General features: G+C 54.2%; 83 protein-coding genes, 1 tRNA gene and 2 pseudogenes. 51 read left to right on the top strand and 35 right to left on the bottom strand.

The window, feature by feature from the left end:
* Positions 1–1634, bottom strand: a 1634-nt coding sequence (locus tag GOV91_RS19090) for an alkaline phosphatase family protein (protein WP_171236592.1), incomplete at its 3' end; no start/stop codon positions are given.
* Positions 1635–1904: 270 nt separating this feature from the next.
* Between GOV91_RS19090 and GOV91_RS19085 the strand changes: the two genes are divergently transcribed.
* The 3 genes from GOV91_RS19085 to GOV91_RS19075 are packed head-to-tail and all read left to right on the top strand — an operon-like array spanning position 1905 to position 6721.
* The gene (locus GOV91_RS19085) at positions 1905–2900 is read left to right on the top strand and encodes an HlyD family secretion protein (protein ID WP_171236591.1); all 996 of its coding nucleotides are present in this window, start codon (positions 1905–1907) and stop codon (positions 2898–2900) included.
* The gene (rbbA, locus tag GOV91_RS19080; RefSeq protein WP_171236590.1) at positions 2897–5596 is read left to right on the top strand and encodes a ribosome-associated ATPase/putative transporter RbbA; all 2700 of its coding nucleotides are present in this window, start codon (positions 2897–2899) and stop codon (positions 5594–5596) included. Before GOV91_RS19085 ends, rbbA begins: the two co-directional genes overlap by 4 nt.
* Entirely contained in the window at positions 5597–6721 is a 1125-nt protein-coding gene (locus GOV91_RS19075; RefSeq protein WP_171236589.1) for an ABC transporter permease, read from the top strand. It begins immediately after the preceding gene.
* Between the two features lie 387 nt (positions 6722–7108).
* Here GOV91_RS19075 and GOV91_RS19070 read toward each other — a convergent pair whose 3' ends face one another.
* The 4 genes from GOV91_RS19070 to GOV91_RS19055 all read right to left on the bottom strand — a co-directional run bounded on the left by GOV91_RS19070 (position 7109) and on the right by GOV91_RS19055 (position 10709).
* Positions 7109–7948, bottom strand: a complete 840-nt coding sequence (locus GOV91_RS19070) for an SDR family oxidoreductase (RefSeq protein ID WP_171236588.1) — start codon at positions 7946–7948, stop codon at positions 7109–7111.
* Positions 7949–8829: 881 nt separating this feature from the next.
* Positions 8830–9366, bottom strand: a complete 537-nt coding sequence (locus GOV91_RS19065) for a hypothetical protein (protein WP_171236587.1) — start codon at positions 9364–9366, stop codon at positions 8830–8832.
* On the bottom strand, positions 9350–10084 hold the full coding sequence (locus tag GOV91_RS19060) for a hypothetical protein (protein ID WP_254440711.1): 735 nt from the start codon (positions 10082–10084) through the stop codon (positions 9350–9352). The genes GOV91_RS19065 and GOV91_RS19060 overlap by 17 nt, the downstream gene beginning before the upstream one ends.
* Before the next feature lie 109 nt (positions 10085–10193).
* Positions 10194–10709 (bottom strand): DUF805 domain-containing protein, encoded by a 516-nt coding sequence (locus tag GOV91_RS19055; RefSeq protein ID WP_171236586.1) that lies wholly within the window; start codon positions 10707–10709, stop codon positions 10194–10196.
* A gap of 571 nt (positions 10710–11280) precedes the next feature.
* Here GOV91_RS19055 and GOV91_RS19050 point away from each other — a divergent pair.
* The 5 genes and pseudogenes from GOV91_RS19050 (at position 11281) to GOV91_RS22770 (ending at position 13917) form a co-directional block, all read left to right on the top strand.
* The gene (locus GOV91_RS19050; protein WP_171236585.1) at positions 11281–11580 is read left to right on the top strand and encodes a hypothetical protein; all 300 of its coding nucleotides are present in this window, start codon (positions 11281–11283) and stop codon (positions 11578–11580) included.
* A gap of 182 nt (positions 11581–11762) precedes the next feature.
* Positions 11763–12161 (top strand): DUF4345 domain-containing protein, encoded by a 399-nt coding sequence (locus tag GOV91_RS19045; RefSeq protein WP_171236584.1) that lies wholly within the window; start codon positions 11763–11765, stop codon positions 12159–12161.
* A complete protein-coding gene (locus tag GOV91_RS19040; protein WP_171236583.1) occupies positions 12155–13012 on the top strand; it encodes a DUF302 domain-containing protein in 858 nt (285 codons plus the stop codon). Before GOV91_RS19045 ends, GOV91_RS19040 begins: the two co-directional genes overlap by 7 nt.
* A 117-nt stretch (positions 13013–13129) precedes the next feature.
* A pseudogene (locus GOV91_RS19035) lies at positions 13130–13374 on the top strand (YbaY family lipoprotein); the annotation flags it as partial.
* Complete coding sequence (locus GOV91_RS22770; protein ID WP_216601781.1) at positions 13366–13917, top strand: META domain-containing protein; 552 nt, start codon at positions 13366–13368, stop codon at positions 13915–13917. The pseudogene GOV91_RS19035 and the gene GOV91_RS22770, both read left to right, overlap by 9 nt.
* Here GOV91_RS22770 and GOV91_RS19030 read toward each other — a convergent pair.
* From GOV91_RS19030 to GOV91_RS19010, 5 genes are all read right to left on the bottom strand, one after another.
* Positions 13871–15832 carry an amidohydrolase gene (locus GOV91_RS19030; protein ID WP_171236582.1) on the bottom strand — a complete coding sequence of 654 codons (1962 nt, stop codon included), beginning with the start codon at positions 15830–15832 and terminating at the stop codon, positions 13871–13873. The genes GOV91_RS22770 and GOV91_RS19030 overlap by 47 nt on opposite strands.
* Positions 15833–16123: 291 nt before the next feature.
* On the bottom strand, positions 16124–17155 hold the full coding sequence (gene mgrA / locus GOV91_RS19025; RefSeq protein WP_371732342.1) for an L-glyceraldehyde 3-phosphate reductase: 1032 nt from the start codon (positions 17153–17155) through the stop codon (positions 16124–16126).
* Positions 17156–17381: 226 nt separating this feature from the next.
* The gene (locus GOV91_RS19020; protein ID WP_171236580.1) at positions 17382–18443 is read right to left on the bottom strand and encodes a YeeE/YedE family protein; all 1062 of its coding nucleotides are present in this window, start codon (positions 18441–18443) and stop codon (positions 17382–17384) included.
* A 42-nt stretch (positions 18444–18485) separates the two neighbouring features.
* Entirely contained in the window at positions 18486–18794 is a 309-nt protein-coding gene (locus GOV91_RS19015; RefSeq protein WP_170543314.1) for a metalloregulator ArsR/SmtB family transcription factor, read from the bottom strand.
* A 100-nt stretch (positions 18795–18894) separates the two neighbouring features.
* Positions 18895–19269 carry a hypothetical protein gene (locus GOV91_RS19010; protein ID WP_171236579.1) on the bottom strand — a complete coding sequence of 125 codons (375 nt, stop codon included), beginning with the start codon at positions 19267–19269 and terminating at the stop codon, positions 18895–18897.
* A gap of 80 nt (positions 19270–19349) precedes the next feature.
* Here GOV91_RS19010 and GOV91_RS19005 point away from each other — a divergent pair, with 80 nt between their 5' ends.
* The 14 genes from GOV91_RS19005 (at position 19350) to GOV91_RS18940 (ending at position 32272) form a co-directional block, all read left to right on the top strand.
* The gene (locus GOV91_RS19005; protein ID WP_171181853.1) at positions 19350–20090 is read left to right on the top strand and encodes a cytochrome c biogenesis CcdA family protein; all 741 of its coding nucleotides are present in this window, start codon (positions 19350–19352) and stop codon (positions 20088–20090) included.
* A 14-nt stretch (positions 20091–20104) separates the two neighbouring features.
* Positions 20105–20683: a thioredoxin family protein gene (locus GOV91_RS19000; RefSeq protein WP_171181886.1), complete on the top strand. Its 579-nt coding sequence runs from the start codon at positions 20105–20107 to the stop codon at positions 20681–20683.
* Positions 20684–20814: 131 nt separating this feature from the next.
* Entirely contained in the window at positions 20815–21291 is a 477-nt protein-coding gene (soxX, locus tag GOV91_RS18995; RefSeq protein ID WP_171236578.1) for a sulfur oxidation c-type cytochrome SoxX, read from the top strand.
* A gap of 46 nt (positions 21292–21337) precedes the next feature.
* Positions 21338–21754 carry a thiosulfate oxidation carrier protein SoxY gene (gene soxY / locus GOV91_RS18990; RefSeq protein ID WP_058275041.1) on the top strand — a complete coding sequence of 139 codons (417 nt, stop codon included), beginning with the start codon at positions 21338–21340 and terminating at the stop codon, positions 21752–21754.
* Between the two features lie 36 nt (positions 21755–21790).
* Positions 21791–22120 carry a thiosulfate oxidation carrier complex protein SoxZ gene (soxZ, locus tag GOV91_RS18985; RefSeq protein WP_170380046.1) on the top strand — a complete coding sequence of 110 codons (330 nt, stop codon included), beginning with the start codon at positions 21791–21793 and terminating at the stop codon, positions 22118–22120.
* 70 nt (positions 22121–22190) lie between these two features.
* Complete coding sequence (gene soxA / locus GOV91_RS18980; RefSeq protein WP_171236577.1) at positions 22191–23036, top strand: sulfur oxidation c-type cytochrome SoxA; 846 nt, start codon at positions 22191–22193, stop codon at positions 23034–23036.
* An 88-nt stretch (positions 23037–23124) separates the two neighbouring features.
* The gene (gene soxB / locus GOV91_RS18975; RefSeq protein WP_171236576.1) at positions 23125–24822 is read left to right on the top strand and encodes a thiosulfohydrolase SoxB; all 1698 of its coding nucleotides are present in this window, start codon (positions 23125–23127) and stop codon (positions 24820–24822) included.
* 24 nt (positions 24823–24846) lie between these two features.
* On the top strand, positions 24847–26109 hold the full coding sequence (gene soxC, locus GOV91_RS18970; protein WP_171181845.1) for a sulfite dehydrogenase: 1263 nt from the start codon (positions 24847–24849) through the stop codon (positions 26107–26109).
* Positions 26093–27418: a c-type cytochrome gene (locus tag GOV91_RS18965; protein WP_171181843.1), complete on the top strand. Its 1326-nt coding sequence runs from the start codon at positions 26093–26095 to the stop codon at positions 27416–27418. The genes soxC and GOV91_RS18965 overlap by 17 nt, the downstream gene beginning before the upstream one ends.
* Positions 27419–27420: 2 nt before the next feature.
* On the top strand, positions 27421–28128 hold the full coding sequence (locus tag GOV91_RS18960) for a c-type cytochrome (RefSeq protein ID WP_171181841.1): 708 nt from the start codon (positions 27421–27423) through the stop codon (positions 28126–28128).
* 24 nt (positions 28129–28152) lie between these two features.
* Positions 28153–29415 carry an NAD(P)/FAD-dependent oxidoreductase gene (locus GOV91_RS18955; protein WP_171236575.1) on the top strand — a complete coding sequence of 421 codons (1263 nt, stop codon included), beginning with the start codon at positions 28153–28155 and terminating at the stop codon, positions 29413–29415.
* 80 nt (positions 29416–29495) lie between these two features.
* The gene (locus GOV91_RS18950; protein ID WP_171181837.1) at positions 29496–29930 is read left to right on the top strand and encodes a DUF302 domain-containing protein; all 435 of its coding nucleotides are present in this window, start codon (positions 29496–29498) and stop codon (positions 29928–29930) included.
* Position 29931: 1 nt separating this feature from the next.
* Positions 29932–31155, top strand: coding sequence for a 5-aminolevulinate synthase (gene hemA / locus GOV91_RS18945; protein WP_171236574.1), 1224 nt, complete (start codon positions 29932–29934; stop codon positions 31153–31155).
* Positions 31156–31213: 58 nt separating this feature from the next.
* Positions 31214–32272, top strand: a complete 1059-nt coding sequence (locus GOV91_RS18940; RefSeq protein ID WP_254440710.1) for a YeeE/YedE family protein — start codon at positions 31214–31216, stop codon at positions 32270–32272.
* Position 32273: 1 nt separating this feature from the next.
* On the opposite strand, the gene GOV91_RS18935 is transcribed toward GOV91_RS18940, so the two are convergent.
* Complete coding sequence (locus GOV91_RS18935) at positions 32274–33215, bottom strand: MBL fold metallo-hydrolase (RefSeq protein ID WP_171236572.1); 942 nt, start codon at positions 33213–33215, stop codon at positions 32274–32276.
* Between the two features lie 2 nt (positions 33216–33217).
* A complete protein-coding gene (locus GOV91_RS18930) occupies positions 33218–34024 on the bottom strand; it encodes an MBL fold metallo-hydrolase (protein ID WP_254440709.1) in 807 nt (268 codons plus the stop codon).
* A gap of 722 nt (positions 34025–34746) precedes the next feature.
* Between GOV91_RS18930 and GOV91_RS18925 the strand changes: the two genes are divergently transcribed.
* Positions 34747–35475, top strand: a complete 729-nt coding sequence (locus GOV91_RS18925; protein ID WP_171236570.1) for an SDR family NAD(P)-dependent oxidoreductase — start codon at positions 34747–34749, stop codon at positions 35473–35475.
* Between the two features lie 48 nt (positions 35476–35523).
* Here the strand turns inward: GOV91_RS18925 and GOV91_RS18920 are convergent, their stop codons facing one another.
* A complete protein-coding gene (locus GOV91_RS18920) occupies positions 35524–36279 on the bottom strand; it encodes an N-acyl homoserine lactonase family protein (RefSeq protein WP_171181825.1) in 756 nt (251 codons plus the stop codon).
* Positions 36280–36320: 41 nt separating this feature from the next.
* Between GOV91_RS18920 and GOV91_RS18915 the strand changes: the two genes are divergently transcribed.
* The 3 genes from GOV91_RS18915 (at position 36321) to GOV91_RS18905 (ending at position 39444) form a co-directional block, all read left to right on the top strand.
* Positions 36321–37439 carry a pyridoxal phosphate-dependent aminotransferase gene (locus GOV91_RS18915; protein ID WP_171236569.1) on the top strand — a complete coding sequence of 373 codons (1119 nt, stop codon included), beginning with the start codon at positions 36321–36323 and terminating at the stop codon, positions 37437–37439.
* A 188-nt stretch (positions 37440–37627) separates the two neighbouring features.
* Complete coding sequence (locus GOV91_RS18910; protein ID WP_171236568.1) at positions 37628–38101, top strand: DUF427 domain-containing protein; 474 nt, start codon at positions 37628–37630, stop codon at positions 38099–38101.
* 23 nt (positions 38102–38124) lie between these two features.
* On the top strand, positions 38125–39444 hold the full coding sequence (locus GOV91_RS18905; RefSeq protein WP_171236567.1) for an AarF/ABC1/UbiB kinase family protein: 1320 nt from the start codon (positions 38125–38127) through the stop codon (positions 39442–39444).
* 174 nt (positions 39445–39618) lie between these two features.
* Here the strand turns inward: GOV91_RS18905 and GOV91_RS18900 are convergent, their stop codons facing one another.
* A complete protein-coding gene (locus tag GOV91_RS18900; protein WP_171236566.1) occupies positions 39619–40065 on the bottom strand; it encodes a thiol-disulfide oxidoreductase DCC family protein in 447 nt (148 codons plus the stop codon).
* A gap of 567 nt (positions 40066–40632) precedes the next feature.
* Here GOV91_RS18900 and GOV91_RS18895 point away from each other — a divergent pair.
* The 9 genes from GOV91_RS18895 to GOV91_RS18855 all read left to right on the top strand — a co-directional run bounded on the left by GOV91_RS18895 (position 40633) and on the right by GOV91_RS18855 (position 52108).
* Entirely contained in the window at positions 40633–42144 is a 1512-nt protein-coding gene (locus GOV91_RS18895) for an FAD-binding domain-containing protein (RefSeq protein ID WP_371732340.1), read from the top strand.
* Positions 42141–42281, top strand: coding sequence for a DUF2256 domain-containing protein (locus tag GOV91_RS18890; protein WP_171236564.1), 141 nt, complete (start codon positions 42141–42143; stop codon positions 42279–42281). Before GOV91_RS18895 ends, GOV91_RS18890 begins: the two co-directional genes overlap by 4 nt.
* Positions 42278–43522 carry an FAD-binding domain-containing protein gene (locus GOV91_RS18885; protein WP_171236563.1) on the top strand — a complete coding sequence of 415 codons (1245 nt, stop codon included), beginning with the start codon at positions 42278–42280 and terminating at the stop codon, positions 43520–43522. Before GOV91_RS18890 ends, GOV91_RS18885 begins: the two co-directional genes overlap by 4 nt.
* A gap of 3 nt (positions 43523–43525) precedes the next feature.
* A complete protein-coding gene (locus GOV91_RS18880) occupies positions 43526–45019 on the top strand; it encodes a cryptochrome/photolyase family protein (RefSeq protein WP_171236562.1) in 1494 nt (497 codons plus the stop codon).
* Positions 45020–45040: 21 nt separating this feature from the next.
* Positions 45041–45586 carry a YdeI family protein gene (locus GOV91_RS18875; RefSeq protein WP_171236561.1) on the top strand — a complete coding sequence of 182 codons (546 nt, stop codon included), beginning with the start codon at positions 45041–45043 and terminating at the stop codon, positions 45584–45586.
* Positions 45587–46183: 597 nt separating this feature from the next.
* A complete protein-coding gene (locus tag GOV91_RS18870) occupies positions 46184–48073 on the top strand; it encodes an SLC13 family permease (RefSeq protein WP_171236560.1) in 1890 nt (629 codons plus the stop codon).
* A gap of 256 nt (positions 48074–48329) precedes the next feature.
* The gene (locus GOV91_RS18865) at positions 48330–49235 is read left to right on the top strand and encodes a haloalkane dehalogenase (protein ID WP_171236559.1); all 906 of its coding nucleotides are present in this window, start codon (positions 48330–48332) and stop codon (positions 49233–49235) included.
* A gap of 644 nt (positions 49236–49879) precedes the next feature.
* Positions 49880–51526, top strand: coding sequence for a tetratricopeptide repeat protein (locus GOV91_RS18860; protein ID WP_171236558.1), 1647 nt, complete (start codon positions 49880–49882; stop codon positions 51524–51526).
* A 186-nt stretch (positions 51527–51712) separates the two neighbouring features.
* Positions 51713–52108: a rhodanese-like domain-containing protein gene (locus GOV91_RS18855; RefSeq protein ID WP_170594474.1), complete on the top strand. Its 396-nt coding sequence runs from the start codon at positions 51713–51715 to the stop codon at positions 52106–52108.
* A 57-nt stretch (positions 52109–52165) separates the two neighbouring features.
* Here GOV91_RS18855 and GOV91_RS18850 read toward each other — a convergent pair whose 3' ends face one another.
* Entirely contained in the window at positions 52166–53038 is an 873-nt protein-coding gene (locus tag GOV91_RS18850) for a LysR family transcriptional regulator (protein ID WP_254440715.1), read from the bottom strand.
* A 183-nt stretch (positions 53039–53221) separates the two neighbouring features.
* On the opposite strand from GOV91_RS18850, the gene GOV91_RS18845 reads away from it, so the two are divergent.
* The 3 genes from GOV91_RS18845 (at position 53222) to GOV91_RS18835 (ending at position 55415) form a co-directional block, all read left to right on the top strand.
* Positions 53222–53632, top strand: a complete 411-nt coding sequence (locus GOV91_RS18845) for a GFA family protein (RefSeq protein ID WP_171236556.1) — start codon at positions 53222–53224, stop codon at positions 53630–53632.
* Between the two features lie 31 nt (positions 53633–53663).
* Entirely contained in the window at positions 53664–53858 is a 195-nt protein-coding gene (locus tag GOV91_RS18840) for a DUF1059 domain-containing protein (protein WP_171236555.1), read from the top strand.
* Between the two features lie 621 nt (positions 53859–54479).
* Entirely contained in the window at positions 54480–55415 is a 936-nt protein-coding gene (locus tag GOV91_RS18835; protein WP_171236554.1) for an SAM-dependent methyltransferase, read from the top strand.
* Between the two features lie 284 nt (positions 55416–55699).
* Here GOV91_RS18835 and GOV91_RS18830 read toward each other — a convergent pair.
* Both GOV91_RS18830 and GOV91_RS18825 read right to left on the bottom strand, forming a co-directional pair.
* Positions 55700–55939, bottom strand: a pseudogene (locus GOV91_RS18830) (IS5/IS1182 family transposase); the annotation flags it as partial.
* Positions 55940–56004: 65 nt separating this feature from the next.
* Positions 56005–56961, bottom strand: a complete 957-nt coding sequence (locus GOV91_RS18825) for a GlxA family transcriptional regulator (protein WP_171236553.1) — start codon at positions 56959–56961, stop codon at positions 56005–56007.
* Positions 56962–57066: 105 nt separating this feature from the next.
* On the opposite strand from GOV91_RS18825, the gene GOV91_RS18820 reads away from it, so the two are divergent.
* Both GOV91_RS18820 and GOV91_RS18815 read left to right on the top strand, forming a co-directional pair.
* Positions 57067–59541, top strand: coding sequence for a CoA transferase (locus GOV91_RS18820; protein WP_171236552.1), 2475 nt, complete (start codon positions 57067–57069; stop codon positions 59539–59541).
* A gap of 9 nt (positions 59542–59550) precedes the next feature.
* A complete protein-coding gene (locus GOV91_RS18815) occupies positions 59551–61179 on the top strand; it encodes a N,N-dimethylformamidase beta subunit family domain-containing protein (RefSeq protein ID WP_171236551.1) in 1629 nt (542 codons plus the stop codon).
* Positions 61180–61490: 311 nt separating this feature from the next.
* On the opposite strand, the gene GOV91_RS18810 is transcribed toward GOV91_RS18815, so the two are convergent.
* Positions 61491–61736 carry a LysR family transcriptional regulator gene (locus GOV91_RS18810; protein WP_217352042.1) on the bottom strand — a complete coding sequence of 82 codons (246 nt, stop codon included), beginning with the start codon at positions 61734–61736 and terminating at the stop codon, positions 61491–61493.
* 368 nt (positions 61737–62104) lie between these two features.
* Between GOV91_RS18810 and GOV91_RS18805 the strand changes: the two genes are divergently transcribed.
* Positions 62105–63637 carry a phospholipase D family protein gene (locus GOV91_RS18805; protein WP_171236550.1) on the top strand — a complete coding sequence of 511 codons (1533 nt, stop codon included), beginning with the start codon at positions 62105–62107 and terminating at the stop codon, positions 63635–63637.
* Between the two features lie 349 nt (positions 63638–63986).
* On the top strand, positions 63987–66488 hold the full coding sequence (locus tag GOV91_RS18800; protein WP_171236549.1) for a cation:proton antiporter: 2502 nt from the start codon (positions 63987–63989) through the stop codon (positions 66486–66488).
* A 160-nt stretch (positions 66489–66648) separates the two neighbouring features.
* On the opposite strand, the gene GOV91_RS18795 is transcribed toward GOV91_RS18800, so the two are convergent.
* The 6 genes from GOV91_RS18795 to GOV91_RS18770 form a co-directional block, all read right to left on the bottom strand.
* Positions 66649–67674 (bottom strand): adenylate/guanylate cyclase domain-containing response regulator, encoded by a 1026-nt coding sequence (locus tag GOV91_RS18795; RefSeq protein ID WP_171181933.1) that lies wholly within the window; start codon positions 67672–67674, stop codon positions 66649–66651.
* Entirely contained in the window at positions 67667–68008 is a 342-nt protein-coding gene (locus GOV91_RS18790; RefSeq protein ID WP_171236548.1) for an Hpt domain-containing protein, read from the bottom strand. Before GOV91_RS18790 ends, GOV91_RS18795 begins: the two co-directional genes overlap by 8 nt.
* Before the next feature lie 3 nt (positions 68009–68011).
* Positions 68012–74464, bottom strand: a complete 6453-nt coding sequence (locus GOV91_RS18785; protein ID WP_171236547.1) for a GAF domain-containing protein — start codon at positions 74462–74464, stop codon at positions 68012–68014.
* Between the two features lie 233 nt (positions 74465–74697).
* On the bottom strand, positions 74698–75918 hold the full coding sequence (gene gltS, locus GOV91_RS18780) for a sodium/glutamate symporter (protein ID WP_171236546.1): 1221 nt from the start codon (positions 75916–75918) through the stop codon (positions 74698–74700).
* A complete protein-coding gene (locus GOV91_RS18775) occupies positions 75905–76411 on the bottom strand; it encodes a hypothetical protein (RefSeq protein ID WP_171236545.1) in 507 nt (168 codons plus the stop codon). The genes gltS and GOV91_RS18775 overlap by 14 nt, the downstream gene beginning before the upstream one ends.
* Positions 76412–76765: 354 nt before the next feature.
* Positions 76766–76903, bottom strand: a complete 138-nt coding sequence (locus GOV91_RS18770) for a hypothetical protein (RefSeq protein WP_171236544.1) — start codon at positions 76901–76903, stop codon at positions 76766–76768.
* A gap of 198 nt (positions 76904–77101) precedes the next feature.
* Between GOV91_RS18770 and GOV91_RS18765 the strand changes: the two genes are divergently transcribed.
* A complete protein-coding gene (locus tag GOV91_RS18765) occupies positions 77102–77590 on the top strand; it encodes a CHAP domain-containing protein (RefSeq protein WP_174836811.1) in 489 nt (162 codons plus the stop codon).
* Between the two features lie 59 nt (positions 77591–77649).
* Here the strand turns inward: GOV91_RS18765 and GOV91_RS18760 are convergent, their stop codons facing one another.
* Complete coding sequence (locus GOV91_RS18760; RefSeq protein ID WP_171236543.1) at positions 77650–78636, bottom strand: DMT family transporter; 987 nt, start codon at positions 78634–78636, stop codon at positions 77650–77652.
* 258 nt (positions 78637–78894) lie between these two features.
* Here GOV91_RS18760 and GOV91_RS18755 point away from each other — a divergent pair, with 258 nt between their 5' ends.
* Both GOV91_RS18755 and GOV91_RS18750 read left to right on the top strand, forming a co-directional pair.
* Entirely contained in the window at positions 78895–80241 is a 1347-nt protein-coding gene (locus GOV91_RS18755; RefSeq protein ID WP_171236542.1) for a serine hydrolase, read from the top strand.
* Between the two features lie 179 nt (positions 80242–80420).
* Positions 80421–83210 (top strand): bifunctional aconitate hydratase 2/2-methylisocitrate dehydratase, encoded by a 2790-nt coding sequence (locus tag GOV91_RS18750; RefSeq protein WP_171236541.1) that lies wholly within the window; start codon positions 80421–80423, stop codon positions 83208–83210.
* A gap of 105 nt (positions 83211–83315) precedes the next feature.
* Here the strand turns inward: GOV91_RS18750 and GOV91_RS18745 are convergent, their stop codons facing one another.
* Complete coding sequence (locus GOV91_RS18745; protein WP_171096703.1) at positions 83316–83774, bottom strand: Lrp/AsnC family transcriptional regulator; 459 nt, start codon at positions 83772–83774, stop codon at positions 83316–83318.
* Between the two features lie 53 nt (positions 83775–83827).
* Between GOV91_RS18745 and GOV91_RS18740 the strand changes: the two genes are divergently transcribed.
* Positions 83828–84694, top strand: coding sequence for a phenylalanine 4-monooxygenase (locus tag GOV91_RS18740; RefSeq protein ID WP_371732341.1), 867 nt, complete (start codon positions 83828–83830; stop codon positions 84692–84694).
* A 15-nt stretch (positions 84695–84709) separates the two neighbouring features.
* Here the strand turns inward: GOV91_RS18740 and GOV91_RS18735 are convergent, their stop codons facing one another.
* From GOV91_RS18735 to GOV91_RS18715, 5 genes are all read right to left on the bottom strand, one after another.
* Complete coding sequence (locus GOV91_RS18735; RefSeq protein ID WP_171181913.1) at positions 84710–85231, bottom strand: GNAT family N-acetyltransferase; 522 nt, start codon at positions 85229–85231, stop codon at positions 84710–84712.
* Entirely contained in the window at positions 85228–85782 is a 555-nt protein-coding gene (locus GOV91_RS18730; protein WP_171181911.1) for a helix-turn-helix domain-containing protein, read from the bottom strand. The genes GOV91_RS18735 and GOV91_RS18730 overlap by 4 nt, the downstream gene beginning before the upstream one ends.
* A gap of 115 nt (positions 85783–85897) precedes the next feature.
* Entirely contained in the window at positions 85898–86914 is a 1017-nt protein-coding gene (locus GOV91_RS18725) for a Fe(3+) ABC transporter substrate-binding protein (protein ID WP_171181909.1), read from the bottom strand.
* Positions 86915–87140: 226 nt separating this feature from the next.
* Positions 87141–87266, bottom strand: a complete 126-nt coding sequence (gene ykgO / locus GOV91_RS18720; protein WP_008755722.1) for a type B 50S ribosomal protein L36 — start codon at positions 87264–87266, stop codon at positions 87141–87143.
* Between the two features lie 90 nt (positions 87267–87356).
* Positions 87357–87431 (bottom strand) — tRNA-Val (locus GOV91_RS18715).
* Positions 87432–87579: 148 nt separating this feature from the next.
* Between GOV91_RS18715 and GOV91_RS18710 the strand changes: the two genes are divergently transcribed.
* Entirely contained in the window at positions 87580–88440 is an 861-nt protein-coding gene (locus tag GOV91_RS18710; RefSeq protein WP_171236539.1) for an N-formylglutamate amidohydrolase, read from the top strand.
* A gap of 2 nt (positions 88441–88442) precedes the next feature.
* Here the strand turns inward: GOV91_RS18710 and GOV91_RS18705 are convergent, their stop codons facing one another.
* Both GOV91_RS18705 and pyrF read right to left on the bottom strand, forming a co-directional pair.
* Positions 88443–89696 carry a DNA polymerase IV gene (locus GOV91_RS18705; RefSeq protein ID WP_171236538.1) on the bottom strand — a complete coding sequence of 418 codons (1254 nt, stop codon included), beginning with the start codon at positions 89694–89696 and terminating at the stop codon, positions 88443–88445.
* A gap of 336 nt (positions 89697–90032) precedes the next feature.
* On the bottom strand, positions 90033–90737 hold the full coding sequence (gene pyrF, locus GOV91_RS18700) for an orotidine-5'-phosphate decarboxylase (RefSeq protein WP_171236537.1): 705 nt from the start codon (positions 90735–90737) through the stop codon (positions 90033–90035).
* A gap of 140 nt (positions 90738–90877) precedes the next feature.
* On the opposite strand from pyrF, the gene GOV91_RS18695 reads away from it, so the two are divergent.
* Together GOV91_RS18695 and clpB are read left to right on the top strand one after the other, a co-directional pair.
* Positions 90878–91195: a hypothetical protein gene (locus GOV91_RS18695; RefSeq protein WP_171181903.1), complete on the top strand. Its 318-nt coding sequence runs from the start codon at positions 90878–90880 to the stop codon at positions 91193–91195.
* Positions 91196–91321: 126 nt separating this feature from the next.
* Positions 91322–93940, top strand: a complete 2619-nt coding sequence (clpB, locus tag GOV91_RS18690) for an ATP-dependent chaperone ClpB (protein ID WP_171181901.1) — start codon at positions 91322–91324, stop codon at positions 93938–93940.
* Between the two features lie 92 nt (positions 93941–94032).
* On the opposite strand, the gene GOV91_RS18685 is transcribed toward clpB, so the two are convergent.
* Both GOV91_RS18685 and GOV91_RS18680 read right to left on the bottom strand, forming a co-directional pair.
* Positions 94033–94647: an NAD(P)H-dependent oxidoreductase gene (locus GOV91_RS18685; RefSeq protein ID WP_171236536.1), complete on the bottom strand. Its 615-nt coding sequence runs from the start codon at positions 94645–94647 to the stop codon at positions 94033–94035.
* Between the two features lie 129 nt (positions 94648–94776).
* Positions 94777–95592, bottom strand: a complete 816-nt coding sequence (locus tag GOV91_RS18680; protein WP_171236535.1) for a cyclase family protein — start codon at positions 95590–95592, stop codon at positions 94777–94779.
* Positions 95593–95892: 300 nt separating this feature from the next.
* Here GOV91_RS18680 and msrP point away from each other — a divergent pair, with 300 nt between their 5' ends.
* Both msrP and msrQ read left to right on the top strand, forming a co-directional pair.
* On the top strand, positions 95893–96795 hold the full coding sequence (msrP, locus tag GOV91_RS18675; RefSeq protein ID WP_171181896.1) for a protein-methionine-sulfoxide reductase catalytic subunit MsrP: 903 nt from the start codon (positions 95893–95895) through the stop codon (positions 96793–96795).
* 4 nt (positions 96796–96799) lie between these two features.
* On the top strand, positions 96800–97414 hold the full coding sequence (msrQ, locus tag GOV91_RS18670; protein ID WP_171181893.1) for a protein-methionine-sulfoxide reductase heme-binding subunit MsrQ: 615 nt from the start codon (positions 96800–96802) through the stop codon (positions 97412–97414).
* Positions 97415–97612 lie beyond the last annotated feature (198 nt).

The raw sequence follows: 97612 nt of genomic DNA, 5'->3' as shown, positions 1-97612 counted from the left end.
AGTGTGGATGCGAGAGCAGTCGTGCAAACACGGCGTGCGACCCGTTGCGGTTTTAAGTTCGGTCCAGCAAAGATAATCGGCACATGTGTGTCACCGCGCCACGGTGACCCGTGGGTGGATGTGACAGACAGACCATCGAAGTCCGCGATGAACCAGCCGGGTTTGAAGATTACGTATATGTTCCCGGATCGGGTGGGGTGGTAGTTGTTGCGGACCAAGCGCATGATGTCGGTATCGGGCAGGAGGTTTGCTTCGATAGCCGTACTGGGGACGGCGAATGCCACATCGGGAAAGGATAGAAGCTCTTCTGCAATAGCTGACTCCAGCGTGGGTAAATCAATATCACTGCGAGCCAATACTTCGGGGGCGATATTGAGATAGGGGTGATTATAACCCTCAAGCAATTTCCCGGTGATCCCAAACCGCTCCTTAAGCCTGGCTATCTGTTCCGTCGGGTCCCATGTGTCCGGAGCAACAAGGCCAGTTCGGATGCCAACACTCTCTAAATAGCCCGGCGCATCGGTGGTGCCGTGGTCCGCCGATAGAACGATCAAAACGTTTTCCAGCCCAATCCGTTCGTCGATAAACGCGAAGAGATTCATGAGAGTCTGATCGAGGCGGTATATCGTGTCCTCGGCTTCAAGACTGGAGGGGCCAAACACATGGTTGACGTAATCCACGGACGAGAAGCTAATCGCCAGATAATCCGCTACCGCGTCTTGCCCGATATCCTCGGCATCAATCAATCGTTTGGCAAATTGCGCCGTCAGTTCGTCACCAGCGGGACTAAGCGTTAAAAAGGTCGTAAAGTAGGGATCTTCCAGCGGGTCAAACCCATTTTGCGCCGAAGAATAGCGATGAGGAAAGGTTGTGCCGAACCCGGCGACATCCGTCTCCCATGGTTGGTTGTCACGGTCGCCAAAGAGATAGGCTTCCTGCGGGTGCATCAATTCCCAAGAGGTTCCTTCAAAGGCGGCGCTTGGCGATGCGTCATTCCAGGCGGAAACCCAATCCGGGTATTTGTCGTAATAATACGAGCTTGTGACAAAACGATTTGCGGCTTTCGAGAACCAGAAGGCTTTGCCGCTTTGTCCCGCCATTGTAATTGCCCCACGGTCTTTGATTGAAACTCCAAAGACCTTGGCCGCACCAGCAGTGGAAGCGCTTAATTCGTCCGAAAGAGTTGTAACAAGCATAGCGCGTGGTGACCGCCCATCTGTGCCAGCTGCCGCCTGTGTTGGGTCAATTTCAATGTCGTCATTGACGCCAGCGCCATCTCCAAGGAGCGGAGCTGTGCTGTCTTCAACGTTGTAAACAAGGCGGTCTAAGGTTGTGTCGAACCAAATGTTTCCGATCATCCCGTGCACTGCCGGTGTTGCCCCGGTGGCCAATGTGGCGTGCCCGACAACAGTCTCTGTATTGGCATGGCAATGATGGGCGTCCACATAGTGTACACCGTTTTCAAGTAAATACTTAAGGCCACCCTCCCCAAGATTCTCAAAGTAGCGTGTCGGTAGATCGCCCCGAAACGCGTCAACGGTCAGCTGCAAAACGAGACGAGGAGGTTCTTGTGCATACGCAGGAGCGACTGCAACCAACCACAAAGACAAACAAGCTCTTAGTGTTTTGGTCATAGTGTTTCCTTTCGCTGTATTGCGCAGCAGGTTAGCGGCGACCGCAATTGCGCGTTAGAACAACCCGTTTCAATACCAAACTGATAACAAAAGCGCTTCACGTCTACTTCTTCCAACCCACCGCGAAAGAGCCTGCAACACCCAAACCGGTGTTCACACAAACAATTGCTTGGAACAGAGGTGCCCGGATCGGTTTTGATCCAAAACAAGGCTTTGAGTCTTTTAAGACACTAAACTCTGCGCCAGAAACCCTGTTTCAGGTGAAACGCTATGACCAAAAACCTATCGGTTTTTCTTTTTTTGGCTGGTTTAGTAATTGCTGGTGCGTTGCTGTATGTCGTTGTTGCCGAGGATGGCGATGAATTGCCGGTTGGGTTTGTTCAAGGAAACGGGCGGGTTGAAGCGGAACAAGTCGAAATAGCACCAACTAGTGCAGGTCGGGTTGCGAAAGTAACGGCAACAGAAGGCAGTATGGTTGCAACCGGTCAAATCCTGGCCGAAATGGACATAGATGAGCTATCTGCCGCCCTGGATCGGGCTAGAGCCGAAGTAGCCTTGGCAAATCAAACAAAGGCCGAAGCAGAAGCTCTCGTAGTGCAACGCCAAAGCGAACAGCGCAGGGCTGAGCAAGAGCTTGATCGTGCCACGGCGTTGCTGGCAGGACAAAATATCTCCAAAACTATTTTTGAAGATCGCGATACCAATCATAAGGTCGCTACAGCAGTATTGGGCGCCGCCAAAGCCCGAGTTGCAACCGCAGAAAGCCGTATTGCTGCCGCTGAGGCGGAAGTGCGCAGGATCGAAGCACAGATTGAAGACAGCGCTTTAGTGGCACCTTTGCCCGGACGCGTGCTTTACCGGCTTGCAGAACCCGGAGAGGTCGTTGGCGCGGGCGAACCAATCCTGACTATTCTTGGCCTTGAGAATGTTTACATGGAAGTTTTTCTTCCGGCTCGTGAAGCCGGACTTTTGCCCATTGGAGCTGAGGCTCGCATCGTGCTCGACGCTTTGCCGGAATATGCGATACCTGCATACGTGAGCTTTGTTTCTCCCGAGGCACAATTTACTCCCAAACAGGTCGAGACCCTGGATGAACGGGAACAACTGGTTTTTCGCGTTCGCGTCCGTATCCCAATAGACTTGGTTGAAAGTCGGATCGAGCACGTCAAAACCGGTCTGCGCGGTGTCGCGGTGATCCGGCTTAACCCAGCCGCTGCTTGGCCTGAGGCGCTTGAACAACGCATCCCAGCAGAGCTTTTCGAATGAGAGTAGAGGGTGAAACCAGCGATATTCGAATTTCAGGTGTTACGCACCGCTATCGGAAGCATGTTGCACTGGATTCTATTTCGTTGGAACTGCCAGGCGGCCAGCTTGTGGGCTTTATCGGGCCGGATGGGGTGGGAAAGTCTACACTGCTTGGTTTGATCACCGGCGCAAAGAAACTGCAATCCGGCAATATCGACGTTCTAGGCGGCCCGATTGGCAATTCTGGCCATCGACACAGGATTTGCCCAGCCGTCGCTTTCATGCCGCAAGGGCTGGGTCGAAACCTGTACCCGGAGCTATCTGTGCGCGAGAACCTCGAGTTCTTTTCAGGTCTCTTTGCTCAAGGGCATTCAGAGCGGGATGACCGTATCGCAGCGCTATTGGCTGCGACAGGGCTTGCGCAGTTTGAAGACCGTCTGATGGGCAAACTCTCGGGTGGGATGAAGCAAAAACTAGGCCTTTGCTGTGCTTTAATCCATGACCCCAAACTTTTGGTTTTGGATGAGCCAACGACCGGGGTCGACCCGTTGTCGCGTCGGCAGTTCTGGGCTTTGATTGATGCAATCCGAGCAAAAAGCCCCGAACTGTCGGTATTGGTTTCAACGGCGTACATGGAAGAAGCCGACGGTTTTGACCGGATTGTCGCGATGGACGCGGGTCAAGTCATCTTTCAGGGGAAGCCCGCCGAATTGAAAGGGAGTGATGACGACCTCGAAATTGCATATCGGCGTCTGAGATCACAGGAGTTGCCCGTCCAATCGGAGGGGAAAAACAAAACGAATGTGCAGATCGAAGCAAGCCCAGTGATAGTTGCGCGTGGACTGACACGACGCTTTGGTGATTTCACGGCCGTAGACAACGTCGACTTCACAATCAATCAAGGAGAGATATTCGGGTTTCTAGGATCAAACGGTTGCGGCAAGTCCACGACAATGAAGATGTTGACTGGCTTGTTACCTTCCAGCTCAGGTGAAGCACTGCTGTTTGGCAACCCTGTCGATGCATATGATCGAAAAATGAGGCGTGAAATCGGCTACATGAGCCAGGCCTTTTCCTTGTATGGCGAGTTGTCGGTCCATCAGAACCTACAATTGCATGCGCGGATATTTGCAATTGCCGACCGAGAACAACGTGTTTCGGAACTCACTGAGCGCTTTGGGCTCGAGGAACACCGTCATACGTTGGCGACGGCACTGCCCCTTGGGATCAAACAGCGACTGTCGCTAGCCGTAGCAGTGATCCACCGCCCGCGGGTGCTAATTCTCGACGAACCAACATCCGGTGTGGATCCAGAGGCGCGCGATTCCTTCTGGGATTTGCTGATTGAGCTCTCTCGAAATGAGTCGGTTACAATCTTTGTGTCCACTCATTTCATGGGCGAGGCGGAACGCTGTGATCGCGTTTCTTTTATGCATGCTGGTAGAGTTCTAGCGGAAGGTACTCCGGCTGAACTGATCGCTATTGAAGGGGTGGAAAGCCTTGAAGACGCTTTCATTTCGATATTGGAAGCAGCAGAAAAACCAGTCTCTGTTGTCGCGCCAGAAGTAGAATTTGGGACTAAATCCCAAGCCAGTCGAAGGGATTTCTCTCGTGTATTGGCATATGCGCGGCGCGAAACCGTTGAAGTAGCTCGTGACCCGGTGCGTCTGGCTTTCGCGTTTCTGGGTTCTGCTATTCTAATGTTGGTTTTTTGCTTTGGAATTACGCTGGATATAGATGAACTTGAATTCGCGGTACTTGACCTTTCTCAGGGGCCGGAGAGTCGTGCTTATTCGGCTGAATTCGCCGGATCGTCCTACTTTAAAGCCACATCGCCGCTGCAAAGCGCCAGCGAAGGGCGCGACCGTCTAGTGGCAGGTGAGGTCTCTCTGGTTGTTGAGTTGCCACCTGACTTTGACCGAAAGATGAGTACGGGTGAACCGACCCAGATACTTGCAACTGTAGACGGCGCTATCCCATTTAAAGGTGAGACGGTTGAAGGTTATGTTTCCGGATTGCACCAATCATTTCTCTCGGAATATGCCCATAGCAATGGCAAAACCCAGATAGATATTGCCCGGATCGAACCCCGGTTTCGCTACAATCAGAGCTTTGAAAGCATCGCCGCGATGGCTCCGGCAATGCCTGCTATCTTACTGATTATGTTGCCAGCTGTTTTGACTGCTGTAAGCGTAGCAAGGGAACGAGAGCTGGGGTCAGTTGTCAATTTCTACGTGACACCAACCACGCGGCTTGAATTTCTAATCGGCAAACAAATTCCGTACATTTTGATCGCCTACGCAAATTTTCTGCTTTTGGCCGGAATGACCGTTTTTCTTTTCGGGGTGCCGTTAAAAGGAAATCCTTTCCCTTTGGCTGTTGGTGCCCTTCTTTACGTTTGGGCAACAACATCCTACGGGTTGTTGATCGCTACAATGACATCCAGTCAGGTGGCCGCCACATTTGCAACTGCCATCGCCTCAGTCGTCCCAACAATCCAGTTCTCAGGCCTGTTGCAACCTGTTTCAACGCTTGAAGGAGGCGCACAAGTGGTGGGCTCTCTTTGGCCTTCCTCATATTTCCTACACCTAAACGTCGGTGCCTTCACTAAAGGTTTGGGTTGGGAGGCCCTTGCGCCAGACATTCTGGCCCTCGCCTGCTTCGGACCAGTTCTGACACTGATCGCAGTCCTATGTCTTCGAGCGCAGGAGAAGTGAATGCAACGTTTCTACTGCATATTCTGGCTAGGCTTGAAGGAAGTGATGAGCCTGCGCCGTGATTGGGTGATGATGGCATTGTTGGTCTGGTCATTCACGCTGGCCCCGATCATGGAAGCAACGGGAGTGGCAAGTTCTGTAAACAACGCCTCGATAGCGTTTGCGGATGAAGACGACTCGCCACTTTCTCGAGCACTTGCCACAGCGTTTTTCCCACCAGAGTTCCAACCGGTCGTCCAAATCGAACCCGGAAAAGGACCTGCCTACATGGACGCTGGGCGCTTTATTTTCGTTGTGGCTGTGCCCCCCGGATTCGAGGAGGACCTGCGCGCAGGGCGCAGTCCGGAGATTCAAGTTCTTATTGACGCAACCGCTATGGAACAGGCCGGTATTGGTGCAAACTACATCACCAGTATCTTGAGCGCTGAAATACATCGCTATGCAATTGGTATCGATCTAGTAGATGCTCCCTCAATCAGTGTCATTCTAAGAAGCGCCTTCAACCCAAATAGAGATACTGTACGTTTTGCTGGTATCGTTGCTCTGATTGGCCAGATCATGTGGCTCACAACTATTTTGACCGGAGCGGCAATGATTAGAGAACGAGAGCACGGGACTATTGAACATCTCCTTGCCATGCCTCTTGCTCCATTTGACATTGCCATTGCCAAAATTTGGGCGAATGCAGCAGTGGTTTTGGTCGCGGCTGGTCTTTCACTAACCTTTGTGATGCAGGGTTCTCTGGGTATTAGTATCGCTGGATCCAAGATGTTGTTTTTGGTTGGCACGGCGTTGTTTCTTTTTACTGCGACGGCGCTTGGGGTGTTTCTGGCAACCATTGCACGCTCAATGGCGCAGTTCGCGCTTCTGGTCATGTTGATTGTGCTGCCAATGCTAATGCTTTCAGGTGGAGAGACCCCAATTGAAGGGCAGCCGGCGTGGTTGCAGGCGGGTACTTTGGTTCTGCCGTCACGCCATTACATGTCAGCAAGTCAGGCTATTGTTTTCAAAGGCGCTGGTATTGAGACTGTCTGGCCGGAATTCGTTTGGATGACGTTGTTGGGAATTGCTTTGTTACTAGTGAGCCTACGGCTTTTTCGGCGTACTCTTGCGCAGATCAGCTAGCAATCCAACTTGTTGGCTGTGACAGATTGGAGCGCTAGCTTCAATGTCTCTAGTCATATCGGCATTATGTGGGCCGACGGCTGGATTGCGATGCAATCGAGGTTTTGAAAGGCCATAGTCGCAAACTCAAAGGTTTGCACTGAAAGTGTCGAAACCTTCTGAATCAAATGGGCAAGTCCAAGGCGTTCAAGCGACAAAATTCTCCGCCCGTTTCTGAACCGAAGTTTTTTTTACGCCACAACGGGTACACACAATAGAATTGGACCGGCCAGATGAGACTGTTAATGAGGTTCAATTATGGTGACAGGCGACAGGCTGTCGGCAACTGTAAAGCTGGCGGCATTCTTCAATCGCTAACTTGTCGTGATTGTTGGGCTATGGCGATGATCAGCCAGGCTTCGCCATGAAATCCGCGAACGCTTCCTTATAGTCTGGATGCCATCGGCTGAGAGGTGGGCGATTTTCGATGATGTCTCCCACGCTCCAGGCAATGCGCTTCTCATCGATATCGCGTGAAACGTCATTGTCGGGGCAAAGGATGTAGAAATCCCCGTGGTTCACGCTTTCAACAAAGAAGTCGACCGTCTGCTCAGCGGTCCAGGCGGAGGCAGGCTTCTCGGGCGCGGAGATCATGCCGGTATAGACGAATCCCGGGACCAGAAGATGCGCGGTAATCTGATGACCTGAGCCCGTTCTGAGCTCGTGGGACAGTGCCTCGGTAAAGGCTTTGAGAGCCGCCTTGGAGACATTGTAAGCCGGGTTACCTGGCGGTGTCGTGATGCCTTGTTTGGACCCTGTATTGATGATTGCGCCTGGTCTGCCACGGGCGATCATGTTTGGCGCGAAGACCTGGGTGCCGTGGATCGGACCCCACAGGTTTACACCCAGCATATTGTCCCAAGCTGCGGCGTCGCCAACTGTCGATGAATTGCCTCCGACACCGGCATTGTTCATCAGAATATCTGTCCCTCCGCAGCGGTCTGCCACCATCCGCTCCAACGCCTCTAACTGCGCACGATCACTGACATCTGTCTCAGACGTCATTACATCGGCCGCGCCAGCGGCAGACACTATGTTTGCCGCGGCCGCCAGTTTCTCGGTGTCTCGATCAACAATAACAATGCGCATTCCCATTTGCGCGAACTTCACTGCGGCGGCGAGGCCAATGCCGGAAGCACCCCCGGTAATCACGGCCACAGAGTCTGAGGTAAATGCGGGGTGTGTCATCGGCTAAGCTCCTCCTAAGCCCGTGTTGGATCGAAAGGTCCGGAAAATCCAGACCGGCCTGGTGATATTAGGCGGCGTCGGCAACGTTAGTCTTCAGCTTGATAATACCTTCCAAACCGCAGGCGGTGAATAGCGCCTAGGTCGCCTTTTCTGCTTGTAAGCTTATCGGAATGACGGGGTCTGCCATGCCACTCTTGTCCACTTCATTTTGGAGTTTTTGCTGCCCAAGCGTGGTTTGGGTTGAGTTTTGCCAACTAGAATGCACTTTTGATTGAGTTTTGGTGCGTTCAAGTTGATCGAGCTACGCTAAGTCAATCGACAATTGAGCGCGTATAGTGAACCGTGCAAACTTTTGGGCGAATCGTGCAAACTTATGGGCGACGACACCCAGATTTTCTGAATAAAATCAATGATAGGAATGCAGCGTTACGCGCGTCCCTACATCGTTTGTGGATGATGACAGAAAAACAGATTATCTGGATGCTACTGGATTTTGTTCCTCTTGCGCGGAAGAACGGCGGCGGCAAGAAGAGGATTATTGGGACGACTAGAACCTAACATTGCGGGTTGAGGCTGTGTGTATGGAGTTTCATCAAAACCATACCGCCTTTTTAGTTCCCTAGTGTCTTAAGAAGGACGTCGTTTCAGGTTCATTGCGGACAACCTTTGGAAAATTTCTGCAACCAAGTATTGAGACATGCTAGCTTATATATACTTAGAGCTGTAAGGCACTGGCTTTGGGTCAGTTTTGCGAGCACCTAACGACAGAAGACAGAGTGCTTTCGAGTCGGAGTGCATGATTTGCCCATAAGATTGCGTGCTAAAGAAAGCCCATCGAACAAAACAGCTCCAATGACTTATCTGCAATGCTCAAATGCAGCTTACTCCCAATCGCCAGCAGACGAGCGCCACGTTTTAGCATCCGCATCCCAAACACTGGCGGTGACGCAAGGCGTTGGGTTTATTCCGTCGCAATTGGATCCATGAATATCCGCAACAACAACGCGTTGACGCCCAAAATCAGTGACCGTCCAGACTTGGTTGAGCAACGAGTGTACCTCCTCTTCAACCAAGAAGTGCGAGACGCATCCGCCAGTTCCGCAATATAGAGATGCGGCGCTTGAACACGCAAAACCAGTCTCATTCAGAACCCAGTCGCGTTGTAGATCTCCGTCGAGATCGATCCTTTCAACCGCGCCCCAGGCTATGTCAAATTGACCGTCGTTGAATTCCGCGCAGGCCCTTGCCGCCAGATCAACCTTCGCCTGCAAACCGGGCGGAAGTTGCGATACATCAGCCGCGACAACTGGTGAGGTCCAAACAAGGCCCGAAGCAAGCATAACCCCGGCGACCACACATTTCATCTGACGCGCTATTTGGGAAGCTGGTTGGAAGGAGGTATCAATTGCACTGATCATACCTGTAGTCCCCATATTCCAGCCAGTTTGCCGAGCCTTCGCTAAAAATCAGAAACTCGGACCTGTCCTCCCCAAGCAGGGCAACGACAAATCCGGCCGGCGGCTCAGAGTTTCCGAAGTAACTGTAGGCCGTCATGGCTCTGATTGACTCACCGTTGACTGTTACTCGCGCGTCCCACTCCCCCTCTGGATTGTCCAGAATTACATATTCGATTTGGCGTTTTATCGCTCCGCCACCACAATAGACAATGCCTTCGGGTGCTTCGTAGGAGGCCCCTTGGCTAGCACCTGAATCGCAGGCGGAACGAAGGGACCGAATTGCCGCGCTGGAACCCTTCAAGTCAAAGATTCCGTAGCTGACATCTTGATCAATCATCGACAGATTAACCGATGCATTGGCCGCAAGCTGGTCCAGTACAAAACCATAATCCTCTTGACTATTGAAACTGACCTCGACGGGATAGTTGTCGACGATCTGCACGGCAGCGTTTTCTGCGCCAACCTGAAATGCCCCAACTTCGGTGGTGCCGTTCTTTAAAAATCGAATGGAGAGCCCCTGCTTTTCCACAATGTCCTGGCTGTCCTCATATCCAGCCGGAGCGAAGCGGATACGGTTACACTGAAGTTCCAAGGTCATGTTTCCGGTTTGAATAAGTGCATTGGGATTAGGGCCGGAGTTGATCGACCACTCCGCCGATGCTGAGGTCGCCGTTGCCATCATCAACGCTCCAATGGAAATCGTTTTGAACCTCATTTTCTCTCTCCATGGTGTTACGTTTCGCGCAGTCATTCAGCAGAGGTTCCGGCCTGTTGCCCGGACAACCTGGTCAGGAAACAGGTTCGCCGTATTCGTTTGCGCCTTCTTGGGAAGGTCGCGTCAGCCACCAGATCATCAGGATGGACAGTACCAATTGAAGAATTGAGACAACAACAATACCGGTCGCGCCCAAAACTGCCGCGGGTCCTCGCAATGCATCGGGGTTTTCCGTCCCTTGCTCCAATACCGAGAAGAACGCCACCCCACCCAGCATAACAAAGAGCGTTGTAATGCTGAGCGCCATCGGCAGCAGCAAGTACCAGCCAGGTCGTCCTGTATCATGCAGCCTCCGCCAACCGGCGGCCAGCATAGGTATGAGAACAGCCAATTGGAAAACAGAGGAAATGACGCGAGATCCTTGCCCAGTTTCTGGATCGGTCCCGAATATGATCGTATCCAACACAGCCAAAGCAGCACTCACGAGAACCACAAATAAGAAGAACCACCAGTATTCTGAGCGTATAGCCCGACCGGAGAACTGGAAGTATTTCGAGAAACACGTTTTAACTGCTTCCACAAACCCCATTTTCAACCCTTTCTAAGTTTCTGTGCGGCCTTAGAACGCCTCGCTAGCTAATAGAACAGACTTGCCCTTCTGGGTTTTCCCACCTTCATTTTGTGTTTGAACGCCAAAAAACTATTCTATGAAAAGGTAGCGAAATTTGCGCGCGGAAAAAATGTTGATTTATAAAAAATTAGATTCAAACATGCGAATTCGACGCAACTTTCATTTTACCTCCGTTGTTGTCGTTGCTGCTCGCTTCGCCGAGCCCTTCCGGCCGCTGGAGTGAGTGCTGGCAGCCGGAAGGCACTTTACACGGATCAGTCGTTGGGAGAGCGCGATGCTTAGACTTAATGTACTCGCCCTCTTTCCAGAGTTTGCTCTAGCTTTTGCCAGTGATTTCATTCGGCCATCCCACGTTGTTGGAGGTCTTGGCAGTCAAAGTAATAGTGCTCTGCCCGCCAAGCCCCCCCGCGGCAAGTTTTGGGAAAGGTCGTCACAGGAACGTTGTCTGTTCTGTCGGCTGCCCAAAGGTGAGAGCCTCAAACAAGCGCATCCAAGTTCATTACTTCAACAGACTCAGAGGGAGAAGAAAATGACCAACAAGATGGTGACGATTGCAAGCGCAACTTGTTTTGCACTGCTCGCGGCCTGCGACGACACGGGTACATCCAATGCGTCCGCCGAACTCACACCCGCTCAACAGGCGTGTTTGCGAGATGTGGCCAAGACAACGAACAATTCGCAAGTCGTTGTGCTCTCATCCGCGTTTAGCGAAGCTGGAACACAAGTCACTGTCGGTGTTGGTGAGGACCGTGCTCCTTGGAATTGCATTGCTTACACTGATGGCGCGACAGCTGGTATCGAGTTTCTGGGCGACGAAGGCGCACTGTGAGTAGTCTGTCGCGTAGCCGAAATCGGCTGCGCAGCACCGGCTTGCTCTTCAGAAAACTCGACTTGGCCTGTCGTATACGCCTTTCAGAGCGCAGCGTGGGCATCCGCCTCGGATCACCGGATGCCCAAAAAACCGATTAGGATTTGCGAAAAAAGCGAAACCTCTACGAGAAGGAGTCCCCCATGAGTGCTAGACTAGTCCTTCTGCTTGCTGCCGTCGGCCTCGTGCCAATTGCGTTATCATATGGCCTGATGCCCGGCAGTTCGATCCCAGTTTTGCTAGGATTTCCGGTGGAAGGGACGAACCAAACCCACGTGTTCCGAGCAATTATGGGTCTTTACCTGGCAAACGCGTTGTTTTGGTTGGCGGCCGCTGCGAAACCAGAATTACAACGTCCCGCGCTGTGGGTTCTTTTTTTATTTATGTCGGGACTGGCCGTTGGACGCATACTAAGCATTCTTATCGATGGAGTTCCGAACGGGCTACTTCTGTTTTACCTAGCGGCCGAGATAGCTTTTGCGGCTCTGGCCGCGGTTTCCCTGAAAAAAAGTACGATAAAAACGGAAGTGGTAAAATGGTGAGGTTAGGCTTTGTTTTCTCGATGATTGCGACTTTAACAGTTTCGACATCCGCTCTGGCACAATCGTCATCTGTCCAGACCGCGGTGGACGACAACCTCTTAGAGCTTGAGACTGCCGTTGACGAAGCGGGAGCTACTCCAATCGCATCGATAGATCATTCGCGTCTGGCCAAAGCCGAAGGCGTAGAAATGCCAGCGTCTCGTGTACTCATTTTCTCTGATCCGGAGATAAACACACCTGTACTGGAAGAGAACGTACGAGCAGGTCTGGACCTTCCGTTTCGCGTTCTTTCATTCGATCAGGATGGTCGCCCGCAGATCGTCTACACAGACTCTCAATTTCTAAAAGTTAGGCATGATCTGAATAACACCCAGGCGTTGAATTCGTTTCAGAGCAAGTTGCTCGAAGTTCTTAAGGACTTAGATGCAGCACCAGCGCCGACCAACGGATTGAATACTAACTATGGCATCATCGATCTGCGATCTCAGCTCAGCGTAACAGAGGCAGTGAAACGTCTCAGGGCGACTGTGATGGAGCAGAACGATACGGTCTGGTTTGGGGAGATTGATTTTGCGACCGAAGCGTCCCTACTAGGGGTGGAGCTGCCGGATACGGTTCTCTTGCTGTTCGGAGGCCCAGCGCCCGGTGGCGTAGCAATGGCGGGGTTTCCGGCAATTGGTTTGGATGCCTTTTGCCAAAAACTATTGGTTTACGCGCATGAAGAAGGTGGCTCGGTAGTCATTTTCAATGACATCGCCGCTTTGGCGGAGTTGCACTACGGTTCTTCAGCCGAACCTCATCACGGTTTGAACAAACGGCTGACCGCAACATTTCGCACGGCAATTGAGTAGCCGCTGTTTGGAAAACGCAATAGATACCAATTATCGATTGGCCATCTTTTCGTCGTCCGCTTTGGGCTCGGAGCAGCTGTCCTGCTCTATATCGCTTCGTCCGGAGTCGCTGAGACAATGCATGTGAAAACCACTGTGACCTACCGGGAGCGGATCGCTCTTCCACCTAATGCCGTATTGGAAGTTGAACTCCTGGATACTTCGCGTGCAGATACACCTTCTGTTCGGCTGTCTTCCCAGAGGTTCAAACTTGCGGGTGTCCCCAGAACAGTTGAAATTGCCTTCGACACAGATCTCATCGATGAGCGCATACCTACACGGTGGCTGCCAGGATCATTTCCGACGATCACGTGATGTTTCGTTCAACGACAGCGACACCTGTACTCACCCGTGGCGCACCAAATTCTGCTGAACTCGTTTTAGAGATGATGCCAAGGAGAGCCGGGGGCAACGACCCAGAACAATCGATCTACGATACCGCTTGGGAAGTTTACGAGATCGCAGGGTGTATGCTCATTGCTGAGAACCCTCCTTCCTTGACAATTGATCAAGATGGCCAGTTTGGCCTGTACGGAGGACGTAACCGGTTTACAGGAACCCTTGACGCAGCCAAGGGTGAGTTCAGTATGCCGGGCAACTTCGCAGGAACAAAGATGGCGTGTCCTGAGGAGCGGGAAAAGCTTGAGCAGGATACGATCAAAGCCTTGTCCGCAGCAGTGGGCTACGTGACAAACGGAGCAAACTTGGCACTCAAGAACGCAGCGGGAGCGACGGTTCTGCGCCTGCGCAAAACGCCAGAATTGTCACCGCGCGTTTCGAAGCGAGTTGGTGCAATCATCCGACTTGTTCGAGCGACAATCAACGAGAACCAAAGGTCGAAATTCCGAGTGGATCAAAGACGTTAGGCTGTGTGGATTGCGAGTGATCGTGATAGTGGGCCTTACTGCGTGCGTGGCGTAGCGACGCCATCAGCACACGTTCCGGATTATAGATGAGCTGGCTTGCATCGGCTTCGTCATGTTCTCCATCTGCTGCGGGAGGAGCGGGCTGAAGACGGCCTTCAAGGACAGTACCCCACACTTTGATATCGGCCAGCGTCAAAGGATCTACAGTTAGCGGATTTTCTTCGAGGATTGTGAAGTTGGCCAGTTTGCCCGGCTCGATAGAACCGATTTCATCCTCCAGTTGCAGGGAATAGGCTGCGCCGATGGTAATACCTTTCAGGGCATATTCTGCACTGATGCGTTGGTCCGGACCAACGACACGACCACTTGTGGAAATCCGATTGACAGCAGCCCACATGTACTTCAGCGGCTCTGCGGGAGCCATCGGCATGTCCGAGTGCATCGAAAAGGGGATACCTGCTCGAACGGCATCGCCTAAAGGCACCATGCGCTCTGTGCGCTCGCTACCAACGCTGCCTGCGGCATACCGATCTGCGAGCGTCGGCGTGTAGACAGAATTACCACTGACAATGGCACCAAGACGTTTAATGCGTGCGATCTGATCTGGTTGAGCGTAGCCAAAGTGTACAACGACGGTGCGATGGTCATATCTCGGATTGCGTTGCATGGCGGCCTCAAGGGCATCAAGAAGAATGTCCAGACCGCCGTCTCCAAGATTATGAACATGGACCTGAAAGCCCGCGTCCCAATAAAGGTCGAACACCTGTTTGAAGAAATCGGGCGTCATGATCCATTGACCTTCATGCCCGTCCAAGTAGCCGTCGCGCATGATCATTAATTCACTGAAGATCGCTCCATCCAACAGCAGCTTGACCTGCTTGGGCAGGAACTGGGTTCGGCCTTCGCTCCACGCCAGCATGGCTTCGGTCTCGGTCAGTACTTTTTCGGGGCCCTCTGTGTTCAGAAACAAACCGCCAAGCGTCCGACCGTCCGGAATAAAATAAAAGTTGAACGGCGTGTCGTCTGGCCCGAACGATTTCGCTACAAGAGCTTGGGCGTTCTGATCAACAGGACCAGCAGGCTCTGCAAGGGTCGTAATCCCGCTGCGGTGATAGTAATCTTCTGTGAACTCTAGCGCCTCCATAACCCTGTCGATGGATGCATAGACCGGAGCAAATTTCTCAAAGAACACGTGCTCCCAGAAAGCAGCTTCAAGGAAGAGGCCTTTTTCCAGATTGGCTTGAGACCTAGCCAGTTCACTTGACCAGCTGGCAATGTATTCTTCCGTGATTTCAAGTTGTTCCAGGGCAACCGAGTTGAAGTACATCTCATGGGTGGAGCGTTGCCATACAGCCAGCGGAATGTCGGGGGCCAGTTCGTCCAAAATCGCACGACTCATGCTGCCGTGCCATGACGCATGATACCCCCAGACCATCAGCGGTCGCCCGCTGCTTGGATCATAAGTGTTGATTACCTCGGACAGACGTTGGCGAAACTCCTCCTCGCTATTGGCAAGAGGTGCAAATCCCGCTGGCGATTGCCAGTCCTCGATGGAAATGATGGCATCAGACATCATCGCAAGTGCGCCCAGAAGCGGGTGCAAATGCTGTTCAATGAACCCCGGCACAATAATCTTGTCTTCAAAGCTGCGGTCAATTGAATAGCTTCTATCGGGCAGGCGACCCTCGATTTCCTCCAGGGTTCCGACGTCAGTAATTCGACCGTTTCTGACCGCCACTGCCTCAGCCAGCGGGGCGTCCGGGTTCATGGTGAGAACTTCTCCACCGACGTAGACAGTTGTGCCGGGAAACTCAGGGAAACGCTCGAAGGCGTCTTGCAATGAGGGGGACTGTGCAGCGCTGTGAAGCGGCATGAATGCGAAAGCGAATATTGTGAGAGACTTAAAGAACTTCATTGATGCCTCCGAATGGGATTGCGGACATGAATAAATTGCTTCGATCAGAGCAGGCTGGTCTGCGATGTGTCAACCTAAGTCGCCAGCCACTCAATACTGACTGAGCGACATAAACTTGAAAGCCACTTTCGTTGCCCGCTGTGGGCTCGAAGCGGACCTTCGATGCGGCTGGCGCAGATGGCCGCTTTGGGCCGATCGCTCTTGATAGTTGTTTGGGTAAACTGAAGAAGTTGGACCCGCCGTTAGTCTAAAGCTCTGTAGGCCGTGGCATTGCGTACGTTCTAAGGACGATCATTCTATTTCTGCAGACCGCGCCCACAAATTGATATCTTCTTCCGAACTGATTTCATCGATCTTTTTCAACTCGTCAGCGCTGAAGTCGAGATTATCAACAACGCCTGCGCAATCTACGATCTGTTCCGGGCGGGACGCACCAATAAGGGCGGTCGTCACGCGCCCACTTCTGAGCACCCAGGCCAGGGCCATTTGCGCCAGGGTCTGCCCGCGTGCCAAGGCCATTTCGTTCAGAGCACGGACACTTGCCAGAGACCGCTCGTTGATCATGCCATCAAGCAGTGATTTTCCTTGTGTAGCACGGCTGCCATCCGGAATATCGCGTAGGTATTTTGATGTTAGAATGCCTTGTGCCAGTGGCGTGAAAGCAATCGATCCCACCCCAAGATCGTCCAGAGTATCGAGCAAACCGTCACGCTCCACCCAACGGTTGAGCAGATTGTAAGAAGGTTGGTGAATCAGACAAGGTGTCCCAAGGTCGTCGAGAATTTTCACCGCCTCGCGCGTGCGTTGGGAGTTGTAGCTCGAGATACCTGCGTACAGCGCGCGACCCGACCGTACGATATGATCCAACGCGCCCATCGTCTCTTCGAGCGGGGTGTCAGGGTCAAAGCGGTGGGAATAAAAGATGTCGACGTAATCAAGCCCCATGCGCGCGAGTGATTGGTCACAGGACGCGATCATGTACTTGCGCGACCCCCATTCTCCGTAGGGTCCCGGCCACATGTCGTAGCCGGCTTTGGAGGAAATGATCAGCTCATCCCTGTAACCCGCGAAATCCGTTTTGAGGATCTCGCCAAATGCCTCTTCGGCTGAACCGGGTGGTGGACCGTAGTTGTTCGCCAGATCAAAGTGCGTGATCCCATGATCAAACGCGGTCCGACACATGGCGCGCTTGATTTCGTGTGTGGAGTCTGCGCCAAAATTATGCCAAAGGCCCAGGCTGACAATAGGAAGCTTCACACCAGACCGCCCACATCGCCGATACACCATCCGCTCATAGCGGTTCGGCTCCGGGGTGTAAGGAATGGGTTTTGGTTTTGGCGGTCGTTGAGCTTTGGTCATGCGCACATAATCAATGGATTGTTGAACCTGTCAAACGGATCACCTCCTGCAATATCGACGTGAGTTTCCAGCCGTCCTGGTGGATAGCCTTGGCTGACCGACTATGTGCCTTCAAAGGTGATCGGATTCTGAACGATAGAGAACCGCCGAAACCGTCCTCCAAACGCGAATTCTGATTTGAACTGTGAATTCAACGCTCAGTTATGAAGGACAGTCCAGACACGAGTTGTTTCAAGCCAAGCGCCGCACCGGCGAAGATGGCAGCGAATGTTACAGGCGCGCTGTAAGCCAAAAGTGAGAAGGCAGATATACCTTGTCCGACGCTGCAACCGACCGCGATGATCGCGCCTGGCCCCATAATCGCCGCGCCGAGCATCTGGCGCTTGAGTTCACGTGGATCCTCGCATGCCTCCCATCGGAAATGACCTTTGGACCAGGACCCCAAAAATGCACCAATGAGAACGCCGGAGACTGATCCGACCGCAAATGACAAAGTGTTTCCGGAGGCTGTCATAAGGTAGAATATTGTGTCGCCAAGGGGTGCAGCGAAGGTGTGGGTTTGAACTGGCTCACCATCGAAACCATGCGTCGCAACCCAATTCGTGCCGAGCCACCCAGATACGATCGCCAGTCCAACCACAGATCCCCAAAACACCTGTGCGGGATTGCGGCGGAAGCGCTGGTTTGCCAAGGCGAAAATCATCAACGCAACGCCAATGACCACGCCAATGAGCCAAGCTGGGATAGAGGTCAGTTGTTCGGCAAGGAAGCTAATGCTCTGGGGGCCTTTAATATCCATTTCCTCGGGGAAGACCCAAACGCGCAAATATGCAAGGGGCCCGGACATGACAACGTAAGCAGACAGACCCATAATCAATACGATGACGAATGATCGAAGGTCGCCGCCCCCAAGCCTTGCCAGCGCGCCATAGCCACAGTTTCCGCTGATGGCCATTCCGTAACCGAACAAAAGACCACCTACGATCGACCCAAGTGGGTTCCAGGTCTGTGCAAGATATCCTGTTCCAAGAGGGTCCAGCCACCCTAAAGCCATAGCCAAGTGGCTGCCGACAATTGCTACGCCGATCGCAATTGCCCACATGCGCAGCCGCCGGTCATCATCTGCGTAAAGGTGGTCTTCGATTGCACCCAACGTGCAAAAACGGCCAATGCGTGCGGCCAAGCCCAACACAATGCCACCGATCAAACCGATCAGTGCGACGGTGTTGGCGTCTCCCAATGCTTCGAACATTGCCAGTCCCCTCCCAAAGCTGGCGGGTATTTTTGGCGGCTTCTACTTCTCCCTGCAGAATAGATCGTAGACGACTTCCAGGATCTGTGTCGATCGATCATCCGCCAATCTGTAGTAGATCGTTTTCCCCTCGCGTCGCGTTTTGACCAAGCCCTCAAAGCGTAGGCGCGATAGTTGCTGCGACACGGCGGCCTGGCGTGCCGAGAGCATTTCTTCCATCTGCGTGACAGATTTTTCACCCGAGGACAGATAACACAAGATCATCAAGCGCCCTTCATGGCTGATTGCCTTGAGGAAACTTGACGCCGTCTGAGCATTTTCCATCATTCTGTCCATGTCTTCGGCGCACATGTCCTGAGAGAACACAGGCAGTTTCGAAGATTTGTCCAACAAGATCGCCTCGCTTTCATAGCTTCACGCATTCATAACAGTTTATGTAATGCGCCACAGTTTATCCAGAGGTCTCAATCGGTACCCCCGCGTCGCGCAGTAAAACGCCCAGCAAACCCCAGAAAAAATCTTCGCCGGGATAGCCTTCGATCCGGCCGACCTCTTGGCCATCGTCCAGCAGAACAAAGGTTGGCGTGTAGTAGAGAGGCCGCTCCAATGCGATGCCATCCGGCAGAGCTGCGTGGATATCGATGCGTTGAAGTGGAGCAGCATGTCCTTCCGGTGTCTTGGGGTAGATCTCCGAGATGTCGGTGTCCCAACGTGCGCACCACATACACCCATCTTCTTCGGCCATCAGAAGAGTCATTTCTGCCCGTGAAATCACGGGAGAAACAAGAAACGCGATTGCAAGCAAAAGCAGAAGTATTTGGCGCATCTAAAGCTCCGATTGACCGCAGCAGTATATCTTTACTATTTTGAATATGTGAATGATAGCGTGCCAGGACAGATTTGACCATGCTCGACATTACATTTGCAGGAGCTTTGGTCGCAGGACTGTTGTCTTTCCTGTCGCCCTGCATCCTACCTATCGTGCCGTTTTATCTTAGCTATCTGGCCGGCGTCGGGATTGATCAGATATCTGCGGGTTCTACGATTCCCAGCGGCGTTCGTCGCAAGGCAACGCTTTCTGCGATAGCATTTGCAGCCGGGATCATTACGATCTTCATGGCGCTGGGTGCGACGGCTTCGATATTCGGGCAACTGGTACGAGAGTATTTTGACATCCTGCGTTGGATCGCCGCGGCCATCATCATTGTGATGGGCATGCATTTCTTGGGGATTATCCGCATCGGCTTCCTTTATCGCCAATTTCGAGCGGATGTTGGTGATACATCAAATGTAAGCCTTGTTGGGGCATATGTTCTTGGATTGGCGTTTGCTTTTGGCTGGACACCCTGTGTTGGGCCGGTGCTCGCCGCGATCCTGTTTACAGCGGCCGGAACCGAAACGGCCTGGCGTGGAGCGGTGCTTTTATTCGTCTACGGGGTTGGAATGACCGCACCGTTTGTTCTGGCAGCCTTCCTGGTCCGCCCCTTCATGCAATGGATGGCACGGTTCAGAAAGCACTTGCCCCTCATCGAAAAGGCAATGGGTGGCTTTCTGGTGCTCTTCGGCATCCTCATCGCAACCAACTCCATCAATCACGTCGCACAATGGATGCTCGACCATATGCCTTGGCTGGCAGCCATTGGTTAATTCGGGAGGAAGACATGAAACGAGTTTTGTCAGTATTGATCGCTTGTCTGATCGGCGGGGCAGTTTTCGCCGCTGAACTGGGCGACGACGGTTTGCATAAAACGCCGTGGATGCGCGACACGTTCAAAGACCTTCGTGAGGATCTTGAAGAGGCGTCAAGCGAAGACAAGCGGTTGGTTTTATTCATTGAGCAACAAGGCTGCATCTATTGCAAGAAAATGCATGAAGAAGTGTTCCCCCAGCCTGACCTTGCAGCTTTCATCGAAGAGAATTTCTTTGTCGTCCAACTGGATTTGCATGGCAGCACCGCAGCCATCGACTTTGACGGGGAAGAAAATGAGCAAAGAGCGCTGATGCGAAAATGGGGGATTCTGTTCACCCCGACGCTCGTATTTCTGCCGGAAGAGGTGCCAGAAGACGCTACAGCCATCGATGCTGCGGTCGCTGTTATGCCCGGAGCGTTCTCAAAGGGAACGACCTTAGACCTTTTCACTTGGGTCGAGGAAAAACGATATGAGCTTGATAATGGTGAAGATTTCCAACGCTATCATGCGCGGCGCATTCAAGAGCGAAACAATGTTTCTCAGGATTGAGTGCTGCCGTTATAAATAAAAAAATTCATTATTATGAATTTAATGTTGCGACAACCGGTACTCGTCGACTACGGTACACAAAGGCTTTGGGTCGCAAGGCGCCGTCGGCGTGTTAGCAAATGGGAGGGATCATGAAGCTGAGACTCTTAACATTGGTCTGCGCAATGACAGGCGTTGCCGCATTTGCGGCAGAAACAGACCCGCAAGACGTAACCTATGACGACTATGGTGCCATTGAGGCTTCGTTGACCGGTGCTGCTGGCGACGCGGCTAATGGCGCACTCATCGTTGGGGACAAGTCAAAAGGCAACTGCGTCGCGTGCCACGCGGTTTCGGCTTTGGCCGACATCCCGTTCCACGGCGAAGTTGGTCCGATGCTGGATGGCGCCGGTGATCGTTGGACCGAAGCAGAACTTCGCGGATTGGTCGCAAATGCCAAGATGACGTTCGAAGGCACGGTGATGCCTGCGTTCTACAAGGATGAAGGCTATATCCGCCCGGGCGACGCCTATACCGGAAAAGCCCCAACCGCGCCTTTGACGTCGATCCTGACAGCACAAGAAATCGAGGATGTGGTCGCGTTTCTTGCGACCCTGAAAGAAGAATAGCTGCGCTTTCAGGCGCGGATTTTCGAAGAATCAAAGGAGATTGAAAATGGAACTCTCTCGCCGCGAGACACTGGCCCTTGGGCTGGGCGCCGCGTTCCTGACAATTATGCCGCTTCGGGCAAATGCAGCTGCTGAAGATGCCATTGCGGCATTTACAGGCGGGGCAGATGTGGCTGACGGCGGTGTTACATTGACTGCACCGGAAATCGCAGAAAACGGTAATACTGTACCTATCGAAGTCAGTGCGCCGGGCGCAGCTGCAATTCTCATCGTGGCTGCAGGTAACCCCGAACCGGGCGTTGCAACCTTCAATTTCGGTCCGTTGGCTGCTGAGCAAGCTGCATCAACCCGCATCCGTCTTGCCGGAACGCAGGATGTCATTGCCGTGGCGAAGATGGCAGATGGCAGCTTTGCCAAAGCGTCTGCGACCGTAAAAGTGACAATCGGCGGCTGCGGCGGCTGATCGCCACGCGCGCCTCGAAGAACAGGAGATTAACCAATGGCTTCCGGTGTAAAACCCCGCGTCAAGGTTCCAAAGACAGCCGCTGCTGGCGAAACCGTTACGATCAAGACATTGATCAGCCACAAGATGGAAAGCGGCCAGCGTAAAGACAAAGAAGGCAACGTCATCCCGCGTTCGATCATCAACCGTTTCACCTGCGAGTTTAATGGAGAAATGGTGGTTGATGTGACGATGGAGCCGGCGATTTCGACCAACCCGTATTTCCAGTTCGAAGCGACTGTGCCCGAGGCCGGTGAGTTTGTCTTCACTTGGTACGATGATGACGGCTCTGTCTACGATGAGAAGAAAACGATCGAGATCGCCTGACGGCTCGACCACTAAGGCAGATCAGCGCTGGTAGGAGGAACTGGCGCTGATCCACCAAGGGAGGAACGCAATGAATACCAAGGCACTTATGGCGATCGCGGCAATTCTGGTTTTCCCGGCTGCAGCGATGGCTGGACCAGACGAAGACAATTTGGTGATCAATGATGAGTTGGACATGACTTCGGTTACTGAAGCTCCGGCACATCTGGAAAATTTGGACACGATCTATTCGGGTTGGCATTTTCGCACGGATGAAACGCAAGCGCTTCAAATTGATGACTTCGACAATCCTGCAATGATCTTCGTCGATCAGGCCGCCGATCTCTTCGAGACCATTGATGGCGCCGCTGGCGAGAGCTGTGCTTCATGCCACGATGGGGTGGAAAGCTTCAAGGGATTGCAGGCGTCCATGCCGAAAGTGGATGCCGAAACTGGTAAGCTGGTCGTCATGGAAGATCTGATCAACAAGTGCCGTACGGACCGCATGGAAGCCGATGCCTGGAAATGGTCCGGGGGCGATATGCAGGGCATGGTCGCTTTGATCGGTCTGCAATCACGCGGGATGCCAATGAATGTCGCGATTGATGGCGATGCCGCCCCGTATTGGGAACAGGGCAAAGAGATGTATTACACCCGCTATGGTCAGCTGGAGCTTAGCTGCGCCAATTGTCATGAAGACAACTGGGGCAACATGATCCGTGCCGACCACCTGAGCCAGGGCATGATCAATGGGTTCCCGACATATCGTCTGAAACAAGCCAAGCTGATCTCGCGCCACAATCGTTTCCGCGGCTGTATTCGCGATACGCGGGCGGAAACTTTTGCCGAAGGATCGGACGAGTTTCGTGCGCTTGAGCTCTATGTGGCCTCGCGTGGCAACGGGCTTTCAGTCGAAACTCCAGCAGTACGTCAATAACGAACGACCCGCGTGGGCAATGTCCTGCGCGGGTTTTTCAAGGAAAATAACATTCACACATTTATATGTGTTATAGGAAAGCTGATAGATGATTTCTCGACGTGACTTCTTGCAGGTTTCAATGGCAGCCTCGGCTCTGTATGGGGCGTCCGGGTTTGGCAACTGGGCCAAGGTTGCTGCGCAGCAAAGCCTCACGCAGGATCAACTGCTGGAGTTCGAGACCTTCGGCAATATCAGCCTGATCCATGTCACCGACATCCACGCGCAACTCAAGCCGATCTATTTCCGTGAACCTGAGATAAACTTGGGTATTGGCGATGCGCGAGGACAGATGCCGCATGTCACAGGGGCGGCGTTCCGCAAGGCCTACGGGATCGAAGATGGAAGCCCGTCGGCCTATGCGCTGACCTACAATGATTTCTCTGCGCTGGCCACGACCTACGGTCGGGTCGGTGGATTGGACCGGGTCTCAACTGTCATCAACGCCATTCGTGCCGACCGTCCTGATGCCCTTTTATTGGACGGGGGCGATACATGGCACGGTTCTTACACCTGCTATCAGACGGCCGGTCAGGACATGGTCAATGTCATGAACGCTCTGAAACCCGATGCTATGACCTTCCATTGGGAGTTCACGTTGGGCAGCGACAGGGTTAACGAAATCGTCGAAGGTTTGCCTTTTGCGGCCTTGGGTCAGAACATCTTTGATGCCGAATGGGACGAACCTGCAGAATTGTTCCAACCCTATAAGTTTTTTGATCGGGGCGGTGCAAAGGTCGCCGTGATCGGGCAAGCGTTTCCTTACATGCCAATCGCGAACCCAGGCTGGATGTTCCCAGAATATTCATTCGGTATCCGGGATGAAAACATGCAGGCCATGGTGGACGAGGTTCGCGATGCCGGTGCCGATGTCGTTGTCGTCCTCAGCCACAATGGCTTTGACGTGGACAAGAAGATGGCAGGTCGGGTGCAAGGGATCGACGTGATCCTCAGCGGTCACACGCATGACGCGCTGCCCGAGCCGGTTCTGGTCGGTAAAACGCATATCATCGCGTCTGGCTCGAACGGCAAATTCGTCAGCCGAGTGGATCTTGATGTGAGGGACGGGCAGATGATGGGGCTGAAGCACAAGCTGATCCCGATCTTCTCGGACGTCATCGCTCCTGATCCTGCGATCACTGCTCTGATAAATGATCAGCGCGCGCCTCACGAGGCTGCGCTGAGTGAGGTGATTGGCAAAACGGATTCGTTGCTCTACCGCCGCGGCAATTTCAACGGCACCTGGGATGACCTGATTTGCGATGCCCTGATCAAAGAGCGTGAGGCAGACATCGCGATGTCGCCTGGCGTCCGTTGGGGACCCTCAATCCTGCCGGGGCAGGACATCACGCGTGAAGACGTCTGGAACGTCACATCGATGTCGTATCCCAATGCCTATCGCACAGAAATGACGGGCGAATTCATCCATGTGATCCTTGAGGATGTCGGTGACAACCTGTTCAATCCCGATCCCTACTATCAGCAGGGCGGCGATATGGTCCGTGTCGGTGGGCTTGGCTACCGCATCGATGTGACCAAACCACAAGGGCAGCGGATCAGCGAAATGACCCTGCTCAAAACGGGTGAAGCGATTGATCCGTCGAAAACCTACGTCGTGGCTGGTTGGGCCAGTGTCAACGAAGGCACTGAAGGCCCGCCGATCTGGGATGTCGTCGAAAGCCACATTCGCAACCTTGGCACCGTAACGGTGCAAGAGAACACCAGTGTCGATGTTGTCGGTGCTTAAGAAACAGATGGAGACCTAAGAGATATGGATGACGCGTTCAAACCGTCCCGCCGGGCCTTCCTGAAAGGCAGTGCAGCGGTCGCCGCAGGATCAGTTGCGGGTGCGGCAGTGGCAGACACGCCCGATCCTCTGATAACAGAGCTGCAGGATTGGGCGTCTTACACAGGTGCCGGTGTCGATGAGTCACCTTATGGCATGCCGATCAGTTTTGAATCCCATGTTGTGCGCCGCAACGTGGAATGGCTGACCGCCTCTCCGATTTCGTCGATCAACTTTACACCAATCCACGCGCTTGATGGCACGATCACTCCGCAAGGTTGCGCATTTGAGCGTCATCACTCGGGCGCGATCGAGTTGCGCAAGGAGGATTATCGTCTGATGATCAACGGGCTGGTCGATCGCCCGCTTGTATTTACTTACGACGACATCGAGCGGTTCCCGCGCGAAAACCATGTGTATTTCTGCGAATGTGCGGCGAACACCGGTATGGAGTGGGCTGGTGCTCAACTCAATGGCGTCCAGTTCACCCACGGCATGATTCACAACATGGAATACACCGGCGTTCCGCTGCGGACGCTGTTGCAGGAAGCAGGCGCTGATATCTCACCCGACAAATGGGTCTATGTTGAAGGCGCAGACGCGTCATCCAATGGCCGCTCCATCCCGATGGAAAAAGCACTGGATGACGTGTTGGTGGCTTTCAAGGCAAATGGTGAAGCGCTGCGCATGGAGCACGGATATCCTGTGCGACTGGTTGTTCCTGGCTGGGAAGGCAACATGTGGGTCAAGTGGCTGCGCCGGATCGAAGTCGTCGATATGGCGGTCGAAAGCCGTGAAGAAACATCAAAGTACACCGATGTCTACGCCGATGGCACAGCCCAGAAATGGACTTGGGTGATGGATGCAAAATCCGTCATTACTTCACCCAGCCCGCAAATGCCCATCAAACACGGACCGGGACCCTTGGTCATTTCCGGGCTTGCCTGGTCAGGCCACGGGCAAATTTCGCGGGTTGATGTGTCCAAGGACGGTGGGATTACCTGGGAGACAGCGCGTCTTGGCAAGCAGGGCGACAGCAAGGCTTTGACGCGCTTCTATCTCGACACGAACTGGGACGGAGCACCAATGCTTTTGCAGGCCCGGGCGATAGACGAAACCGGCTATGTTCAGCCGACCAAAGACCAACTGCGCGAAAAGCGCGGAGAGAACTCGGTCTACCACAACAACTGTATCCAGACTTGGTACGTGAGCGCAGAAGGGATCGCTGAGAATGTCGAAGTCTCTTAGTCATGTTTTCCTGCCCGTATTTGGCGGCACAGCGTTGGTGCTTGCGGCGGCTGTGGCTATTGCGAACCGGAATTACGGCCAATCGCAGATAGAAACCCTGGAAACCCGGATCAGCCAGGTTGAGGCGCACGCAGCGAAAGCCCAGGAAAACGCGCAAGCAGAGGCCAGCCGGGCTGCCGAACTGGTGGCCAAGGTTGAAGAAATCCAGACAGCGGCGGCCGAGCGGGTCGCAACCGGGATGAACCTGACCGCACCCGCGCCCAGCCAGGATGGCACTTATGGGCTTGGACGTCCTGCTCTGGAGGAAGAGATCGCGGCATGGGACGTTGACGTCTTGCCCGACGGGCGTGGCTTGCCGGTTGGATCAGGTGATGTCTGGACCGGAGAAGAAGTGTTTGTCGACCGTTGCGCGTCTTGTCACGGCGAGTTTGCCGAAGGTGCCGACAATTGGCCTGTTCTGGCAGGTGGTTTCGATACACTTGCAGATGAAGATCCTGTAAAAACCGTTGGGTCCTATTGGCCGCATTTGTCCACCGCCTGGGATTACATTTCTCGGTCGATGCCGTTTGGTGAAGCGGGCACGCTGACAGCGGACGAGACATACGCAATTGTCGCCTACATCCTTTATTCCAATGATCTGGTGGATGACGATTTCGTTCTCAGCAACGAAAACTTCGCCGATTTCGAGATGTACAATATGGACGGTTTTGTTGTCGATGTTCGACCCGAGACGGAGTACGCGGAATGGCGAGAAGAGCCTTGCATGGAGAACTGCAAAACAGAGGCATCGGTTACTATGCGTTCTGTCTTTCTGGTTGAGACGCCACCAGAAGGCGGTTCGAATTCGGTCATGAATGAAGCCAGCGCGGACGGGTTGCCGACGTTCACGGCGGAAGGGCCCTCGTTCATTCCAGCCGCAGCGCCAAAGCCTGAGGAAGAGGCCGCCGCAACACTGGCTGTTCAGGAAATCGAAGAGTCTGACCAATCAGCGGACCTTCTCGCCGCCGGAGAAAAGGTCTTCAAGAAGTGTAAGTCCTGCCATCAGGTCGGTGAAGGTGCAAAGCATAGCACGGGACCAGCGTTGAACGGAATTATTGGGTCCAACGCAGGGTCGGTAGAAGGTTTCAAATACTCCAAAGCTATGAACGCTGCGGCCGAGACAGGTCTCATTTGGACTGATGAAGAAATGGCGGCCTTCCTGACAAAACCCAAAGACTACATGAAAGGCACGCGCATGTCTTTCGCCGGGCTTAAGAAACCAGACGATATTGAAGCTGTGATCGTCTACCTAAAGTCGTTCGGAAGCTGATCATGCGGTGGTCGTTCCTTTTAACCTGCGCAACGGTATTGGTTTCGATCGCTCCATCGACCCACGCAACAGAAGACCTTGGCGACGCGGAAGCAGGGAAAGTGGTGTTCGCCCAATGCCAAGGCTGCCATCAGGTCGGCGAAGGAGCCGAAAACAAAATCGGGCCGCACTTGAACGGTGTTTTTGGGCGTAAGGCCGCAGGACTGGAGGGTTTCAACTACTCCAAGAGCCTTGTGCGCGCGGGCAACTCGGGTCTGGAATGGCACGCTGACACACTGTCCGCCTACATCGAAAATCCACGCGCATTTGCGTCAGGCACGAGGATGAGTTTTCGCGGTTTGAAGGACCCGGAAGACCGAGCCAACGTGGTCGCCTATTTGCGGGCGTTTTCTGACAATCCTCAGGACATCCCAGAAGCGGACCCAACGGCGAAAGGAACGGATCATTCGATCGATCCCGCGATTCTGGCGATACAAGGAGATCCTGAGTACGGCGCATATCTCAGCAGCGAATGTACAACATGCCACCAGATCGAAGGAGGCGATGAGGGCATTCCTTCGATTGTGTATTGGCCTGACGAAGACTTCGTAGTCGCTATGCACGCTTACAAGGACAAACAGCGGCCACATCCAGTCATGCAAATGATCGCCGGGCGGCTGAGCAATGACGAGATCGCGGCATTGGCCGCATACTTCAATAATCCAGAGTGAAAGTGCCTAAGGGGAGGAAACGCGATGACACTCAATAGACGAGTATTTCTTGGAGCCGCCGGGGTCGTGGCCGCCGGGCTATCTGCTCCGATGGTGCTGGCTCAAGGCAAGCCCCGAGTAGTGGTTGTTGGTGGCGGTGCGGGCGGTGCAACTGCCGCGCGGTACATCGCAAAGGACAGCAAAGGAGAGGTCGACGTGACGCTGATCGAGCCGTCTCGGACCTATTACACCTGTTTCTTCTCAAACCTTTATTTAGGAGGTTTTCAGGAGCTATCGGACATCGCTCACAGCTATGGCACGCTTGCCGCGAACTACGGTATCAACGTCGTGCATGATTGGGCCACTGGGGTCGACCGCGATGCCAAGACGGTTTCCTTGGCGGGTGGCGGGTCAATTCCCTATGACAAGCTGATTCTAAGCCCGGGTATCGACTTTGTAGATGGAGCGGTCGAGGGCTGGGACGTCTCGGCCCAGAATAAGATGCCGCATGCATATAAAGCTGGTTCACAGACAGAGCTTTTGAAAGCGCAAATCATGGCAATGCCCGAAGGTGGTACCTTCGCGATGGTCGCTCCTCCTAACCCCTTCCGTTGCCCGCCTGGGCCATATGAGCGGATTTCGATGGTTGCGCATGTTTTGAAGAAGAATAATCCGACAGCAAAGATCATTGTGGCCGACCCGAAGCCAAAGTTCTCGAAAATGGCGTTGTTCCAAGAAGGCTGGGGAAACAACTATGAAGGAATGGTTGACTGGATCGGCGAAGATTTCGGCGGTGGCAATGTATCCGTGAATCCGGATGCAATGACGGTGACCATCGACGGCGAAGAGACAAAGGTTGATGTCTGCAATGTAATCCCAGCGATGAAAGCCGGCCGCATTGCGGAAATGGCGGGAGTAACTGACGGCAACTGGGCACCAGTAAACGCTGCGGACATGTCCTCCAAAGTCGATCCGGACATTTATGTTCTCGGTGACGCCAGCCAGCAGGGCGACATGCCGAAATCCGGTTTTTCAGCAAACAGTCAGGCGAAAGTTTGCGCGAACGCCGTGCGAGGTGCGTTGACCGGGTCTAAAGTATTCCCGGCCAAGTTCTCGAACACATGTTGGTCGCTGATCGATACCAATGATGGCGTTAAGGTTGGCGCAACCTACGAGGCGACACCTGAGAAGATTGCCAAAGTTGACGGCTTTATTAGCCAGACCGGAGAAGATGCCGACCTCAGGAAAGCAACTTACGAAGAGTCTCTTGGTTGGTACGCCGGTATCACGTCGGACATGTTTGGTTGAGGCAATCGGGGGCTTTGACCGGTGTCAAAGACCCCGATGATCAATCTGAGAAAATGCGGTTCAGGAGGAGGACTAAAACCATGAAACACTTTATCGCCGCAGCCGCGTTTTCCACTGTTCTGGCGAGCCAAGGGCTTGCAGAAGAGATCATCACTACCCCCTTCGACGGTAGTTTTGATGACGCGACATTTGCAGTCGAGTCCGCGATTGTGGGACAGGGACTGGTCATCGACTATGTGAGCCATGTTGGGGAAATGCTGAATCGAACTGGCGCAGATGTCGGCAGCGACAAGCAAATTTTTGCGGCCGCGGATATCTTCATTTTCTGCTCGGCAAAAATTTCGCGCGAGGTCATGGAAGCCGACCCAATGAATATTGGCTTCTGCCCCTATGGGATTTTTGTAGCCGAAGACGACAATGGTGTGATGGTTGGATACCGAAGCTATCCTGATGGACCAATGCAAAAGGTTCAGACCCTGTTGTCCGGGATCGTAGAAGAAGCCGTTGGGAACTGAAATGAACTACCAGCAGTTTTTTCGTGGTCAACTCGACCAGCTTCAAGAGGAAGGGAACTACCGGGTCTTTGCGGATCTCGAAAGGCAGTGTGGCGCGTTCCCGACAGCGCGTAGCTACGCGGAAAATGGTCCTGAGAAAGTCACTGTATGGTGCTCTAATGATTATCTGGGGATGGGTCAGCACCCCAGTGTTATTGCAGCAATGCACAAGGTGATCGATGAGTGTGGTGCCGGGGCAGGCGGAACGCGGAATATCTCTGGAACCACCCACCAGCATGTTTTGCTCGAGCAGGAGCTTGCTGACTTACACGGCAAGGACGCTGCATTGCTGTTCACCTCCGGGTACGTCTCGAACTGGGCTGCCTTGGGAACCTTGGCGTCTCGCATTCCGGGCATCACAGTCCTGTCTGACGAGTTGAACCATGCCTCGATGATCGAGGGCATTCGCCACAGTCGGTGCCAGAAGCGTATCTGGAAACACAACGACGTGGCGGACCTTGAAAGGCACCTTGCTGAATTGCCTGCCAATGCAACGAAGCTCATTGCGTTTGAGAGCGTCTATTCCATGGATGGCGACATTGCACCAATTGCCGAGATCTGTGATCTGGCGGATCGCTATGGCGCGATGACCTATTTGGATGAGGTTCACGCGGTTGGGCTTTATGGGCCGCGCGGCGGAGGCATAGCTGAGCGCGAAGGCCTGATGGATCGGCTAACCGTCATTGAGGGGACATTGGGCAAGGCGTTCGGCGTAGTTGGTGGATACATCGCGGCGTCGAAAGAGCTGGTGGATTTTGTCCGATCCTTTGCCAGTGGTTTTATCTTCACCACTGCATTGCCTCCCGCCGTGGCCGCAGGAGCTGCCGCTTCGGTTCGGCACCTGAAGCAAAGCAATTCGGAACGACATTTGCACCAGCAGCGCGTGCGCGAGGTACGAGACAGGCTAGACGATTTGGGCATTCCGCATACACCGAACCCAAGTCACATCATTCCGGTCATGGTCGGCGATCCGGTCAAGTGCCGCTTCATCTCTGACGTACTGATGCGTGACTATGGAATTTACATCCAGCCGATCAACTATCCAACCGTCCCCAAGGGAACGGAACGTCTGCGGATTACACCTTCCCCAGTGCATTCCACCGAAGACGTGGATCGACTGGTATCTGCTTTGGGTGAATTATGGACGCAATGCCAATTGGCGCGCAGGCCAATGGCCGCGCAATGACAATGACAGCTTGACCGAAGACAAGGACGCGCAAGCAACGAAGTGAGAGTTTCTGTTGATGGAAAGGCTCATCGATTTGTTGGGAGACCCTGGCGCTTTGGCATTTGCCGGTGCGCTTGTTGGTATCCTATTCGGCGTGACGGCCCAGAAGTCTCACTTTTGTTTGCGAGCGTCGACCGTCGAAGTCGCTGAAGGCGAGCTTGGTCCTCGCCTGGCGGTTTGGCTGATCGCCTTCACCGCAGCGCTCACCTTAGTACAGGCCTTTGTCGCGTTTAAGTGGTTGAACCTTTCCGAGACACGCGCGATCGCGTCGACGGGCAGCCTTACCGGAGCAATAATTGGTGGGGCGATGTTCGGCGTTGGTATGGTTCTGGCGCGTGGGTGTGCATCTCGCCTGTTGGTATTGGCCTCCTGCGGTAATCTGCGCGCCTTGATTACAGGATTGGTTTTAACCTTAGTGGCTCAGGCTGCTTACACCGGCGTTCTTAGTCCTGCCCGCGAATTGCTATCCGGGATCTGGACTGTCTCAGGAGGCGCCTCGAGAGATCTTTCAGAAATACTTGGATTTTCACCAGTGGCTTATACAGCCGTTGCAGCTTTGGGGTTGGTTTCGGCAATTGCATTTGCGTTCCACCGGAGAGTCGCTCCTATCAGGATCATAACAGCCGCCGGCGTTGGTTTGGCGGTGTCGCTTGGCTGGTTGATGACATTTGCGATCGCGCAAGCATCATTTGACGTCGTGCCCGTGTCGTCAGTCACATTTACCGGACCGGCCACGGATACACTAATGACCTTGGTTGCGGAGAGGAACGTTGTTTTGTCCTTCGGTATCGGCCTCGTTCCAGGCGTAGCAATTGGTGCCGCAGGCTCAGCCCTAACTGCAGGGGAGTGGAAAATCGAACGGTTTGGCCCGGATACTCCGATGGAACGCTACCTTGTTGGAGCTGTTTTCATGGGGTTTGGAGCCATGCTGGCCGGAGGTTGCGCCGTGGGCGCAGGGCTTTCGGGAGGGTCCGCCCTGTCATTGACGGCGTGGCTTGCCGTTTTCTTCATGTGGGTCGGAGCGATCAGCACGCATAAGTTATTGAGGCGAATACCTGTTCCTCAAACGTCCTGAGTCATTCGAATTCCATTTGTTCAAATACCCGCCCGGCATTTTTTGTCGCCAGTTCCTCAAACGTGTCCAAATGGGCGAAAGGTGATTGATCGACATAGTAAGCCTCGGCCAGATCGCCGCCGGCATCCATATGCTCTTTGATCTTAGCGCGCAGATAGATCAGGTAGTCGCGTGTATAACGGCGCACCTGATCCATGTTCGTCGGATGGCCGTGGCCGGGGATGACAAATGTGGCTCCCAAAGCTTCGAACTCGTTGTCCCAGGTCTCAAGCCAATCCGCAGTATAGGTCTCTTGAAAGATTGGCAGCATTCGCTCGTGAAACGCCATGTCACCCGCGATGACAAGGCTTTGGTTCGGCAGCCAAACCGATATATCACCGGGGCTATGGGCTGGCCCGAGATATTTGGCCTCAATCCGGAAATCACCCATTTCAACAACGTATTCATCCTCGAATGTCTCGGTTGGGCCTGTCAGGACGGTTCCTGCCGCTTTGTCCTGATTGTACCGTTGCATTCCCTCAAGGATCTGAGGACCATATTCCTCGAATTCAGCCGCAGCATCCGAATGGGCGATGATCGGAATGCCGAGCTCTGACCAGTATGCGTTGCCAAGCATCGCGTGCCCCTGACCATTCTCGTTGAAGACAAGCTTAACCGGCTGATCCGTGATCGCCTGAATTTCTTGGTGAAGCGCTTCAGCAAGCACATAGGCCGCGCCGCCGTTTATGACGACCACGCCCTCCCCGGTTACGATAAAACTGAGATTGTTGTTATGACCAGAGTTCTCGTAGGTCGGCGGTGCGGTTGCACCAATGGCGGAATAGACGCCGGGGATGTATTCGACCGGTTTGGAATACAGCACACTTTTAGGGTATTGGTCTGCAATATCCTCGCTTGCCCAAGCTTGTGTGCCCAGGGCCAAGACAATCGCCAGCGATCGCATCTTTATGGTTCTCCAATGAACTTATAAGCAGACCCAGTCTTCTCGACCCGGCCGATTCCACCGTTCGGCAGGTGGAAACCAATTGTTTTCATTTGCTCGTGGGAAATCTGATCCAGCAACGAATTCCGAGTTGCTGCGGCCGCCTGTGGATCCTGATCCGTCCCGCCGGGCCAGTCGGGGCGTTCAAAAGCTACGTGTGGATTTCCCAACGCGTCGCCGACAACCATCACGGATTCACTGCTGCTGCGAATTTCAAACGCCATGTGACCGGGCGTGTGTCCATAGCTTGCGCGCGCGGCGATACCGGGAAGGATCTCTTGCCCGTCGTCAAAGAACGCGACCTGATTCTCAATTGCTGCCATACGCCGCTTTGCGCCTACTGCGAACGCAGCGCGATCTTCTCCAATGGTATCCACTGTTGAGGGGTTCCACCAATAATCCCACTCATTACGGCCAAAGTGATGCGTGGCGTTCGGGAACAGAAGGTCGTCGAAATCATCCAAAACGCCCCAAATGTGATCCGGGTGCGCATGGGTGAAGATCACGTGCGAGATGTCTTCGGGCGACAGGTTGGTTGTTTCAAGAGCTTCCAGAAGCTTACCAGAAGTGGGCATGAAATCTGGCCCAGCTCCCACATCGAACAGCACCGTGTTTTGATCATCTCGATAAAGCGCCACGTTGCACTCTGGCTCGTATTTGGTCGCGTCCACCTTGTAGTTGTCCAAAAGCTGCCTGAGTTCTGCCTGCGGCATGGCGCCAAAGACCATATCCGGAGGCAAGGACAGGTACCCGTCTGATATGGTTGTCATGCGAGCCGAAGCACCGAGTTGTAACTCTGCCCTCACGAACCTGGATTGTACTCCAAGCGCTGCGATACAAGCGGCGCTACACAAGAATCTGCGTCGTGAAAATGCATCTCCATTCATACACAATCAATAAAATGAATGTTTTGATTTGTAAATGAATAAAGATGCAGATGGATGGAATTCCGCCAAGCTATCTGCGGGCGGGGGCGCTTTGCAGATCAGCTTTTGGTCTCTCCCTTAGGAGCTCACAAGCGAGATTGGATCGCGAATTGTCTTGGGCAATCGGTGCGAATTTCTTTGGGCTGCTGCGCGTAAAATTTCTAAATGATTTTGAGAAGCGACGCGAACGCGTTCGCGGCATCCTACACGCTTGTGGGTTTGCACATAACACTTCGTGCACCCCATAAGTTTGCGTAGTTTGTCCATAGTTTTGCGCTGCGTGATTGTGTGCATTAGCGGTGAATTGAATCAGTTTTGGCGTAGTCGTTGCGGTTATGGTCCTGTGCGTTGCTCGATGCCGCAAAGGGCCTCCTTAACGAACCTTGGATTCTCGCGAAGGTCTGCGATGCGTAGAAAGCGGACTTTGCGAAGTCTAGCTTGAGCCCGAAACGGAAATGCACTGAATTCAAGTACAATTGACTTTTGCGGCTTTCGGATAAAAGGGTTGTGAGTTTCCTTCTTTAATTCGAAGTACCCAAAATCATGCCAATGTGGGAGTGCTGACTATGAAAACAGCGGTTGTGACCGGCGCTGCAGGAGGGATGGGTCAGGCCATCTGCCGCCAACTGCGGGCAGATGGGTTCCACGTGTTTGGACTGGACCTCAACGAGGAGGGCCTAGGTGAAATGGCAGCGGAGTTAGGTTCGGATTTCACGCCTATCTGCGTTGACTTAACGGATCCCATTGCTATCGCTCAAACGTTTGATGGAATTAGGTCAGAGTATGGCGGTCTAGATGCTTTGGTAAACAACGCGGGCACCTGCTTCATGTCTGACTTCCCGCACATTCTGCCCGAAGAACTCGAACAGCAGATGGCAATCAACTTTAACTCTGCATTCAATTGTTGCCAGCAGGCGGTTCAGTTGATGTTGGAACGCGAAGGCGTCAAGAAGATTGTAAACATCTCATCGAATGGAGCTTACAATTTCGATGTGTTCGACCCTCCCCATTACCGGGCGTCAAAGGCTGCGATGGATACCCTAACGAAAGACCTCGCCCGTCGATATGCACATGAAAAAATCTGCGTAAATTCGCTGGCTCCTGCCATGACTGAGACACCGTTGTTCAATGTCTTAACCAAGGACGTCTTGGAGAAAGCCGTTAGTGCCATGCCGCATGGTCGCGCGATGCTACCTGAGCAAATCGCCTCTTGGGTTGGTTTTCTCATTTCGCCGGCTGGTGACGTTTCCAGTGGAAATGTGATTGTTCTGAACCAAGGGCGCGACGTCAGATAACTCTGAGGTGCGACATCACTTTTTGGGAAAATGGTCCACAGCTTGGGATCAACGGTAGACTTCTGGAGCTTTCTTCAGAACGGGCCACTGCTTTGGACAATGCCCGTAAATTACAAAGGCATCTCGCTCGGATGCCAGACGCATCAACCTGTCTGCGCTGGCAATCGCTGAATCCTCGTCCCAAGACCCGGCAAACTTCTCGTCGATTTCTGTTGGTCGGGAAATCGCATCACTGGTTAGTAAAACCGTCCCTGACGGAAGATCGACCATTACCGCGATCTGGCCAGGCGCATGACCGGGTGCCATCAAAACGAAGATACCTGGCGCAATCTCTACGTCGTCATCAACAACCAGGTAATCCTGATCGGGCCATTCCAAAGGCCGCATATCGCCCCAGTACAACGGGCGGGGTAAGGCTCGCTCCGCAGCAGAGATAAGAATTGGACTGCTTGGAAAGTCGCCCAAAGCGCCGATGTGGTCGATGTGGGTGTGCGTACAAATCTGTAGTGTAATGTCTGACGGAGTAAGCCCGAGTTTTGCCAGTTGTGCGCTTGGCAGGTTGTCTGGTTCACACTTCAAGACCTCGCCGAACTCGTACAATCGATCTTCTTTGACTGCGGCGTCGGTATCGGTCGCGTATTTTTCGGGAAATCCAGTGTCGATGAGTATAGCTTCTCCCAAATCTGTCCGAACGAGAAACCCGCAGATCCCTATGATACGGCCAGTGGAATGGACCTTGAACAGACCGTAGTCCAAAACTGCTAGGTCAATCGGTCGCCCTTTGACAAATCCCTTTGCTTGCACAGACTCTCTCCCGGATTAACTAAAAGGATTTTGAGTAGAGCATGAAAGTCAAGATACACACACTTTTTCAATACCTACTGGATACCACAGAAGCGGATCCAGATGCCTTCATTGGGTTTTCCTTGTCCGCGTCGCCGCTTTTGGGTGAGTTCATGGATGCGCTGGATCCAGCGCTGCCGTTGGATTGGAACCAAAAGAGCTTTCGGGGTCTGCCTGCTTTACGACGACATGTCTTGGACCGCGCTGGCTTGTCTGATGTTTGCAAGCCAGACGACGTCCTGATCACCGCTGGCGCAGCAGAAGCCAATTATCTTGCATTCATGCAATTGGTCCAACCGGGCGACGAAGTCGTAACGGAACGCCCGGGCTGGCCACAAGCGGGCGTATTGGCAGAGGCAGTTGGCGCGACGCTAAAAGTTGTCGACCGAGAAGAAAGCTCTGGTTGGGTATTGCCGCTAGACGAAGTTGAGTCCGCAGTAACAGCGCGCACGCGGCTCATCTTTATAACCAACCCCAATAACCCCACCGGGCAGTTGATGACACAAGCAGAGCTGGAAAGGCTTGTCCAAATTGCAGATCGCGTCGGCGCTTGGCTGGTTGTTGACGAGGTTTACGCGGGATTGGAGTGGGACGGGTCTCGCGCCCCTTCGATCGCCGGTTTGTATCCTAGGGGTATCACGACGGGCAGCGTTTCCAAAGCACTGGGGCTTCAGGGGCTGCGCACCGGCTGGATGATATGCCGTGATCCTGATCTGATTTGGGACGCTATTATTCTGCGGGAAAACTCTAGCGAGATTATGAATATTCTCGGCGAAGTCATTGCCGAAATTGCCCTGCGGCCTGACCGATACAATCAGGCTATAAAAACTGCGCGGGCAGCAGGGATTGAGACACTGGAAAGCCTTGATCGGTATGTTGCCGATCAGCCCCGCCTGAATTGGGTCAAACCTCAGGCTGGATTGATTGGATTGGCACGGCTCGACGGGATTGATGGCGATGTTTTTGCCAAACGCTTGCTCGCTGATCCCTATCGGACATTTCTCTTACCGGGCTCGTCTTACGGGATGCAGAACCACATCCGACTGGGTGTGGGGGGAGGTGCTGCTGCCAACCTTGACCTTGGCCTAGAGCGCATGGGCGAACTGTTGGCGAACTGGTAGACATAAGACACACATTTCGGTTTCTCGGTCTGCAACGCCGGTCAAAAAATGCCGTCCGCTCAAAGCTGACACTAAGCTCAATTGTGGTGCAAGTTCACCTGCCATGTGCTGGAAGTTTTTCCGCTAGAATAGCGCTGGTTGCGCGCTAGTTCGAAGATGGAAAATCCGATTCATAACCAAGGTTCGAAATGACAGTTTGGACAACTGAAAACGTCCGAGACTATCCGCGCCCACCTGCGCTGAGGTCAGTACCCCATCGGGTGCGGATCGAGCTCGGCGGTCGAACAATCGTAGAAACTGATCAGGCGTTTCAGGTTCTCGAAACCCATCACGCCCCTACGTATTATATCCCGCCGCATGAAATTGATGCCGTTCTGACAAAGGTCTCGGGTAGATCATTCTGCGAGTGGAAGGGTGTTGCAAGCTACTGGGACGTTCAGAGCGGGGCGGCCGAGGCTAAGAAAGCTGCGTGGAGCTATGCTGCACCAACCACCAGATTTGAACAGATTAAGGGCTATCTCGCCTTTTACGCCGGACTTATGGACGCTTGTTTTATTGGTGAGTACCGGGTGATCCCGCAACCTGGGGATTTCTATGGAGGCTGGGTCACCGAAAACTTGAAGGGTCGCATCAAAGGCGCCCCGGGAACGGAATTTTGGTGAGGATAGAATTTTGGTGAGGATAGATGACGGACCCTAAAACCTCGCCTTCCCCTTTGGCTGTTCCTACAAGCCGTTTGGTCCGTGTTGCCGGTTTGAGCGGCATGACGGCAGGCATTGCGGGGAACGTGGCAGTCCGCGCGCTAAGAGAGATCGGCCGCGGTGCCCGACCCGATATGCGTGGTTTGCTGATGACACCCGGAAACGTGACACGCGTTGCGGATCAGCTTGCGCGTATGCGAGGGGCCGCGATGAAGGTGGGTCAATTGATTTCGATGGATGCAGGTGAGGTCTTGCCGTCTGAACTGGCTGACATCATGGCGCGACTGCGAGATCAGGCGCATTTCATGCCGCCGAAACAATTGCGTGACGTCCTGAACCGAGCCTGGGGTGCAGATTGGCGAAAATCCTTCCAAGCCTTCGATGTAAGGCCCATAGCGGCAGCGAGTATCGGGCAAGTACATCGTGCGACATTGAAAGACGGGCGCGATGTGGCGATCAAAGTGCAATATCCCGGTATCGCGCGCAGTATCGACAGCGATGTGGCCAATGTTGCCACTCTGGTTCGCATGTCAGGTTTGCTTCCCAAAAGCTTCGATTTGGATCCGTACATCCAAGAAGCACGTAGTCAACTGCATGAAGAAACAGATTATGAACGCGAGGGACAGCACCTGCGCCACTTTGCTGACCTATTGCAGAATGATGAAGCGTTTGAAATCCCGCAGTTCTATCCAGATTGGAGCACGCCAGAAGTTCTAACGATGTCCTTTATGGAAGGTCGCCCTATCGAGGCCGTGGGTGATGCGACCAGCGAGGAACGCAATCGAGTCTCAGAAGCCTTGGTCAATCTCACGCTGCGCGAGGTTTTCGAGTTCGGGATCATGCAAAGCGATCCGAATTTTGCCAACTACCGATACAACCCATCCAATGGAAAAGTCAGTCTCTTGGATTTTGGCGCGGCACGCGCACTGCAACTATCTGCAATAGATGCATATGTGGATCTGTTGCGCGCCGGTTTGCTTGAAGACGGTGCGGCGCTTCGTAAGGCTGCCATACAACTGAAGCTTATTGAAGGTGATGGCCCATTTGACGACCGGATCCTTGGAATGATCCGCAGCGTTTTTGACGCAATCCTATCCGCGAATGAATTTGATTTTTCTGACCGAACGCTTTCCAGCCATCTGAACAAAGAAAGTATGGCCCTGGCCGCGGCCGGGTATATCCCGCCCCAGCTGCCAATGGACATTCTTTACCTTCAGCGAAAGATTGGGGGTATGTTCTTATTGGCCACGCGATTAAACGCCTCGCTTCCCGTGAAGACGCTTCTTGAAAAGTACGTCACCTGAACGACTACAATTTCCTCCAAACCAGCAAGCCGAACAATTACAAACCAGCGTCACCGATATGCGCGAGCAACCCAAAACAATCCGCAAGTGCGATGCGAATGTTGCCAGGCTCGGGTTCGAGAACCCCTTTGACGAACCAAACCCGGCTTTAGAAATGACCATCATATAAGTTGATCACGTCGACGAACCCGTCCTGTTAACCGGCTCCGCTCCGACCCAATACGCGATCCTCGAAAACGTCGGCCTTAGGGGCAGGAAAACCCGGTATGCAAGCTCTAGCACAGGCGTTACCCCCGGAATGCTTGCCACACGTGCTAGCCAACGCCATTTGGGTAAAGTGCCCCAGAGTTCCGTGAACCCGCGCGCACCGGATACAAGTTCCCCATCTGGTCGACGCACAGTGAATCGATCCATTGCCTCTTGCCGCGTTAGATTTGCATCAATAAGAGCATTGGATTTTGAAACGTCAACGAACCGCAAAAGTTCAGCGCCCTCGCAAGAAGCATAGTGCCTGATCTCAACGGAGCAAAGTGGGCAAGATCCGTCGTAGTACACCGTAGTAAGAGATTGACCGGCATCATCAGATGTGAGCGCAACCTCATCATTATCCGAATTGTACATTTTGTTTGGCCTTGTCTCTTGGGTTTCGCCCATACGTTTACAAAAGCTAGCGCAAAAACCGAAGAAACGAGGGGTCACCAGCGGCACTCAGGTGCGTTATGAAGCCGCAACTAAGGATGCTGTCAGCCAAACTTAACGCTTTGGACGCGCAAACAAGATGGTTCTGTTTGAATATTGTTTTCTCTCGTTTGCAGTGATCTGGGGGTGAATGGTTTGGGGTGCGCTGCCAAGAATGCCGACGGTGCTTTGCAGCGTAAAGTTCGTCGGGGTGGTCTCTTTAACGTGTGCTCAGAAATCAGACGTTCGAACAAAGTAGAGTTTGGCTAACCCGTTTCTTTGCTTGGTGTTTTAGAGCTCGGAGCCGTCACTATTCGATTTCACCTTTGCCTAGGCCCCGTACTCCTGGCCAAGCTCTAATCAGTGAGTCCGCGGCAACTTCCGACCTTCAAGTGCCTAAGGCCAATTGCGTCTGTGCAAATGCCACGTCAACAGCGAAATGCGAAGCAGACTGGAACAAAGATCCATTGTTTGCGGCCATGCGTACAATACTTGAAAAACGGAGGTATCGTGCAGGTCGTTTGGTTCAAACGGGATTTACGGGTAAATGATCACCCGGCACTGGCGCAAGCGTCCGAGGTCGGAACAGTTCTGCCACTCTATGTGGTTGAACCTGAGCGTTGGCTGCAACCCGACGCGTCAACACGGCATTGGAACTTTGTTGCTGAGACAATCGCGGGACTGCGAAAAGACCTTGGGGAACTAGGCCAGCCTCTTGTGGTGCGCACCGGGCAAATTGTGTCGGTCCTGTCCGAGTTGAAAGATCGCGGTCTAGTCGACGTACTTTGGTCACACGAGGAAACGGGGAACAATTGGACGTATCAGCGGGACCGTCAGGTCGCGGCATGGTGCAGGGATCATGGTGTGCAGTGGCACGAAGTGCAGAACCACGGCGTTTTTCGCAGGCTCAAGTCTCGCGACGGCTGGGCGGAAGGTTGGGACAAGTTTATGGCATTGCCCGTATCGTCACCAGTTGCGCTAGAGCCTATCGACATAGAACCGGGGTATATTCCCACGGCGCGCGACCTCGGCTTGAGGGATGATTTGTGCGCTGGTCGTCAAGCCGGTGGACGAGCTGCGGGTTTGGAACGGCTGAACAGTTTTCTGACCCGCCGTGGCAAAAGATACCAACGCCAAATGTCCAGCCCCTTGGCGGGGGCCGTCGCGTGTTCGCGGCTGTCGCCCTACCTGGCTTGGGGCGCGCTTTCGATGCGCGAGGTATCGCAAGCGACTGAAAGGCAAAGACGCAGATTGCCGCCGCAAGCAAAGGACTGGCGCAAATCGCTTCGCTCGTTCTCGGGCCGATTGCATTGGCATTGCCATTTCATTCAGAAACTCGAGGATGAGCCTCGAATTGAGTTTGAAAATCTGCATCGGCTCTACGACGGGCTTCGACCGAAAGCGCCAGATGGCGCGCTTTTGGCTGCTTGGTCCAAAGGCGAAACGGGATATCCGTTTTTGGACGCATGCATGCGGTCGTTGCAAGCAACGGGGTGGCTCAACTTTCGGATGCGCGCAATGGTGATGGCGACTGCGAGCTATCATCTTTGGCTGGATTGGAGAGCCCCTGGCCAGCATTTGGCGCGCATGTTTACCGACTATGAGCCGGGCATTCATTGGAACCAGGTGCAAATGCAATCAGGCACCACCGGCATCAATACCCTGCGCATCTATAATCCAGTTAAGCAGGGCTATGATCAGGACCCACAAGGGGTTTTCATTCGGACATGGTTGCCGGAACTGGCCGATATTTCGGATCGGCACATCCACGAACCCTGGAAAGCCCCGGACGAGAAACACGTCATCGGAGCGCATTATCCAGAGCGTATTTTTGACCATCTCGCAGCAGCCAAAGCCGCGCGCGAGCGGGTGTGGGGCGTCCGCCGGAGTGCGGTGTTTCGCTCGGAAGCGCGCGACATCGCGACAAAACACGCGAGCCGAAAGACCAGGCGGGCTGCTCGCAAAGATGCGCGGTCGTCTCAAGATCAAGAGCAACTCGGCCTGCCTTTGGGGGACAAATGATGAGGATGCGGAAGAAAGCTGATTTGCCCCAGAAAATCTGCCCGGTCTGCCAGCGCCCGTTCACCTGGCGCAAGAAATGGGAAAACATTTGGGATCAAGTGAAATACTGCTCGAAGAAATGCAGGTCGGCCGCATGACCGAGATTTTTCAAGAACTTGCGGAAGCGAAAGAGACGATCAGTTTCAAGCCCACACGAACCCATGGCCTTAAAAGGCTGAAGCAGTTCGTGGGACGCGCCGGTCGCCACTATGCAGGTAAGCGGAACTACGATTTTGGGACCGATCAGCGCAGCAATGTATCGGGTTTGTCACCTTGGCTGCGCCACCGCTTGATAACTGAACAAGAGGTACTGGCAACTGTACTAGCGTCCCATAATTCCGACGCGGCGGAGAAGTTCGTGCAAGAAGTGTTCTGGCGCACTTACTTCAAGGGCTGGCTGGAACAGCGGCCCAGCGTCTGGGCACATTATCAGCGGGATCTGTTGAACGCTTGTGAGAGGCTGGCAAATGATGCGGGCCTGGACAACCGTTTCAACGATGCAGTGAATGGCAATACCGGCATCGACTGTTTCGATCATTGGGCACGGGAACTGGTGACGACCGGCTACCTTCATAACCATGCGCGAATGTGGTTTGCATCCATCTGGATTTTTACACTCCGCATACCCTGGCAGCTTGGCGCGGACTTCTTTTTGCGGCATTTGCTGGATGGCGATCCCGCGTCGAACACGCTGAGTTGGCGGTGGGTTGGCGGATTGCACACGAAAGGCAAAACCTACCTCGCGCGTCCGGACAATATAGCCAAATACACCGACGGACGGTTTCAACCAAAAGGCCTCGCCAAATTTGCGGAACCTCTGACCGAGACAGCAGAACACCCGCTCATTCCGCTTTTGACGCCGCAAAAGCCCCCAGAGGGCCCTTACCTTATGCTGTTGATCGAGGATGATCTGTCCGCCGCGCGCTTAATGCCAACATCGCCTGCTGCCGCGATTGGACTTTTGGCGACGCGTGGCCGGTCTCCGAACCCGATTGCAGGCGCCGTTACGGATTTTGCCGAAGGCGCGATGAACAGCGCCCTGGAACCTCACGGAAAGCGCCTGCAATCCGCCGAGGACTGGAGTGGTCCGTTGATCGAGGCAGCACGGAATGCCGGTGTTAAAACCATTGCGACAGCCTATGCGCCTGTCGGTCCCACTCGGTCACGATTGGATCGTGCGGAACCCCTATTGAGGGACGCTGGCCTGTCTTTGAACCGGATAATACGACCTTACGACGCTTTGACATGGCCTCATGCAAAGGCCGGATTCTTTGGTCTTCGAAAGAAGATTCCGTCGCTTTTGGGCCAATTGAACCTGGCCAGCCAACCAAGGCCATAGCCCGTGTTCACTGCCGCTCTTCTGCTTCCCAATCAATTGTTTGCCCAACACCCGGGTCTGGTCGCCCGACCAGACATTGTTGTTCTTTTCGAAGACCCGTTGTTTTTTGGCGATGCGTGTTATCCGGCCAAGATGCACAAGCAAAAGCTGTGGCTGCACCGTGCCTCTATGGCGCGCTATCGCGATAGCTTGATCGCCAGAGGATTTGATGCAGCGATATGGCACTTTGAGCGGCAGCCGGGCGCATGCCTGCGTCTGTTTCAAAGCCTGCGTGACCGTGGTGTCAGCCAATTGATCATGGCTGATCCAGTAGATTTCATTGCCGAAAGACGAATACGGGCGGCGGCTTGCAAAACCTATATCACGCTGGATATCCTGCCATCGCCCGGCTTTTTGAACACTCAAGCTGACAATCTGGATTGGTCTGCCGGTCGCAAACGCTGGTTCATGGCAGAGTTCTACAAAAGTCAACGCCGCCGCTTGAATGTTTTGATGGAAGGCGATCAACCAACTGGCGGACAATGGAGCTTTGACGAGGAAAACCGCAAAAAAGTGCCCAAGGCGCTGTTGGGCAGCCTGCCTTGGATCGATTGGCCCGCCCATGACGCCGTTGATGAAGCCGCAAAAGCAAGTGTTCTTGCTGAGTTTCCAGATGTACTGGGCAGCTTGGATAAGTTGTATTATCCGACATCGCACAAAGCTGCGTCCGATTGGCTGGCACAGTTTCTGGAACGGCGGTTCAATCACTTTGGCGACTATGAAGATGCCATTGTTGAGGGCGAAAACTGGCTGTGGCATGCCGTTCTCACACCTGCTTTGAACATTGGGTTGCTGACACCAAGACAAGTTTTGGATACTGCCTTGGCGCATGCGGATCGCAAGGGCATTCCCCTGAATTCGGTAGAAGGTTTTATCCGCCAGATCATTGGCTGGCGTGAGTTTATGCGCGCGACCTATGAAAGCCTGGGTGTGCCAATGCGAACGACAAATCATTGGGGTCATCACCGCGCCATACCCCGCGCATTCTACGACGGAACCACTGGCATTGATCCGCTAGACGACACAATCAAAAGGGTGCTTGAGACAGGGTATTGCCACCATATTGAACGTCTCATGGTTCTGGGCGGTTTCATGTTTCTGTGCGAGATTGATCCGGACGATGTCTATCGCTGGTTTATGGAAATGTTCGTCGACAGCTATGATTGGGTTATGGTTCCCAATGCCTACGCGATGAGCCAGCATGCCGATGGCGGGTTGATCACCACCAAACCGTACTTTTCGGGTTCAAACTATGTTCGCAAAATGAGCCATTGGGGCAAGGGGCCCTGGGCCGATATATGGGACGGTCTATATTGGCGCTTTATCCTGAAACACAGCGATATACTGGCTGGCAATCCCCGCTGGGCGATGATGTGCCGTACGGCTGAGCGCATGTCGCCAGAGGTCAAAACCAAGCATGTATCGACGGCTGAAGCCTTTCTGGGACGGATGGAATGAGCATGAACTCTATAGTGGCGCATGACGGATATTGAGGTCGCGTCCAGTGATCAGCTTTGGGACTGGCTAAGCACGCATTTTGCCCAGCGTGAGAGCGTCCGACTGATCACGTGGAAGGCCGCACATCCACAGAAATATGTCAGTCGGGACGAGGTGCTGGATGCGCTTATTGCGCATGGTTGGATTGATGGAAGACGATTTACAGTCGACAAAGACCGGACGGCGCAACTTATCAGCCCGCGAAAACAACTAGCGTGGTCTAAAAGTTACAAGGACAGAGCAGAGCGCCTCAGGCAAAACGGCTTAATGCACCCCGCAGGAGAGGCTTCTATACAAGCCAGTAAAGCGTTCGGGCTTTGGAATTTTTTTGACGACGTCGATGCCCTGATCGTTCCAGATGATTTATCAGTTGAATTGGACCTAGAAAAATGGGAGCAATTGCCCCCGTCTTACCGACGCAACGTCCTGCGGTGGATTAAGGTCGCAAAGAACCCAACAACGCGCCAAAGGCGGATCAATAAGACGGTCGCAACCACGCACGCTGGTGAAAGAATGCAGCAAATGTAGCGCCGTCAGGTCTGTTCTGGGTTCCCAATCGGAGCTTGAGCTTTCGTATCGAAACGGAGCAATGCAGCCAAAATTATGGTTTAGATCAGCCGCCTCGGAAGTCGCCGTTTGCTTACGCAATGTACTTTCGTATTTGCAGAACCACAGTCCAAGTTCGAAGCCTACTCACCTGGAGGCTTGGCGGAGATGTCAATCATATAAGTGGACGTTGGTCGCGATGATGCGTTCGTCGGCTTGCGTCATGTTTTCTGAGTCTTGGCAGCGTTTGTTCTAGCACCCGTTTTCGTGGCGGCTTTCACAAAGCCTACCCGATTTAGCAAGAAAATTGATTGAAAATGAATGATGACGACACGGCAAATTTATGTGTTTACAATCGAGCAATAGTGAAAGTTCATTTCGCATTGCGACGTCTAAGAGAGGCTTATGAGTTTGTCATCAGCGTCTCTTTTGGTTGGCGAAATCCAGGTTTCACCAGATACCACGTCCGAAAAAACGAGCTGCGTGAGCCGGCCTGATGGATTTTGGCCTTATCTGCTGCGCAGAGCTGGTCCTTCGTATTCACTGCTAGTCAGGTAATTTCAGGTTGGAGGGTACGACATGGAATTACCAACACTGACCTACGAAATGATAGCCGTACTGAGTCTATTGTCTTTTACGGTCTTTCTTTTTGTTACCGAGATTATACGGATCGATGTTGCAGCAATTCTTGTAATGGTACTGCTTGGCGCACTGAGCTATCTGCCGGGGCTAGGTAATCTAGCCGATATCTCCAAGCTCTTTGAAGGTTTTTCCTCGAACGCCGTGATGTCCATCATCGCAGTAATGGTAATTGGGGCTGGGCTTGATAAGACTGGACTGATGTCAAAGGTCGCGGCCTTGATCCTCAAGAATGGTGGCACGACTGAGGCTCGGATAATTCCCATAATATCAACAACGGTTGGTGTCATAAGCTCCTTCATGCAGAACGTTGGAGCTGCTGCGCTTTTTCTGCCTGTTGTTAGCCGCATCTCGGCACGTACGGAAATCCCGATGAGTAGGTTGCTGATGCCTATGGGGTTTTGCGCAATACTGGGTGGTACGATCACCTTAGTCGGGTCGTCGCCTCTTATCCTGTTGAATGACCTGATTGTATCGGCAAATTCATCCCTTCCGGCTGACCAACAAATGGAGACATTTGGGTTGTTTTCAGTCACGCCTATCGGTGTGATGCTGGTGCTGACGGGGGTGCTTTACTTTGTGCTTTTTGGTCGTTGGGTCCTTCCAGCGCAGCGGGAGCGTGGAGAAGACGCAAGCTCGGCTCGGTCCATGCAGACCTATGTCGAAAACACCTACGGGCTTAGGGCCGATATGTTCGAAATACGTGTCCCTGAAGGCTCGATCATCATCGGGCAAACGCTTGCGGATTTAATGGTCGCCCATAACATGTACATTCTTGGCACATCCTATCGCGGCCACAAGGTCATCGCGCCGATGGCTGATACCAAGATCGAAGCCCCCGCGCGGCTTGCAGTACTTGGCCTGCGCCGGGTGGTTGCGCAACAGTTCGCTGAGCCTTACGGCTTAGAGATACTTCCCCAACTAGATGTCTTTGCGGATGATTTCGCCGCGACCCAATCGGGCGTGGCTGAGGTTGTTGTCCCGCCCGGTTCATCGGTTATTGGCCAAACTCCGATTGATCTGCGCCTGCGTCAGACACACGGTTTGTCTTTGTTAGCCATTCAGCGTGGTGAAGAAACACTGAGCCACGTTGAAACCGAAGATCATGCTGCAACGCATATCGGGCAAGTCCCTTTGCAGTCCGGTGATACGTGTGTGGTTCACGTGCAGTGGGACCGCCTGACACGGTTGAAGTCGGACAGGGATTTTGTCGTTGTAACTTCGGATTTTCCCCAGGAAGAGCTACGGCCACACAAGGTCGGATGGGCGCTCGCCTTCTTCCTAATAGCGTTAAGCTTAATTCTGTTCTCTGATCTGCGCTTGTCATTGTGCCTGTTGATCGGCGCTATTGGGATGGTATTGAGCCGGGTGCTCTCGATTGACGAAGCCTACGAGTCGATTAGTTGGAGTACAGTTTTTCTACTCGCTTCGCTGATCCCGTTGGGCCAGGCAGTTCAAAACACCGGCACAGCGGATTGGATTGCAGCGCATGTGTTGGCCCTCCTTCAAGGGTGGCCGATATGGTCGCTGCAAGCAGGAATCGCCGTTTTGGCAACGGCGTTTACGCTGGTCATGTCCAACGTAGGTGCAACTGTTCTGCTGGTGCCGCTAGCAGTTTCTATTGCCGTATCGGCGGGTGGTAACCCGGCTGTATTTGCTCTCACCGTGGCAATTTCAACGTCCAACTCGTTTTTGATCCCAACACACCAAGTGAACGCGTTGATCATGGGTCCAGCAGGCTACCGGGTGGTCGATTTCGTTCGCTCAGGTGGAATCATGACTCTCCTTTTCTTGGTTGTCTCAATGACCGGGCTTGCCCTTTTCTTCTGAGCCGCCTCTCGGCGGTCCGAACAGATGTGCTCTGCTTCAACTCAGGCGAACTCATAAATGAGGTTTTTGAGACCAAACTTTAGTGTTGGAGCAGAAGATCCGAGACCTTCGCAATGAGTACGTTTGCTGCGATGGAGCGAAGAAAAGCGTCGAACTCATACAATCATGAAGTCGATATACGCGGGAACTGGACCGATTTTGTTTTATCGATCATTGTTGCTTTGCCAAAACCGTCGGCATTTTTGGAGAGTTCTAAATGAGGTTTCTTCGTACACCGGACCATCGGTTTGACGGGCTGCCAGATTTTGCATTCGGCCCACACTATCTTGATGTGGATGATACCGAAGAGGGTCGTCTCCGAATGCACTATTTGGAAGAGGGACAGGCACAGGCACCGCCAGTATTGTTGATGCATGGAGAGCCGACCTGGTGCTTCTTGTATCGGCGCATGATTCCGTTATTCAAAGATGCGGGCCATCGAGTTCTGGCTCCTGATTTGATTGGGTTTGGACGGTCGGACAAGCCAACTGAGCGATCCGATTACACCTACCAACGCCATGTAGACTGGATGTCCGAGTGGTTGCGGAAAGTTGACCTGACGGGCATCACATTGGTTTGCCAGGACTGGGGCGGTCTCATAGGCTTGCGGTTGGTTGCGCGTATGCCCGAGCGGTTCTCACGTGTGGTTGTGGCGAACACGGCCTTGCCCACTGGTGACACACCCTTGGGCGAGGCATTTCTTTCATGGCGGGAATACTCACAATCTGTGCCTGAATTTAATTCGGGCCGGATCGTATTCGGCGGCACAACATCCAAGATTTCCGACGAAGAGGTTGCAGCCTACAACGCACCGTTCCCGGATTCACGCTATTTGGCAGGCGCTCGGCAGTTTCCAATGTTGGTGCCCGACAAACCTGACAACCCAGCTTCAGAAGCCAACCGAGCCACATGGGAAACCCTCAAGACTCTGAACACTCCGTTTCTGACTGTTTTTGGAGAAGACGATAGGGTCATGGCAGGAGTAGACAAAATGTTCCAAAAGTCGATCCCTGGGGCAGTTGGTCAAAATCATATCGTTGTGCCTAAAGCGGGGCATTTCATTCAAGAAGATGCTGGCACGGAACTAGCACACGCGACCTTGAGATTCATTGAGCAAACCTAGCGGCTATCAGTTGCGGCAATCCGTCGGAATGTTCGCCTTTAAAAGATGTTCGACTTTGCAACAGTCCTCAACCAAAAAAGGCAGTTACTGAAGGTTCTCCTGAACCACGCCTTAGATGTTCCTCTTCGATTAAATTGATAGGACAGGCTTGAACAGCGCAGCCAATCGCAGAAGCGATTTTATGTCTTCCCTTGCGGCCTCAACTTACAACAAATTTGCGGCGCAAATGCTCAGCTAAGGCCGTTATGCGACGTGATTGGGCTCGGCTATTTTTGACGCCCGCAATGTGCGCTAGTTACATGTTTTCAATGCCACTTAGAACGGAAGCTGTCGCACGACGTTACCAGGCCCCAAAAGTGTTGGTTGGCGGAAAAAACCAATCTGACTGCCGAAATCAGCCTTCTCAAAAGCCCTTCTTAGGTGTGTGCGAGCGGTGTTTGTGGTCTTGTCGGTGGGCTACTGTGGAGGGATTGGTCGGCGCGTCACTCACGCGGCCGACAAGTTGATCAGTCGCCACGAAGAGTGCTTCGATCAAATGGAGCTCATTTAAGACGGGTTTATGCCTTGGGTCGGCTTTGATGTCGCCAGTATCGAGAAACAGCCCATTGTGGTAACCTCCTACCTTTAATTAGGGGGTTATTGTGATGGAATACTATGATCTCGGTAGCTACAGCCGAAAGATCACAACCTCGTCGGACGAAGCCCAGCTTTGGTTTGATCGTGGTTTGGCTTGGACTTACGCGTACAACCACGAAGAAGCGATTGTCTGCTTTCAGAATGCCGTGGCTGCGGATCCAAATTGCGCAATGGCGCACTGGGGCATCGCGTATTGCATTGGGCCGAACTACAACAAGCCCTGGGAAACATTCGAAGAAGACGAGAAGTCTGACTGTATCGCCTTGGCGAAAGCGTCAATCGAGGCTGCTGCGTCGTTAAAGGACCGGCTGACGCCTGTTGAACGCGCGCTCATCGAAGCCATTCCGGCTCGTTATCCAACCTCATCGGATATTGAGGATTTTAGCCCATGGAATGATGCATTCGCTGATGCGATGCGAAGGGTGCATGCTGAATTCAAACCGGATCTCGACGTTTGCGCCCTCCTGGCCGAGGCACTCATGAATCGGACCCCTTGGCAGCTTTGGGACTTGCCGACTGGGAAACCAGCGGATGGAGCCGACACACTTGAAGCCATAGCAGTCCTCGAAACTGCATTTGATACACTCCCCGGAGCATGGGAACACGCAGGGCTCCTGCACATGTACATTCACCTGATGGAAATGTCGCCAAATCCTGAGCGAGCCCTTCGCCATGGTGATGTGCTCAGCACGTTGGTGCCTGAAGCCGGGCACTTGCTTCACATGCCCACCCATATTGACGTCTTGTGTGGAGATTACATGAACGTTGTGTTGCGTAATCACAAAGCCATCTTGTCAGATCGAAAGTTCCTGGAACGCGAAGGCCCTGACAATTTCTATTCCGTTTACAGGTGTCATAACTACCACTTCAAAATCTACGGAGCGATGTTTTTGGGGCAGCCAACGGCGGCACTGGAAGCTGCTGATGAGCTTGTCGAAACTTTACCTTCAGAGACACTTCGGCCAATGGCTGATTGGTTCGAGGCGTTCATTCCTATGAAACAACATGTATTGATCAGGTTTGGACGCTGGCAGGCTATCCTTGATCAGGATTTACCTGAAGATGCGGAGCTCTACAGCGTCACTATCGCCATGATGCGGTATGCAAGGACGGTTGCCTTAGCCAACCTACACAGGGTCGCCGAAGCCGAGAGTGAAAAAGCCAAGTTCTATGATGCTCTGGCCAGAGTTCCTGAGACCCGAATGCTGTTCAACAACACATGCCGGGACATTCTGAAGGTCGCTGAGCAAATGATGCTGGGTGAGTTGGCCTATCACGCAGAAGAGTATGAGACGGCCTTTGACCACCTGCGAAAGTCAGTCGAGATCGACGACAACTTGCCATACGACGAGCCCTGGGGCTGGATGCAACCCACCCGTCATGCGCTGGGTGCTCTTCTTCTTGAACAGGGCCAGATGGAGGAAGCCGAAGCTGTTTACCGTGCAGACCTTGGCCTGGATGCAACGCTTAGCCGGGCCTGTCAGCATCCGGGCAACGTCTGGAGCCTGCATGGTTTGCACGAATGTCTCACCCGGCGCGGTGAAACGGTCGAAGCCGCCCACATTAAGCTACAACTGGACAAGGCCACTGCTCGCGCCGAGGTGCCGATCAAGGCATCGTGTTATTGCAGGCAGAAGGATTTAGCCGCCGAGTAATCACTGATCAACAGCAATGGCTGGGGCATTTGCGAGGCCCGCTTCTGCCGTTGATCGGGACTTGTTTAACTTCGTTGATGGCAACCGTCTGGGCGACCACAAGACTGCCAAACATCGCTTGGATGCCGTTTTGCGGTAAATCAGCCGCATGGTAGCATCGCGTAGGATTTGCAGTTGGGGGGGAACATGGTCTTAACATTCGCACAAATGGAAGCTCAGGAAATATCCAAAGCGAATCCGATTTCAGCAACTGACGCGCTGGCAGTACTGATCGAAGACCCCAACGCACTTGTGGTGGACGTGAGGGATAGCGCTGAAATGGCGGCCACAGGTATCAGCCCCAGAGCAATTCCGGCTCCTGGTCGCGCCGTCGCTTGGATGGCAGACCTTGAAAGTGAATACAGATCTCAAGAGTTACAGGATCGTGGAAGGCGAATTTTTACCACCTGTGGCGGCGCTCCTAGTTACCGAGGCGCAGCAGCGGCAAATGTATTGACTGCGATGGGTTTTCAAAACGTGCAGTTCATCGATGGAGGGATGGCGGCTCTGATCGCAGCTGGCTCCTCCACAAAGCAGCCTTAAGAAACGGCGAAACCAACGGTCTTGAGCAAACAGAGCAGAGGGGTAAATAGATACGTCTCAGCTTCCAGAGTTGTGTCTCGATACGACTTGCGACTGAGATTTAAGCCAGTTGACGAAAACCTTAGCCTCGGGGCGCTGAAATTCTGCCTGCGTCTGGATGTAATAGACGCCGAAGAGAGGCTCAGAGAACAATTCAATCATCCGACCAGATGATAGATCGTCCTCGAAAAAAGCTCTGGCGGTATACGTGATACCGTCACCCCGGCGAACCGCAGTCATGATCAGGTTCCCCGGCATGTGATTTATGGTCAATGGTTCGGCAGGAACAACCCCGTGATAGATGAACCAGTCAGCCGCCTCGTTGGTGCCCAGTTCCTGCAACCAGGGCAGCTTCGTTAAAGAGGCCGGGTCACGCAGATCTTGGCCTCCCACCAGTGAAGGTGCCCCGATCACGACCATGTCGGAAACAAGGACAGTATCCTCTTCTTTTCTCGGCATGCGTCTGTCGTGATACCGAATGGCGACATCGATGCCACCTGGTCTTATCTGAACCAGTTCCGAAGTTGGGTTCAGCATCAAAGTGATCTCTGGATGTTCACGTTGAAACTCTGCCATTCTCGGCAATAGCCACTCCACCGCGAATGCGGGTGACATGGTCACTTGAACGGGACGCTGCGCTGTGTGTTCTGCCAGTCGCTCGACACCCCTTCCAATGATTTCAAAGCCGATACCCAGTTCACGTGAAAGAATGATGCCTGGCTCGGTCAGCTCAATGCTGCGCCCACGTCTGGCAACGAGAGCTACACCCAAATGCCTTTCCAACGATTTCACCTGCTGGCTGACAGCCGCTTGGGTCACGTTCAAGCGTTCAGCAGCCACGGTGTAACTCCCTGCTTCCGCAACCGCTGAGAAAGCGCGCAAAGCGTTCATTGGGGGAAGGTGCAACCAATCCATACCGTAGTTTTTCTAAAGTTTTGTTAGACTATTTGAGTCGCATGATATCGGGATTCTTGACATTATTCACAGTAAAATCTGTTCTTAAATCATGGGGTATTAGAGCAGATGCCTCATTATCGATGTAAACCTAGCCGCACGTCATGAGAGCTTGATACGATGAAAAAACTTCAAGGTGGATGTTACTGTGGTGCTGTTCGATACCAGTTAGCAACCCCACCAGCTTGGTCGGGTCATTGCCATTGCCGTTCATGCCAAATGGCCCTTGGCGGTGCCTTTGTAACTTGGGCTAAAGTAGCAGCGGAAGACTTCGCAGTTATCAAAGGCGAAATCCAACACATTGAGAAAACTCCGGGTATTCGCCGCGGGTTTTGTCGGGACTGTGGAACGACGTTGACCTATGCCGCCCTAAATGAAGTTGAGGGCCAAGACTGGAGCGCTGATGCGTGGTTTTCTGCTGTGACGTTGGACGACCCATCGATTGCGCAACCCAAGGCCCACATCTTCGTGTCACATCAGCAGCCATGGATAAAACTCGACGACGGGCTGCCGACGTTTCCTGAGTTCTAACCAACTTTCCGAGCGAACGGAGGAGAAAGCGATGAACACTGTTTATTCATATGCCTGCAAGGATTGCGAGGGCATGGAGGCCTGCCCAGGGAAAGTGGTTGCTGCGACCAAGGATGAAGTCTGGAAGCTCATGGAACTTCACGCGGTGGTTGCCCATGGGGAAGACCCCAGCTCGTGGGACGCCGACACTCGAAAATACCTGGAAACACTAATTAAGCCAGCGTGAACGAATAAGCCAAGCTTCCAATTTCTGCAGATAATCGGCCATAATTTTCGGCTTGGTTTGCTTAATCGCAAAGGGCAGCTTTCGTCTGCTTATCGGAAACTGCCAGGCCCAATTGCGAATGTCCGGTTCTGGTTGCGAGCGGCTTACTTGGTTCACCGCAGCGAAAAGGCGACACCGAGCGCGCTCTGACCGATAGTGCACCGCGCGCAAACGTCAGCTCTTCGGAACGTGGCCAAAGCCGCGCCGAAATCAAAGGTGGTTTTATCAAGGCATTGTGCGCTGGAATTTTCAATGACTTTGGTGATCGCTTGTTTAGTGCCAAAAACGATCGTTTTTGCCACACAGGTTTTGGCAAGAGGTTTTTGCCACGCAGCGAATGCGATCAGCTGTAAGCACGACAATCCGGTACACGAATGTCAGAATAAGCAGAACAGCCCAGACCGCGTTCAGCGTTGGCATAAAACCAAGCGGCCCAGAGCAGGAATTTTTGAAGTCTTATCAGGTGCCGCAAGCCACAATCGGGGTATTGGAAGCTATGCAAGAGTAGATCCCTCATCTTTGACTTGGACGAAAATAGATGATCTCTAGAACCCTTGATACTAAAGTCGTGGGGAAACCACTGTGTTCTATGTTCCAGAAACAGCCCAACCCGGCTTGAGCCGAACAGCCCTTGGCGTCTGTGCCTTTTGCGCGATGGTGAACAGAAATCCGGCCTATCGCGATGTCTTTTACGATCCATTTGCAGAGCGGCTTTTTGCCGAGGGGGCAGTCGACGGTCAGCGAATTCTTGACCGGTTGACTGACTGGCCATCCGTGCTCACTTTCGCAGACGAAAATGGTATCGCCCGGCGACTTGTCGCCTCCGTTTTGTGGCGTAAGACGTTTATGCAGAGCCTGGCCGAACAAGCTGTGGCCGACGGTGCGCGACAAATCGTGGTCCTTGGTTCCGGACTTGACACAATTGGGCTGCGCTTGTCCGGCAGCCACAGCCAAGTCCCTGTTTTTGAAGTTGATCGGCCTGAAACGATAGACGCCAAACGCTTGCTGATTTCCCGAAACTTTGGTGTTCCGCCGAGTATCCGCTATACCGCAGTGGATTTTGCACGTGAGACGACATTGAATAAACTTTTGGAACTCGGCTATGACCACAATGCCGGAACCGTATTTATCGCCGAAGTCTCGCTGGAGTATGTCCCGCCTGCTGAGGTCGCTGAAGTCTATCAGATGGTGAAATCCAACCGGTCGCGTGCGACCCGGTTTCTGACAAGTTTTGCGTCTACCGCAAGTGTTTCCCAGTCGATGGGCGAAAGCGACGATATCGGAAATGCTGTTGCGGGTGCGGGAGAACCGTTCCTGTTCAATGTGGCTCCCGACGAGGTATCCGACTTTGCTACTGAGCAGAGCTTTTCCGTGCTTGATCACCTTTATGGCAGCGCGCGTATCGGAGACTACGTGAAAGCGCTGGGGCTCAGCATTGATTCATTGGACTTTCCCATTGAACAGCTCGACGCCTCTTCGTTTTCTCTCTGCCAATTAAAACCCCATTGGGTTCTTTGATACAGCACAGTTTGAAGGTTGTTTCATATAGTTTTAGGACGTGTTTCAATCCCTTTGATATCGCTATTTGATAGGCTCACCAGACGTTCCAAACGATGCGAAGAGCGGCAGCAATGCCCGCATCTCGCAAGTCACCACGCTTGGGCTTAAAGGTCTGCTTTGGGTTTCGGGTGGCCAATTATGACCACCGCGTAGAACGGCAGAACTGAGCTGATCCCGTGGAAAAACAATGTGTTGCTGGTGCCGAGAGCGGCGTTCTGGAGGCGGCACAAACGCCTTTCTGATCAGGCTTTGAGTGTTTGCTGCGGTGCGGGAAAGATCTTGGCCAGTGTGCGAAGGTTTTGGGCTGTGGCGGCGAGCAGAATTTCATCGTTTGCGCCGCATGGGCCGCGTAACCGGGGGCGTCCCGGACCAAGAATGCGCTTTAGGTGGGCGAAGAGCATCTCGAATTTATTTCGAAGCTTCATCGAGATGTCGAATTCGCGGGTCTTGGCGATGTCGCGTGCCAACTTCCGGGCATCTTCTGTTTATTATCGACAGTGGATTTGGATAAGGGGCTGAAAGCAACCTTGCGAGAGGCAAACGCCCACTACGGGGGGTTGGATTGACCCCGCGGGCTGCCGGTTCTCCTTCGGATCGGCTGGCCATATTGCTTTTGAAATGCCCTGCGCAGCCCCGAGCCTGAAGAAAAGCCGCAGCGCAGGGCGATTTCCTCGATGCTCAGCCGGGTGTGTGTGCTCAGATCACGCGCACGTGTCAGGCGCATGGCCTGGTAGTGCTGTCCAGGGGACACTCCGAGTTCTTGGTGGAACAGCCGCGCCAGACTGCGTTCAGACATGTTGGCGCAGGCCGCAAGCTCGGCCAGAGGCAGGGGTTTTTCCAGCGTGTCAGCCATCCTGGCGGACAGCATACGCAGCTTCTCGGAGCCGAAGGCGCGGAGCCCATGCAGCGCGGAGCCGGAAAGTTGCGCAGTTGTGTTGTCCTGCAGGAACATGGCCGCCGCCTCTTGCGCAGCGGCGGCCCCGAAGTGGCCAGTAATAAATTCCAGAATCAGATCAAGCGCGGTTGCCGCACTGCCACAGGTCCAAAACCGCCCATCTTGCACAAACCGGTCAGGTGATACCGCAGTGGCCAGAAAGCTTTCAGAAAACTCGTCAAAGAGCTGCCAGTGAATGGTTGCCCGTCGACCGTTAAGCAACCCCAAGGTTGCCATCAGCCATGCGCCAGTGTCTGCTCCGATCACCACTCCTGACCGCAGCAGAGGGCGCAGCTGCCGTGAGAGTTGTTTTTCTGCGGCCTCTTTGCGGAAGTCATCCCCGCCTACGATTAGCGTCAGGTTGGCCGCTTCCATGTGTTTAAGGTAGTCGTCTGGCGCAACCCGAATGCCGCTTGAGCTGGTCACAGGCGCGTCATTCACCGTCAGAATTGTCCACCGGATGTCTGACCCACCGCTGTCGCGCACAACACGCAGAGGTTCCAGCAGGCAGGCAAGGACGATGTTGGAGAACCGCTCCGACAAAAGAACTGTGATGGTGAGTGGAGCCATCTTGGCAGAATCCGCGCGTTTTTTGGCAATATTGGTTCGGCGGCTTCGGAAACGCAATCGTAACGTCAGTTCAGTGCTCGAAGCCCGACAAGGAGATAGGTTGATATGACGACACGGCCCCTTGACCACATCCGTGTGCTTGATTTTGGCCAATATCTGGCTGGTCCCTTGGTCGGCATGATGTTGGCCGATATGGGGGCTAACGTGATCCGCATCGACCCGCCCGGTGGGCCGCGGCTGAAGGACCCCGCCACCGACATGCTGTCGCGGGGGAAAACTGCGGTGACTTTGGATCTGAAAACCGAGGCGGGCCTGAGGACGGCACGCGAACTGGTCGCGCGCGCTGATGTGGTGATCGAAAACTTCCGACCCGGTGTGATGGAGCGGTTGGGTCTGGGGCCTGAGGCACTGCGCGAAATCAACCCGCGCATCGTGTCGCTGTCCTTGCCAGGCTTCGCCTCGACAGACCCGGCTCTGGCAGATCTGCCAGCCTGGGAGGCCGTAATCGCTGCGCGTACTGGGCAGTTCACCGATATGGGCCTGAACCGGCGATTGATGGGGATCAACCCGTCCTTTACTCCGCTGACGCTTGCTTCGGCTTATGGGGCGGCATTCGGCGCAATGGCGGTTCAATTTGCGCTGCTTGCCCGGAACCGCAATGGAGGAGAGCACATTGAGGTTCCGCTGGCCTCTTCGCTGCTGGAGGGGTTGGTCTATAACTGTGAACAGATCGAGGATTACCCCGAACGTTACAAATCCCCGCGTGAAGTAGAGCTTTACCGGCGTGCGGCCGAAGGTCTGCCCATGGACCTCAGCTTTGGTGAGTTGGAAGAGTTCCTGGATCCGTTCTACCGCACTTATACCTGCGCGGACGGGCGTGGGTTCTATGTCGTGGCGGGCAGCGTCAAAACACATCCACGTCGTGTGTTGGAGACGCTGGGCCTGAAAGAACTGGCGGATGAGTTGCCTGATTTCGATGCTTATCTGGATACGGCGGACTGGCCGGATGACTGGTCCCTGCGCAACTACCCCGTTGGCGACCGGGACCGGGCGCGCGTGTCAGCAGCCATGATGGCTGCGTTTCTGACCAAGCCCTCGCAAGAATGGGAGGTCCTGTTTGGCGCGGCCAAGGCGCCAGCCACGGCGCAACGATTTACCAGGGAATGGCTGGCGGATCCTCATGCGCTGGCCTCAGGTTTGGTGCTGGAGGTCGACGACCCGCGCCATGGTGCCATGCGGCAGTTGGGGAACGTAGCGTGGTTGGCCGGAGATGAGGGTGCCTTGGTCAAACGTCCGGGGCCGGATTCAGATAGCGCCCCTTTGACCGACATCCTGGCTGAGGCTCCCCGGACGGGAAAAACCGGCGACAGCGCGGGAGGCTGGCTCGACGGGTTGAAGGTGCTGGACCTGACCAACGTAATCGCCGGTCCGACCATCGGATCGACCCTGGCCCGCTTCGGAGCGCAAGTGACGTCCGTGCAGCCGGTGGAACCTTCGGTTGATCCCTGGAACACTGTCGTTTTCGGTTTGCATGCGCATCGCGGCAAGGAAAGTGTCCTGTTGAACCTGCGCTCAGAGGATGGGCAGGTGGCCTTGCGCAAACTGATCAAGAGATCAGACGTGATCACCATGAACGGCACTGACGAACAGCGCGATGCCTTGGGCTTGGGTGAAACGCAGCTTGCAGCCATCAACCCGCGCCTGATCCTGGTACAGCTTGACGCCTTTGGCGGTCCCGCACGCGGTCCGAAATCTGATCACCTGGGTTACGATGACCTGGCACAGGCCGCGACCGGGGTCATGGTGCGTTTTGGCGGTGGTATGCAAACGCCTGAAGAACACGCGCACTTCGGGACCATCGACGTATTGACCGGGTTCTGTGCCTGCGTAGCTCTGGGGGCGGCACTTCTGCGGCTTGAAAAGACCGGCAAAGGCGGCATTGCCCGTGCTGCGCTGGCCGGTGCGGGAAATCTAATACAGGCGCAATTGATGTACGATTTTGACGGCCGTGCCCCTTTTGATGAACCTTCAGGACGCGAGGCCTTGGGCTGGGGTCCGTTTTATCACTGCTACCGGGCTGCAGATGATTGGATGTTTTTTGCGGCCCCCACCGAGGAACGACGCGCGCTGATGCGCGTGCCGGAACTGGCTGACCTGGCCAAGATACCTGAAGAAGAAATGGTTGCAGCACTTTCAGACCGGTTCGCAATTCACGACGCGGCTCACTGGGCGCAGGCTTTTGCCGGAAGTTCTGCCACAGCAATGCCGTTGGGATCGCTGCATGAAACCCGCGATGCGGTTTTGCAGCCTGAGAGTGAGGGGCAAATCGACCTGGCGGGGAATACCTTTAGCGTGATCCGACACGACCAACATCCGATGGGCCGCTGGTGTGATCTGGTGGCGCCAAATGCGGTTCGTCCTGCGCGCGCGGCGATCGCGATCCCTGGGCCAATGCCCAAATACGGATCCGACACACGTCGGATTCTGAACGAAATCGGCTTCTCTGGCGACCAGATCAAGGCAATGATCACTGCTGGAACGGCAAGCGAAAGCTGGTCCGAAAAATATCTGCCGGAATAGGATGGTGAGATGACACGCTCGGAAAGGCCAGGCCCTGCCACGACGCCCCGCACGCGGGCCAAGGCGCGGCATATCCTGGACAACTACTATATCGGTCCGGCGCGCGATGACGCAGTGCTTGAGATCTGGGGGTATACCGACCGGATGACCTATGCCCCAGGTGACACAGTGACGTTGCGGGTGTCGACCACCGCGGCGCAGTGGAACGTGGAGATGGGACGCGACGGACTGCGTTATGAACCGCTGCTGTCCGAAACCGGGCTAACTGGCGTGCATCAGGACACGCCCGTCGAGTGTTCCGTCAGCGGTTGCGGGTGGGAAGGTTCCTATGACTTCACCATTCCGGAAGGCTGGCGCGAGGGCGGCTATCTGGTCACACTCAGCGCAGAACGCGATGGAGACCGGGTTGAAGAACATCACCTGTTCCTGCTGCGCCGCGCGGCCGAAAGACCCCCGGCGCCGTACCTGCTGGTCTGCGCAACAGGCACTTGGCTGGCCTATAACTGCTGGGGTGGCTCGAACCATTACGAAGGAATCAACGGGCCCGAAGGCAATGAATTCTCACCGGTCGTTTCCACCCAGCGCCCGTGGACGCGGGGGTTCTGCAAACTGCCCGAAGGCGCCCCCCGCGCGGTGCCCGAGGCTCCGCATGTGCCCGGCGGCATGGTGCGATATCCCTACATGGAATGGGCCTATGCCTATGGCTATTCCAAGAAATACGCTTCCGCCGGCTGGGCCAGTTACGAACGCCATTTCGCGCGCTGGGCCGAGGCGCAGGGTTTCGAACTGGACTATGCGGCCCAACATGACCTCGACGCTGATCCAGAGCTACTCAGCCGCTACAAATGCGTGATTTTCGTGGGTCACGACGAATACTGGTCCGCCAATATGCGTCATGCGGTCGACGCCTATGTTGATGCAGGCGGACGGGTCGCGCGGTTTGGTGGCAACTTCCTGTGGCAAACCCGGATCGAGGACGAAGGCCGCACCCAGATTTGCTACAAATACAACGCCGAACGCGATCCTCTGATCGGAACCGATCAGGCGCATCTGGTCACAACGGCGTGGGAGGTGGACCCGGTGAACTGGCCAGGAGCCCAGACTTTCGGCGCAAACGGGCTGAAAGGCGTCTATGCCGGCCTGGGCCGCTGCGTCGGCCAGGGCAGTGGTGGTTTCACGGTCTACCAGCCCGAACATTGGGCGTTCCAGGACACGCAGTTGGGTTATGGCGATCAGCTGGGCGCGGCCTCTCGCATCTTTGGCTACGAAGTCGACGGGGTGGACTACCGGATGGAGGACGGCTTGCCCTTTCCCACCGGCAGCGACGGGGCGGACCTGGCAATCCAGATACTGGCCCTTGGGCTCGCCACCAATGTGGAACCCGCGCATGGGGTGTGGGGCGAAACAGTCTATATCGGCGACGACGACGCGCAGTTCAAAGCGCAGACCCTTTTTGGCGAGATCACACAGGACTCGTTGGACCGTAGCACCCGCGGTAACGGCGTGATCCTGCATTGGGCGCGCGGCGAGGGAGAGATTTTCAACGCCGCCACCTGTGAATGGGTCATGGGCCTCACCCGGCGGGACTGGCAGGTCGAACAGATCACCCGGAACGTGTTGGAGCGGTTCAGGTCCTGAGCCTAAGGCCGAACCATCAACTCTTCCGCCTGACCCGCAACCCAATCGACGAAGGCCTTGGCCTGCAGTCTGGCGCCAGAATTCACCTGCAGAAATAGCCCCGGTTCGAACTGATCGATTGCGCTCCGACGCCGTCAAGCCGCCACTGATCAAGGAACTTGTCAATAAAGGGAAAAAGCCGATGGCGATGCCCCGTCTGTAACCCGCCGCCTCCAGAACCATATGGGGTTTGTGAGCACTTCGCCGTGCTCGGTAAAGTCGGTCGAAGCGCCGACCGCGTTCAGCCAGTGACGCCAGGTCGAGCGGTCGCGTTAATGGATGTGCGGAAGCGCCTCTTTCCAGAACGCCTCGCCGATCTGGGCGCCAAGCGCAGCGACCGGATTGGCCTTGGTGTCAAACAGCGGCTTGGCGTCTTCCAGCGCGGTTATCCGATGGCTGACCGCCGATGTCGTCGCGTTCAGCCCCTGGGTAGCGCGCAAAAAGCTCAGGCTTTCAGCGGCGTCGTGGAAATAGACCAGCGCGCCCAGATAAGAGAGGCCTTTTAGATCGGGTAGCACGTGCGCTCTATAGATGAGTTTGGCTCAACCACCTGTGTTGAATTGGAATTTGTCAAACAAATTCTAACGGGACCTTGTGGTGGGCAGGAAACCCACAGGGAACAGAGCCACATGCCGCGGCTTGCGGCACAGAATCCGGGGTGGGGTCATTTCTGTTCTCTTGGCGAGGCATTGCCCCCGTCCCCACTTGGCTGATGTCAGAGCGCGTTTGAAATGGGATAGAGTCAAAATCGCGACTCCAGAGGTCAGCGACAAAAACTCTTGCGAAAACAACACCTACAAAAGAAACAACCAAAGGCTTCAAAGAACAAACTTGCAATCGCGTGCCCCGTCGTAGTCACCTAGGGCATGGGTTTTGGAGGATGTCGATGGCGCCGTGGAAATTCGTGGTTTATCTATTCTGCACGGTTGCACTGGTCGCTTGTGCCCCCAAAACACGTACATATGAAAAGACAGTGACGGCTTCGCTGCCAGCGAGTGCAAATACAACTTTGGGACAGGCAGCCAACCGGCTTGGCGACCCCAAAGACGGTCGGTCGGGTGTCAAGCTAATCAGTGATGGGGAAGAAGCGCTTGTCTCTCGGCTGTTGATGGCCGCTGCAGCCGAGCGAACAATTGACGCACAATATTACCTTCTGCACGACGACCCCACGGGCCATCTATTCGCAGCCAGTCTATTGCAGGCAGCAGATCGGGGTGTTCGTGTCCGGCTTCTGCTGGATGACATGGATACGTCCAGCTATGACGCGATGACCGCCGCTTTGGACAACCACAAGAACATAGAGATCAGGCTGTTCAACCCGTTTTGGAGGGATCAAAGCCTGCTGATTGCAGGGCTGACAGATTTCAAACGCATCAATCGCAGAATGCACAACAAGTCCATGACAGCTGACAACGTGTTTACAATAGTGGGTGGAAGAAACATCGGTGCCGAGTATTTTCTGGCACGGAAGGAAATGAACTACGCAGATTTGGACGTACTGGCAGCAGGTCCTGTTGTAAGTGAGGTATCCCGTAGTTTCGATGCGTATTGGAACAGCGAGTTCGCCGTTCCTGCGCATGTGGTCGTTGGTGAACCTGAAGAATTTGATCTTGGCGATGCGCGCCGCATGTTGAATGAACTGGTCGAGAAAGCGAAGCAAACGCAGTACGGCGCGGCCCTCAGAAAGTCAGCAAAAGAGAATTTTGCGGACGGAGCCCTATCATTGGATTGGTTGCCCGCAAAACTGTATGCTGATCCGCCTTCAAAAGCCGCAGGTCTCGAGAACTCAGATCCAATTCTTGCGTCTCAACTGCTTCCGTATTTCGAGAATGCCAGCAGTGAGGTGAATATCGTGTCCGCGTATTTCGTGCCGCGCAACAACGGTGTGAAATGGCTGACCGAACTAGAAAGCCGCGGTGTCGACGTAAAGGTCGTAACCAATTCCCTGGCATCTAACGATGTCGCACCCGTTTATGCGCACTATGCCAAAAAACGCCGAGCACTATTACGCGGTGGAGTAGAACTCTACGAGCTACGGCCTGACGCCTATCAGGTTCAACGCCGCGGTATCAACTGGGCTGAGTCCAGGTCAGGCTTACATTCCAAGGCATTCGCAGTTGATGACCGTTACTTGTTTGTGGGATCGTTCAACTGGGATCCGCGTTCTGTCAACATAAACACGGAAATGGGAATTCTGATAGATTCGCCAACCTTGACCACGCAAACCATGGGTGTTTTGGACGAGGCGCTACCCGCATACACTTATAACGTGACGCTAGAGCAAGCTGGTCAACTAAAATGGACGACAAGAGGAGAGGATGGCAACGTTCTCGAATATCGATCAGAGCCGACGGGGTCGGCCTGGGATCATATAGTCGCCGGATTTCTAAGTATTTTACCAATCGGGTCTCAGCTTTAGGTTTTTCAATAGATACTCTGACGGCTTGCCGACGTAATTGGGGAAGCGGCTGCACTTGAAAAGGTTTTACCGTGAAGGATTTCAACCACTATGCGGGTGAAGCTGGCGAGAGCCATCGGCAAGATGTCGAAGCCAAAAACGAAAGGTGGCGCTTTGCTCTATCCGCTCAGGCAATCGAATTTTCAGAACCTGCATCCTACAAGAACGCGATGTTCTTGAGAATAAAGTCTGCATGGAATGAACCATTCCGCGCAATGCCAGCCCCAAAAAGACGGCCGAGTCTTACAGTGCCGATCCGCGTGAGCGCGAATGAAAGCGTGCCCCGTGACATCATAACAGGCGACGTTTGATGGACATTGTTCTTGTAACAACAGTGGTTGCTTCGCTTTTCGTGGTTATCGGTCTTGCCGAGCCAGTTGCGGCACGCTTTCAAATTCCATACAGCGTCGTTCTTGCGGTTCTTGGCATCATAATTGGTGTTGCCGCGACCTTTTTCCTTAAGACTGATCTGACGGAAGTGATGAACCCGGTGGCGGAAGCAATCCTCGGGTTCCCAATCCGCGCGAATGTGTTTCTTTACATTTTTTTGCCCACGCTACTCTTTCAGGCGACGTTGGGTATGAACTTGCGACGTATGCTGGACGACTGGGTGCCGATACTCGTTCTGGCTATTGTCGCGGTATTTGTGGCGACATTCACCGTTGGGTTTGCTCTTGCGGCAGTTAGTTCCCTTCCTACCGTTGCTTGCCTGCTGCTGGGCGCCATCATTTCAACGACGGACCCATCGGCGGTTGTTAGCATCTTTCGCTCGATTGCCGCCCCGCAAAGACTGGCGCGAATAATCGAAGGCGAGAGCCTTTTGAACGATGCAGCCGCAATCGCCCTATTTGGACTGTTCATAGGATTCGTCATGGTCGGCGCGCCCGACCCGCGACCGCAAGATGCTTTGGTTCAGTTTCCACTACTTTTGGTTGGGGGGGCTGTGACAGGATGGGTTCTCGCGCGTTCCAGCTTATGGTTGATGAACTTGATTGAAGGTTTCGAGCTCGCTCAAATCTCGATCTCCATTGCCTTACCTTATCTGGCATATGTCATTGCCGAGCAGAGTGTCGGCGCGTCGGGTGTAATAGCGGTTGTTGTGTCTGGGATCACATTGAACCTATCTGCGCCCGGCCGCCTGACCCCCCAAGCTTGGGCAAGCCTCACAGATGTATGGGACGTTCTTGCGCATTGGGCCGGAGCTTTGATCTTCATTTTGGCGGCGCTTTTAATCCCCAAACTGTTAAGCGGTGTTCAGTGGACGGACTTTGTGCTGATCTTGGTTGTGATTGTTGCCGCAGTTGCCGCGCGGGTCTTCATTCTGTTTGGTTTTCTGCCATTTTTGTCACTCGTACGTGTTTCACCACTTGTGGAACGTCCGTTTCGTTACGCAATACTCTGGGGCGGTATGCGAGGTGCGGTGACGCTGGCATTGGCGCTTGCTGTCACCGAGAACAATCAAGTCGCCGCCGAGACGCAACGCGCCGTTGGTATCCTCGCGACGGGTTTCACCCTATTTACCCTGATCGTTCAAGGGCCGACTCTCAGGCCCTTCATACGTCGCCTTGGGCTCGATAAGCTTTCATCAGTAGACGAAGCCTTGTCCCGCCAGGTTGTTGCTGTGTCGCTCCAGACAGTTCGGGAAGATGTGGAAAAAACAACTGCGAGCTACGAACTGAACCCGGAAATCATCAGGGCTGAAGCTGTTCAGTTCGGGCAAAGACTGGAAACAGAGGTTCGCTCGGCCGAAGAGCGCAAAGACATTCTTGACCGGGACCGCGTAACCCTGGGCCTCCTTGCCCTGGCAGGAGCGGAACGAAATTTTGTTCTTAGCCACATGCGCGACAGATCACTTTCTATTCGACTGGCCGAAAAGGCGCTTCTGGATATTGACCGGCTTATTGAAGCAACACGCTTGCAGGGCCGCACGGGATACTTGCGAGCGGCACGTCGCACTGTGGACTACGGACGTTTGTTTCGCATTGCCGCTTTTTTAAACAACAAGCTCCGGCTGCAAACACCACTTGCCCGTGTGACCGCGCACCGTTTTGAGGTCTTGCTTGCACAACGCCTCGTTCTGCGGGACGTTTATCGGTTTTTAGAACGACGCATTCGCCGAATACATGGGCGAAGGGTGACGGACATTCTAAGGGAGCTTGTTGATCGGCGCGCAGAATATGTCGATACAGCTCTTGACGGCCTTCAGCTTCAGTACCCGGGTTTTGCAGAAGAAGTTCAGCGTCGTTTCATTCGCCGAATTGCTCTGCGGCTGGAAGAACGAGAGTACACCGAAATGTTCGATGAAGGGCTCATAGGTGCAGAACTCTATTCCGTACTCTTGAATGATGTTTCCGCGAAACGTGCAAAGGAAGAAGAACGCCCAAGGATCGACATTGCACCGCGGGCCACCGAGCTTGTAAAACAATTGCCCGTATTCTCAGACGTGGATCCCGCGAGGCTTAGAAAGCTCGTCCGCGCTTTGAAGACGCGCTATGTTGAGGCAGGCGAAGTTGTCATCCAAAAAAACGCTCCGGCGCGAAGCGTGTACTTCATTGCGTCAGGAGCAGTTGAATTGGAGATGGGCGGCCAGAGTTGGCGGTTGGGTAGGGGTGAAATTTTTGGGCAAGCTGAATTATTGCTCCGCCAAAAACGCCGCGCCTCCGTCCAAGCGATTGTACCCACGACCTTATTGGTTTTGGATGAAGAAAAATTCCGGAGGCTTGTTAAGCGCAGTAAGGCGTTGCGCGAAGCCGTACTTTCGAGCGCCGCAAACCAAGGTGTCGAACTGGAAAAGCTTCTTGAGCCGAAGTAACGCCCAAGTTTTCGAATTGCACGAAGTCCTAGCTGATGACGCTTGGACAGGTCTCGATAGTTACCTGTCTGCTAAACCCGTGCCGGTGTGCTCATGGCGTTGCTTCATAAATTTTGAGTTCATTGAATAACGGAGTTCACCCACTGCGCTGCGCGAATGGTCAAAGCGCATGAATATCGATCGGATCAGAGAAACCTTTGATCCTGGTGCCACCAAATGTCTGCAACACGTCAGCCCCTTCCAAAAGATCGAAGGTTTCTTGATCAATCAACATCCGGCTTCCGGTTTTCTGCGTTTCTGCTTCCAGGCGCGCAGCAAGGTTTACGGTCGATCCGATACAAGTATACGTCGCCCGGTTGTCTGTCCCGGCATAGCCAGCGACGACTTCGCCGGTCGCTATTCCGATACCGATCTTTAGGTCGCTTTTTTCTTCTGCGCGCCGTTCGAGATTTAACATCTCGATCATGTTGTGCATTTCATGTCCTGCCGCCACTGCACTTTGCGCCGAGTTGGGCAGGGGCTGCGGAACTCCGAAAAGAGCCATCAACCCGTCACCCAGCATCAGGCTGACAATCCCGCCATTGCTGGTAACTGCCTCAAACATCAAGGTGTAAAAGGTGTTGAGCAGGTCAATCGTATCCTCAGGAGCGAGGTTTTCCGACAAGGTCGTAAAGCCGCGAATATCACAAAATAGAACCGAAGCATTGGCGCGCTTACCACCTATGGCAAAGCCAGATTCCTGTAGGTCTTGGGCCACCTCAGTTGTTGCAAAACGCTCTAGCAGTCGCTTTTGTTCGTCCCTGAGTCTTTTCTTTTCAAGGCCGCTGGAGACGCGCGCACTGAGAAGTGTCTTGTTGACTGGTTTCGGCAGGTAGTCTTCGGCACCCAATTCAATGCAGCGTACGACATTGTCGAGTCCCTCAACAGACGACGTCACGATCACTGGCAAATCCCGCAGTTCCGTGTCCGATTTGACAGCTTCAAGAACCTGGAAACCGTCCATTTCCGGCATCTCGATATCCAGCAAAAGCAAGTCAAATGGCTGACCAGACAACATCTCCATCGCCACTCGGCCGTTTTCCGCGACCGATGCTTGATGGCCCAAGAGCTCTACGCTGCGAGATAAAAGCAAGCGATTGACCTTGTTGTCGTCGACGATGAGCAAATGACCGGGGGCGTCAGACATCAATCAGGCTCCGTAAGGCAGTAGCGGCAGTGGCGAGGGCGGTCTCTAAAGCGGCAGCGTCTGTTAAGTCTCCGGCTTCGGGCAGTTCTCCCAGTTCGACTTTCCGGGCCAGTTCGGCAAGAGCCGTCGCACCGAACGTGTTGGCGTTCGACTTGATAGAATGTGCAGCACGGCGGTATCGGTCGGCATCGGCTTCGTCCGCGGCCGCTTTCAATTCGCCAATCATACTTGGCGCTTCGTCGAGAAAGGTGTTCACAAGCTCGGCTGCGAACTCTTCGCCTGTGGCGTCCTTTAGCTCCATGAAGATTTCATGATCAATCGGGCTTTCTGTCACGGATCACCTTCTTGTTCTGGGGCAATTTAAAAGGGTTTCGATGAGGACAGGTACGCGGATCGGTTTGGTGATATAGTCGTCCATCCCTGCTTCCAGACACATCTCACGGTCGCCCTGCATGGCGTTGGCGGTCATAGCGACTATGCGAGGACGGCTTCCATCCGGATGCGCTTTGTTGATACGGCGAGACGCTTCAAGCCCATCCATCTCGGGCATTTGCACATCCATGAAAACGACATCGTATGTCTGCCGGTTGACGCTTTCGACAGCCTCAGCACCGTTACTGGCCAAGTCAGCGCGATAGCCCATCTGTTCCAGCAGGCGGAGTGCAAGTTTCTGGTTCACCAAATTATCCTCAGCCAGCAAAATTCGCAGTGGATGGTGCGTTGCCATGTCCGGATCGGTTTGGGGTTTGTCCTGTGGTTTTGACGGCTTTACGCGCACCTTTTCAGTCGCGAACAGTGTGACCAGGGTATCGAACAGGTGTGATTGGCGCAAAGGTTTGGCAAGGTTGGCAGCAAAGAGCCCATTCTCCAAATCTATTTCGCGCGGGCCAAGTGAACTGAAAAGGATTAGTGGCAACCCCGGCTTCTTGGCGCGTATATGTTTGGCAAGCTCTACCCCATCCATTTCAGGCATATGCATGTCTAAAACCGCTAGATCGAACTCGACGCCTTCTTCAAGTATACTCAGCGCTTTTGACGGAGATGCACACGTCGTGGTCCGGGTGCCCCATTTCTCGGTTTGAAGAGACAGGATTTTGCGATTGGTGGCGTTGTCGTCGACCATCAAAATGCGTTTGCCTTCAAGTTCAGGCTGAGGGCCAACAAGATTGCGAGAAGACGGTTTAACTGGTTTTGCAGGTTTTGCCCGAATCTTGAAAACAAAGGTGGAACCGCTTCCTTCTCCTTTGCTTTCAGCCCACATGGTCCCTCCCATAAGTTCGGCGAGGCGTTTCGAGATCGCAAGACCCAGACCAGTGCCGCCATATTTGCGGGTCGTTGAACTGTCTGCCTGGCTGAAAGACTGAAATAGGCGGCTCATACCCTTTTTAGATAGGCCGATACCTGTGTCGCGGACTCTAAACGTCAGCTCCAGTGATCCGTTTACCTCGGCAGATTGCTCAACTGACAGAACCACTTCTCCGCTTTCGGTGAATTTCACTGCGTTAGAAAGAAGATTCAGCAATACTTGCCGCAATCTGGTCAGGTCCGCGCTGATCGCCTGGGGGAGTGAGTCATCGAACTCATAGGCCAAATCGAGTTGTTTCTCGGCAGCCTTGCCGCTGACTAAATCGAGCGCGTTTTCTATACATTCGCGCAGGTCGAACGGATGGTTCTCGATATCCATCTGTCCAGCTTCAATTTTCGAAAAATCGAGGATTTCGTTAATGATACCCAAAAGCGCATCGCCACTATCGCGGATCGTATTCGCATAGTCACTTTGCTCGGCATCCAGCTCTGTGTCCATCAACAGCCCGCTCATCCCGATTACGGCATTCATGGGAGTTCGAATTTCGTGGGACATTGTCGCCAGGAAAGCACTTTTTGCTTCGTTTGCTTCCTCTGCGGCCTTTCGCGCCTCTTCGGCCTCACGGAATAGGCGCACGTTCTCGATGGCAATTACCGCCTGATCCGCAAACGAGTACGCGAGGTCGATTTCATCTTTGGTGAAAGCCCCGGCTGTTTTCCGAGCGAACACCAACACGCCCAGACACGCTTTGCCTTTCATCAGGGGCAGCAACAAAGCGGCGCGAACGCCATGCCGATCATACGTAATCCGTTCGAATGGCGAGAGCTCGATCGTGTCCCAATCGGGCAGATGAAGCATCTTCTTGTGATGAAGAACCTGAGCAGGAAAGCTGGACATCGGATCCGGGTCGATCGGAAAACTTTGGTTGCCTTCAAGGGTGGCAACTCCTTCTGAACTGACCCTTGCGAGAACTTCGAACGTATTATCTTGCGCTGTCATGGCGGCTACCATGTCACAGGAAACCAGCCGTACGCCTGCCTCTGCAATGGCCTCGAAGACAGGTTTGATGTCGTCAGGAGATTGGCTGATCACCCGTAGAACGTCCGCACTCGCAGTCTGACGCGCCAAAGAAGCTTGAGTCTCGTTAAACAAGCGCACGTTTTCCAGCGCGATGATGGCCTGATCTGCAAAAGACTCGGCAATCGACACTTCGTCGTCCGTAAAAACCTTTGACGTCTTTCGAATAAATACCAAGTTGCCGAAACAGTCTTTCCCGCGCATCAAGGGCACCATCAAAGACGATTTAAAGCCCTTTTCGCGAAAGATTTTTTTGTCGCGCCGCGGTAATTCATCGTAGCGCCACTTTGGCATGTGCAGCGTCTTACCACTTTTGATCGACCAGGACGGTAAATTGTCCTCGGGATCAATCGGAAGCCGATCCGTCCACTTGACTTCTTCCACACCTTGAGGAGTTGCGACAGCGACCTGCCAAATCTCAGTTCTATTGGCTTGAATGGCAATAGCCAGGTCGCAGTCTATCAGCGTCGTTGCCAGTCCGACAATCTTCTCGAATACTGGTTTGGTATCGGTTGGGGATTCAGAAATAGCTCTGAGAACGTCCGCACTCGCGGTTTGGCGGGCAAGTGCAGTTTGCGTGTCATTGAAAAGCTGCGAGTTCTGAATGGCGATTATCGCTTGCGACGCAAAAGTTTCCATCTGCTTGATTTGCTTCTCGTCAAAAGCCGCGGGGGTTCTGCTCCCCATGCTGATGACACCAATTGTGTCGCCGTCACGTATCAACGGTACCGAAAGAACGGATCGATAACCGTCGAGGTTCGACTTAAGAACTGGATCATAATTGGGATCGGCCTGAGTATCTTCGACGTAATCGGCGTGCCCATACAACAGCGCCCGTGCAGTTGCAGATGTTTCCCCCGGTTCAAATGGGTGCATTTTGATAAAGTCGGTGAATGCGTCTGACACGTTGTGGCCAGCAAAGAAATGGTACTTGCCATCTTCAGGTTTCTTCAGCGCCACAAAAGCATCTTGAAGGCGGCAAATACGGGACGAAACGGCAAGCAACGCTTCCAATACCGGCTCTAAGGCGTCCGGAGATCGGGAAATAACTTCGAGTACTTCACTCGTGGCCTTTTGATACTCCAGCGATTCTTCAACTTCTGCCGTGCGCCTTTGCACTTCCTCGAAGAGCTGCGTGTTGTTGATAGCAATCAGGGCCTGGGACGCGAATGTTTCCAGAAGGTTGATCTGTTTGCCGCTAAATGCCGACGCCTGCCTGTGTGCCATAACAATAACACCAAGCGTGCGACCATTTTTGACAAGTGGGACCCCCAATGTAGTAAGGTAATCTCCTATCTCCGCAGCTTCTTTCCACGTGTAAGAGGCATCGTTCCGAGTATCCTCGATATAGACCGTTTCTCCATGCAACGCGGTTCGCCCTATACATGAACCTTCGTCAGGAGCTATTGGGTTGTTTGACAAGAAATCCAGGAACGCGTCGCTTACATTATGGGACACAACCACGCGATAAAGCCCATCGTCGGCATCTCGCATGGCAAAGAATGCATACTCTGGCGAGCAGATGCGCGACGATACCTCCAGGATTGCATCCAACACAGGCGGTAGATCGTTGGGTGACCGGGAGATGACATCAAGCACCTCAGATGTGGCTGTCTGGTACTTCAGTGTCTCTTCAACTTCGGCTGTACGGGCCTGAACTTCTTCGAACAGCTGAGTATTGTTGATCGCGATTACGGCCTGAGCCGCAAAAGTTTCTAAAAGGGCGATTTGCTTTGCATCAAACGGTGCGACTTTGTCGTGGCACAGGACTATCACTCCGACCACAGCTTTGCCCTTGATCAGTGGTACGCCCAGGAGCGAACGGTAATTCCCGATGCGCGCGGCCTCTTTCCATTTGTACTCGTCCGCCTCGGTATCCTTGTAATAGACTGTTTCGCCTCGTGCAGCTGTTTGACCAATGCCGCTCCCGTGTCCCGCTGGCACCGGGTTAGCTTTCATGAATTTCATGAAATCACTGTCAAAATCGAGCATGATATCAGTGTGATAAAGGCCATCTTCGGGATTCAGGAACGAAATAGCGGCGTATTTTGGTTCGCAGATTCGGCTTGCGACCCTCAGGATTTCTTCGAGCACCGGTCTCAGCTCGTCTGGAGATCGCGAGATGACCGACAACACGTCAGAGGTGGCGGTCTGGTATTCTAAGGCTTGCGTCACTTCGGCTGTCCGATCCTGCACTTCCCGGAACTGGCGGACGTTTTCCATTGCGATTACGGCTTGAGCCGCAAAGGTTTGGACCAGAGCCACATCGTCGTCTGAGAAAGGTGCAACTTCACGACGATAGAGCACGATCACTCCTAAACCGGTGCCGTTCTTCATCAACGGAACCGCCAGAACCGAGCGGGCTCCTTCAATCTCAACCATCTGAACCCGTTTTGGGTCACGATCCCTAAAGTAAAGAGGATCGTCCGCAATATCGTCCTGGCGAATGACCTCGCCATCGATCATTGGTTTGATCGCAATTAATTCAGTGCGTGTTAGCGGCTCTACAAAGTTTTTGAGCGCTTCGTCAAAATCGGTTCTTGCGCCAATATTGGCCGGGATCGTTGCGAGACCGCGTTCGTGATCAGCGACACATAAAAAGGCCAACGGCGCTTTGCACAAACGGCTGGAGTTTTTGAGAATGCTTTGGAATACAGGTCTTTCGTCATCGCGGCTGCGGCTGATGACTTCGAGGATTTCTCGCGATGCTTTTTCGCGCTCTAGCCGTTCCTGAACCTCTCGAAATTGGCGCGTATTTTCTATCGCTATGACTGCGTGTTTGGCGAACTCTTCGATGAATTGCACGTCGGGATCAGAAAATGGGCGGACCTCGCGGCGGCTAACCGCAATAGCACCGATCGCCTGTTCCCCCAGCATCAAGGGCACAACAACCCGTGACCTGATGCCTTCGATCTCGACCATAGTAACAGCCGTAGGATCACCCGAGCGGTAGAACTCGGTGTCGGCGATGTCCTCGACACGTACAACCTTGCAATTTCTTATCGCCGCCGCTGCCGTGACCGAACCATCAAGAGGCCACTCTTCTCCTAATTCAACGTCGGTTCTATCGTGCCCCCATGCACCGGCCAATTGAATGTGGGTTCCCGCAGCGTTGACCAAAACCAGCGCCGCCTGATCCGCGTCACAGATTTCCGTGGCCTGCTGAAGCACGGCTTCAAAGACTCGTGCGTCATTGTCACGGCTTTTGCTGATGACACTCAGTACCTCCTGCGTCGCCGTTTGCCGTTCCAATTGTGAGCGCAGCTCTTTCATTTGGCGGGTATTGTCGATTGCGATCACAGCCTGCGCCGCAAAGCCTTCGACCAAAGAAATCTCGCTGTCTGTAAAGGGCCGCACTTCCCGACGGTAAATCCCGATGACGCCTACAGGATCACCATTCGCAGACATCAAAGGAACCGTCAGAAACGATCGGACGCCTTCTTCATCAACCAATTGGCGGCGCCAACGATCCCCGTTGATGTAGTGGTCTGTCTGGCGCAAATCGACATTGTGAATGACCCGCGCTTCCCGCACGGCTTCGGCAATCTGTAAATTCGAATCCAAAGACCAACGATCCACGCCGACTTTATATGTGGCCAATTGATCGCCAAAATGGGCCGCATATTCCAGATGGGTTCCCGCCTCATTTACGAGGCTCAATGTAGCCACGTCCGTTTCGCAAAGCCGGGCCGTATTTTCCAAGATCGTCTGAAATACCGGTGCTTCATCATCCCGAGACCGGGTGATCGTCTCCAAAACGTCGCGCGTGGCACCTTCGCGGGCCAATTGGGCCTGCAACTCGCTGAACTGGCGAACATTTTCTATCGCGATGACCGCCTGAGCGGCGAAAGTTTCAACCAGCTGCACCTGATCGTCAGAGTATGGTCTCACTTCGTTCCGTGCCAGCATCAGGCAACCGATTGCGCTGCCACCTACCTTTAACGGGACAAACAGATTGCTCCGGCACCCATGCGTGTCTACAATGAGCTTAAAGCGCTCATCTCCTGATCTATGGAAATCGGTGTCGCCCATGTCGACAACACGTCTGGTCTCGCCGCTGAGAATAGTGTCAGTTACGATCGAGTTGCCTGGCTCCATCGTGTACTTGCCGTCGAGCCAGAGCTGTTGGATATCCGGGTGTAGATTGACGCTGGCAACCAGTTTCTGACGCGCATCCCCTTCGCGCCCAAGAACCAGACCAGCAAAAAAGGCATCACAGAGATCTTTTGCCAGTGTTACAATCAGGTCGCATACCGGCTGTACATCATCCTTGGTCTCGGAGATCGCTTGCATAACCCGTGCGGTTGCTTCGAACCGCGCCTGCTGATCATCCGCGCTGAGCCCCACACTATGCGCAGATGACGACGCTGAACTTACGGTTTCTTCCGATGTCCTCTTCCCATTCACCTGCGTTCGAGCTCCCGCGCAAACCAATGAAACACACAAGATCGCAGTTTAGAGGGCATACGCTAGAAGTCACAGAGTTTCTTTGTGGACAGAATTCAACGCGCTTAAGCCGATGGTTGGTCATCTGGCAATCCAAGCAGCTCTGGTTTGGGGTAACTGGCTGGACGTTCCAATAGGAAAACAGGCATTTGTTTGAAGAGCTTACTTCAAGCCCGTTGGCGCAACACAGTGCTCTACCCAAATCCAAGGAACCACTGAATGATGAACGCGTTGGCCAGATCCACAAAAAACGCTGAGACTAACGGCAACACTATGAACGCGACTGGCGAAGGACCATAGCGTTGTGTGACCGCAGTCATGTTTGCGATGGCGGTTGGCGTTGCGCCCAAAGAGAAACCAGCGAACCCTGCCGATATCACAGCTGCGAAATAGTTTTTTCCCATCAGGCGGAAGACGATGAAAATGATGAACGCTACAGCCGCAATGGATTGTAAGAGCATGGTTGTGATCAGCACGCCAGCGCTGCTGGCAAGGGTCCATAACTCCATGCTCATCAGCGACATTGCCAAGAACACGGACAGGCTGAATTCGGAAATCACGTTCATCGCAGGGGTTCGCGCCGGCCATGAGAGCTTTGGAAGCAGCGGCGGCAACAAGTTCGATAGCAGGATACCAGTTAATAGGCAGGGTACGAATAAAGGCAGTTTGATCCCCGCCGCCTCAAGTGCTTCGAAGGCTGAATATCCAATTCCAATGGCGACGTGAATCCAGAGCACGCAATTCATCAGGTCAACATGGGTCAGAGTCGATGGCTGGTCGGTGGATGGTTCCGCAACTGTCGCGACCTCGTCTTCAACGTCCGGGGCACTTGTCAGATCGTTCTTTTGGATGAGAAATCGGGCGATGGGGCCACCCAGAACGCTGGCCAGAATCAAACCAACTGTGGCAGTGGCTATTCCCAGTTCCGAAGCGCCAGTGACTTGATAACTGTTTTCTATGGTTGGGCCCCAGGCAATGGCTGTGCCGTGACCACCAATCAAAGATGCGGTGCCCAACAGCACACCTGCTTGTGACGGCAAACCGAACACGAGCGCACCAACCATGCCAACCACATTCTGCACGAGCATAAAGGCAATCGTGAGCCCTAGCATGAGCACAAGAAGGGGCCCACCTTTGAGCAGGTCAGCGAAACGGGCGTTGAGACCAACTGTTGTGAAAAAGTAGACCAGCAAGAAATCTCTGGCGCTTAGTTCGTAACTTATCGCCCGGCCCGTGGCCGAAACTACAAGCAGAGCCAGAACGGCGGCCAAGAGGCCTCCGCTGACGGGTTCTGGGATGCTGTACTTGGACAGGACGGCATAGCGACGGGTCAGCCGTGCGCCGAGGAAATAGACCAATATCCCAATTGTAACGGCGCCAAAGCTGTCGATTTCTATAGGATCAAGCAATTCCATTGTGTTTTGTGCCCTCGTCCAAGCAAGTTAATTTGGTCAGTCGTGTCAGGATTGGTTTGGAAGCATTGAAGTAATCCGGTAATGCTTTGGGGTCGCTTACGGTTACCAACGTTTCGGCGGCAGACCGACTACTCCCGGCAACTCTTGCAGCAATCTCTGAAAACAAGCAGGCAAAAAACGCCACTAATTGTGCCGAAACGAAAGGTGTCTCGAAACACCGTTTATCAGACATAACGGCGGGTCTGCCATAGATGTTCAGGTGGTGCCCAGTTGAACTTGAATGCTCGGTCGCGGCAATTTCGAATGGCGTTAGAAAGGCGCCAAGCTTCCCCGGTAGATCAATGTCGTTTGTGGCGGCTTCCACCTCTTCAAACAGATGATACGTAACTATTGGGTGGCTATGTGCTTCGGGCTCATCGAACGAGGATCGAGAAATTCCCAAGCGTGTTAGCAATTCATCGGCGTCCGGACAGGCAGTATTCAACGTGCTCAAGAACGGTCGCGCTGACGACAACCGGATCAAGGGCTGCGTAGGGCCACTCATGTTCGACCCTCGGAATGTGCAAGGTTCATTATTCACCTCGTAGCTATTTTTTGGAACCAAAACAGGATTCCGGGATCTGAAAATTTACGCCAAAAGACGCAACTCGGTGACCGAAACTATCATGCGCTGATGGTATTCAGATGTCTAAATGTTTTGTGGCTAGTCGCTGGTCGGCCCCGGAAAGCGTCGTCCAGATGGACAAAGGCCGGTTGTTCACTAGCAATCAAATTGGATTCCTCGTGTGGGGTTGATCAGGTGTAATTCGACACCGAAATGGTGAATGCTCAAACTTGTGGGCCAGATTCAAAGGCTTTCTGCAAGGAAGTCAGTGGTGCCATGCAGCGTTATAAGCATACCTGCATTGGGTTGTAGATTTGCGATGTGTTGTGCACATACCCACAGAACGGCCATGTCCGGGGTGAGCCCCCAACAGTCGGACATGTGTGTAACTCCAGTGCAAAAGTGTAATGGGAAACCGGCGAATTTCTGCCGGAGCTTAACAGGGCTCTTTTCATAACGCGCATTATCGCCTTAAAACTTCTTCACCACTCAAACCTACACCGAAGTTTCTTGCTAAACAGGACCAGCAAAACGACGACTTGGCCGCTGCTGACCGGCACATCCCGCGCTGTGATTGCGATGGGATTTTTTGCGTTTGTCTCGGCCTGCGCGCAAAGCCCGAGCGACGCGGATCTCGATCCGGAACGTCAGCTAGTGGCGCTTCAAGAGGTCTCGAAAAAACACGCTCGGGGGCAAAGAGTTTGGTGTGTGCCCTACGCACGTACCCTGAGCGGAATCGAAATCCGAGGTAATGCAAAGGATTGGTGGGGGAAAGCACGCAATAGTTTTGCACGAGGCAATGAGCCGGTTGTTGGTGCGGTTATGTCCTTTCGGGCAACGCGCGGTATGCCACTTGGCCATGTGGCCGTGGTGTCTGACATTGTCACCGAACGGGAAGTCATCGTGAATCACGCCAATTGGCACCGTAACAAGGTATCCTTGAAAATGGGCGTCAGGGATGTGTCAAAAAACAACGACTGGACGATGGTCCGGGTCGAAAGCCAGCCGGGCCAGTACGGTAGTTTCTACCCGGTGAATGGGTTTATTTATCCTGGCGGGGCCGAGTAAGCCAATCCGATTTCGCGTCGCGGCCATGTGCGACCCGGCCGATCAACCAGCTTGGGCCGTTAATAGCGGCGGTGCACGCGCTTTTGTGAAACCACGTTTCTTTTCTTTTGGCGCTCACGCAAGAAGACAAACAATCCCGATCCCAAGATCAGCGTGATACCAATTGCGACTGGCAGGTTTGGCAATTCGCCCCAGATTGCCCATCCCCAAAAAATCGCCATTGGAAGGCCGACATATTCAAATGGAGCCACCGTGGCAGCATCTGCCAAACGGTAAGCCTGGCCGAGGCAATAGCCGATGATCGCGGAATTAAACCCAAGCCCGACAAACAACCACCGATCGGTACCTTCTGGCCAGACCCAGGCTCGAAGTAGGAAAACCAGGCTTTCGTTCTCGAACGCTGAGGCGAAACGCCCATCTCCCGCCACCGACCAAAATACCAAGCTGACGACGATGAAACACGTTTGAATGTAGACAGCCATAGCCGAGGCTTTGGATTTTGCGCCAAGTAAGCGGGTAAGCACGTTGTTAAGCGCGTAGGTAAAAGCCGCGACAACCGGAAGGGAGTACATCACCAGGCCAACGTCACGTGTGCCACCGGCCTCCCACGGGCGAGTCATTATTATAACGCCTACGAAACCTACAATTACGGCACCAATTCGCATGGGGCCAACTTTTTCCCCGAGTAATGGGATGCTGAGCAGCGTTATCATCAAGGGCGCGACAAAGAACACCGCAGTCGCTTCGGCCAGAGGCATAACAGCCAAGGCTGTAAAGAACGTCAGATTGGCAACGACGATGAGCGCTCCTCGCAAAAGATGGAGCCCCGGCTGATCTGTTTTCAAGATTTTCCAACCGCCTTCCATCTGCACCAGGGCCAAACTGAACCCAATTCCGATCAGCGATCTCGTGAAGACCATTTGATGCAAAGGGTAACCGCCCGACAGAAACTTGATCACCATGTCGTTGACAGAAATCGCCAAAATTCCGATCAGAATGAACACAATACCAGCTGTCGTGTTTTGCAGTTTTTGGCCTTCGGTCATGGAGCGTCCTTTCAAATGGCCACTAACACGGGCCATCTAACGGGTCACGTCACTTTGCGACCCTCTGTGGTCGTAGCTCGCATTCCATGCAGCGTTGGTGCCAGTTTGGGTTTGGGAGAGTGCGCCAGATCAAAACAGGTATTTCGTTTCAAGCCCGGCCCGATGACATCAGGTTTATACGTAACGGAAGTGTAGAAACCGTTGCTCGGTTGCCTCTAACGTCGCGTGGCAGGAAGACAATATGGGCGGCACTGTCGGATGTTCGGGAAAATAGTGAAAACACTTGGCGTTTTGACGTTTGTGGGTGGAGCAGGCCTGATTGGGTACCTGCTTGTCGCGCCACCGGATCTGTTGAAGGTTGGCACAAATTACTCTGCCAAAATCGTCTGTTCGAATGTTTTCATTGCCGGACGAGACCCTGATAAGGTGCTGGCCGTTGATGTGCAGGCACCGGGGCATCCGCTGCTCAAGCAGGTCTCGATCGACGTTGATCAAGAAGCGCAGACGGTGCAAGCGCGGCTGTTTCGGTTCTTTGCCCCGGCGACATCGCAGTTCCGCGAAGGGCTGGGCTGCACCAATGTTCATGATGCGGCCCTGAGTGATCAGTCGTTGGTTCCCCCAAATCGTCCCGCACAAGGCCTTTGGCCAGCAGGCGATGAAGTTGCGCTGTCGCAGGACCCGCAGATTCAAAGCATCATGTCTGATGTGGCTTTGCTTGGCGAAGGATACCGCGCTGTCGTGGTAGTTCGAAATGGACGCATTTTGACCGAGACGTATGCCGATGGGTTCGACGCGCTAACCCCACTGCTGGGTTGGTCCATGACCAAAACGATAACGGCTGGATTGATCGGCACTTTAGTTGAAACCGGTCGGATGAGCCTTGCGGACAATCTGGTCGACAGTTTTCCGGATTGGGCCGAGGATTCGCGCCGGGGCATTACTGTGGCCGATATGTTGTCGATGACTGGCGGCTTGCAATGGGACGAGGAATATGGCGACGTTTCGGACGTCACGCGGATGCTGTATCTCAGTAATGATATGGCTGCCTTTGCAGCGGAACGAGTGCCCGAAGCCAAACCCGGCACAGACTTCAATTATTCCTCGGGAACAACCACGGTTCTTTCGCGGGTGTGGCAAGATAAGCTGCCTGACGGTGGGCTGACATATCCGCAAACGGCTCTGTTTGCGCCACTGGGTATGGCCTCGGCGATCCTTGAGACAGATGCCAACGATACGTTTATCGGGTCCAGCTATATGTATGCCACGGCCCGTGACTGGGCCCGGTTTGGTCAGCTTTTGTTGCAAAAGGGTGTTTGGTACGATGCTCGGATCTTGCCCGAAGGTTTTGTGGACTGGATGGTCGAGCCTGTTGGTGCCTCGGACGGGCGCTATGCCAAAGGGCATCTTTGGTTGGAAGCCCCCGGAGATTTTCCACCGTTCGAAGATGCGCATTGGCTGCAGGGGCACGATGGTCAGTTCATCGGCGTTTTCCCGTCGCATGACATGGTTGTTGTGCGGATGGGTCTGACGCCATCCCGGTTTGGCTACTCTTCCTTGCCGTTGGCGCAGGCGTTGATTACAGCCTTTGGGGACGATCCGTCTTAACAGACCTCTTCATCCCGCGCCTGCGATGGCAACGACCTTGGCAGGCTGCAACCGGCTCAGGACACCGGGTCGCAGGTCTGGGGCTTGCATGTGGCGCAGTTTTAGTATACCGCCGCATACAAATTGAAAGTGCCGGCCTTTTGACTGCCGGTACACCCAGCTAAATGGTCGGACCCGTCATGAGCCTCTATACTGATTACCTGAATGAAATCGAAACCCGCAAAGAGCAGGGCCTGAGCCCTAAACCCATCGATGACGGGGCTTTGGCGAAGGAAATCATTGATCAGATCCGTGATCCCCAGAACGAACATCGCGCAGACTCGCTGAACTATTTCATCTACAACACGCTGCCCGGCACAACCAGCGCGGCCGGCGAAAAGGCTAGCTTTCTGAAAGATATCATTCTGGGCGAAGCTGACGTCGAAGAAATCTCGCAGGACTTTGCGTTCGAACTGCTGTCGCACATGAAAGGTGGCCCCTCGGTCGAGGTTCTTCTGGATCTTGCGCTGGGTGATGATGCTGCAATCGCAGGCAAGGCAGCCGAGGTATTGAAAACGCAGGTCTTCCTTTATGATGCGGACACAAACCGTCTGAAGGCCGCGCTTGAGGCCGGCAACACAATCGCGCGGGACATTCTGGAAAGCTACGCCAAGGCTGAGTTTTTTACCAAGCTGCCTGACATCGACGAAGAAATTGAAATCGTCACATATGTGGCTGCCGAGGGCGACATTTCTACGGACCTTCTGTCACCAGGCAACCAGGCGCATTCGCGTGCTGACCGCGAACTGCACGGCAAGTGCCTGATCTCGGAAAAGGCGCAGCAGGAAATCCAGGATCTAAAGCTTCAGCACCCCGGCAAACGTGTCATGCTGATCGCTGAAAAAGGAACCATGGGCGTTGGTTCTTCGCGTATGTCCGGCGTGAACAATGTGGCGTTGTGGACGGGTAAGCAGGCCAGCCCATATGTGCCCTTTGTCAATTTTGCCCCAATTGTTGCGGGTACAAACGGCATCTCTCCGATCTTCCTGACCACCGTCGGTGTGACCGGTGGCATCGGTCTTGACCTGAAAAACTGGGTCAAGAAGGTGGACGAAGACGGCAACGCGATCCTGAACAACGATGGCAACCCGATCTTGGAAGAAAAGTATTCGGTCGCCACAGGCACAGTTCTGAAGATCAACACCAAAGACCACAAGCTGCTGAGCGAGGATGGCGATGAGCTGGTCGACGTGTCTTCGTCCTTTACCCCGCAAAAAGTGGAATTCATGAAGGCCGGGGGCTCTTACGCCATTGTCTTTGGAAAGAAGCTGCAAACATTTGCGGCCGAAACGCTGGGCGTCGAAGCGCCTTTGGTCTTTGCTCCGTCCAAAGAAATCAGCCATGAAGGTCAGGGCCTGACCGCTGTCGAGAAGATCTTCAACAAGAACGCGGTTGGCACAACGCCGGGTAAGACCCTGCACGCCGGATCGGACGTGCGTGTGAAGGTCAACATCGTTGGCTCGCAGGACACCACTGGCCTGATGACCATGCAAGAACTTGAGGCGATGGCAGCCACTGTTGTGTCCCCGATTGTTGATGGGGCTTATCAGTCGGGCTGTCACACTGCGTCGGTCTGGGACGCCAAGGCGCAAGCCAACACGCCGCGTTTGATGAAGTTCATGAACGATTTCGGCCTTGTCACCGGTCGTGACCCGAAAGGCGTCTATCATTCGATGACCGACGTGATCCACAAGGTGCTGAACGATATCACCGTGGACGACTGGTCGGTCATTATCGGCGGAGACAGCCACACGCGTATGTCCAAAGGTGTGGCCTTTGGGGCCGACTCGGGCACCGTGGCGCTGGCACTGGCAACGGGTGAAGCATCGATGCCGATCCCGGAATCGGTCAAGGTGACCTTCAAGGGCCAAATGGCGGATCACATGGATTTCCGCGACGTGGTTCACGCCACACAGGCGCAGATGTTAGAACAGCACGGAGATAACGTCTTCCAAGGCCGGGTGATCGAGGTTCATATCGGTACGCTGTTGGCGGACCAAGCGTTCACCTTCACCGACTGGACGGCCGAGATGAAGGCCAAGGCTTCGGTCTGTATCTCGAATGACGAGACCCTGATCGGTTCGCTGGAATTGGCCAAGTCACGCATCCAGATCATGATCGACAAAGGCATGGAGCATGAAAGTGGCATGCTGCAAAAGCTGATCAACATTGCTGATGCGCGTATTGCTCAGATCAAGTCTGGTGAAAAACCGGCGCTGCAACCCGATGATAACGCAAAATACTTTGCCGAGGTTGTTGTGGATCTGGACCAGATCAACGAACCAATGATCGCTGACCCCGACGTGAATAACGCCGATGTCTCTAAGCGGTACACCCACGATACGATCCGCCCGATTTCATACTACAACGCTGAAAAGCATGTGGATCTGGGCTTTGTCGGCTCTTGCATGGTGCATAAGGGCGACATCAAGATCGTTGCCCAGATGTTGAAGAACCTAGAAAAGGAAACCGGTAAAGTCGAATTCAAGGCACCGCTGGTGGTCGCGGCCCCGACTTACAACATCATCGATGAGCTGAAGGAAGAAGGCGACTGGGAAGTGCTTGAAAAATACTCGGGCTTCGAGTTTGACGACCTGTTCCCAAAACAGAAGGCGCGCACCGAGTACGAGAATATCCTGTATCTCGAACGCCCCGGCTGTAATCTTTGCATGGGCAACCAGGAAAAAGCCGCTAAGGGTGACACTGTTCTGGCCACCTCGACCCGTCTGTTCCAGGGCCGCGTCGTGGCCGATGCACCCGACAAGAAAGGCGAAAGCCTGCTGGCCTCGACCCCGGTTGTGGTGTTGTCTGCCATTTTGGGTCGGACTCCCAATATCGACGAATACAAGACCGCTGTTGAAGGCATCGACCTGACGAAATTCGCGCCTTCGGTTGAAAAACCAGCGGGCACGAAGTCGGCGCACTTCTAAACACGGTTTTTAAGCCAAGCATGGATCGCCCGGGCGCCACTTCAGGTGACCGGGCGTTTTTTGTTGTGTCAGCTGTGACCGATTTCGAACGGACGCCCGTCGCCCCTATAGTATCGGTAAAGGTCCTCGGGTCTTGGTTTGCCGAAGAACAAAATTGCTTCGGGTGTCGCGGACAAGACCAGATTTCAACAAACGTTGCATGATAAACACCTCCAGATCCTCGGGCGTCTTGGCATAGACCTTTAGGATGAAATCATGATCCCCGGTGATCGAGGCGCATTCGACGATCTGCGGCTCTGTTTCGACCAGACGCAGAAAATCCGCGATGCTCTTTTCCTGGTGATCTTTGAGCGCGACATGGACGTAGGCGATGGCATTCAGGCCAACGGCCTTAGCTGGTACCTGCGCGCGATAACCCGTGACCACTCCGCTTGCTTCAAGATCGCGTACTCGTCGCCAGCATTGCGAGGCCGACAACCCGGTTCGATCTGCCAGTTCCTGCATCGACAGACGTCCACTGATCTGAAGCTCTCGGAGAATATCTATATCAGCAGGATGAAGCATTTGTTTCACTTATTGTCACCAATCGGATTAATTGTTTCATTTTAGTGAAATAAATTCAGTTATCAAAACAAATCCACCGCGCCGGGCGCGGTATCCTGTATTTAAGCAGGAGGAAACGGATGCCCAAATCGACCAAGTACGTTGCCAAGGTCGCTGACGCGCGCGGCCGCATAGCCTATACCGATGAAGAAAACGCTGTCTGGGCCGATCTTTACGCAGCGCAGGCGGATAATGTGCAGCGCTATATGGCGCGCGAATACCTGGACGGGCTTGCCCGGCTGGACTTGCCCAAAACCAAGGTGCCGTGCTGCGCGGATATATCGGATCGGTTGCTGGACCTGACAGGGTGGCGGATACAGCCGGTTCCTGCGCTGATCGGTTTCAAGACATTTTTCGGTATGCTGGCGGATCGCGTTTTTCCCGCAGCTTCGTTTATCCGGTCGCGCGAGGATTTCGACTATATCGAAGAACCGGATATCTTTCACGAGATCTTCGGTCACACCCCATTGCTGAGCGACCCGCGCTTTGCCGCGTTTAGCCACGCCATCGGGCAGGCAGGCCAGCAGGCGACAGATGCGGATTACGCTTGGCTGATCAGGTTGTACTGGTTTTCCATCGAGTTTGGTTTACGCCGCCAGGATGGCCAGATCAAAGCGCTGGGATCGGGCTTGGCGTCTTCTCCGACCGAGCTGGTTTATGCCGTGAGCAGTGACATTCCAGATCGGGACCCGTTCGATATCCTAACCATCTTGCGAACACCGTACCGTATCGACATGCATCAGATGGGCTATTTTGTTCTGGATGATCCCGAGGATTTGTTCGAAGCGGCCGAGCGCGACCTTCTGGCCGATATTCGGAACGCGCGTGGTTTGGGGCTGCTGCCCAACAAGTTTCCCGCAAAGGTCGCGGCAGCCGAGTAATCACGCAGTCCACCGTCAGGCGGACAGGTCTTTGTACATGTATGTCGTCGGCTCCAACCTGGGTTCGAACGGGTTTTGGCAATATTTTGGTATTTCCCCCACAATCTGAAACCCAAGGCTTTCGTACAGCAACCGAGAGGGATCGGTGCTGCGTGTGTCCAGCACCAAAGTCGAGCGGTGCAAGTCGCGCGCGCGTTGAAATAGGGTCTCCATCAAAGCGCGGCCATATCCGCGGCGCCTGGCGTTCGGATGAACCAAAAGCTTGGCCACATCGGCACGGTGGGGTTGGTTGGGCATTGCCGCTGGTATCAATTGCGCGGTGCCCACAACGCGTGGACCGTCATACGCTGCAAAGATTTCCAATGCACCTGCGTTCACGCCGGGCCGCACGTTTTGTTGCCAATAGTAGCGCGCGTCTTCTTGGGTGAACGGCAGGATAAAGCCAATACTGGCCCCGTCATGAACACAGGTGTGCAGAATCTCGGTCAGGTCATCCAGTGCCGCATCAAATTCGGATCCGGTTAAACGTGTGATCATACCAGCACCAGAAGATACCGGGCGCCCCGCGTTGTGCCTGTTTCGAACCGGGTCGGGCCAGACAGGTGATAACGCATACAATCCCCTGCGTTCAGGGTGTGTGGTGTTCCGTCGACCGTCAGCGTAAGCGCGCCGTCGACCAGAATGAGGTGATGCTCTTGCCCGGATTTGGGGGGCGTATCATAGGTGATGACCGTGTTCCGAGGCAGGTGGCCTTCCACCACTTCGGCGTTCAGACCATTCGCGGGGGGGGACACTGCACGGCGGGTGTAGCCTGTTTCAGGGTCGCTCCATTCGGCTTGGCGTTCAAACGGGATCTTGGGGTCAAAACTGTCCTCGACCATCATAAGCAGACGTGACATCGGCAAGTCGTAAGCCGCGCAGAGTCGGCCAAGGTTTTCTGCCGTTGGGCTTACATCACCTTTTTCCATACGAGATAGTGTGGCACGGCTTATGCCGCTGTGTTCAGACAACTGGTCCAGAGACCACCCGCGCCCGCGACGCAGCTCATTCAGTCGATTGGCAAGGCGATTTGAAAGGGTGTCGAGCATAGGCGTTAGTAGAAAATTTCTCAGATATGAGAAAAATTATACGAAATAAACAAAATGTAAACAAAAAAGAGCGCGAGAATCTCGCGCCCTTCATGGGTATTAACGATTTGGGCGGTTACTTCCAGCCAACCTCGTTAAAGATCTTTTGCGCTTCGGGGATGTTCTTGGCAACCTCGGACAGGTTCACTTCGTCAGCCTTGAACTCACCCAGGGTGGCAACCGACTCGGCCAATTCGACGCTTGAAACGGCCGGGTATTCATCGTTCCCCGCAGAGAAGTACTGCTGCGCCTGATCGCTTGCCAAATATTCAAGGAACAGGACCGCGTTTTCCTTGTTCGGTGCATGTGCCGCAACGCCGCCGCCCGACAGGTTCATGTGCGCGCCATAGCTGTCCTGGTTGGGGAAAGCCCAGCCGATCATGTCGCGATCCGCCGAAAGACCTTTGACATCTTTGCGGACCGCGCGCGCAAAGTAATACGTGTTCGATACAGCGATGTCACATTCACCCGAAACGATGCCGCGTAGCTGGTCGGTGTCACCCCCCTGTGGATCACGTGCCATGTTGGCGACGATACCTTCTGCCCAGGCTTTGGCCGCATCCGCGCCTTCATGGGTAATGATCGATGCCAACAGGGTTTGGTTGTACGTGTTGGTCGAAGACCGGATGCAGATCAGACCCTTGTATTCCGGCTTGGCCAGATCGGCATAGGTGGCCGGTGGGTTGGTGACGTTTTCCTTGTTGTAGAAAATAATCCGACCACGCTGCGAAAAGCCGAACCACTGATTGTCACTGTCTTGCAGGTTACCAGGAATACGCTCTTCCAGAGTTGCGCTTTCGATCGACTGCAGGATACCAGCGTCCTTGGCGCGCGCCAGACGTGAGGTGTCAACGGTCAGCATTACGTCTGCGGGCGAGTTGGCGCCTTCTGCTTCCATCCGCGCGATCAGCTCGTCGGCCTTGCCTTCGATTCGGTTGATGGTGATGCCAGTGGCCTCTTCGAAATCGGTGTAGAGGCGCTCGTCAGTGTCATAGTGGCGCGATGAATACAGGTTCAGTTCACCTTCAGCGACAGCGGTGGTGGCAACCAATGCCGACAGGGCGGCAGCCAGGCAGGTTGTGGATTTCAGCATAGTTTACTCCAACAATTGAATTTCGTGTCGGAGATTAACCCGACTGTTTTGCTCAATTATACTATTTCACATTGGATGCAAGAAATTCCGACAGTTTTACTTGGTCAAAATGGTCGCAAGTCTGCTTTTCTCTAATTTTCAGGATTCTTTTCACGATAAAGGTGCCAAAAAAACAAAAAAAACCGCGCTCGAAGGCGCGGTTTCTGAAAACGATTTTTCGCAGTTCTTAGCCTTGGCGGGCTTTGAACTTGCGCTGCGTCTTGTTGATCACGTAGACGCGGCCTTTGCGACGCACAATACGGCAGTCACGGTGCCGGTTCTTGAGCGAGCGGAGCGAGTTCTTGACCTTCATGGGTCTGTCTCCAATCTGCGGCGCCTTCATCAAGGACGTGGCCAGCGCCTGGGTTAGCGGGTGCCCCGGAAACCCGGAACAGTGAAACGATGGTGGGCGGTACAAGGATCGAACTTGTGACCCCTTCGATGTCAACGAAGTGCTCTACCGCTGAGCTAACCGCCCACTTTCCCTTTGCGTGCCCAGCCCCATAACGAAATGGGGCGCGGATCACCGCGCCGGTAGCGGGGTCTATAAAAGGAGTCGTTCAGGGGTTCAAGGGGTTTGGAAGAACAATTTTCCAGTCTATGTTGATTACGAACATGGAGAAATCATGCAGAACGCAGCCTTTGTATTGGATATGCCCGAAAACCGCAGTTCATGCGTGGTTTTTTCGTCCCCTCATAGCGGGCGAGAGTATCCGGCGGCCTTTCTGAAGCGTTCGGTTCTGAATCAAAACGTGATTCGTTCATCCGAAGATGCCTTTGTGGATCAACTATTTGCGCCTGCTGCTGAATACGGTGCGCCGTTGATCAAAGCGGCCATGCCCCGCGCATATCTGGATTTGAATCGCAGCCTGGATGAACTTGACCCCGCCCTGATCAGCGGCGCGCGCCGGCATGGACATAATCCACGGGTCGCTTCGGGGCTGGGGGTGATTCCCCGCGTCGTGGCCAATGGTCGGGCGATCTACAGCGGAAAGCTGACCATGGATGAGGCGCGGCTGCGTATCGACACCTACTGGCGCCCTTATCACGCGAGATTGAAGTCTTTGCTGAACGAATCGCATGAAAAGTTCGGTCAGGCGATTTTGGTGGATTGCCATTCTATGCCGCACGAGGCGGTTTCGATGGCCGGTACAGCGCGCAGCAAGCGGCCCGAAATCGTGCTGGGGGATCGGTTTGGCGCGTCGGCGTCTTCGGAAATTGTGGATCTGGTTGAATCGGCCTTTGTTTCGGCAGGTCTGAACGTGGCGCGCAATGCACCGTTTGCCGGGGCTTATGTCACTCAGACTTACGGACGTCCCGGTCGCCTTCAGCATGCAATCCAGATCGAGATCGACCGCGCACTCTATATGGACGAAGAGAGGATCGCACCAAACTCCAATTTCATGGCGTTTTCGAAACTTCTGCGGCAGGTGGTGCGCGAGATTGCCAACATCGGAGCGGACTCGGTTCGTCTGGCGGCCGAATAACCTCAGCGCAGCGCGCGGCCTTTTACGATGGCGTCTGAGCCAAACCTTTGGCGGATCTCGTCGGTGGCCCGCTCGGCCTGCGATCTGCGGGCAGCACCCGGATCAAGCAGATCACCCGACATATCAGCTTGATCAGCCGGGCACAGATCAGACAGGCCGCATCCCAAAAGCCGATAGGGTCCCTGATCACCCACCTGATCGAACAGCCCCTTTGCCGTGCGATAGATCCGGTCGGCAATCTGCGTCGCATCCCGAAGGGACACGCGTCTTGTCAGGGTTTTGTGATTGGCCTTCTTGAGCTTGAGCGTGACAACCCGCCCTGCAAGATCCTTGGCCTTGGCCCGGTCCGAGACTTTCAGGGCCATGCGCCACAGATGTCCGTCTAAAATTTCAGGGTTAGCTGTGTCTTCGAAAAATGTGGTCTCGTTGCTGATGGATTTCATAGGCTCATGGGCCGAGACACGCCGTTTGTCCTGTCCCCGGGCCAGATGCCACAGGCGATACCCCATCGCTCCAAAGCGCGCGGTGAGCGCCTCCTGATCCCACCGCAGCAAATCGTTGAAGCTTCGAATCCCGGCCCGTTCCAGCGACTCTTGCGCTGCGGGGCCAATACCCCAGATCAGCCGCACAGGTTTGTCGTTCAGAAAATCTGCCGTCTCGGCTTTGCCGATCACAGAGAAGCCGCGCGGCTTGTCGAGATCAGACGCGACCTTGGCGAGGAATTTGTTGTGGCTCAGCCCGATAGAGCCGGTCACGCCCAACTCTTCCTTCATTCGTTTGACCAGCCGCGCCAGCATGATCGCGGGGGGTACCCCGTGCAATCGCTCGGTGCCGGAAAGATCCATGAATGCCTCGTCCAGAGACAGCGGTTCCACGACCGGCGTCAATTCATCCATCATGGCGCGTATCTCGCGCGATACTTCGGCATACACAGACATGCGTGGTTTGATCACGACGGCTTCGGGGCAGAGTTGGATAGCCTTGAACATGGGCATCGCCGATCGGACGCCGCGTATGCGCGCCACATAACACGCCGTCGATACAACTCCCCGCTTCCCGCCACCTATGATGACGGGCTTGTCCGCAAGCTCGGGATTGTCACGCTTTTCCACTGATGCGTAGAAGGCGTCGCAATCCATATGCGCGATGGACAGGTCAAACAGTTCAGGGTGCGACTTGACCCTTGGGCTGCCGCAGGCTGCACAGCGACGTTCGTTCCTTGAAGGTGTCAGGCAATCTCGGCAAAGACCGGGCATCTGCGTCCTCATGCGCTCCGCAGTTGGCTTGGGGTTTCTCTATAACATTCCTCAACTTCGATCATAGGTCATTGAGGAAAAGAAAACCCCCCGCAATGTGGCGGGGGGAAGTAACGAACCTCAGGAAGAAATGGTCCGTTGGGGAGTAACTTCCCCAAAGAATCGCTAAGTTTTTCGGTTTTCGATAGGTGGAAGGCCGTGTCGCCAAAACTCACCTTTTGAATGTGTGTTTTCTGGCACAGGGACGATTTGGCGCGGTTCTGCAAAAAATTGACGCAACGTCAACTTGTTGCGGTGAAACTCGAACACGAAAACCGTCCGAAACACTTGAAATGGTCAGTGCACTTTCAGAGAATTTAACTCGGCCAGAACAGCCTCGGCGGCGGTTTTTGGATCTTCTGCCTGATAAATCGGACGGCCCACGACGATGTGATCCGCACCATTCCGAATCGCGTTGGCCGGTGTTGCTACTCGTTTCTGATCACCAAGTGCTGCGCCTGCTGGACGCACACCGGGGGTGACAATCAGGCGACCGTCGGCCTGAGGCAGTGCGCGGATCAGGGCAGCCTCCTGCGGGCTGGCGATAACGCCATCAGCCCCGGCCTCCAGCGCTTTGGCTGCGCGTTCGACCACCAAGTCCTGCACGTCGCCAGCTTTGATCAGGCTGGCGTCCAGATCGTCGCGGTTCAGCGAAGTCAGGATGGTCACAGCAAGGATTTTCAAATCCTTGCCCGATGCACCTTCTTTGGCGGCGCGCACAACATGTGGGTCGCCATGTACAGTCAGGAAATCCAGATCGAACTGCGCCAGCCCCCGCACTGCGTTTTCAACCGTATTGCCAATGTCGAACAGTTTCATGTCCAGAAAGATACGTTTGTCGTGGTCCTGTTTCAGCTCATTGGCCAAAGCCAGCCCGCCACCCGTCAACATGCCCAAGCCGATCTTGTAGAAGGACACGCTGTCGCCCAGCCGTTCAGCCATGGCCAGACCCTGCAGGGCGTTAGAGACATCGAGGGCGACGATAAGGCGATCATCGGACATGGGGCGCTCCTTTTTGGCAAACGTCTGCCTCCTAGCGGGTTCGGGCGGTTCTGTCCATCTTCGAAGCCGGGCGCGGGCACGTTCATTTTGTGCTATCGTGCCGGGTATTGAGTATTTGATTTCACAGCAAGGGACAGAAAATGAAAAAGCTGGTTGTGCTGGGCGTATTGGTTGCGCTGGCTGCATGTGACGAAACCCCGCCCGAAACACCGGAAACCGGGGCTGCTCCTGCACCCACAAATGATGATCTGCGTCTTGTGGGTGGCTACAGGTCCGAGGATGATTGGTGCCAGCTTACGGGCGAAACGGGTTTTACCGTGGAATTCCTGGACCATACGGCTGATCTGGTGTCATGCCCGACAGGAAGCGCGGCGGCACAGTCCCTCGTGGATGATCTGGGTGCGGTTCAGGTCGCCGAGACCGGAGGTTACACCGTCTACACCATACAGCGCGAATAACGGCGATTTCTGCGTCTTAGCCTCTTGAACCGGCAAAGATATTTCCCAGATTGAATGTGAGGCTTCGACCGATATGTGCCGCCAAGCGGGCATGTCAAAACGGGGCGCTTGGAAAAGGAGAATATCATGGACTTGAACAAGTTCACCGAGCGGGCACGGGGATTCGTGCAGGCTGCGCAGACCATTGCGCTGCGCGAGGGGCACCAGAGGCTGGAGCCAACACATATACTCAAAGCATTGATGGATGACGATCAGGGGCTGGCGAGCAACCTGATCACACGTGCTGGCGGCGCGCCCAACCGCGTGGTCGAGGCGCTGGACGTCGCGATGGGCAAAATCCCGAAGGTCAGCGGCGACGCGAGCCAGATTTACATGGACGGACAGACCGCCAAAGTTCTGGACGAGGCTGAGAAGATCGCCACCAAAGCGGGCGATAGCTTTGTGCCGGTTGAACGGGTGCTGATGGCGCTGTGCATGGTGAAATCCAAAGCTAAGGACGCTTTGGAGGCTGGTGCGGTGTCTGCCCAGAAACTCAATGAGGCGATCAATGACATCCGCAAGGGTCGCACCGCTGATACCGCATCGGCGGAAGAGGGCTATGACGCGCTCAAGAAATATGCGCGCGATCTGACTGAAGCTGCGGCTGAAGGTAAGATTGACCCGATCATCGGGCGGGATGAGGAAATCCGCCGCTCGATGCAGGTTCTGTCGCGCCGCACCAAGAACAACCCGGTTCTGATCGGGGAACCTGGCGTGGGTAAAACCGCGATTGCCGAGGGAATGGCCCTGCGCATCGTCAACGGCGACGTGCCGGAATCGCTGAAGGACAAGAAGCTGCTCGCGCTCGACATGGGCGCGCTGATTGCTGGCGCGAAATACCGTGGTGAGTTCGAAGAACGACTCAAGGCCGTTCTGACCGAAGTCACTGAAGCCGCCGGTGAGATCATCCTGTTCATCGACGAAATGCATACGCTGGTTGGGGCCGGGAAGTCCGACGGCGCGATGGATGCTGCCAACCTGATCAAACCTGCGCTTGCCCGGGGTGAGCTGCATTGTATCGGCGCGACCACGCTGGACGAGTATCGTAAATACGTCGAAAAAGACGCGGCCCTTGCGCGCCGGTTCCAGCCTGTGATGGTGACCGAGCCAACCGTCGAGGATACGATCAGCATCCTGCGGGGTATCAAGGAAAAGTACGAGCTGCACCATGGCGTACGCATCTCGGATTCGGCATTGGTGTCGGCGGCGACGCTCTCGCATCGCTATATCACTGACAGGTTCCTGCCAGATAAAGCCATCGACCTTGTTGATGAGGCAGCGTCGCGCCTGCGGATGGAGGTGGATAGTAAGCCGGAAGAGCTCGACCAGCTGGATCGCCAGATCCTGCAGATGCAGATCGAGGAAGAGGCGCTGAAGCTTGAAGACGACGCGGCCTCGAAGGACCGTCTGGAAACCTTGCAAAAGGATCTGGCCGACCTGCAGGAGAAATCTGCCGAGATGACGGCCCAATGGCAGGCCGAACGCGACAAGCTGGCTGGTGCCCGTGATCTGAAAGAGCAGCTCGACAAAGCGCGGGCTGATCTGGAAATCGCCAAGCGCGAAGGTAACCTGGCCAAGGCCGGTGAGCTGTCCTATGGCGTCATCCCAGAGCTTGAGAAAAAGCTGACCGAGGCTGAAAACGCCGAAAGCAACGCCATGATGGCCGAGGAAACGGTGCGCCCGACGCAGATCGCTGCTGTGGTCGAACGCTGGACGGGTATTCCGACCTCGAAAATGCTGGAAGGTGAGCGCGAGAAGTTGCTGCGGATGGAAGATGATCTGCATTCCCGCGTGATCGGTCAGGATGCAGCGGTGACCGCTGTCGCCAATGCCGTACGTCGTGCGCGCGCGGGGCTGAACGACGAAGGTCGTCCGCTGGGCTCGTTCTTGTTCCTTGGCCCGACCGGTGTGGGTAAGACAGAGCTGACCAAAGCCGTGGCGAATTTCCTGTTCGACGACGACAATGCGATGGTCCGCATCGATATGTCCGAGTTCATGGAAAAACATGCGGTTGCCCGTCTGATAGGTGCCCCTCCGGGCTATGTCGGCTATGACGAAGGCGGTGTGCTGACCGAAGCCGTACGGCGCAGGCCCTATCAGGTTGTGTTGTTTGACGAGGTCGAAAAAGCGCACCCTGATGTGTTCAACGTGCTGTTGCAGGTTCTGGATGATGGCGTTCTGACCGATGGTCAGGGCCGCACCGTGGACTTCAAGCAGACGCTGATCATCCTGACCTCGAACCTCGGCTCTCAGGCGCTGAGCCAGTTGCCCGAAGGTGCGGACAGCGCGCAAGCGCGGCGTGACGTGATGGATGCGGTCCGGGCGCATTTCCGGCCCGAGTTCCTGAACCGTCTGGACGAGACCATCATCTTTGACCGGCTCAAGCGGGCCGATATGGATGGCATCGTTGATATCCAGATGGCGCGTCTGCAGAAACGACTGGCTGCTCGCAAGATCGAGCTGGTGCTGGACGACGGTGCCAAGGAGTGGCTGGCCAATGAAGGCTATGATCCGGTCTTTGGCGCGCGTCCCTTGAAGCGTGTGATTCAGCGCGCCTTGCAGAACCCGCTGGCCGAAGCGCTGCTGGCCGGCGAGATCAAGGATGGAGAGACCGTTCCGGTGACCGCCGGAACCGATGGTCTGATCATAGGCGACCGTTTGGGCACGTCAGACCGACCTCGCCCGGATGATGCCGTGGTGCATTGATCAAAACGGAAAGAAAGACCCGCTGTTTCAGCGGGTCTTTTTTCAGCATCTACCATATATCAATGCCTGATGTTCCATTGCGCCCATAAACCTCAGGGCTGCCGATGTGGCGGTATGTTCAGACCTGCGTTGTAGCTTTGCTCCAGAAGGGCTTCGCGACGTTCTTCTGACCCTGTGGATCCACAGAGGATTTCCAGCTTGCGGGGCGAGAACCCAAAATATCCGAACGTGCCCTGTGTCCAGAGGGTTTCCATTGCATTCAGATATCCGGCGTCCTTCATTTCGTCGGATCGCGCGCCAGCGGGTATCAGCAAGACTCCGGATCTGGGCCGTTGCAGCGACTTTTCGCGATCATCCAACTGATCATATGCCCAACCCCATGACCAGACGCGGTCAACCCAACCTTTCATCATTGACGGCATTCCCCACCAGAAAAGCGGAAACGCGAGACAGATAGCATCCGAGCGAGAGATACGTTCTTGTTCGAATCGTATGTCTGCAAGTGGTGCGGTCGCCGAATCCCCCTCTATGTCCGCCACAGTCCAACGCGGATCGAATTCCTCGGCATGCAAGTCAGCAAATTCTGTCGTGTGACCGGCTGCCTTCGCACCATCCATGAACATCCGCGCTGCGGCGGCGGTAAATGAGTTTGGGTCTGGATGGTCAAGGACGGTCAGGATGTGCATGATCGGGACTTTCTGATTCAATCGGGCTTTCCCGAGGCACCTTGATTGCTCAAGGTACCTTTAGGTCAAGCAGAACATCCTGACAGCTGGGGATCAGTTCAAAACAGGCTCACCATCAGGGTGAGCCTTAATTTTGTTTGGTGCAGTTTTTTACACTAGCGCAAAAATCCGCGCTGGGCCGCCGGTACCACCCGCGTGTTTTGGTGCGCCAATAACAAGCGTCGCGCCGGATGCCGGCACCCGGTCCAGATTGGCCAGGCATTCAATCCCAAACCGACCTGAAGGCAGCCACGCATAATGGGTGGCAAAATCTGCCGACATGCCGTGGTCCAGCGACAGCGTATCCACAGCAATCGACCGCGCGCCGGTATCTTCCATCAGCATCTGCGCCGCTTCGACATGAAAGCCGGGATAGTGCTGCGCTTCGCCATCGAAGTTGCGGAATTCATCTGTGGCTGTTTTTTCGCCCCAGCCGGAATGCATCGCCACGCAGGCACCGTCAGGGATGTCTCCGTTCGCCGATATCCATGCCTTCAGATCGTCTGGCGTGACTCGTGTGTCTGCGTCCTCAGCCGCGCGGGCGGCGATATCGACTACACATAAAGGCGCGACCAGGTCGTTGACCGGGATCTCATCGACCGATGTGCCATCCGCGGAAAAGTGCAGCGGGGCGTCGATATGGGTGCCTGTGTGTTCATTGATCGACAAATTGAACAGGTTGAAACCGTGATCTGCAAAGTTGAAAGCCTGTTCTGCCGAAATGCCAGGGTCACCGCCCCATGTCGGGAATTCCGGGCTGAGCGTGTGGGTCATATCCTCGATGCCGCCATGTCCTGCGGCCAGCGATGCGGGGGCCGTACCACCGGTTGCGACGGCGGCAACGCTTGTCGCAGCTGCAGCTTTGAAGAACCCGCGCCGAGACAGCATCCTGTCCTTGACGGCATTCATTACACAGATGTCACACATAGTTCTTCCTCCCTTTTGCGGCGAAACGGCTACAATAACAGACAAGCAACGCGCAGGAACGCGTGCGATGCCTGCGTGACAGAGTGCAGTCCGGTAGGCGCTTTTGTAAAGGTTTCCGATAAATAGCTCGGCCAAAGCAGTCGAAAAGAAGAACTGAACAGGCAGAATGCTCCGGTCTTTTCGAGGCGTCCGATTTGAGAACGTTACAGTCACTTCGCTCAATCGTTACGCCTGTTTCGCTGGCGCTGTGCTATCAGCGCATTAAGTCAAGACTGACACGTGGACACGACGGAGACATACATGGCGCATCGCTGGACCAATACTTTGACACAAGCCGACGTCACGCCAAAGGCGGCGTTCCTGAACCGGCGGCAGGTGATGGCCGGTCTGGCAGGTGTTGGGCTAACCGCGATGGCGCGCCCGGCTGCAGCGCAAGACGCGTTGGAACCGAATACATGGGAAGAGATCACGAGCTACAACAACTATTATGAGTTCGGGACCGGAAAAGATGACCCTGCTAAGTATGCCGGTTCTCTTGTGACCGAACCCTGGAGCGTCAAGATCGACGGCTTGGTGGATCGCCCGGGTGAGTATGACTTTAAGGATATTCTGTCTGAGATGACCATCGAAGAGCGGATCTATCGTTTCCGTTGTGTTGAAGCGTGGTCAATGGTCATTCCGTGGAACGGTTTCGAACTCGCCGACCTGCTGAATATGGCCGGAGTTCAGGAGAGTGCGAAATATGTGGCCTTTGAAACCGCGTACCGCCCGGATGAGATGCCCGGAACACGCTTCCCCATTCTTGAATGGCCGTATCGTGAAGGCTTGCGTCTGGATGAGGCGATGCACCCTCTGACGTTCATAGCCACCGGAATTTACGGGAAAACGATTCCGAACCAGAATGGCGCGCCTTTGCGTTTGGTGGTTCCGTGGAAATACGGGTTCAAGTCGATCAAATCGATCGTGCGCATCACGCTGACCGATGTAGAGCCGCCCACAAGCTGGAACATGTCGAACCCCCGCGAATACGGGTTTTACAGCAATGTGAATCCGAAGGTTGATCATCCGCGTTGGTCTCAGGCGTCCGAGCGTCGCATTGGCGGCGGTCTGTTTGCCAAACGAATCCCCACTCTCATGTTCAACGGCTACGAGGAAGAGGTCGCCAGCCTGTATGAAGGCTTGGATCTGGCCAAAAACTACTAAGCCCATGCAGGCCGTGAACCAGATATTCCGCCGTATTCCGGTATGGGCCATTTACCTGCTTGGCGCGCTACCTGCGCCCTGGCTGTTTTACCTCGGCCTGTCCGGGGGGCTGGGTATCGACCCGATCGAAGCGCTGGAGCATCGCTATGGCGAACTGGCCCTGCAACTTTTGATCGCTGGTCTGGCAATCACGCCCCTGCGCCGGATTGCGGGTCTGAACCTGATGAAGTTCCGGCGCGCGATTGGAGTGCTGACATTTTCATATGTCAGTCTGCATCTTCTTGTTTGGCTGATCTTGGATGTACAGCTTCCCAGTCAGATTTGGGCGGATATTCTCAAGCGTCCTTATATCACGGTCGGCATGGCGGCCTTCCTTCTTATGGTGCCGCTGGCGGTGACTTCCAACAATTGGTCGGTGCGCAGGTTAGGGACGCGTTGGCGCAAGCTCCACCGTTTGGTGTACCCAGTCGCTCTGTTGGGTGCCTTACACTTCGTGATGCTGGCCAAAGGGTTCCAGATCGAGCCGCTTGTCTATCTGACGATCATTCTCACACTTCTTGCCTTGCGTTTGCCGACTCCAAGACTCGTTTCCGGAAGCAAAACTGCAGACTCCGCCTGAATCGACGCCGAGTCTGTGGGTAACCGTGTGCATAAGGGGGCAGGGCTCTGAAGTTTCGAGTGTTCTTGGCTGGTTTAGGCGGTTTTGGGCGAGAGAATTTCATCATATCTAATTGATTTTAAGTATAAAAATCTGCATCAGAGAAAAACTTTTGATTTTTTGTTTTTTTGGGTTGCGGGTTTTGGGAGTAAACCTTAG

This window comes from Ruegeria sp. HKCCA6837 (genome assembly GCF_013034475.1).
GTDB lineage: Bacteria > Pseudomonadota > Alphaproteobacteria > Rhodobacterales > Rhodobacteraceae > Ruegeria.
This window is presented reverse-complemented; position numbering and strand designations above follow the sequence as displayed.

What these genes read in the sequence shown, in the direction of transcription:
- GOV91_RS19075 (WP_171236589.1), top strand. Translation starts at nt 5,597, where the DNA reads ATGCAACGTTTCTACTGCATATTCTGGCTAGGCTTGAAGGAAGTGATG.
- GOV91_RS18870 (WP_171236560.1), top strand. Translation starts at nt 46,184, where the DNA reads ATGGAATTACCAACACTGACCTACGAAATGATAGCCGTACTGAGTCTA.
- GOV91_RS18735 (WP_171181913.1), bottom strand. Translation starts at nt 85,231, where the DNA reads ATGATCACACGTTTAACCGGATCCGAATTTGATGCGGCACTGGATGAC.
- GOV91_RS19000 (WP_171181886.1), top strand. Translation starts at nt 20,105, where the DNA reads ATGAAACGAGTTTTGTCAGTATTGATCGCTTGTCTGATCGGCGGGGCA.
- GOV91_RS18795 (WP_171181933.1), bottom strand. Translation starts at nt 67,674, where the DNA reads ATGTCTGACGCCCCCGGTCATTTGCTCATCGTCGACGACAACAAGGTC.
- GOV91_RS18695 (WP_171181903.1), top strand. Translation starts at nt 90,878, where the DNA reads ATGAAAAAGCTGGTTGTGCTGGGCGTATTGGTTGCGCTGGCTGCATGT.
- GOV91_RS19020 (WP_171236580.1), bottom strand. Translation starts at nt 18,443, where the DNA reads ATGTTCGAAGCATTGGGAGACGCCAACACCGTCGCACTGATCGGTTTG.
- GOV91_RS19045 (WP_171236584.1), top strand. Translation starts at nt 11,763, where the DNA reads ATGAGTGCTAGACTAGTCCTTCTGCTTGCTGCCGTCGGCCTCGTGCCA.
- soxA (WP_171236577.1), top strand. Translation starts at nt 22,191, where the DNA reads ATGAATACCAAGGCACTTATGGCGATCGCGGCAATTCTGGTTTTCCCG.
- soxB (WP_171236576.1), top strand. Translation starts at nt 23,125, where the DNA reads ATGATTTCTCGACGTGACTTCTTGCAGGTTTCAATGGCAGCCTCGGCT.
- clpB (WP_171181901.1), top strand. Translation starts at nt 91,322, where the DNA reads ATGGACTTGAACAAGTTCACCGAGCGGGCACGGGGATTCGTGCAGGCT.
- GOV91_RS19055 (WP_171236586.1), bottom strand. Translation starts at nt 10,709, where the DNA reads ATGGGGTTTGTGGAAGCAGTTAAAACGTGTTTCTCGAAATACTTCCAG.
- GOV91_RS18850 (WP_254440715.1), bottom strand. Translation starts at nt 53,038, where the DNA reads ATGAACGCTTTGCGCGCTTTCTCAGCGGTTGCGGAAGCAGGGAGTTAC.
- GOV91_RS18875 (WP_171236561.1), top strand. Translation starts at nt 45,041, where the DNA reads ATGACGGATATTGAGGTCGCGTCCAGTGATCAGCTTTGGGACTGGCTA.
- hemA (WP_171236574.1), top strand. Translation starts at nt 29,932, where the DNA reads ATGAACTACCAGCAGTTTTTTCGTGGTCAACTCGACCAGCTTCAAGAG.
- rbbA (WP_171236590.1), top strand. Translation starts at nt 2,897, where the DNA reads ATGAGAGTAGAGGGTGAAACCAGCGATATTCGAATTTCAGGTGTTACG.
- GOV91_RS19070 (WP_171236588.1), bottom strand. Translation starts at nt 7,948, where the DNA reads ATGACACACCCCGCATTTACCTCAGACTCTGTGGCCGTGATTACCGGG.
- gltS (WP_171236546.1), bottom strand. Translation starts at nt 75,918, where the DNA reads ATGGAATTGCTTGATCCTATAGAAATCGACAGCTTTGGCGCCGTTACA.
- GOV91_RS19040 (WP_171236583.1), top strand. Translation starts at nt 12,155, where the DNA reads ATGGTGAGGTTAGGCTTTGTTTTCTCGATGATTGCGACTTTAACAGTT.
- ykgO (WP_008755722.1), bottom strand. Translation starts at nt 87,266, where the DNA reads ATGAAGGTCAAGAACTCGCTCCGCTCGCTCAAGAACCGGCACCGTGAC.
- GOV91_RS19030 (WP_171236582.1), bottom strand. Translation starts at nt 15,832, where the DNA reads ATGAAGTTCTTTAAGTCTCTCACAATATTCGCTTTCGCATTCATGCCG.
- soxY (WP_058275041.1), top strand. Translation starts at nt 21,338, where the DNA reads ATGGAACTCTCTCGCCGCGAGACACTGGCCCTTGGGCTGGGCGCCGCG.
- GOV91_RS22770 (WP_216601781.1), top strand. Translation starts at nt 13,366, where the DNA reads ATGTTTCGTTCAACGACAGCGACACCTGTACTCACCCGTGGCGCACCA.
- GOV91_RS19085 (WP_171236591.1), top strand. Translation starts at nt 1,905, where the DNA reads ATGACCAAAAACCTATCGGTTTTTCTTTTTTTGGCTGGTTTAGTAATT.
- GOV91_RS19050 (WP_171236585.1), top strand. Translation starts at nt 11,281, where the DNA reads ATGACCAACAAGATGGTGACGATTGCAAGCGCAACTTGTTTTGCACTG.
- GOV91_RS18940 (WP_254440710.1), top strand. Translation starts at nt 31,214, where the DNA reads ATGGAAAGGCTCATCGATTTGTTGGGAGACCCTGGCGCTTTGGCATTT.
- GOV91_RS18800 (WP_171236549.1), top strand. Translation starts at nt 63,987, where the DNA reads ATGGACATTGTTCTTGTAACAACAGTGGTTGCTTCGCTTTTCGTGGTT.
- soxZ (WP_170380046.1), top strand. Translation starts at nt 21,791, where the DNA reads ATGGCTTCCGGTGTAAAACCCCGCGTCAAGGTTCCAAAGACAGCCGCT.
- GOV91_RS18710 (WP_171236539.1), top strand. Translation starts at nt 87,580, where the DNA reads ATGCAGAACGCAGCCTTTGTATTGGATATGCCCGAAAACCGCAGTTCA.
- msrQ (WP_171181893.1), top strand. Translation starts at nt 96,800, where the DNA reads ATGCAGGCCGTGAACCAGATATTCCGCCGTATTCCGGTATGGGCCATT.
- soxC (WP_171181845.1), top strand. Translation starts at nt 24,847, where the DNA reads ATGGATGACGCGTTCAAACCGTCCCGCCGGGCCTTCCTGAAAGGCAGT.
- pyrF (WP_171236537.1), bottom strand. Translation starts at nt 90,737, where the DNA reads ATGTCCGATGATCGCCTTATCGTCGCCCTCGATGTCTCTAACGCCCTG.
- GOV91_RS18965 (WP_171181843.1), top strand. Translation starts at nt 26,093, where the DNA reads ATGTCGAAGTCTCTTAGTCATGTTTTCCTGCCCGTATTTGGCGGCACA.
- GOV91_RS19065 (WP_171236587.1), bottom strand. Translation starts at nt 9,366, where the DNA reads ATGATCAGTGCAATTGATACCTCCTTCCAACCAGCTTCCCAAATAGCG.
- GOV91_RS18805 (WP_171236550.1), top strand. Translation starts at nt 62,105, where the DNA reads ATGGCGCCGTGGAAATTCGTGGTTTATCTATTCTGCACGGTTGCACTG.
- GOV91_RS18885 (WP_171236563.1), top strand. Translation starts at nt 42,278, where the DNA reads ATGACCGAGATTTTTCAAGAACTTGCGGAAGCGAAAGAGACGATCAGT.
- GOV91_RS18900 (WP_171236566.1), bottom strand. Translation starts at nt 40,065, where the DNA reads ATGTACAATTCGGATAATGATGAGGTTGCGCTCACATCTGATGATGCC.
- GOV91_RS18815 (WP_171236551.1), top strand. Translation starts at nt 59,551, where the DNA reads ATGACACGCTCGGAAAGGCCAGGCCCTGCCACGACGCCCCGCACGCGG.
- GOV91_RS18825 (WP_171236553.1), bottom strand. Translation starts at nt 56,961, where the DNA reads ATGGCTCCACTCACCATCACAGTTCTTTTGTCGGAGCGGTTCTCCAAC.
- GOV91_RS18910 (WP_171236568.1), top strand. Translation starts at nt 37,628, where the DNA reads ATGACAGTTTGGACAACTGAAAACGTCCGAGACTATCCGCGCCCACCT.
- GOV91_RS18765 (WP_174836811.1), top strand. Translation starts at nt 77,102, where the DNA reads ATGGGATTTTTTGCGTTTGTCTCGGCCTGCGCGCAAAGCCCGAGCGAC.
- GOV91_RS18955 (WP_171236575.1), top strand. Translation starts at nt 28,153, where the DNA reads ATGACACTCAATAGACGAGTATTTCTTGGAGCCGCCGGGGTCGTGGCC.
- GOV91_RS18845 (WP_171236556.1), top strand. Translation starts at nt 53,222, where the DNA reads ATGAAAAAACTTCAAGGTGGATGTTACTGTGGTGCTGTTCGATACCAG.
- GOV91_RS18855 (WP_170594474.1), top strand. Translation starts at nt 51,713, where the DNA reads ATGGTCTTAACATTCGCACAAATGGAAGCTCAGGAAATATCCAAAGCG.
- GOV91_RS18730 (WP_171181911.1), bottom strand. Translation starts at nt 85,782, where the DNA reads ATGCTCGACACCCTTTCAAATCGCCTTGCCAATCGACTGAATGAGCTG.
- GOV91_RS18930 (WP_254440709.1), bottom strand. Translation starts at nt 34,024, where the DNA reads ATGACAACCATATCAGACGGGTACCTGTCCTTGCCTCCGGATATGGTC.
- GOV91_RS18935 (WP_171236572.1), bottom strand. Translation starts at nt 33,215, where the DNA reads ATGCGATCGCTGGCGATTGTCTTGGCCCTGGGCACACAAGCTTGGGCA.
- GOV91_RS19005 (WP_171181853.1), top strand. Translation starts at nt 19,350, where the DNA reads ATGCTCGACATTACATTTGCAGGAGCTTTGGTCGCAGGACTGTTGTCT.
- GOV91_RS18905 (WP_171236567.1), top strand. Translation starts at nt 38,125, where the DNA reads ATGACGGACCCTAAAACCTCGCCTTCCCCTTTGGCTGTTCCTACAAGC.
- GOV91_RS19060 (WP_254440711.1), bottom strand. Translation starts at nt 10,084, where the DNA reads ATGGCAACGGCGACCTCAGCATCGGCGGAGTGGTCGATCAACTCCGGC.
- GOV91_RS19010 (WP_171236579.1), bottom strand. Translation starts at nt 19,269, where the DNA reads ATGCGCCAAATACTTCTGCTTTTGCTTGCAATCGCGTTTCTTGTTTCT.
- GOV91_RS18950 (WP_171181837.1), top strand. Translation starts at nt 29,496, where the DNA reads ATGAAACACTTTATCGCCGCAGCCGCGTTTTCCACTGTTCTGGCGAGC.
- GOV91_RS18860 (WP_171236558.1), top strand. Translation starts at nt 49,880, where the DNA reads ATGGAATACTATGATCTCGGTAGCTACAGCCGAAAGATCACAACCTCG.
- GOV91_RS18925 (WP_171236570.1), top strand. Translation starts at nt 34,747, where the DNA reads ATGAAAACAGCGGTTGTGACCGGCGCTGCAGGAGGGATGGGTCAGGCC.
- GOV91_RS18755 (WP_171236542.1), top strand. Translation starts at nt 78,895, where the DNA reads ATGTTCGGGAAAATAGTGAAAACACTTGGCGTTTTGACGTTTGTGGGT.
- GOV91_RS18750 (WP_171236541.1), top strand. Translation starts at nt 80,421, where the DNA reads ATGAGCCTCTATACTGATTACCTGAATGAAATCGAAACCCGCAAAGAG.
- soxX (WP_171236578.1), top strand. Translation starts at nt 20,815, where the DNA reads ATGAAGCTGAGACTCTTAACATTGGTCTGCGCAATGACAGGCGTTGCC.
- GOV91_RS18840 (WP_171236555.1), top strand. Translation starts at nt 53,664, where the DNA reads ATGAACACTGTTTATTCATATGCCTGCAAGGATTGCGAGGGCATGGAG.
- GOV91_RS18725 (WP_171181909.1), bottom strand. Translation starts at nt 86,914, where the DNA reads ATGCTGAAATCCACAACCTGCCTGGCTGCCGCCCTGTCGGCATTGGTT.
- GOV91_RS18865 (WP_171236559.1), top strand. Translation starts at nt 48,330, where the DNA reads ATGAGGTTTCTTCGTACACCGGACCATCGGTTTGACGGGCTGCCAGAT.
- GOV91_RS18745 (WP_171096703.1), bottom strand. Translation starts at nt 83,774, where the DNA reads ATGCTTCATCCTGCTGATATAGATATTCTCCGAGAGCTTCAGATCAGT.
- GOV91_RS18705 (WP_171236538.1), bottom strand. Translation starts at nt 89,696, where the DNA reads ATGCCCGGTCTTTGCCGAGATTGCCTGACACCTTCAAGGAACGAACGT.
- GOV91_RS18890 (WP_171236564.1), top strand. Translation starts at nt 42,141, where the DNA reads ATGATGAGGATGCGGAAGAAAGCTGATTTGCCCCAGAAAATCTGCCCG.
- GOV91_RS19015 (WP_170543314.1), bottom strand. Translation starts at nt 18,794, where the DNA reads ATGTGCGCCGAAGACATGGACAGAATGATGGAAAATGCTCAGACGGCG.
- GOV91_RS18770 (WP_171236544.1), bottom strand. Translation starts at nt 76,903, where the DNA reads ATGTCCGACTGTTGGGGGCTCACCCCGGACATGGCCGTTCTGTGGGTA.
- GOV91_RS18960 (WP_171181841.1), top strand. Translation starts at nt 27,421, where the DNA reads ATGCGGTGGTCGTTCCTTTTAACCTGCGCAACGGTATTGGTTTCGATC.
- GOV91_RS18760 (WP_171236543.1), bottom strand. Translation starts at nt 78,636, where the DNA reads ATGACCGAAGGCCAAAAACTGCAAAACACGACAGCTGGTATTGTGTTC.
- GOV91_RS18820 (WP_171236552.1), top strand. Translation starts at nt 57,067, where the DNA reads ATGACGACACGGCCCCTTGACCACATCCGTGTGCTTGATTTTGGCCAA.
- GOV91_RS18915 (WP_171236569.1), top strand. Translation starts at nt 36,321, where the DNA reads ATGAAAGTCAAGATACACACACTTTTTCAATACCTACTGGATACCACA.
- msrP (WP_171181896.1), top strand. Translation starts at nt 95,893, where the DNA reads ATGGCGCATCGCTGGACCAATACTTTGACACAAGCCGACGTCACGCCA.
- GOV91_RS18680 (WP_171236535.1), bottom strand. Translation starts at nt 95,592, where the DNA reads ATGTGTGACATCTGTGTAATGAATGCCGTCAAGGACAGGATGCTGTCT.